The sequence below is a fragment of the Nocardiopsis oceani genome (genome assembly GCF_054777395.1).
In genome coordinates, this window is sequence record NZ_BAAHAR010000001.1 from 57,672 (window position 1) to 173,014 (window position 115,343).

The window sequence follows — 115,343 nt, forward strand, 5'->3', positions numbered from 1 at the left end:
CGCAGTAGCCCGCACACGCACCGAGGGGCGGGCGCCGCACGTGGTCGCCCGCCCCTCGACTGAGATCGGTCAGAGCGTCCGTCCTCAGGAGTAGGTGAGCAACAGGTCGGCGACCTCGAGTTTCACGTCGAAGGGTTTCGGAAGCCGCACGGACCCGCTTCGACGAGCGCGGGTGACCTCCTGGTATTCGTCTCCCTCGGGCTGGCGGAACAGAGCAACCTCTTCCTGCTTCGGATCAACGACCAAGTAGAGGGGGACCGAGGCCTGGGCGTAGCCCTTCGCCTTGTCCACCCAGTCATGGTGTGCGCTGCTGGGCGAGACAACTTCCACAACCAGCTCCACCTCTTCGGCGGGCCGGATCCATGACGCTCCGTCCCAGCCCTGCCCCCTGGCCAGAGACGTCGGCATCACCACCAGATCTGGTACGTAGCGATCACCCGTCTTAGCGATCTCCACTGTGATCATCTGCAACGCCCGTAGCCCGCGATCCCGGAGTCCGGACTCCAGTAGGGACTCGTGGGTTTCAGTAACGATGTCGGCATGCCTGACCGTGGGCGTTGGCGACACAGTGATGCTCCCGTTGATGATCTCCGCGCGGTAACCATCCGGGAGTTCGAGGCTTTCGGCCAGCGTGTGGAGGTCCATCTCAGACCCCTCCGATCGCTCTTGCACAGCACACGTCATAAAGGACTCCCTGCGGTATCCAGAACGTTCCTGAGCGTAGCGAGAACACCATTTCAGCGTACGCCTTTTCCGAAAGAATCCCCATAGACACGTGGGTGCGGGCAGCATGAGGCGGGCGGGGGCCAGCGCCCCCTGAATTCGAGGAGAACACGTGCGGACTGCCCGGCGCCACTGCGGGCGGGCAGTGCTGTGGACAACCGTGGATCACCGCGGCGCCGGGCGTGGGCACACCACAGGCCCGGCGCCGTTCGGGGCGGCCGGGCCTGTGGCAGACGTCTGTGCTGAGTGGCTGCGTTTCCGGGTGTGGGGCTAGCGCAGGCCCGGGTTGCGGCGCAGGGCGGTGGTGATCATCCGCTCGACGAGCGCCGTGTAGTCCAGGCCGGTAGCACCCCACATCTGGGGGAAGGCCGAGGACGGCGTGAAGCCGGGCATCGTGTTGAGCTCGTTGACCAGGACCCGGCCGTCCTCCGTGTAGAAGAAGTCCACCCGGGCCAGGCCCTCGCAGCCCATGGCCTCGAAGACGTCGGCGGCCATCTTCCGCAGGCGGGCGACGGCCTCCTCCGGGATCTCGGCGGGGATGGTCAGGCCGCTCGTGGACAGGTACTTGGCCTCGAAGTCGTAGAAGTCGAAGCCCTCCGCCACGTGCACCTCGGCGGGCAGGGAGACGTCGGGGGTACCGCCGTCCTCCGCCTCCAGCACGCCGCACTCGACCTCGCGGCCGACGACCTGTGCCTCGACCAGGACCTTGGGGTCGTGCTCGCGGGCGGCCTCGACCGCGGCGATCACGGCGTCGGTGTCTTTGGAGTCCTTGACCCGGCTGATGCCGACGCTGCTCCCGGCGCGGGCGGGCTTGACGAACACGGTCTCGCCCAGCTCGGCGATGTCGTCCAGTGCCTTCTTGCGCTCGGTCCGCCAAGTGCGCTCGGTGATGGCGACGAAGTCGCTGGTGGGGATCCCGTTGCCGACCAGGAGGGCCTTCATGAAGACCTTGTCCATGGCTGCGGCGCTGGAGAACACGCCGGCGCCCGCGTAGCGCACGCCCATCATCTCGAACAGGCCCTGGATGGTGCCGTCCTCGCCGAAGGGCCCGTGCAGCAGCGGCAGCACGACGTCCACCTCGCCCAGCCGCTGGGGGCCCTGGTCCGGCGTCACGGTCATGAGCTGACCGGCGGTGTCGAACGGCAGCGCCAGCTCCACGCCGTCCTCGGAGACGGTGGGGAGGGCCTTCGTGCCCTCCTCGATCCGCAACTGTTCCGGGTCGCCGGAGGCCAGGACCCAGTTCCCGGTGGGCGTGATGCCGACCGGCACGACCTCGTAGCGGTCGTGGTCGATGACGGACAGGACGCTGCCCGCGGTGACGCAGGAGATCTCGTGTTCGGAACTACGTCCGCCGAAGACGACGGCGACCCTAATCTTGCGCTGCTCGGACGACATGCTGCCTGACCCTATCTCGCCTGCTGATGGAACTTGAACCGGGAGAAAACCCCCGTATGTGTCACTTACCCGCGTCGAGCGCCGCGAGGGCGTCGTCGATGAGGTCCCGCGGGTCCTCCAGCCCGACGGAGAAGCGGACCGCACCGGGTGAGATGCCCGCCGCCGCCAGTTCGGTTCCGCTCATGCTCCGGTGCGAGGTGGAGGCCACGTGCCCGGCCAGGGTGTGGGTGCCGCCGAGGGAGGCGGCGATGGTGGCCACCCGCAGGCGGTCGGCGAACGCCATGCCCTCCTCGGTGCCGCCGCGCGGGTGGACGGTGACAACGGCGCCGTAGCGGCCCTGGTCGAAGAGCTTGCCCGCGAGCGCGTTCTCGGGGTGCGAGGGCAGGGACGGGTGGTCGACCCGCTCCACGAGGGGGTGGTCGGACAGGGCGGCGGCGAAAGCCGCGGCGGTCTCGCACTGGCGCTGGACGCGCAGCGGCAGGGTCTCCAGCCCTCGGTGCAGCAGGTACGCCTCGTCCGGGGCCAGGCACGGGCCCAGGTCGATCCTGGCCGAGCGGATGCGGTCGATCAGGGCGGGCGACGCCACGGCCACGCCGCCGGTGGTGTCGCTGTGGCCGCCGAGGTACTTGGTGGCCGAGTGGACCACGATGTCGGCGCCGAACTCCAAAGGGCGGCAGACTGCCGGTGAGGCGAACGTGGAGTCCACCACCAGGGCGGCACCCGCCTCACGGGAGATCCGCGCCAGCTCGGGCAGGTCCGAAACGGTCATGGCCGGGTTGGACAGCGTCTCGGTGAACACCACGCGCGTCTCCGGGGTCACCGCGGCGCTCACGGCATCCAGGTCGGTGATGTCCACGAAGTCCGTGCGCACCCCGAACCGGCGCATCAGCCGGTCCAGCAGCGAGTACGTGTTGCCGTAGATGGAACGGGACGCCACGACGTGCGCCCCTGCCTCCGTGAGCGCCAACAGCACGGTGCTGATCGCCGCCATGCCGGAGGCGAACGACTGGCCGCGCACCCGGTCCGGGAGCCCAGCGCCCTCCAGCGCCGCGACCGCGTCCGCGAACGCGTCCACGGTGGGGCTGTCGATGCGCGCGTAGGAGTACCCGTCCTGGGTCCCGGCCAGCACGTCCGCGAACCCCTGGGAGGTGTCGAACGCGTAGGTGGTGGCGCGGTGGACGGGCATCCGCATCGGGCGCTCGGCGGGGACCGGTGCCTTCGGGGCGGACACCGCACGCGTGTGCTCTCCCGCGTACCCGGAACCAGGTGTGTGTGTCATCGTGCTCGCTCTCAGACCCCGTAGCGTTCCGGCTTGGTGCTGCGTGACATGAACGCCACCAGGGCCTGGGCAGGGCTCATGTCGTGGTGCATCATCTTGACGACGGACTCGGTGATCGGCATGTCGACCCCGTTGGCCCAGCCGAGTTCGAGGATCGACTCGGAGGACTTGACCCCCTCCGCCGTCTGCCTGGTCTCGGCGACGACCTGGTCGAGGGTCTTGCCGGCGCCCAGTTTCTCACCGAAGGTCCGGTTCCGTGAAAGCGGGGACGAGCATGTCGCCACGAGGTCGCCCATACCGGCCAGCCCGGACAGGGTGTGCTCGTCGGCGCCGAGGGTCACCGCGAGGCGGGTGGTCTCGGCCAGCCCGCGGGTGATGAGCGAGGCCTTGGTGTTGTCGCCGAAACCCATGCCCTCGGCCACGCCGACCGCGAGGCCGATCACGTTCTTCATCGCGCCGCCGATCTCCGCCCCCACCAGATCAGTGCTGGTGTAGGGGCGGAAGTACGCCGATTTGAAGAGCACCTGGAGGAAGACCGCGGTCTCCTCGTGCGGGCAGGCCACCACGGCGGTGGCGGGCTGGCGCTCGACGATCTCCCGGGCCAGGTTCGGCCCGGACACCACGGCGATCCGCTCTTGCGGGAAGTCCAGGACCTCGCCGATGACCTGGCTCATCCGCATGAGGCTGCCGAGCTCGACGCCCTTCATGAGGCTGACGACCACCGCGTCCTCGGGGATCAGGGGGCGCCAGGCGGCCAGGTTCTCCCGCAGGGACTGCGAGGGCACCGCCAGCACCACGACCCTTGCGCCGTCCAGCGCGTCGGCCGCGTCGGTGGTGGCGCGCAGCCCCGCGTTGAGGGTGACGCCCGGGAAGTAGTCCGGGTTCTCCGAGGACTCGTTGATCGCGTCGACCACCGAGTCCCGGCGCCCCCACAGGACCACCTCCGCCGCGGTCTCCTCACCGTTCTTGCGCGCGAGGTCCGCGGCGTCCGCGACGACGTTGGCGAACGTGGTCCCCCAAGACCCGCTGCCCAGAACCGCGACCTTCACGTTGTCAGCCCTCATCAGGTCGGTCATGCCCCCGTGTTCTTCTTCCCGTTGTCACCGTTGGCGGTGTCGTCGCTGGCGGCCGGCTCCCCCGAGCCCTCAGCGCTCTCTCCGCTCTCGTCTGTGCCTTCGCCCTGGCTCTTGCCTTCGCCCCCCAGCTCGGCACGCTCGGCGCGCTTGGCCTCGGCGGCCTGCTGGCGGGCCTTCTTGAAGTCGAACGGCTCGGCGGGCGGGGTCTCCCCGCGGATCTCCGCCTGCAGCGCGGTGATGTCGGCCATGATCGCCGCGGTGGCACCGTCGAGGACGGTCGCCGTCAGCGGCTTGTCCCGGAACTCGGACAGGTCCACCGGCGGACCCGCGTTGAACTGGATCCGCTTGCGCGGCGGCAGCAGCCGGGGCTTCTTCTCCCCGTAGGGCAGGAGCTTGTGCTCGCCCCAGTGCGCGACCGGGACGACCGGCACCCCCGTGATCAGCGCCAGCCGCGCCACACCGTTCCTTGCGGTCATCGGCCACAGCTCGGGGTCGCGGGTGCAGGTGCCCTCGGGGTAGAAGATCACCGAAGAACCGTCCTCGGTGAGCGCTTTCTCGGCCTCGCTGAGCGCCTTGACCGCGTCGGCGCTGCCGCGCTTGATCGGGATCTGGCCGGTGCTCTTGGCCACCGAGCGGACCACGGGGATCTTCATGACCGCGTCCTTCATGGTGAAGGTCGGCCAGCGGCGCGCCCCGATGTAGAGGAAGTGCGCGACGGTCAGGGGGTCGGTGACCGACAGGTGGTTCGCGGCGATGATGACGCCGCCCTTGGCGGGAACGTTGTCGGTGCCCTTCCAATCCGGCTTGGTCACCAGCCACAGGGCGAACCGGACGATCCGGGACACGACCCACTGGACCCATCGCGATTCTCTTTGCTTGGCCACGGGACTCCTTACTTCTCGCTCCCCGCCCGGTCAGGCGCCTGAGAGCACAACCGATTCAGTCTAGGGTGCGCTGGTGTGCCGGGGTGCGCCGCACGGCGGCCCGGACCAACACGCCCAGGGTGCCCGCGCCGCGCCTGACCCCGAACGCCTACCCTCGTCACTGTCGTTGCCGCATCGACGTCCCGGGGGAACAGTGACCGGCTTTGGAGAGCGGGGCGGGGCTGTGCGCTTCGGGGTGCGCTGGTCCCTGATCGTCCCAGTCAAGCACCTCGGCCTGGCCAAGTCGCGACTGGCCCGGGCCGCCGGGGACCACCGGGAGCGCCTGGCGCTGGCGATCGCCTGCGACACGGTGGCCGCCGCGAGGGCGTGCCCGGCCACGGGCGCGGTCTTCGCGGTGACCGACGACCCCCGGGCCGGCGCCGAACTGGCCCGTCTCGGCGCGGTGGTGGTGCCGGGCGAACCGGACGGCGGGCTGAACCCCGCTCTGGAGCACGGGGCGCGTGCCGCGCGGGACCGGGTGCCCGGGGGCGGGGTGTGCGCGCTGTCGGCGGACCTGCCCGCGCTGCGCCCGATCGAGCTGGAGAGGGTTCTGGCGGCGGCCTCGGCGCACGGGCGGTCGTTCCTGCCCGACACCCCCGGCGTGGGGACCACGCTGCTGGCCGCAACGGCCGGGCAACCGCTCGCCCCTGCCTTCGAAGGAGCCTCCCGCGCCCGCCATCTGGCCGGTGGGGCCCGTGAACTGGTCCTCCCAGGGGTGGGGTCGGTTCGACGGGACGTGGACACCCCCGAGGATCTGGCGGCCGCTGCGGCGCTCGGGGTGGGCCCCCGGACGAGGGAGCTCCTGGACCGGGTGCCGGTCGGCGCCCGGTGCGCGCGCTGAAGCGGTGCCGCCCCGCTCCGGCGGTGCAGAACCGGCCCCCGCTCCCGGCCCGGAGGGCGGTCCGTCCGCCCCGGACAGCGCTCCGCCCGGGCTCCCTTGTGGGGAACCCGGGCGGATGACGGCCTGCACGCCTGACGGCGGCGAGACTACTTCTTGTCGCCGTTGACCAGCGCCTTGAAATCAGCGCCAGCGCGGAACTTCGGAACGAAGCTCGCGGGGACGTTGATGGTGTCGCCGGTGGCGGGGTTGCGCGCGGTGCGAGCCGCACGCTCGGACTTCTCGAAAACGCCGAAGCCCGTGATGGCGACCTTGTCGCCCGACGCCACGGTGGCCTGAATGGTTTCAAGCACAGCGTTGACCGCTTCGGTCGCGGTCTTCTTGTCTCCGAGACGGTCGGAGATCGCGTCGATCAGGTCACGCTTGTTCATAAGGTTCCTCCGGTTCCCCCTTGCTCGCACGAAATTAGGGGAAGCAGAGCCCTTTACACAAATACAAACGCCTGCGGAGAAGGCGTGTCGGGCCCCTCCCGACCTGCAAGGTCACCCTCCGCGACCGGTTCGGGCCAACGAACGGGACAGGGGAGGCAGTCCCTTTTGCCCCCTTCTGTGGGCCTCAAATGCCTACGTATAACCGGATTCCGGGCGCGGGACACGCCCAGCTTAAGGACACAAAGACCGTAAGCAGTTGCTCACGTCAAGTAAAGGTAAAATTATTCGGGACCGGGGGTGCGCTGCGTCACAACGACCCCCGATCCCGCTTCAGATCGGCGTTTTGCGCCTACAGCGTGACCGGCTTCCAGCGCTCGCGGCCGGCCTCGAAGGCCCCGATCTCGTCCGTGTGACGGAGCGTCAGCGCGATGTCGTCCAGACCCTCCAGCAGCCGCCAGCGGGTGTAGTCGTCGAGCTCGAACGACTCCTGCACCCCCGGGGCGCGGACCTCGCGGTTGACCAGGTCCACCGTCACCTCAGTGGCGGGGTCGGCCTCGACGGCCTCCCACAGGTGGTCGATGACCTCCTGCGGCAGCAGAACGGTCAGCAGGCCGCCCTTGAGCGAGTTGCCGCGGAAGATGTCCGCGAAACGCGAGGACAGCACGGTCTTGAACCCGTAGTTCTGCAGGGCCCACACGGCGTGCTCTCGGGAGGAGCCGGTGCCGAAGTCCGGACCGGCGATCAGCACGTCCGCACCCTTGTACTCGGGTCGGTTGAGCACGAAATCCGGGTCGGACTTGCGCCACTCGGCGAACAGGCCGTCCTCGAACCCGGTGCGGCTGACCCGCTTGAGGTAGACGGCGGGGATGATCTGGTCGGTGTCGACGTTGCTGGCGCGCAGCGGGACGGCCCGACCGGTGTGGACGTCGAACTTCTCCATGGGAGGACTCTCCTGACGGGGTCGGGGTCTACTCGGAGACCAGGTCGGCGGGCGAGGACAGGGTGCCGCGCACGGCAGTGGCGGCGGCGACCTGCGGGGACACCAGGTGGGTGCGGCCTCCCCGGCCCTGGCGGCCCTCGAAGTTGCGGTTGGAGGTGGAGGCGCTGCGCTCACCGGGCTTGAGCTGGTCCGGGTTCATGCCCAGGCACATCGAGCAGCCCGCCTCGCGCCACTCGGCGCCGGCCTCCTCGAAGACCTTCCCGAGGCCCTCCTCGTTGGCCTGCTCCTTGACGCGCATGGACCCGGGCACGACGAGCATGCGCACGCCGTCGGCGACGCTGCGCCCGCGGACGATCTCCGCGGCGATCCGCAGGTCCTCGATCCGGCCGTTCGTGCACGAGCCCAGGAAGACCGTGTCCACCTTGATGTCGCGCATCGGGGTCCCGGCCTCGAGGTCCATGTACTGCAGGGCCTTCTCGGCGGCGGCACGGGCGGAGGAGTCCTCGTAGGAGGACGGGTCCGGCACCTCGGCGTGCAGCGGCACGCCCTGGCCCGGGTTGGTGCCCCAGGTGACGAACGGGCTGAGCTCGTCGGCGTTAAGGACCACCTCGGCGTCGAACTCGGCTCCCTCGTCGGTGCGCAGGCTCTTCCAGTGCTCGACCGCGGTGTCGAAGTCCGCGCCCTGCGGGGCGTGCGGGCGGCCCTGGACGTAGTCGAACGTGGTCTGGTCCGGGGCGATCATCCCGGCGCGGGCGCCCGCCTCGATGGACATGTTGCACACGGTCATGCGGGCTTCCATGGACAGGGCCTCGATGGCCTCGCCCCGGTACTCGATGACGTAGCCCTGGCCGCCGCCGGTGCCGATCTTGGCGATCACGGCGAGGATGATGTCCTTGGCGGACACACCCGGCTTGAGCTGGCCGTTGACCGTGACCGCCATGGTCTTGAAGGGCTGCATCGGCAGGGTCTGGGTGGCCAGGACGTGCTCGACCTGGCTGGTGCCGATACCGAACGCCAGCGCGCCGAACGCGCCGTGGGTGCTGGTGTGGCTGTCGCCGCAGACCACCGTCATGCCCGGCTGGGTGAGGCCCAGCTGAGGGCCGACCACGTGTACGACGCCCTGGTCGATGTCGCCCATCGGGTGCAGGCGGACGCCGAAGTCCGAGCAGTTCTTGCGCAGCGTCTCGACCTGCTTGCGGGACACGGGGTCGGCGATGGGTGCCAGGAGGTCCATCGTCGGGACGTTGTGGTCCTCGGTGGCGATGGTCAGGTCCGGACGGCGCACGGGGCGACCCGCCAGGCGCAGGCCCTCGAAGGCCTGCGGACTGGTCACCTCGTGGACGAGGTGGAGGTCGATGTAGAGCAGGTCCGGCTCGCCGTCGGCACGTCGGACGACGTGCTCTTCCCAGACCTTTTCGGCCATCGTGCGTGCCATGGGCGATCGCCTCTCTCGTGTCTAGCGTATCTGGCGCGTCTCGGCAGTGGCCTCTCAGGAACTGTGGGCGCCGCTGGCCTCGCGCGCGGTTTGCGGCGCATGTGCGGGCCGACTTGCATTCCACATATCGAGACGGCAATATCAAGCCATGGACAACTCTAGCTCATCCAGCGGTGTCGGTGTCCTGGACAAGACAATGTCCGTCCTCGACGCATTGGAATCGGGCCCCGCATCGCTGGCCCAGCTGGTCCAGATCACCGGTCTGGCCCGCCCCACCGCCCACCGGCTCGCTGTCGCCTTGGAGCGGCACCGCATGGTCACCAGGGACAGCCAGGGCCGCTTCGTGCTCGGCCCCCGCCTGGGTGAGCTGTCGATCGCCACCGGGGAGGACCGCTTGCTCGCCGTGGCCGCCCCGGTCCTCGTGCAACTCCGCGACCTGACCGGCGAAAGCGCTCAGCTCTACCGCCGCCAGGGCGACCTGCGGGTGTGCGTGGCCGCCTCCGAGCGCAGCAGCGGCCTGCGGGACACCGTCCCGGTCGGTAGCGAGCTGCCCATGAACGCCGGCTCGGCCGCCCAGGTCCTGCTCGCGTGGGAGGACTCCGACCGCATCCGCCGCTCACTCGTGGGCGCCCGCTTCACCGCCGCCAGCCTCTCCCAGGTGCGCCGCCGCCGCTGGGCGCAGAGCGTCGCCGAACGGGAGCAGGGTGTCGCCTCGGTCTCCGCACCCGTGGCCGGCCCCGGAGGGCGCGTGATCGGCGCCGTTTCGGTCTCCGGCCCCATAGAGCGCCTCAGCCGCTCCCCCGGGCGCATGCACTCGCAGGCGGTCGTGTCCGCCGCCGAGAAGATCAGCGAGTCCCTCCACACCTACGAGGGCGCCCACTAACACCCGATGATCTTGCCCCTGTCTCCACTCTCGGGCGCCGAAGGTGGAGACAGGGGCAAGATCATCCCTGGTCACAGCGGCCACCGAACGACGAGAGGGCGGTGCTCCCCACTTGGGGGCACCGCCCTCTTCGTATATCCGCCTTCCTCGCGCCACCCGGCACCTGCCCCCCTACCCGCTGCCCGCCCCTGCGGGAGCGGCTGCGTGCGCGGGCACTCAGGGCCGACCGGCTCGAAACCCCACCCCCACCCGTGGACACTTACTGACACGATGTCTAACATGACGGGATGTCTCATAAGAACGTGACTGGGAACACAGCCTCCCAAGCCGATCTCGACGCCTTCCGCGAGCTCCAGCAGCTCGCCTACCAGGCCGCCGGCGACGTGGCGGCCACCCTCGAGCCCGGGGTCACCGAGCGCGAGGCCGCCCGCCGCATCCGCGAACACCTGGAGGGCCGAGGGGTCCAGGACTGGTTCCACACCCCCTTCGCCTGGTTCGGGGACCGCACCGCCTTCCGCAACTTCCGTGTCCCCCTCCAGTTCTTCCCGACCCGGCGGCGACTGGAGGAGGGCATGCCCTTCATCCTCGACTGCGCACCGGTCCGGGACGGCTACGTCGCCGACATCGGCTACTCCGGCTACCTCGGCGAGAACCCCCTGCACGACCGCCTCATGGACGACCTCCGCGCGCACCGCGAACTCATCGTCGAAAGGGTGCGCGCGGGTGAAACCCTCCAGGACGTCTACCGCGCCGTCGACGCCCTCATCCGCGAGCAGGGCTACGACAACCGGCACCGGGTCTACCCCGGCCGCGTGATCGCCCACCAGGTCGGCAAGGTCGAGTCCCGCCTGCCCAAGCGAATTGTCGCCGGTTTCGGTATCCGCTCCCTCCAGACCCTGTTCGGAGACCTCGTGGTCGAGCGCATGCACCACCGCTCACCCCTGTGGGCGGACGGCGACATCTCCGCCCACCCGGCGACCCCCGGCATGTGGGCGGTGGAGCCCCACATCGGCTTCCGCGACATGGGCGTGAAGTTCGAGGAGATCCTCGTCGTCACCGAAGACAACGCCTACTGGCTCGACGACGACCTGCCGCACGTCCGCCGGTGGAACAGCGGCTCCCACGCCTCCCTGCCCACCGTCGGCGCCCCCACCCCCGGTTCCCTCACCACCGTCGGCGCCAGCGAGGAGACAACGACCGCATGAGCACCAGACCGCACCGCTACGCCACCGCCACCGACGGCCAGCGCCTGGCCGTCTACTCCTCCGGGGACCGCACGAAGCCCACCCTCGTCCTCGTGCACGGCTACCCGGACAACGCCACTGTCTGGGACTCCCTCGTCGCCGAGCTCTCACCCGAGTACCACGTCGTCACCTACGACGTCCGCGGCGCCGGGCGCTCCACCGCGCCCGACGACCGGTCCGGCTACCTGATGGACCAGCTCGCCGACGACCTGCGCACCGTCGTCGACACCGTCAGCCCCGACCGGCCAGTCCACCTGGTCGCGCACGACTGGGGCTCCATCCAGACCTGGCACGCCGTCACCGAGCCGAAGCACACGCACCGCTTCGCGTCCTTCACCTCGGTCTCCGGCCCCAACCTCGACCACGCGGGCCACTGGCTCAAGAAAGCCCCCGACGGGGTCCGCAACGTCCTGCGCCAGGCCGTGCGCTCCAGCTACATCGGCTTCTTCAGCACCCCCGGCCTGCCCGAGGCCGCCTGGCTCACCGGGGTCGGCGGTGCCGCCCTGGCCGGGCTGGAGCGCATCGGCGGCGGCCCCCGGGTGCCCGCCAAGCGCGCCACCCGCGACTACCTCAACGGCCTGTCCCTGTACCGGGCCAACATGCTCCGCCGCTTCACCAAACCCACCGAGCGCCGCACGCACGTGCCGGTCCAGGCGCTGGCACCCACACACGACGCGTTCATGGTCGAGCAGGTGCAGTCCAACGCGGGGCGCTGGGTCGAGGACTTCCGCTTCCACCGCTTCAAGGGCGGCCACTGGTCCGTACGCTCTAACCCCGCACCCGTCGCGCGGCGCGTGCGCGCCTTCGTCGAGGAGATCGAGTCCGGTGCCCCCCGCCCGGCCCGCAACCTCACCGCGCAGCAGGCCCGCCGCCACGGTGGCGCCTTCGCCGGACAGGTCGCCGTGATCACCGGCGCGGGCAGCGGTATCGGCCGGTGCCTGGCCTTCGAGCTGGCCGAGCGCGGGGCCCGGATCGTCGCGGTCGACATCAACGCGCCGGCGGCCGAGCGCACCGCCGAACTCTGCGCCATGATCACGCCCGGCTCCAGCGCCCAGCGCGTGGACGTCACCGACTCCGCCGCCATGGACAAGCTCGCCGCGTGGGTGCGCGACCAGTACGGGGTCCCCGACCTGGTGGTCAACAACGCGGGTATCGGCGTGGCCGGGCCCTTCCTCGAAGCCAGCACCGAAGACCTCGAGCGGGTCGTCGACATCAACCTGTGGGGCGTGATCAACGGCTGCCGCGCCTTCGCCCCGATGATGGTCGCCTCCGGTGGGGGCGGCAGGATCGTCAACACGGCCTCCGCCGCCTCCTACCTGCCCTCACGCCTGTACGGCGCCTACTCGGCCACCAAGGCCGCGGTACTGGGACTCGGCCGTTCCCTGCGCGGCGAGCTCGCGGGGCAGGGCGTCAGCGTCACCGCCGTGTGCCCGGGTCTGATCAACACCGGGATCATCAGCAACGCCCGCCTCTCGGGGATGGGCGAGGTCTCCGGCGCCAAGGACCGGCTCAACCGCCTCTACCGGTTGCGCGGCTACACCCCCGAGAAGGCGGCCCGGCGCATCGCCGACGCCGTCGAGTCCGGCCCGGAGATCGTCCCGGTCACCGGTGAGGCGCACGTCGGCCTGGCCCTGTCCCGCCTGTCCCCGCGCGCCCTGCGGGGCTACGCCCGCCTCGCGCCGCCGCTGTAGCACCGCACCGCCCCCTCCCCTTTGCCCACCTCGCTGCCACCAGGAGGCCGATCATGACCACCGACCGCTCCACCGCCCCCAAATCCGCCGCCCCAGACGTGGACGAACCCGACCGCCTCGTCCTGCACGCCCGCGACGTCCAGTTCGACTGGAGCGAGCTGGACCTGCACTGGATCCCGAACGAGCCCTTCGCCACCCACGTCATCAACGTGCTGCACCTGCTCCTGCCCGAGGGCGAGCGGTGGTTCGTGGAGGTCTTCAAGCAGGCCGTCCCGTACATCACCGACGACGAGCTCCGCGAACAGGTGCTCGGCTTCATCGGCCAGGAAGCCGTGCACGCCGAGGCGCACGCGGGCGTACTCGACCACATGGACGCCCACGGCCTGGACCCGCGCCCCTACGTCGAGCAGATCGCCTGGATGTTCCGGGTCGTCCTCGGCGACCGCGACCTGTCCGGGGCCCGCGAGTTCGCCTGGCTGCGCACCCGGCTGGCGGTCATCGCCGGGATCGAGCACTACACGGCCGTTCTGGGCCAGTGGGTCCTGGACGCCAAGAAACTGGACGAGGTCGACACCGACCCCACCATGCTGGACCTGCTGCGCTGGCACGGCGCCGAAGAGGTCGAGCACCGCGCGGTCGCCTACGACCTGTACATGCACCTGGACGGCGGCTACCCGCGCCGCGCGGTCACGATGGGTGTGGCAGCCCTGGCCCTGGCGTCGCTGTGGGTGCGCGGGGTGCGCTTCCTCATCGCCAACGACCCCTACCTGAGGGGCAGGATCAACGGGCGCACACCCAAGGCCTCCTGGGCGCTGCGGGACGGCAAGCGCGGGCTCATCCCGCACCTGGGCCGTCTGGCCCGGGCCGTCCCCGAGTACCTGCACCGCAAGTACCACCCGTCACACCACGGCTCCACCAGCCAGGCCGTCGCCTACCTGGCGGTCTCCCCCGCCGCCCGAGCCGCCGACACCGCCGAGCAGGAGGCCGCGAAGAAGGGCGCCGAGAAGCAGCCGGAGGTGCAGGAGGCCACCGAGCAGGGCTCCGCACAGCAGGACTCCGCGGAGCAAGGGGCCGCCCGGTGACCGGCGACCGTGACCGCCGGGTCAAGCACAGCTCCGAGTCCTACGCGAACCCGCGCTCCCCCGTCTCCCTGTTCGGCCGCGGGAAGCGCCCGGACCGGTTCATGCTGGCCCTGGAGCGGCTGGCCAAGCGCATCGAACCGGTCACCTCGACGTGGCGGCCCGGGCACCCCGTCCCGGATCCTTCCGGCGACCTTCCGGTGCGGGTGGCCCGCGTACAGCGCCCCGCGGAGGATGTCGCGGTGCTCACCCTGTCCCCCGCCGAACCCGGTGCGTCCCTTCCCCGCTGGCAGCCCGGTCACCACGTGGACGTGGTGCTGGGCGACGGCGTGGTGCGGCAGTACTCCCTCAGCGGCGACCCGGCCGACCGCTCGTCCTACCGGATCGCGGTGCGCCTCATCGAGGGCGGTACGGGTTCGGGGATGGCGCACAGGCTCACCGAGGGGGACACGGTCGGGCTGCGCGGCCCGCGCAACGCCTTCCCCCTCGCCCGCGCCGAGCGGTACCTGTTCGTGGCGGGCGGCATCGGGATCACCCCGATCCTGCCGATGGTGCGGGCGGCGCACAGCGCCGGCCGGGACTTCCGGTTCGTCTACACGGGCCGGAACCGGGAGAGCATGCCGTTCCAGGACGAGCTGCCCGAGGGCGCGGACGTGTTCGTACGTCCCGACGACGAGTACGGGACCCCGGACGCAGAGGAGGTCCTGGCCGGCCTCACCCCGGGCACGGCCGTGTACGTGTGCGGTCCCGCGCCGCTGATCAACGCGCTGCGGGAACGGGCGCCCCTCGGTACCCCGTTCTTCTCCGAGCGGTTCTCACCGGCGCCCATCGTGGACGGCCGCCGGTTCGAGGTGCGGCTGGGCCGCTCCGGCCCGGTGCTCTCGGTCCCGGAGGACGAGTCGGCGCTGGACGCGGTGCGGAAGGTGCGCCCCGAGACCGCCTACTCGTGCCGTCAGGGCTTCTGCGGCACCTGCCGGGTGGGACTGTTGGAGGGCGTGCCCGACCACCGCGACCGGCCCACCGGCGGCTCGCCGCGCGGCGGGGAGTTCGCCCTGTGCGTCTCCCGTGCAGACGAGGGGGAACAGCTGGTGCTGGACCTGTGAGGTGGTGCGGGGCGCGATAGTTTCGGGGAGAGGACGGATTCGAGCAAGCCCGTGAGGGCTCGGGAGGTTTCGACAACGGTGGTGTCCCACAGGGCCGGCCGTCACCAGGCGCGGGTGACGGTTCCGGCGGGCCCGGCCCCTGTGCCGGGCACCGAGCGGCGACGACGCCGCATGGCGCCACACGAACGCAGGGAGGACCTGATCCGGACGGCGCTGCGCGTGTTCGCGCGGCGCCCGCCGGGTGACGTCACCCCCGAGGAGATCGCCGAGGAGGCCGATGTCTCCCGGGCCCTGGTCTACCGCTATTTCCCCAACATGGCGGAGCTGCGGCGGGCCGCGCTGGAGCAGGCCATGTCCGAGCTCATGCCGCGGTTGGTCCCGCCCGACGACCTGCCGCCGCTGGAGCAGCTGCGGCTCGCGCTGCGGACCTTCGTCGACTTCGCGGACTCCTACGAACCGTCCTACACCGCCCTGCTGAACGGGGGTTCGGTGATCGCGACGGAGGAGACCGAAGCGGAGATCGACCGGGTCCGTGACGGTGTGCGGACCCTGATCCTGGAGCGGGTGGGTATCAGCGATCCCTCGCCCCGGCTGGTGCTGGCCCTGCGCTGCTGGGTGTCGGCGGTGGAGACCGCGGTGATGTTCTGGCTGCGCGACCGGGAGATGTCCCGGAACGAGCTGGCGGACTGGCTGCTCGACCAGCTCGCCGCCATGCTGATCGCCGCCGGGGGCCCGATGGAGGAACTAGAGGAGCTGGTCGCCCACGCGGAGTGAGCTCCGGGCGGGCCGGGATCCGCGGGGCCGGAACTCCTTGGCCCTCCGCTGAGCCCCGCGGCTCGGCGGCCGCCCCGGACACACGAAAGGCCCCATCCTGTGGATGGAGCCTGGTGATCGCGTACCCCCGAGCGGATTCGAACCGCCGTTACCGCCTTGAGAGGGCGGCGTCCTAGGCCACTAGACGACGGGGGCCTAGTCGGTGCGAGCTGAACCGTGAAACCACGATACCCACTCGAACCGGACACCGGTGGTGCACACCGGCCAGAAAGAAAGCTTCCACCGTGTGGAAGCCTCTTCCCGTTGGTACCCCCGAGCGGATTCGAACCGCCGTTACCGCCTTGAGAGGGCGGCGTCCTAGGCCACTAGACGACGGGGGCGCACCTGGGTCGAAGACCCGTGCCGATCGCGGCGAACCGCGATCATGCGCTGGCCTACCAGGACTCGAACCTAGACTAACTGAACCAGAATCAGCCGTGCTGCCGATTACACCATAGGCCAATGCTTTGGGAGGACCCGGTAGCTTCTCGCTGCCCTGTCCCCCTCGGCGACGTGTTTAACTCTAGCGGACATTCTGAGTGCTCGCGAACGGAAACCGGGGCGACCGGGCTGTGGGCCCGGCCACCCCGCCCCGATCAGCTCTCCTGGCCGGCCTTCTCCTCGGCGCGCAGGCGCTCCAGAGCGGCCTCCAGACGAGCCTGGACCCGCTCTCGGCCGAGCAGCTCCAGGGACTCGAACAGCGGCAGGCCCACGGTCCGTCCCGTGACGGCCACGCGGACCGGCGCCTGGGCCTTGCCCAGCTTCAGGCCGAGCGTGGCCCCGGTCTCCTCGGTGGCGGCCTTGAGGTCGTCCGCGGCCCACACCAGCTCGGGGTCGGCGTAGCGCGCCAGAGCGGCCTCCACCATCTCCTTGCCGACACCGGGCTTCATCGCCTTGCGCCAGCTCTTCTCGTCCTCGACCGGCTCCCCCAGGAACAGGAAGTCCACGTTGGGGACGATCTCGCTGAGGACCGCCACGCGGCTCTGGGCCAGCGGAGCGACGGCGGCGAAGACCTCGGGGTCGTAGTCGGCGGCGTCCCACGGGGTGTCCTTCCCGGTGAGCCACGGCTGGCAGCGCTCGATGAAGTCCTCGACGCTCAGTTCCCGGATGTACTCACCGTTGAAGGCCCGCAGCTTCTTCTCGTCGAAGAAGGCGCTGGAGCTGTTGACGTCCTGGATGCGGAACAGCGGCACCATCTCGGGCCACGGCATGATCTCGCGGTCGTCGCCCGGCGCCCAGCCCAGCAGCATCAGGTAGTTGACCATCGCCTCGGCGAGGTAGCCCTCGTCCTGGTAGGACTCCAGGGCGACCTTGTCGCGGCGCTTGGACAGCTTCTTGCGCTGCTCGTTGACGATGACGGGCAGATGCGCCCACACCGGCGGGGTCAGGCCCAGCGCCTCCCACAGCAGCTGCTGCTTGGGGGTGTTGGACAGGTGCTCCTCGCCGCGGATGACGTGCGTGATCCGCATCTCGACGTCGTCGAGGACGTTGGCCAGCACGAACAGCGGGGAGCCGTCGGCGCGGGCGATCACGAAGTCCTCGATGGACGCGTGGTCGAACTCCACGCGGCCGCGGACCTGGTCGTCCACGACCGTCGGGCCGCCCTCCGGGACCCGGAAGCGCAGCGCACGCCCCGGCCCGGGCACCAGGCCGCGGTCGCGGCAGAAGCCGTCGTAGCCCAAGTTCGGGTTGTCGCGCCGCTCCTGCACCTGCTCGCGGGTGCAGTCGCAGTAGTAGGCGCGCCCGGAGCGGTAGAGCTCCTGCGCGCTCTCGCGGTGCTGGTCGACGTAGGCCGACTGGTAGTAGGGACCCTCGAAGTGCGGGTCCTCGGAGTCGATGCCGATCCAGGCCATCGCGCGGATGATGCCGTCGGTCCACTCGGGACGGTTGCGTGCGGCGTCGGTGTCCTCGATGCGCAGCACCATGCGGCCCTCGGGCTGCTGTTGGGCCAGCGCCCAGTTGAAGAGCGCGGAACGTGCGCCACCGACGTGGAACATGCCCGTGGGGGAAGGGGCGAAGCGGGTACGAATCGGAGTCTCAGTCACGGACCCCAGGGTATCCGCGGCACGGGATGACCTGTGGGAAGTCCCGGCACCGCGGTGGACGGTACCGCGGACCAGCGGAGGACCAAGGGCAGCCCGGCAGCGGACCAGGGTCGGTCGGCGGCGGTCAGGCGGCCGGCGGCGGTCAGGGGTTGATCGGCAGCGGGCGGGCGTGCATCGGGCCCAACCCGTACTCTCGGGAGAGGGCGTCCGCGAAGCCCGCGGCGATCTTGATCTCGCCGTCGTCGTTGGGGTGGGTGCCGTCGTAGGTGTCCGTGACCACGTCCCAGTCCTCCGCCTTGGCCAGGTCGAAGCTGGCGACCGGGGAGCGTTCGGTGGACAGCTCCTCGGCCAACGAGCGCACGAGCTCGTTGTAGACGTACACGCGCAGCGCGAATCCGTCGTCGGTGTCGGCGAGCGCGATCGGCAGCGCCTCGGCGATGAGGATCCGGATGCCGGGGTTGGCCGCGCGGGCACCCTCCACGTAGGTGCGCAGCCGCTGTTCCATCTCGGCGGCGGTGATCGGGTACACGAGGTCGTTGAGGCCGATCATCACGCACAGGACGTCCGGCCGGTGGAACAGCACGTCCCGGTGGATGGTGGTGGCGGCGTCGGCCAGGGTGCGGCCCCAGCGTGCGTTGTGGTCCTGGTCGAAGTCCGGGTCCCGGTACTCGACGGTTCCGGGGTCGCCCTCGTCGGGTTCGCCGCCGCTGAGCTCCGGCGGGACGATCTGCTCCGGGGTGGCGGGGGCGGTGAAAGGGCCGACGAAGTCCAGTCCCTCGACGTGCGGTTCCAGGTGGTTCCACAGGTGGTAACGCCAGGTCCAGTCGCCGTCGGCGCCCTGGGTCATGGAGTCCCCGGCCAGCATCAGGCGCACTTGGCTCTGGCCCCGGTCCGATGGGGCCTCGGGCTCGGAAGGGCGTTCGGGTTCGTCGGGCCCGGGGCGGGTCAGCATCCACAGGCCCGAGCCCAGGAGGGCCAGGACGAGCGTGAAGACGCTCGCGAAGAAAGCGGGTCGGACGTAACTGCGTCGCCGGGACAAGTGATCAGACCTTCCGCTCGGTGGGACGGTGCCGCACGCACCGGCCCCGGGTTCGGGCGTGTTCGGCGTTCACGCCCCGGGGCCGCACACGGCGCGGGCCCGTGCGCGGCCCTCATCTGGCCGTCAGTCCCGGGTGACCACCCGGTTGCTGATGGTGCCCAGGCGCTCCACGGTGACGGCGACCTCCTGGCCGACCTCGACGGGGCCCACGCCGGCGGGGGTGCCGGTCAGGAGCACGTCGCCCGGGAGCAGGGTCATGAACGAGGTGACATAGGAGATGATGCCCGGAATGTCATGGATCAACTGTGACGTACGCCCGTCCTGGCGGGTCTCCCCGTCGACCGTGGTGGTGACCGCGAGGTCCTGGGCCTCCTCGATGCTCAACCCGGTGGTGATCCACGGGCCGATCGGGCAGAAGGAGTCGAACCCCTTGGCCCTGGTCCACTGCTTGTCCTGCTTCTGCAGGTCCCGGGCGGTGATGTCGTTGGCGACGGTGTAGCCGAGGATGACGTCCTTGGCCCGCTCCCGGGGCACCTCGCGGCAGGGCCGGGAGATGACGATGGCCAGCTCGCCCTCGAAGTCGACCCGCTCCGAGATCGTCGGGTAGAACACGGGGTCGTGCGGTCCGGAGACCGCGGTGGACGGCTTGAGGAAGACCACCGGCTCTTCGGTGGACTCCCCGGTGATGTCCTTCATCTCGGCGACGTGCTCGGCGTAGTTCTTGCCGATGCACACGACCTTGGTGGGCAGGACCGGTGACAGCAGGCGCACGTCGGCGAGCTTGGCCCGCTCACCGGTGAGTTTGATGTCCCCTAGCAACGGGTGGCCCGTCAGCCGGGCGACGAAGTCCTCCCCCGTGTCCGTGTCCGTCTCGACCAGGCCGAACCCGACCTCATCACCGGCCGCGAACCTCGCGATACGCACCTGTTGCCTCCCAGCAGCCCTGCTTGACTCGCTCTTGCCGCTTGCAGCGTAGCGGCGAAGGGGCAGGTCCTGCCCAGGCGCCTCCGCGCACACGCCGCAGAAGCGGGTACGGGTGAGGGTTGGGACGGCGAAGACAAACAACCGAAGCCGTGACACACCGATACTTCCTGGGGCGCCGCTTGGCCCTCTGTGGGGGCGATCTCTGGCATGCTGGGTGCGTTGTCCGAAACTCTCGGGAGCTGTCCGCTCCGGGAGTAGGCGGCTCGCCCAGGTGGGCGAGAACACCGCCCAGGGTGGCTGTCATGACACCCGGCCACCCCGTGGGGGCGCCTTTCCCGACCGCACCCGGTCGGCGCGTCCCCGCGGCCGTCGGAAGGCGCCGGAGGCCCCGCCTCCTCCGCCGGGGACCGTCGGTACCACCGTCCACCGTCGAGAGGTTGAGCCTCGTGCCCCGCAAAGCTTCCCGCGCCAAGCACCGCCGACCGCGCAGGTACCCCATGGGTCTCGCGCTCGGCCTGTGCCTGGTCTCGGGTGCCTCCGCTGTGCTGATGGTCAGTGTGCCCGAGCCCGACGCCGACCCGGATTCGCCGCAGGAGACCTCCGCGGGCGGCCCCGTAGGAGACGGGGTGCCCGAAGAGGACGGCCGCCGCCACCCGACCCCCGACCCTTCCGCCGACTCCGAGGCGGGGGCGGACGGCCCCTCGCCCAGCCCGTCACCGGACGAGGACGACGAGGAGGACCTCCCGGTCCTGCAGCGTTCGGTGGAGGAGGAGGTCGACTCCGCGGACGGCGAGATGGAGGTCATGGAGGGTGAGAGCGAGGTCATGGGCGAGGGTTCGCTGACGACCTTCGCCGTCGAGGTCGAAGAGGGCCTGCCCGGGGACAACGACGACTTCGTCGAGGCGGTCGAGGAGATCCTGGGCGACCCGCGCAGCTGGGGCGAGGACGGCGACCGCTCGCTGCAGCGGGTGGACGGCGACGACGCCGACATCCGGGTCCTGCTGGCCGCACCGGACACGGTGGACAGCATGTGCGCGCCTCTCCAGACCAACGGGTTCGTGTCCTGCGCCAACGGCAACCGCGCCATCATCAACCAGAACCGCTGGGTGTCGGGCGTCGAGCACTTCGAGGACGACCTGGAGACCTACCGGATCTACCTGATCAACCACGAGGTCGGCCACACGTTCGGGCACGGCCACGTGGACTGCCCCGGCGACGGCGAGCCCGCCCCGGTGATGCAGCAGCAGACCCTGGACCTCCAGGGCTGCGAGGCCAACGGCTGGGTGAACCCCTAGCTCCCGTCGGGACCGATCCGGCACGTTCCCCTCGCGACCAATCCGGCACGGGCTGCGCAACGAAGAAGACACAACGAAGGGTTCGTGGGCAACAGCGGTGTTCCCCCTGAGGCGGGGCGCTTCTAGTGTGTTCCGGACCCGGCCCCACCGCGACCGGGGCCGCCCGTCGTCTGCGCGGGGCCCGCACCCCGCGCCGTAGTCCGCCCGCCCCGCACCGGGCGAGAGAGTGAGGCCGCATGTGTGATTGCCGCAAGCCCCGTTCCGAGTCCGTCCTTCCCGAGGTGACCAGGCGCTCCGCGTTCGGCGCGGTCGGCGGCGGCGCCCTGGTGGGGGTGGTGACGGCCTGCGGCGGCGACCAGGCCGCCGACGACGGGAACGGAACCGATGGCGGGAACGGCGGCGGAGAACCCGGTGACGCGGACGGCCCCATCGCCACCACCGACGAGGTCCCGGTCGGCGAGGGCACCATCTTCAGTGATCACGAGGTGGTCGTCACCCAGCCCGAGGAGGGCACCTTCCGGGCCTTCTCCACCAGCTGCACGCACGAGGGCTGCCCGGTGGACGAGGTCGCCGACGGGGAGATCGCGTGCCCCTGCCACGGCAGCCGGTTCTCCATCGAGGACGGGTCCCCCACCGAGGGCCCCGCGGACAGCCCCCTCGAGGAGGTCGAGATCCGCGTCGACGGCGACGACATCGTCCTCGCCTGACGCGCGCTGCGAGTACAAGGGGGGCGCTGGGACCACTCTGTCGCCCCGGCACCCCCTCTTCGTTCCCTCTGCGTCCGCCCCGTCCGATGGTGGGTGGGGACAAGCCCCGGCGTCTTCAGGGGTCAGGCGGCCGGGAACGGGCTTCCGGCGCGGGTCAGCCCTGCGGGTAGCCCTGCTGCCGGAGCCCGAAGGTGATGGCCTGCTCCAGCGCCACCCAGGAGGCGTCCACGACGTTCGGGCCCACACCCACCGTCGTCCACTCCGTCACTCCGTCGCTCATGGAGACGAGGATCCGGGTGATGGCGTTGGTGCCGGAGGTGCCCTCCAGGATGCGGACCTTGTAGTCGGTCAGCTCCAGCCCACCCAAGGCCGTGTAGACGTTCTCCATCGAACTCCGCAGCGCCCGGTCCAGGGCGTTGACGGGACCGTTGCCCTCGGCGGTGGCGATGACGCGCTCGCCCTTGACCAGGAGCTTCACGGTGGCCTCGGTGAGGCTCTCGTAGTCGCTGGACAGCGGGCTGGCGCCGACGGCCGGGCGGCGTTCGGTGATGACCCGCCAGGACTCGGTCTCGAAGTAGCGGACCGGCTCGCCGAGCTCCTCGCGCAGCAGCAGCTCCAGGGAGGCGTCGGCCGCCTCGAAGCTGTAGCCGGACAGTTCGAGGCCCTTGACCCGCTCCACGACCCGGCCGGACAGGGCGCGGTCGCCGGCCAGGTCCACACCCAGCTCCTCGGCCTTGAGCTCGATCGACGCGCGCCCGGCCATGTCGGAGACGAGCATGCGCATGCGGTTGCCGACCAGTTCGGGGTCGGTGTGCTGGTACAGGTCGGGGTCGACCTTGATCGCCGAGGCGTGCAGCCCGGCCTTGTGGGCGAAGGCGGACACCCCCACGTAGGGCTGGTGGGTGTCGGGGGCGAGGTTGACGATCTCGGCGATGGCGGTGGCCACGCGGGTCATCTCGGCCAAGCAGCCGTCGGGGAGCACCTCGCGGCCGTACTTGAGGCTGAGCGCTCCGGCCACGGAGAAGAGGTTGGCGTTGCCCACGCGCTCGCCGTAGCCGTTGGCGGTGCACTGCACGTGCGTGGCGCCGGCGTCCACGGCGGCGAGGGTGTTGGCGACCGCGCAGCCGGTGTCGTCCTGGGCGTGGATGCCGAGGCGGGCGCCGGTGGCCCCCAGGACCTCGGTGACCACGCGGGTGACGTCGCTGGGGAGCATGCCGCCGTTGGTGTCGCACAGGACGACGACGTCCGCTCCGGCTCCGGCGGCGGCGCGGACGACGGACAGTGCGTACTCGGGGTTGTGGTGGTAGCCGTCGAAGAAGTGCTCGCAGTCCACGAACACGCGCTGGCCGTGCTCGACCAGGTGCGAGACGGTGTCGGCGACCATGGCGAGGTTCTCGTCGAGGGTCGTGCGCAGGGCCTTTTCGACGTGTCGGTCGTCACTCTTGGCGACAAGGGTGACGACCGACGCGCCGCTGTCGCGCAGAGCGGCCACCTGTGGGTCGTCGGCGGCCTGCACACCGGCCCGGCGGGTCGCGCCGAACGCGGTGAGTCGCGCGTGTTCCAGCGTGAGCTCTTGTGAAGCCCGCTGGAAGAACTCGGTGTCCTTTGGGTTGGAGCCGGGCCAGCCCCCCTCGATGAACGCCACCCCGAAGTCGTCCAGCAGCTTCGCGATGGCCAGCTTGTCGGAGACCCGCAGGTTGATCCCCTCGCGCTGTGCTCCGTCGCGCAGCGTGGTGTCGAAGACGTGGAAACTGTCGTCCCTCATGGGTGGAACTCCCGAAGGTGGATGCTGTGTATGGCGGTCCCGACCAATAAAAAAGACCCCTCGTGGACACGAGAGGTCAGCGCGCTGGCAGGGTCCGGATTCTTCCCTGCGTCATCGCGGGAAGTCGTCAGCCAGCGCGCCCCGAAATAATGAGTACCTGGGACAGCATGCGGCCAGTGTGCCATACGGCAGCCGGTGAGACGCAGCTCGGAGCCCAAACGTCTCACTGGCTGAGACACAAATTTCTCAGACCGGACACTTGCGGAGCTTCCGAACAACACGAGAGGGCCGCCCGGCCGTGACCGGACGGCCCTCGGGAAGGCGTCAGCGGTCGGCTAGAACGTGGTGATCCAGCCGTGCTTGTCGGTGCGCAGGCCGGTCTGCAGGCCCACCAGCTCCTCGCGCAGGCGCATGGTGACCGGGCCGGGCTGGCCGTCGCCGACGGTGAACTCGCCGTCGTCGCTCTTGACGTGGCCGACGGGGGTGATCACGGCCGCGGTGCCGCAGGCGAAGACCTCGGTCAGCTCACCGGACTCGGCCGCGGCCTTCCACTCCTCGATGGAGATCGGCTCCTCCTCCGCCGGGATGCCCAGGTCCGGGGCGAGGGTCAGCAGCGACTCGCGGGTGATGCCCGGCAGCAGGGTCCCGGTCAGCGGCGGCGTGCGCAAGCGGGCGTTCTCGCCCTCGCCGAACACGAACCACAGGTTCATGCCGCCCATCTCCTCGACCCAGCGGTGCTCGCGAGCGTCGAGCCACACGACCTGGTCACAGCCCTTCTCGACCGCCTGGGCCTGGGCCAGGAAGCTCGCGGCGTAGTTGCCCGCGAACTTGGCGGCGCCGGTACCGCCCGGGGCGGCGCGGGTGAAGTCCTTGGACAGCCAGACCGTCACCGGCTGGACGCCGCCGGAGAAGTACGAGCCCACCGGCGAGGCGATGAGCATGTAGATGTAGGTGCGCGACGGGTGGTTGACCCCGAGGCCGACGTCCGTGGCGATCATGAACGGCCGCAGGTACAGGCTGAAGTACTCCTTGGACGGGACCCACGCCCCGTCGTGCGCGAGCAGGAGCTCGATCGACTTGAGGAAGAGCTCCTCGGGAAGCTCCGGCATCGCCATGCGCGCCGCGCTCTTGTTGAAGCGGGCCGCGTTGGCCTCGGGGCGGAACGAGGCGAGCGTGCCGTCCGGGTGGCGGTAGGCCTTGAGCCCCTCGAAGATCTCCTGCGCGTAGTGGAGGGCGGCCGTGGCCGGGTCCAGAGTCAGCGGGCCGTACGGCTCCAGCTTGGCGTCGTGCCAGCCCTTGCCCTCGGTGTAGCGGATGGTCACCATGTGGTCGGTGAACACCTGACCGAACCCGGGATTCTCCAGCAGTGCCTCGCGTTCCTGCGGGGTCTTCCGCTGGTCGGAGAGCTGGATGTCGAACGTCAAGCCAGTGGTGGTGGCGTTGTTGTTCATATTGTCGGTGGTCCTCTCGGGTGCAACGGGTCGGCAGCGCCGCCGACCTGGGATCTAGTCTGTCGGATCAGCGCACCCGTCGCCAGACCGGATCCACACACAGGCAGCGGGCGCGCGGTTCAGAGCGCGCCCGCTGGCGTGTCACAGCTGGCTGTGTCGGCTGGCCGCGCTCCGGAAAGGCAGGGCCGACCGTGGTCGCGTCAGCCCTGCTCGGCTACTCGCGCGGCGAGGTCGTCGCCGATCTGGGTGGTGGACCGGACCGCGTCGTCGGCCGCACGGGTCTTCAGGTCCGCGGAGACCGCGGCCTCGATCCGACGGGCGGCCTCCGGCACTCCCAGGTGCTCAAGCATGGTCGCGGCGGAGAGCACGGTGGCGGTCGGGTCCGCCTTGCCCTGGCCGGCGATGTCCGGCGCGGAGCCGTGGACCGGCTCGAACATGCTGGGGAAGGTGTTGTCCGGGTTGATGTTACCGCTGGCGGCCAGCCCGATGCCGCCGGTGATGGCGGCGCCGATGTCGGTGATGATGTCGCCGAACAGATTGTCGGTGACGACCACGTCGAAGCGGCCGGGCTGGTTCACGAAGAACATCGCGGCGGCGTCGACGTGGCAGTAGTCCACGGAGACCTGCGGGTACTCGGCCCCGATCTCCTTGACCGCGCGCTGCCACAGGTCGCCCGCGTAGGTGAGGACGTTGTCCTTGTGCACCAGGGTCAGCTGCTGGCGGGGGCGGGCCGCGGCCTTCTCGAAGGCATAGCGGACCACGCGCTCGACGCCGAAGCGGGTGTTCACGCTGTCCTGTGTGGCGATCTCGTGCCGGGTCCCCTTGCGGAGCACGCCGCCCGCGCCCGCGTAGGGGCCTTCGGTGCCCTCGCGCACGACCAGCATGTCGATGTCCTCGGGGGTCACGCCCGCCAGGGGGCTGTCCACGCCGGGGTACAGGCGCACGGGGCGCAGGTTGACGTAGTGGTCGAAGTCGAAGCGCAGGCGCAGGAGCAGGCCGCGCTCCAGGACCCCGCTGGGCACGGACGGGTCGCCGACCGCGCCCAGGTAGATGGCCTCCTGCTGGGCGAGCTCGGCGGCGACCGAGTCGGGCAGCGTCTCACCGGTGCGGTGCCAGAGCTTGGCACCCAGTTCGTACTCGGTGGTCTCGACGGCCAGGTCGAACTGGGAGGCCGCGACCTCCAGCACCTTGAGGCCCTCGGCGACCACCTCGGAGCCGATCCCGTCGCCGGGGATGACGGCCAGTTTCACGGTGCGCGCTGCCATACGGACTGCCTCTAACTCAGACGTGGTCCCACCGATGATTTCTCACATGGCGAGATCAGATGAACAGTAGGTGAGACAACTGTACCGGCCCCGCGGACCGGCGCCGCCGCCCCACCTCCTGCGAGCTCCGAGAGCGGGCTCTCTGGCCGGATCTGGACCTCAGGCGAACCTCAGCCTCTAGTCGCGGCGGTTGATCGCGTCCTGCAGGGCGCGGGCGATCTCGTCGTCGGTGTCGGGCGTGGACGGGTACTCGATCATGTCGTACATGTGACTCTCCGGATGCACTGCGCGACGGCGGGAGCTTACGGCTCGGCCGTCGGCGTTGAACGGTGACATGCGTCCGAGGTCGCGCGGCGATCTGTGCCGGACAGGCCTCTGCGGGCGCGGAACGTGGGCGACGTTGTCCACGGGAGAAGCAGGAGCTCGTCCCGGCGGGGTCGTCTGCCGGGGTCGCCGTCGCGGATTCCTGTGGGAGTCGGCTAGGCGATGGACCGCGGTTCCGGCGGTGGGGCCGAAACCGCTGACTCCTAGGACGTCAGAATATCGGATGTCCAACTATATGACCAGAGATTCTCACCATGTGAGACGAATTCGCGTCGCCGCAGTTCACAGCCGATAAGCACAACCGGCGAACCATGACAAAAGGGCCGTGCCACCCGAGATGGCACGACCCTGAAGCGAGCGGACCCGCAGGCCCCGGTTGGGGGCGCTAGTCTTCCAGGTCGATCTGGCGGGTGATCTCGGCCTCGATCTCGGTGGAGATCGAGTTCAGGATGTCGTCCGGCACCGCCGAGTCCACGGTCAGGGCGATCAGCGCCTTGCCGCCCTCCTGGTCCCGGATGACCTGCATCCCGGCGATGTTGACCTCGGAGTCGCCGAGCAGCGCACCGACGATGCCGACGATGCCGGGGCGGTCGTCGTAGGAGAGGAACACCATGTGCTCCTCGAGGTCGATCTCCATCGTGTAGTTGTTGATCTCCACCAGCTTCTCGAACTGGCGGGGACCGGTCAGCGTCCCCGACGCCGACACCCGGGTCCCGTCGGCCAGCACACCGCGCACGGAGATCAGGTTCCGCCAGTCGCTGCTGTCGTCGCTGGTGATGAGGTTGACCTCGACACCGCGCTCCTTGGCGAGCAGCGGCGCGTTCACGAAGGTCACCGCGTCCTCGACCACGTCGGTGAACACACCCTTGAGCGCGGCCAGCTCCAGGACCTTCACGTCGTGCTGGGCGATCTCGCCGCGCACCTCGACGTCGATCCGGGCGGCGAGCGCGCCGGCGAGGGAGGTGAAGACCCGGCCGAGCTTCTCGGTGAGCGGCAGGCCCGGCTTGATCTCCTCGGCCACACCGGTGCCCTGTACGTTCACCGCGTCCGGAACGAACTCGCCCGACAGGGCCAGCTTCACCGAACGGGCGACCTGCGTACCCGCCTTCTCCTGGGCCTCGTTGGTGCTCGCACCCAGGTGCGGCGCCACGACGACGTTTTCGAGCCCGAACAGCGGGCTGTCGGTGGTGGGCTCCTTGGCGAACACGTCGATGCCCGCACCGGCCACACGGCCGTCCTTGAGCGCCCGGTAGAGGGCTTCCTCGTCGAGGATGCCGCCGCGCGCGGCGTTGATGACCCGCACCGAGGGCTTGACCTTGCTCAGCGCATCGTCGCCGATCAGGCCCAGGGTGTCCTTGTTCTTGGGCAGGTGGATGGAGATGAAGTCGCTGCGCTCGAGCAGCTCGTCCAGGGTGACCATCTCGACGCCGATCTGGGCGGCGCGGGCGGGCTGCACGAACGGGTCGTAGGCGATGACCCTCGTGCCGAAGGCCAGCAGGCGCTGGGCGACCAGGGCGCCGATCCGGCCGAGGCCGACGACGCCGACGACCTTCTCGTAGAGCTCCACGCCCGTGTACTGGGACCGCTTCCACTCACCGTTGATGAGCGCGTTGTGCGCGGGAGCGGTGTTGCGCGCGCTGGCGAGGAGGAGGTTGATGGCCTGCTCGGCGGCGCTGATGATGTTGGAGGTGGGGGCGTTGACCACCAGCACGCCGGCCTTGGTGGCGGCGTCCACGTCCACGTTGTCGAGCCCCACACCCGCGCGGGCGACGACCTGGAGCCGACTGGCCGCGGCGACCGCTTCGGCGTCGACCTGGGTGGCGCTGCGGACGATGAGGGCGTCGACACCGGCCAGGGCGGGGAGCAGCTGGGACCGGTCGGCACCGTCCACATGGCGCACTTCGAAGTCGTCTTCGAGGAGCGCGATTCCTGCAGGCGAGAGCTTTTCCGCGACGAGTACGACGGGTTTGGTCACAACGGTTCCTTTACGGGTGGTGCGACCCGATCGCGCAGGTGGAGGCTGCTGCCCGGATCGGGAGTGACGGCCGGTCCAAAGTCTACTAGCTGAGTAGGGAAGCCCTTCGGGCGGAGTGCCTCCACCGGGCGAAAGAAGTCTCACCCCGGGGACTCCCAGCCGGACGCTACCCTCCCTCCACACGCCGCCGGGGCGGGGCGTGTGCCCCGCCCCGGCGGCGTGTGTACTACTGCTAAGCCTTGAGCCAGCTCATCAGGGGGCGCAGTTCGGCGCCCACCTTCTCGATCTGCTCGTTCTGCTCGGCCTCACGACGCTTCTTGAAGGTCGGCTGACCGGCGTCGAACTCGTCCATGAGCTCCTTGGCGTAGGTGCCGTCCTGGACCTCCCGCAGGATCTTGCGCATCTCCTCGCGGGTCTGCTCGGTGATGAGGCGCGGGCCGCGAGTGTAGCCGCCGTACTCGGCGTTGTCCGAGACCGACCAGTTCATCTTGGAGAGGCCGCCCTCGTACATGAGGTCGACGATCAGCTTGACCTCGTGGAGGCACTCGAAGTAGGCGATCTCCGGCTGGTAACCCGCCTCGACGAGGGTGGCGAAACCGGCCTTGACCAGCTCCTCGGTGCCGCCGCACAGCACGGCCTGCTCACCGAACAGGTCGGTCTCGGTCTCCTCGGTGAAGGTGGTCTTGATGGCCCCGGCCTTGGTGCCGCCGATGCCCTTGGCCCAGGACAGCGCCAGGTCCCAGGCCTGTCCGCTGTCGTCCTTCTCCACCGCGACCAGGCAGGGCACGCCGCGCCCGGCCTCGTACTGGCGGCGGACCAGGTGGCCCGGGCCCTTGGGGGCGACCATGGCGACGTCGACGCCGTCGGGGGCCTTGACGAGGCCGTAGCGGATGCTGAACCCGTGGGCGAAGAACAGGGCGTTGCCCGACTCGAGGTTCGGCAGGACCTCGTTGGCGTACAGGTCCCGCTGGATGTGGTCGGGGACCAGGATCATGATGACGTCGGCCTCGCGGGTGGCCTCGGCGGGGGTGAGGACGCGCAGGCCCTCCTCCTCGGCCTTGGCCCGGCTCTTGGAGCCCTCGGCCAGACCGATCCGCACGTCCACGCCCGAGTCCCGCAGCGACAGCGCGTGCGCGTGACCCTGGCTGCCGTAACCGATCACGGCGACCTTCTTGCTCTGGATGAGCGCGAGGTCCGCGGCGTCGTCGTAGTACATCTCTGCTGCCACTTGGGGTTACTCCTTGTTTCTCACGTTCTTTGGGGCGGGAGGAAGGCCGTCCGTCCGTGCCCGGACAGCCTTTCAGCTCGAGCGGGGCTCCTGTACCGCTTTCTGAAGCCGGGTCAGGCGCTGCGGTCGACCGCCCGAAGGGAGCGGTCGGTGATCGAGCGGGGCCCTCTGCCCAGGGCGACCAGCCCTGACTTCACCAGTTCCCGGATCCCGAAGGGTTCCAGGTTCTTGACCAGGGCATCGAGCTTCTCGGGGTCGCCGGTGGCCTCGATGACGACGACGTCCGGGCTGACGTCCACGACGTGTGCGCGGAAGAGCTCGGCCGTCTGAAGCACATGGGTGCGGCTCGACGCGTCGGCTTTCACCTTGACCAGGAGCAGCTCGCGCTGCACCGACGCGGTGGTGTCCATCTCCACGATCTTGACGACGTTGACCAGCTTGTTGAGCTGTTTGGTCACCTGCTCCAAGGGGTGTAGGTCGCAGTTGACCGCGATCGTCATCCGGGACAGTCCGGGGTACTCAGTGGTGCTGACACTGAGCGAGTCGATGTTGAACCCACGACGGGAGAAGAGGGCGGAGGCTCGGGCCAGGATGCCCGGGGTGTCCTCGACCAGAACGGATAGCGTGTGACGGCTCATGGTAGTTCGGCCTATCTCCTAGGGTGTGTTCTGTGGGTGCTGCCTGTCGCGAAGGAGACTCAGCGCCGTAGGCGTCCGTTGAGGGTGGTGGCGGGCGACGGGCAGAAGGTGCCGCGCCGTAGGCGTCCGTTGAGGGTGGTGGCGGGCGACGGGCAGAAGGTGCCGCGCCGTAGGCGTCCGTTGAGGGTGGTGGCGGGCGACGGGTGGGCGGTGCTGGCACAAGGCCGAAGAAGGAGTTCCCCCACTGTGCGCCGCCTCGCAAGCTCGGCAGCATCGCACAGCGGAGGCCCGCCCGGGTTTGGCTGTCGCCTGAGAGATGCGCAGTGCAAGTGCCTCTGGGGGCGACGCGCAGCAGGGTATGTGTCCATAGAACATGCCCTAGTCCTCGTGTTCCCAGTTCGGCGCCATGTCGCGCGCGTACTGGATCTGGTCGTTGCTGACACCGGGTCCGACCATGGGCCAGACCATGGCGTCGTGGTTCACGGTGAAGTCGACGACGACGGGGCGGTCGTTGATGGCCATGGCCTTCTCGATCGTCGCGTCGATGTCCTCAGGGCGCTCGCAGCGCAGGCCGACGCAGCCGTAGGCCTCGGCGAGCGTCACGAAGTCGGGGATGCGGACCTTCTCGTCCATCGGGGAGGTCTGCAGGTCCGTGTTGGAGTAGCGGCCCTCGTAGAAGAGGGTCTGCCACTGGCGGACCATGCCCAGGTTGCCGTTGTTGACCACCGCGATCTTGATCGGGATGCCCTCGACGGCGCAGGTGGCGAGCTCCTGGTTGGTCATCTGGAAGCAGCCGTCGCCGTCGACCGACCACACGACGCGGTCCGGGTCTCCGACCTGGGCGCCCAGGGCCGCCGGGACGGAGAAGCCCATGGTGCCGAGCCCGCCGGAGTTGACGAAGGCGCCGGGGCGCTCGTAGTCGATGAACTGGGCGGCCCACATCTGGTGCTGGCCGACGCCCGCGACGTAGGTGGCCTCGGAGCCGACCATCTGGCCGAGGCGCTGGATGACCAGCTGCGGCGACAGGCTTCCGTCGTCGGGGGTGTCGAAGCCCTTGGGGTAGTTCGCACGGAACTGGTTGAGCCGGTTCCACCAGGCCTCGTACTCGCCCGTGCGGCCCTTCTCCTGGTCGGTCCGGACCGCCACGACCAGGTCGGCGAGGACCTCGCGGCAGTCGCCGACGATGGGCACGTCCGCGTGGCGGTTCTTGGAGATCTCGGCCGGGTCGATGTCGGCGTGGACGATCTTGGCGTCCGGGGCGAAGCTGTCCAGCCGCCCGGTGACGCGGTCGTCGAAGCGGGCGCCGAGGGCGACGACCAGGTCGGCCTTCTGGAGGGCGCCGACGGCGGCGACGTCGCCGTGCATGCCGGGCATACCCACGTACTGCGGGTGGCTGTCGGGGAAGACCCCGCGGGCCATCAGCGTGGTGACGACGGGGACGCCGGTCAGTTCGGCGAGGACGCGCAGTTCAGCGGCGGCACCGGCGCGCAGGACGCCACCGCCGACGTAGTAGACCGGGCGCTTGGCGTCGGCGATCATCCGGGCGGCCTCGCGGACCTGCTTGCCGTGGGGTTTGGAGACCGGGCGGTAGCCGGGCAGCTCCAGGCGCTCGGGCCAGACGAACTCGGTGGTGCCCTGGAGGGCGTCCTTGGCGATGTCCACGAGCACGGGGCCGGGGCGGCCGGTGGAGGCGATGTGGAAGGCCTCCGCGATGGTGCGGGGGATGTCGCGGACGTCCTTGACGAGGAAGTTGTGCTTCGTGACCGGCATCGTGATGCCGCAGATGTCGGCTTCCTGGAACGCGTCGGTGCCGATCATCGGGGACGCGACCTGGCCGGTGATGGCGACCATCGGGACGGAGTCCATGTGGGCGTCGGCGAGGGGCGTGACGAGGTTGGTGGCTCCGGGGCCGCTGGTGGCGATGCACACTCCGGGGCGCCCGGTCGCGTAGGCGTATCCCTCGGCCGCGTGCCCTGCACCCTGCTCGTGGCGCATGAGGATGTGGCGCACCTTGGGCGAGTCGTAGAGCGGATCGTACGCGGGGAGGATGGCGCCGCCGGGAATCCCGAAGACAGTGTCAACGCCGACGTGCTCCAGCGACCTGATCAGCGATTGGGCGCCGGTCATCTGCTCGGTCATCTCAAGATCCTTCAGCGAGGGTCCAGAGCGGTACAGCGGCTCTGGGAACGGTGGTTCTGGCTCTCGGCCCGGTTTGGCAATAAAAAAACCCCCACCGCCCGGTGGCGGTTGAGGGGTGGCGCGCAGCAGAAGAAACTCAGTGGGCTGCGCGCCGACCAAGTACGAGAATCAGGAAGTTGTTCTGCACGTTGACAACATTGGCCGAAGGAGCGGTCGCCCGTCAACCAGAACTTAATATTGTCTCACTATGCGAGACGAAAATGTCAGCATGCGACTCCAGTACCTGAAACAACACCGCCCTGACCTGCACAGACACAGAAGAGGCCCCTGTTCTGTGTAACGCAGGACACAGGGCAGGGGCACGACGCGCAGTTCGTAAGCCGGACTTAACGGGAGGAGTCGGTGCACACCGGCCTACTCGCCGAAGAGGTCCTCCACCCGCTCGGCGTCGACCGCCCTGCGCAGCCAGGTGTCCAGTGCCGCGATGTCGGTGGTGCCGGTGATCCGCTCCCGCGCGGCCTCGGTCACCTCGATCCCCCGGGCCTCGAGAAAGCCGAGAAGCGCCTCGACACGCCCCTCGGCACGCCCCTCGGCACGCCCCTGGGCACGCCCCTCCTCCCTTCCTTCCCGGAAGGGACGCCCGATCAGCTCGGTCTTGAACTCGTAGTCCTTCAGCTTCATGAGCTTCTCCAATGATCCGCGAGCTGTGGCCGAAAGGGCCGCGATCACATAGTCAGAGTACAGCGAGGTGGACGAGGCATCGAGGCTTTTCAGGGCCTCGAGCAGCGCGTCCAGTGCCGCCCCGTCCTCGGTCGGGTTGTTGGCCAGAGCCAGGACGGTCAGTACCGGCCGGGCCGCGGCCACCTTGGGGTCGGTGACGGGTGTGAGGGTGTCCAGTGCGAGGACCAAGGGGCGGACCTCGCCGCACCCCAGGTCGATCGGTTCGGCGAACCGGCTCGCCAGCGCCGACGTGGGCACGAGCGCCAGGAGCACCACCGGGCATTCCAGGCGCAGCCGGGTGTTGGCCACGTATGCGGGCCATCGGTAGTACTTGCGGGGGTCCGGGCTGTTCTGGGGTTCGACGATGATCCCGAGGACCGGGACCGGCTCCTTTCCCTTCTCGTGGGGGTAGGGCGGACGTTCGCAGACCACCACCGAATCCGAGGTCAGGTGGGTCAGTGCAGTGCTGGTGGCCTCGGCGGCGTCACAGCGCACGCGGGTGTACTCCGGCAAGGGTTTGCCGGTCATCTCCTTGAGGAGTTCCACCACCGACGCTGGATCGTTGCGGATCAGGTCGAGGGGGAACTCGTGCTGATGGGAGGGCATGCCGGAAAACTAGCGAGCCAATCCCCGTCTTCGCAGGTGAACGGCGCTATATCCGCATTGGGTCCGGTTTGCCTAGGTGGTGTTGCTAGAGGTTGACGCCGGCCTCTCCGCCGACCAGGGACTCCACGCCGTTGGCGGGCATCGGGCGGGCCACCAGGAAGCCCTGGCCGTGGTCGCAGCCCATCACGCGCAGCTGCTCCAGCTGTTCCGGGCGTTCGATGCCCTCGGCGACCACCTGCACGCCCAGGTCGCGGCCGAGCTGGATGATGGTGTGCGTGAGCAGGGTGACCGTGTCGTCGCGGCCCAGGTCGGCGATGAACGACGGGTCGATCTTGATGGCGTCCACGCTGAGCTCGCGCAGGTGCGCCAGGGACGCGTACCCCATGCCGTAGTCGTCGATGGCCAGCTGCACGCCCAGGTCCCGCAGTTCGCCGAGCCGCTGCACGGCGTCGCCCTCGTCCTCGAGCAGGACCTCCTCGTCCACCTCCAGGGTCAGCACCTCCGCGGGCAGGCCGGTCTCGGCCAGCACCTGCTCCACGGTCCCCACGAACCTCGGCGACAGGATCTGCTTCACGGACAGGTTCACGGCCAGGCCGATGTCCCAGTCCGAGATCCGCCACACGGCGACCTTCTCGCAGGCCTCTCGGAGGATCCACTCCCCCAGGGGCACGATCAGCCCGGACTCCTCGGCCGCGCCCAGGAAGGCGTCGGGACCCACCGTCTCGCCGTCGCGGTCCCAGCGCACCAGCGCCTCCACCGCCGTCACCTGGGACGTGCCCAGGTCGACGACCGGCTGGTACTCCAGGAAGAACTCGCCGCCCGCCAGGGCCTCGCGCAGCCGGATCTGGAGTTCGAGCCGGGACACGACCATGTCGTGCATGTGCGCGGCGTAGACCTCCACGTTCCCGGCCCCGCGCTCCTTGGCGCGGGTCATCGCCACGTCGGCGTTGCGCAGCAGCTCACCGCTGTCCGTGGCGGGCTCGGCGAAGGCCACACCCATGGAGGCCGTGAGCACGATGTCGCGGTCGGCCACCTGGAAGGGTACGGAGGCGATCACGCGGCCCAGCCGTTCGGCCAGGTCGACCACGCGCTGCGCCTTGGGCACGTCCTCGACCAGAACGGCGAACTCGTCCCCGCCCCAGCGCGCCAGGGTGGCGTTCGAGTCCAGTTCCCCGCGCAGGCGGCGGGCGGCCTGTCCCAGCATGTGGTCACCGCGGACGTGACCGGCGGAGTCGTTGACCGCGGTGAAGCCGTCCAGGTCCAGGAAGATCACGGCGACGTCCCCCGTGGGGTCTTCGCTGATCGCCCGGTGCGCCAGCACGTCGCTGGCCCGCTCCTCCAGGTAGGCCCGGTTGGGCAGCCCGGTGACCCCGTCGTGGAAGGTCAGGTGCTCCACCTGGTCCTGCAGGGCGACCTGCGCGCTGATGTCGCTGGTCGTGACCAGCAGGCGGTCCGGCTCGCCCGGCTGTTCGTACAGGGAGATCGTCGAGGAGGTGTGCCGCCAGGTGCCGTCCGCGGCGCGTACCCGCAGGCGCAGGTGCACACCCTGGCCGGAGCGTTCGCTGAACAGGTCCGTGACGGCCTTGGTACGCGCCAGGTCCTCGGGGTGGATGAGCGTGGTGACCGGGGCGGCCAGGACGTCGTCCAACCGGTACCCGAACGCCTCCGCCGTGCCCGGGCTCATGTAGAAGACACTGCCGTCGCGGTCCAGCACGAGGATGACGTCGCCGCTGTTGCGGGCGAGTTCGTTGAAGTGCCCCTCGCGGTTGCGCACCATGCGGGAGAGGGTGGTGTTCTCCTCCAGCATCCCGATGACGCGCAGCAGCAGGACCAGCACCGCGGTCCCGGCCGCCAGCGGCAGCACCGCGGCGACGCCGGGCAGGCTCAGGCCGCCGATGGTGAGCACGACCGTGGCCACGAAGACGGCGGCCACCGCGGCGATCTCCGGCGCGAACCGGTACAGGCCCCGGCCTGTGATCCGGCGCGGCGCGGCGCCCGGGCGGTGCTCCACCAGCCACGGCAGCGCGCCCAGCAGGGCGAAGCCGAGGAAGCGCACGGGCTGCTCGATGCCGCCCGCAACCGGGGGCCCGGTCAATCGGGTCACGGCGCCGATCATGTCCGAGGCGGCGATGATGATGAGCGCGCCGATCGCCAGCAGCACCGCGCGCCGCGTGCTGTGCGGCGACATGAACACCAGCGGTATGAGCAGGCACAGCACCACGATGTCGGCGACCGGGTAGACCAGCGCGAAACCGAGCAGGCCCGCGCCCTCGCCCAGCTCCTCGTAGAGCGGGGAGAACAGCAGGAGCCACACCACGGAGAAGACGGCGGCGGCGCACACGTAACTGTCGGTGATGTGCCGGGTGGCCGTGCGCAGCCCTCCCGGCCACGGGGCGAACCGGGTGAAACCGATCACGAAGAGTGGCAATGCTGCCAAGGCAAAGAGGTCACCCAGGGTGAGGGAAATGCCGGATCCGCCCGTGAAGGCCCGGGTGATGGCGTGTGTGAGCCCACCCGCGCACCAGGCCAGAGCGGCCAGCCCGAGGTAGCGCAGTGCGGCCGGGCCGTCGGCCCCATCCACGTGCGCGGCCCAGTCCGCCCCGGTCCGCGCCCAGCGGCGCGAGGCGTACAGGAGGGAGGCACCGGCGGCACCGGCGACCACGGCGGTCGGCCACTGGCCGAGCGTGTCCGCCAGTGTCGTCTCTCCCACCGGGATCCGCGTTCCGAGGACATAAAACAGGAAGAGCGCGCCCACCCCGATCAACCACAGACGGCGTGCCGTGGTTCCCATCACCGGCCTCCCAGCGGGCGCGTCGCGATCCGCGCGGCCCGTGGCCGCCGTCGCGCTCTCTGCTCGGACATGGAGCACCCACCTCGTGATCACTCGACTCAGGGACACGGCGCTGTGCCGCACCGCGGGCTACCGCCCAGGACTGTCGCGGGACTGGGACGAGCGGTGCCGGGGCGGCCACGCAAGAGCCGCGCCCACCCCTGTGCGTCGACACCCTACGCAACCAAGGTCACACAGCGATTGAGGACCGGCTGAGAGATGACGACGGAAAAGTCACCCTGGGTGATGATTCTGCCGGGTTCCGGCCCGTCCCGGAACCGGCCCCGCTCCCCTCCCAAGAAGCGTGGCCGTGCTTCCCGAGGAGCGCGGCGCTTCCCGAGCAGCCTGGCCGTGCTTCCGAAAAGGCTGGCGGCGCCGCAGGTCCCCCTCAGTACCTACGGCGCCGCGCCAATAATAGGGAGGCCCGTGTAAGCAGCGCGTCAGCTGCCCCACCACCGATGAGCTTGCTACTCGTAGCTGTTTCGACGCCCATCTTGCTACCCGTAGCAAGATCACGGCAGGTTCGGTTAGCTGGAGAGCTTCTCGAGGATGAGTTCCCGGGCCCGGCCGGCGTCGGCCTGGCCGCGGGTGGCCTTCATGACGGCGCCGACCAGGGCACCTGCGGCCGCCACCTTGCCGCCGCGCACCTTGTCGGCGGCGTCGGGGTTGCTGGCGATGGCCTCGTCGACGGCGGCGCCGAGGGCACCGTCGTCGCTGACGACCTTCAGGCCCCGGGCCTCCACGACGGCGTCGGGCTCGCCCTCGCCGGCGAGGACGCCCTCCACCACCTGGCGGGCCAGCTTGTTGGTGAGCGTGCCCTCGGCGACCAGGGCGATGATCCGCGCGACCTGGGCCGGGGTGACGGGCAGGGAGCCCAGCTCGACCTCCTGCTCGGTGGCGCGGCGGGAGAGCTCGTTCAGCCACAGCTTGCGGGCCTCGGCCGAGGGGGCGCCCTCGGTGACGGTCGCCTCGACCAGGGCGATGGCGTCGGCGTTGACCAGATCGCGCAGCTCGGTGTCGCTGAGTTCCCACTCGGTCTTGACCCGGGCGCGCTGGGCGGCGGGCAGCTCGGGCAGGGTGGCGCGCAGCTCCTCGATCCACTCCGCGGGCGGGGCGACCGGGACGAGGTCGGGGTCCGGGAAGTAGCGGTAGTCCTGGGCCTCTTCCTTGGAGCGGCCGGAGGTGCTGCGGCCGAGGTTCTCCTGGAAGTGGCGGGTCTCCTGGACGACGCGCTCACCGGCGTCGAGGACCCCGGCCTGGCGCTCGATCTCCGAGCGCACGGCGCGCTCGACGGAGCGCAGGGAGTTCACGTTCTTGGTCTCGCTGCGGGTGCCCCACTCGTCGGCGCCGCGCTCGTTGATGGAGACGTTGACGTCGCAGCGCATGGACCCCTCCTCCATGCGCACGTCGGAGATGCCCAGCGCGCGGACCAGGTCGCGCAGCTCGGCGGCGTAGGCGCGGGCGACCAGGGGCGCGAGGTCGTCGGTGCCGTCGATCGGCTTGGTGACGATCTCCAGCAGCGGGATACCCGCGCGGTTGTAGTCGACGTTGGAGTGGCTGGCACCGTGGATCCGGCCAGTGGACCCGCCCACGTGGGAGGACTTGCCGGTGTCCTCCTCCATGTGGACGCGCTCGATCTCCACGCGGTAGTCGCGGGGGCCCTCGGGGGTGTCGACGGTGACGTCGAGGTAGCCGTCGACGCAGATCGGCTCGTCGTACTGGGAGATCTGGTAGTTCTTCGGCATGTCCGGGTAGAAGTAGTTCTTCCGGGCGAACCGGCCCCATGGGGCGATAGAGCAGTTGAGCGCCAGACCGAGACGGATCGCGCCTTCGACCGCCTTGGCGTTCACCACCGGGAGCGACCCCGGAAAGGCGAGGCAGACCGGGCACACCTGGGTGTTGGGCTCGGCGCCGAACGCGGTGGGGCAGGAGCAGAACATCTTGGAGGCGGTACCCAGCTCGATGTGGGTCTCCAGACCGAGCACGGGCTCGTACCTGGTCAGCGCCTGCTCGTAGGCCACCGGGGTGGGCCCCCCGCCGTTCTTGGCAGGGCTAGGAGTTACCGCGTGGGCCATCGCCGCAAACCCGTTTCCGTAGAGGACATACCTTCCAGGTCAGCCTACCGAGGATGGGAGGCGCGGCGACCCCGGTCCCTGTGACGCAACCGACGAATGTCACAGCCACCGCACGATTGGGCCGCTGTAGAGGTGATCTCCCGGCAACCGGGGGGTCGTGCCGTTAATCTGAATTGCCCAGTAACACTTCACCGGCGGGTCCCGCACGCCCCGCCGCCCTCCACATGGGAGCGCCTGAGCATGTCCGGCATCCTGAGTCGGTGCGTTGCGCTGCTTTCCGCCTCCGCGCTGATCGGCACACTTGCCTCCGCTCCGGCCGCCGCCGACGACTTCTCACGCGTCGACCGCGGGCCGGTGGCGGGGAGCACCGTCGTGCTCAGCAACGGGGAAGAGGCCGACACCGCGCTCTTCAGCCTGCGTGTGTCGGACGGGGACTCGGTGCGCGCCTACGCGCTGGACACCGGCGAGGAGGTGCGCCCGAGCACCGCCTACGTGGAGTCAGCGTGGTCGGACCGTGCGGATTGGTCCGAAACCGATGGGGTAACGGACCCGGCGGACCGGGCGAACTGGATCGTGACCAACTCCTACCCGAACCTGAACCTCCCGGACCTGGGCGCGGCCTCCGACCTGACGTACCTGGACGAGGACACCGCTATCGCGGCCACCCAGGCGGCGCTGTGGAAGGTACTGGACGGGGTGTCCCTGGACCCGGAGACCAACGACGAGGACGTCCTCGCGCTCTACGCGTACCTGGTGGAGGGGAGCCAGGACGCCGAGACCGGTTCGACCGCGCCGTCCGTGGAGGTGTCGCCCGCCCAGCTGGACGCGGTGGCACCCGCGGAACCGCTGGGGCCGCTGACGGTGTCCAGCGCGAGCGCCGGGCCGGCCGAGGTCTCGTTGCGCGGCGCTCCCGCGTCGTGGCTGGTCAACGCGGAGGGCCAGGAGGTGTCGCAGGTCGTCGACGGCGACGAGGTCTATCTCGACGTGGACCCCTCGGTCCCGGCGGGTGTGGCCACCCTGCACGTACGCGGCCACGAGGTCCCGTTGGCGGAGGGGCGCCTGTTCACCGGTCGCGACGGTGTGCGGACCCAGCCGCTCATCACCGCGGAGCCGGGTTCGGCGACCAGTTCCACGACCACGACCGTCACGTGGCGGGCCGACGCCCAGGAGGAGGAGACCGAGGAGGCCGCCGCCGAGCCGGCGGAGGAGGAAGCCGCCCCCGAGCTCCTCGACGAGGCTCCGGCCGAACCCGTCGAGGAGGAGACAACGAGTCCGGAAGCGGATGACCGGAACTCGGAGGAGGGGCTGGCACATACCGGAACCTGGCTGTCCGGTCTGTTGGTCGTCGCCGGGGCCCTGGTGGTATCGGGCCTGCTCATCCTGGTTCTCGGCCGGAAAAGGCGCGACTGAGAACAGCGGAGTACACCCGTAACCGGGACACCGTTCCATAACACCTGCCCGGAATGCGCTTGTGTCCTGGCGGGAATTATCCCCGCCCGTAACGGATCACATTTTTCGCGAACCGGGTTGGAAGTGGCGAATCGGGTCGCTAGTATCTAGCGGGCGGTCGGCTTTTCCACGGCGCACGCGGCCCGCTCCCGCTGAGCCCCACCGAAAAGTTCCTGCCCTTCCCGACGGACACCGCGCCCCCCCTTGCCCCGAACGCGGTGCACACCGAACCGGGCGATCGCAGCAGCACCCCCTAACTTCTCTCTTCATCGGGTGCTGATCCGTGGCGACCGCATCCGCCGCTGAAGGATCTCCTTCGACTTGGGCGGATCCCATCCGGTTACCCCTAGCAGACACCGGGACACAACTTGAGTAACTTCTCCCTCCCCCGCACCGCGGGACGCGCGGGCCTCGCGACCTCCGCCGCGGCGCTCCTCGCCCTCGGCCTCGCGGCCCCCGCCACCGCCGACGAGGTGGAGACCTACGAGGGCTCCACCGTCGGCCAGTACACCGGCAACGCCGAGGAAGGCCCTCAGGTCCATATGACCGGGGCGTCCGCGCCCGCAAGCCTGTTCAACCTGGAGATCAAGGGCTCCGACGGGCCGGCCCTCACCGCGTACTGCATCGACTTCCGTACCAACATCGTGCACAACGCCTGGTACAAGGAGGACGACTGGGCCAACTACCCGGGTGAGGGCGACTTCGCCCAGCCCGGCAAGGTCCACTGGATCCTGCAGAACTCCTACCCGAACGTCGCCCCGGAGACCGTGGGCGACGAGGCCGGTGTCGAGGGCCTGGCCAGCGAGGACGCCCTGTCGGGCACGCAGGCCGCCATCTGGCACTTCAGCAACGACATGGACCTCGACCCGGAGGCCAACGGCGAGGACGTCGTCGCCGTCTACGACTACCTGGTCGGGGCCGCCGAGGACCTCCCGCAGGAGCCCGACGCCGCCCTGAGCGTCACCCCGGACGAGCCGGCCGTCGGCGAGGCCGGTGAGATCGTCGGCGAGTTCCAGGTCGAGTCCAACGCCTCCGACATCGAATTCACCTTGGACGCGCCCGAAGGCGTGGAGCTGGTGGACGTCGAGACCGGCGAGGCCGTGGAGTCGGTGAACAGCGGCGACACCGTCGGCTTCGGCGTTCCGGCCGACGCCGACGAGGGCGAGGCCTCCTTCAAGCTGGAGGCCACGGCCGAGATCGAGACCGGCCGCCTCTTCCAGGGCAAGAAGCCGCACGAGCCCACGCAGACGCTGATCACCGCTGAGGACGGCGAGGCCACGGCCAAGGCCGAGGCCTCCGCGTCCTGGACCCCGGGCAAGGACGACGAGGAGCCGCCCCCGACCGACGAGCCCTCCGAGCCGGAGGAGCCCTCTGACGAGCCCAGCGAGCCGTCCGACAAGCCGAGCGAGCCGGGCGACGACAAGCCCGCGCCGCCCGAGGAGGACGAGCCCACCCTGCCGGTGACCGGTGGTGCGCTCGCCGGTCTGGTCGCGGCCGGTGTGGCCGCTCTGGGTGCCGGTGGTGGCGCCCTCTACCTGAGCCGCAAGCGCAAGGCGGCCGCCGACGACGAGTCGGACGAGTAAGGGGTTCTTCCCCGAGTCCGGCTTCCCGCCCGGCGGGGAGCGCTTGAGGGCCCGTCCCCGTGAGAGATCGCGGGGGCGGGCCCTCCGCCGTGTTCGGTGTCGGGCGCGGTGGTGCGGGTGTCCTCTGCCCCGTTTCGCCGCCTGTGCGGGCCGTGGGCCCAGGGGCCCTTCTTCCTGGTTGGAAGGTGCAAGATCCGCTCGTTGAGGAGTTTTCGGCCGATCCGACTTGGAGTCGGCAGCACACATCGCTAATATCGGTCAGGCACAATCACTTCTGCTGTGCCACCGGACTCACTCGAGTACCGAAGCCGCTCCGGCCCCTCCCGGGCGCGTCCTCCTCATCTCCTCCCCGCTGCCACGCCCCCTGGGTCTGTGGCACAGCACCTCATGACAGGACACGACGTGAAGCATTCCCCCGTTCTCCGGACCCCGGTCCGCGCCGGTATCGCGGTCTCCGCGGCTGCACTGCTGGCCTTCGGCCTGGCCGCCCCGGCCGCCGCCGACCCCGTGGAGACCAACGACGGCTCCGTGCGCGCCCAGTACGACAGCAGCCTCAACCAGGCCGGCGAGTCCGTGACCATGAGCACGGGCACCATCGGCACCAACCTCTTCACGCTGCGCCTCGAAGACGGCAATGAGCTGACCGCGTACTGCATCGACATCGAGACGGGCATCCGCGGCGGCGCCTGGTACAAGGAAGACGACTGGAACGAGTACGACGGCAAGGGGAACTTCGCCGAGCCCGGCAAGGTCCACTGGATCCTCCAGGAGGGCTACCCCTCGGTGTCCCCCGCCGACCTCGGTGACAAGGCCGGTTCCGGCGTCAACTCCGCCCGGGTCACGGAGCAGGAGGCGCTGGCCGCCACCCAGGCCGCCATCTGGCATTACAGCAACGGCGCCACCCTGGACACGACCCGGCCCAACCCCAACGTCAAGGGCATCTACGAGTACCTGGTCGACGAGGCCGAGGACCTGGCCCAGGAGCCCGCACCGACCCTGAGCGTGACCCCGGGCAGCGCCGCGGGCCAGGCCGGTGGCACCGTGGGCGAGTTCGAGGTCTCGACCAACGCCGCCGAGGTTCCGGTCGCCCTCGAAGCTCCGGACGGCGTGGAGCTGGTGGACGTGGAGAGCGGCGAGGCCGTCGACCACGTGAACGACGGCGACAAGGTCGGTTTCGCGGTCCCCGAGGACGCTGACGCCGGCGAAGCCTCCTTCTCCCTGGAGACCACCGCCACGGTCCAGCAGGGCCGCCTGTTCAGGGGCGAGCACACGGAGAAGGCGACCCAGACCCTGATCACCGCCGAGGACGGCGAGGTGACCGCCGACGCGGACGCCTCCGTGGAGTGGGTCAAGGCCGAAGAGCCGGAGCCGACCCCGGACCCCGACCCCACGCCGGACCCGGACCCCACGCCGACCGATGAGCCGGACCCGAAGCCGACCCCGTCCGACGAGCCGAGCGAGCCGGGCGACGACAAGCCCACGCCGCCGAAGGACGACGAGCCCACGCTGCCCGTGACGGGTGGCGCGCTGGTCGGCCTGGTGGCCGCAGGTGTGGCCGCCCTGGGTGCCGGTGGCGGCGCCCTCTACCTGAGCCGCAAGCGCAAGAGCGGCACCGGCCTGGACCAGGACGTCTAGTTTCCTAGCGCCTGGGCGTTCGATCTGCTCCGGGGCCCGTCCCGCGAACCTTCGCGGGACGGGCCCTTTGTCATTCGGGTTTCCGGGGCAAGAGTCCGAAGTCCTTTTCCGGGCAGTGCGCGTTCCCGGTAGTGCAGGCCAATAGTGCGGGACACCTGAGCACGCCAATGAATCGTCGGGGTTTACATAAGACATGGCAGATGGCTGATATCGGCCAGAAACAAAACCTCCGTTGTACTGTGCCTCCCCGCCGTGAAAACCTCAGCGTTACGATACGACACCCGTATTGGGCATTCCCATATGAGTGGCGCACCGTCCACCCCAGTTTCCCGCCGCCACCGGGTAGCACACCTCAGGAAGCGACCGTGACGCACTTGTCCCTCCCCCACCCCCCGGGGCGCATGACCCTCGCCGTAGCGACCTCCGCTCTACTCGTGCTCGGACCGGCCACCGCCGCCTCCGCGGACCCAGCGCCCTACCAAGGGTCCGTCCGCGGCCAGTACACCGGCGTTGCCGAACACGGCCACTCCGTGACCATGGAAGGCGAGCCCCTCTCCACCACGGCCACGTTCAACGTCCACCTGGAAGACAGCGACCAGACGCTCACCACCTACTGCATCGACGTCCGGACGGGGCTCATCGAGGACGCCTGGTACCGCGAGGACCTGTGGGAGAGCTACCCGGGCCAGGGCGACTTCGCCGAACCGGGCAAGGTCCACTGGATCCTGCAGAACTCCTATCCCGTGGTCGACGTCGAGACCCTCGAGTCCGACGCCGAAATGGCCCGCCTCAGCGAATCCGAGGCGCTCACCGCCACCCAGGCGGCGATCTGGCACTACAGCAACGACATCGACCTCGAGCGGGTCGACCAGAGCCCGGACCTCGACGACAACGTCAACGCGGGCAACGTCACCCACCTGTACAACCACCTGGTCGACAGCGCCGAGGACCTGCCCAACGAGCCCGGCTCCGCGCTCACCGTGTCCTCCGGGGAGGAGTCCGGGCTGGCCGGAGAGGACATCGGCGAGTTCACCGTCGAGACCAGCGCCGAATCCATCCCGGTCGAGCTGAACGGCCCGGACGGTGTGGAGCTGGTCGACGCAGAAAGCGGCGCGGCCGTCGACGAGGTCACCAGCGGCGACACCGTGGCCGTCTCCGTCCCGGACGACGCCGACGCGGGTGAGGCCACGGTTCTCCTGGAGTCGTACGCCGACGTGGAGACCGGCCGCCTGTTCAAGGGTGAGGACGACGACGAACCCACCCAGACGCTCATCACCGCGCAGGACAGCGAGATCCCGGTCTCCGAGGTCTTCACGGTGGCGTGGGACGAGGCGGGCGGCACCCCGCCCGAGGTGACACCCACCGAGGACCCGAGCCCGTCACCGGTGGCCGACGAGGCCGCCGTGGCCGACGAGCGCGGACTGGCGCTCACCGGAAACGCGGTGATCGCGCTGGTCGCCGCCGCCGCGGTCGCGATCATCGGCGGTGGCTCCGCCGTCTACCTGAGCCGCCGCCGGAGGGCGGAGGCCGCGGGGACCGACGCCACCGGGTAGCACCCCGCGAGCCGAAGTACCGTAAAGCCCGGAGGGCCCGCTCCGCTTCTTGGGGACGGGCCCTCCGCACTGTCCGGCCCCGGCACTCTCAGGTCCGGCCCCCGCCCCCGGTGCCCCCTCGGAAAGCGGGTGCGGGACCGCCGCGGGTCTGGCACCCTGGACCCGGCCCGAACGCTCGGACCTGCGACGACACACGAAACCTACCCGGAGCCGCCCCGATGCCCCTACTCCCCACCGCCCTGGACCAGCGCATCGAACGCCTGCGCGAGGTCGCCGAAGCCGACCCCCGGTTGGAGGGGGTTCTGCTCTACGGCTCCTGGACCCAGGGGGAGGCGGACAGCTTCTCCGACCTGGACGCCTACGTGTTCGTCGCCGACGAGCACGCCGCCCACTTCGACGGCCGCGAGTTCGTCTCGCGCCTCGCCCCGGTCGGCCTGGCCTACACCAACCTGTTCGGCATCCTCGCCGTGGTCTTCGACGACCTCATGCGCGGCGAGTTCCACTTCGAACCCGCGAGTGAGGCGATCCCGGAGATCCCGTCCTGGTACGGCACGGTCCACCTGCCCAAGCCCGAGGCCGCCGTGCTGCTGGACCGCACCGGCCGCCTCACCGAGGCCGTGCGCCCGCTCGCCGACTTCGTTCCGCCGGAGTCCGCTTCCGCCGCCGAACAGCTCACCGGGGAACTCGCCAACTGGACGCTCATGGTCGGCCACGTCCTGGCCCGGGGCGAGTACGCACGCGCGCACGCCGCCCTCGCCGCGATGGTCGCTCCGCACCAGCTCAAGCTGCTGCGGATGCTGCGCGGGTCCACGGCGCACTGGCTCACGCCCAGCCGCGCCTTGGAGGCGGACCTGTCCGAGGAGGACGTGGCGCGCTACGCGGACACGACCGGCCGGGTCGAGCCGGAGGAGGTGCGCCGGGCGGCACGGAGCAGCTGGGCACTGAGCCGCGACCTGTGCTGGGAGGCCGCCGAGCGGTGGGGGTTCACCCTCCCCGAGAACGTGCACGACGACATCGGGCTGTTCCTCGACGCCCTCTGAGCGCACGCTCGACGCCCTCTGGGCGCATACGAAGGCCCTCCGGTTCCCGGGCCGGGAACCGGAGGGCCTCGTTCTGCCCGGTACGCCGGTCAGGCGACCGCGTACGGGCTGCGGGAGATCAGCGCGCCGTCCCGCTCGGTCAGGGCCCGCTCGATGGCGGCCGCGACCCGGTAGGTGCGGTCGTCGGACAGGGCCGGGGCCATCACCTGGAAGCCGACCGGCAGGCCGTCCTCGGGGGCCAGGCCGCACGGAACCGACAGCGAGGCGTTCCCGGCCAGGTTGGACGGGATGGTGCACAGGTCGGCCTGGTACATGGCCATCGGGTCGTCGGAGCGCTCACCGATGGGGAACGCGGTGGTCGGGGTGGTCGGCGAGACCATCACGTCCACGTTCTCGAAGGCGGCGTCGAAGTCGCGCTTGATCAGCGTGCGCACCTGCTGCGCCTTGCCGTAATAGGCGTCGTAGTAGCCGCTCGACAGGGCGTAGGTGCCCAGCATGATCCGGCGCTTGACCTCGTCTCCGAAGCCCTCCGCACGGGTCAGCGCCATGACCTCCTCGGCGCTGCGCGTGCCGTCGTCGCCGACCCGCAGGCCGTAGCGCATGGCGTCGAAGCGGGCCAGGTTGGAGGAGCACTCGCTGGGCGCGATGAGGTAGTACGCCGACAGGGCCGCCTCGAAGCTGGGGCAGGAGACGTCGACGATCTTGGCGCCCAGGGACTCCAGGAGCTCCAGGGCCTCGTGGAAGCGCTGGTAGACGCCCGGCTGGAAGCCGTCGCTGTCGAGCTGGCCGATCACCCCGACGCGCAGGCCGTCGACGTCGCCGCTCCGGGCGGCCTCGACCACCGGCGGGACGGGGGCGTCGATGGAGGTGGAGTCGCGGGTGTCGTGGCCGGAGAAGGCCTCGTGGAGCAGGGCGGCGTCCTGCACGTTGCGCGCGAACGGGCCCGCGGTGTCCAGGGACGAGGCGAAGGCGATCATCCCGTAGCGGGAGGAGCCGCCGTAGGTGGGCTTGGTGCCGACCAGGCCGCACAGCGCCGCGGGCTGGCGGATGGAGCCGCCGGTGTCGGTGCCGGTGGCCAGCGGCGCCTCGAAGGCGGACACGGCGGCGGAGGAGCCGCCGGAGGAGCCGCCGGGGATGCGGTCGGTGTCCCACGGGTTGCGGGTCACCTGGTAGGCGGAGTTCTCCGTGGACGAGCCCATGGCGAACTCGTCCATGTTGGTCTTGCCCAGGATGACCAGACCGGCCTCGCGCAGGCGTGCGGTGACGGTGGCGTCGTAGGGCGGCTGCCAGCCCTCGAGGATCTTGGAGGCGGCGGTGGTGGGCATGTCCTTGGTGGTGAACACGTCCTTGTGCGCGATCGGCACTCCCGCGAGCGGTCCCTGCTCCGCCCCGGAGGCCCGCTTGGCGTCCGCGTCGCGGGCCTGGGCGAGCGCTTCCTCGCGGCCCACGTGCAGGAAGGCGCCGATGGTGCCGTCGACCGACTCGATCCGGTCGAGGTAGGCGTTGGTGGCCTCCTCGGAGGTGACCTCACCCGCCTTGATGGCCGCGCCGAGTTCGGCGGCGCTGAGGCCGATGATCTCGCTCATCTACTCTTCCTCCCCAAGGATCCGCGGGACCCGGAAGCGCTGGTCCTCCACCGCGGGGGCACCGGCCAGGGCCTGCTCGGGTGTCAGGCCGGCCCTGGCCTCGTCGGGGCGGTAAACGTTGGTCAGCGGCAGGGCGTGCGAGCTCGGCGGGATGTCGCCCTGGGCGACCTCCTGCACCGTGGCCATGGCGGTGAGGATGTCACCGAGCTGGGCGGCGAGCGTGTCGAGCTCGCTCTCGTCGAGCGCCAGCCGCGACAACCGTGCGAGGTGCGCGACCTCATCGCGGGTGATGGCGGTCATCAGGTGAGAACCGTTTCTTCGGCGGACGGGTGAACAGCCCAATCCTATTGGCCCGACGCCGGTCCCGGTGCCGCCCTCTTCATCCCGTGATCTTGCTTCTGTCTCCACCCTCAGCGCGCGAGGGTGGAGACAGAGGCAAGATCATCCCTGGGGAGAGCGCGGCGAGAGAGCGCGGGGAGGGCGGTGGGGAGCTAGACCGGGGTGCCGGTGTCGTGGGCGGACACCCAGGCGGAGACGTCGCGGGCGTGCATCGGCGGGGAGAAGAAGTGGCCCTGGGCGGTGTGGCAGCCGGTCTCGCGGGCCGCCTCGGCGAGGGCCCGGCTCTGCACCCCCTCGGCGGTGGCCTTCATACCCAGGGCGCGGACCAGGGCGATCGCCCCGCGCACCACGGTGTGTCCGTTGTCGGTGCCGTCGACCAGGCGGGCGGTGAAGGTCTCGTGGATCTTGACCTCGTCCAGGGGCAGCCCGGCCAATTGGGCGAGGGTGAAGTGGCCGGTGCCGAAGTCGTCGAGGGCCAGGCCGACACCCAGTCCGCGCAGGCGTTGCACCGCCTCGGTGGCGGCGTCGGGGTCGGTGATGAGGGTGCGTTCGCTGATCTCCAGGACCAGCTGGTCGGCCGGGACGCCGTGCTCGCGCAGGGCGCCGGCGACGGCGTCGGGCAGGTCGGGGTCGAGGAGTTCGCGCAGGCCGAGGTTGACCGCCACCGGCAGGGTGAGGCCCTCGGAGCGCCACTGGGACGCCCGCGCGAGGGAGATGTCCAGGACCTGCCCGGTGAAGGCGCGGAACAGGTTGGAGTGCTCGATCACCGGCATGAACTCGTCCGGGGTGAGCAGGCCGCGGATCGGGTGGCGCCAGCGGGCGAGCGCCTCCAGCCCGACGGTCCGGTTCCCGGCGAGGTCGACCTTGGGCTGGTAGTGCATCTCCAGGGCGCCCTCGGCGAGGCCGCGGCGCAGCTCGCTGTACATGCTGAGGCGGGCGGTGGAGTTGCGGTCCTTGCCGGGGTCGTAGCTCTCCACGCCGGTCCGGTCGGCCTTGGCGACGTACATGGCGACGTCGGCGCGCTGCAGGAGGAGTTCGAAGTCGGGTGCGTCGTCCGGGTACAGGGCGATGCCGGTGCTGACCTGGAGGTCGAAGTCCATGCCGTCCATCCGGACGGGTTCGGACAGGGCGCCCTTGAGCCGCAGGGCCACCTCGCGGGCGGAGTCGGTGTCGCGCACCTGGGGAAGCAGGATCGCGAACTCGTCGCCGCCGAGCCGGGCCACCAGGTCGCCCGGGCGCACGCTGTGGGTGAGGCGGCGGGCGAGGGTCTCCAGGAGCCGGTCGCCGGTCGGGTGGCCGAGGGTGTCGTTGACCTCCTTGAACCGGTCCAGGTCGAGCAGGAGGAGGCCCACCCGGGCGCCGCGCTGCCGGGCCTGGTCGATCTCTTGGCGGGCCCGGACGGTGAGGAACTTGCGGTTGGCCAGCCCGGTGAGTTCGTCGTGGTTGGCCTGGTGTTCGCGGTTGACCGACAGCCGGGCGCTGGCGTAGAGGGCGCCGAGGGGGAAGGCGAACAGCGGGACGTACAGCGCGGAGTGGGTCATCGCGAGGACGATCAGCGGGGCCAGGCTGAGCAGGACCCCGGTGACGTAGACCTGCTGGCCCAGGCCCTTGAACATGACCTGCTTGAGGGGAACGCGTTCGTGCATGGCCACGGCGCACAGCACCAGGACCCGGTTGACCAGGAACGACCCCGTTCCAGCGAGGGCCACGGCGACGAGCTCTCCCCCGGCGGGGACCCAGGGGGTGCTGACGATCCCGGGGAGGGACAGGCGCAGGATGGCGTCGGCGACGCCCAGGGAGAGGACGTACTGGGCGGCGTTGAAGGCGGTGCGGTGGGTCGCGTGGCGGCGGGCGACCCCGGCGACGACGGTGGCGACGCACTGGATGAGGGCGGCCACGGGCAGCCCGTAGAAGATGACGAGCGCGAAGGTGAAGGGCAGTGAGGTGGGTGCGCCGCTGCCCGGTGCTTGGCCGGGCAGGGCGATGGGTCTCAGCTCACCGAGGATCACCATGCACAGCAGAACCCAGATCAGGGGTTCCGTCGCCAGCCTGAGCAGCTGGTCGGGGCCGAGTTCGAGGCTGGAGACCCCGAGCAGGGCCGCTCCGGCCACCGTCGCGGCTCCCATGTAGAGCCAGAGCGGTGTCCCGACCCGGGGGCCGATGTCCCGGGTACCGATGGGGTCCTTCATCCGTGTCCTCGAGGCTCATGACCGTTATCCGGGATATGGCTCTGTCCATATCCGAGGGTATGACCGCCCACCTTACGCGGCTTCGTCACCAAGTGTCGCCTAACAAGAACTATCAGTGAAAGGTGCCGGATGCGAAAAAGGGCAGGGATCCGTGGATCCCTGCCCGCATCCCGACCGAAAGGCGGACGCCTACGGCGTGTTCCGCACAACCGGGTGAGGGTGTGCGCCGGAGCTTACGCTTCCGGAGCCTCCTCCGTGGGGTTGATCCGGAGGTGGTACGCGGTGTCGGGTCCGTCCTCCAGCAGGACCCGGAATCCTGCCTCGTCAAGGACGGGGACACCGAGCTTCACGGCCTTGTCGTACTTGGATCCGGGTGCGTCGCCGACCACCACGAAACCCGTCTTCTTGGACACCGAGGCGGTGGCGCGGCCGCCCCGCTCGGCGATCGCCTCCTTGGCCCCGTCGCGCGTGAAGCCCTCCAGGGAACCGGTCACGACGACGGTGACGCCCTCCAGAACCCGCGAACCCAGCTCCTGTCCTTCGTCCTCCATACGGACACCCGCGGCCGCCCACTTTCGGACGATGTCGCTGTGCCAGTCCACGGCGAACCACTCGCGGATGGACGTGGCGATGGTCGGGCCGATCCCGTCCACCGACGCCAGTTCCTCTTCGGTCGCGTCCCGGATCGCGTCCATGGAACGGAAGTGGCGGGCCAGGTCCTCGGCGGCGCGCGGACCGACGTGGCGGATGGACAGGGAGACCAGTACCCGCCAGAGCGGCTTGTCCTTGGCCTCCTCCAGCTGCTCGAACAGCTTCTCGACCGTCTTCTTCGGCTCGCCCTCCTTGTTGGCGAAGAAGGAGACGACCTTGGGCTCCCCGGTCTTGGGGTCGGTCTTGGGCTCGGTGGTGTCCGGGTCCAGGACGTGGGTGCGGATGGGCAGCAGCTGCTCGACGGTGAGGTCGAACAGGTCGCCCTCGTCCTTCAGCGGCGGTTCGGCCGGCTCCAGCGGCTGGACGAGCGCGGTGGCCGCCACGTAGCCGAGCGCTTCGATGTCCAGGGCCTTGCGCCCGGCGATGAAGGCGACGCGCTCGCGCAGCTGTCCCGGGCAGGAGCGGGCGTTCGGACAGCGCAGGTCGACGTCGCCCTCCTTCTGCTGGCCGAGCTCGGTTCCGCACTCGGGGCAGTGTTCGGGCATGGCGAACTCGCGCTCGGTGCCGTCGCGGCGGTCCAGCACCGGCCCGAGGATCTCCGGGATGACGTCGCCCGCCTTGCGCAGGAAGACGGTGTCGCCGATGAGCACACCCTTGCGGGCGACCTCCTGGGCGTTGTGCAGGGTGGCGAACTCGACCTCCGAACCGGCCACCACGACCGGCTCCATCACGCCGTAGGGGGTGACGCGGCCGGTACGGCCCACGCCCACCTTGATGTCGGTGAGCTTGGTGGTGACCTCCTCCGGCGGGTACTTGTACGCGATCGCCCACCGGGGCGCGCGGCTGGTCGAACCCAGGCGGCGCTGCAGGGCGAAGTCGTCCACCTTGATGACGATGCCGTCGATCTCGTAGGCGGGGTCGTGGCGGTGCGCCTGGTAGTAGGTGACGTACTCGCGGACCTCGTCCATGGTGGCGACCGTCTTGTAGCGGTCGCTGAGCGGCAGCCCCCACTCGCCGAGGAGCGTGTAGGCCTGCGACTGGCTGGTGAAGGCCACGTCCCCGCCCCCGCTGTCGCCGCTGCTGCCGCCGCTGTCACCAGTGCCGCCGGCCGCCGGGGTGTAGGCGCCGACACCGTGCACGATCATCGACAGCGGCCGGGTCGCGGTGACCCTCGGGTCCTTCTGGCGCAGCGAACCGGCGGCGGCGTTGCGCGGGTTGGCGAACGGCGCGTGGCTTCCGTCGTCGGCGATGCGCGCGTTGAGCTTCTCGAAGTCCTCGACCGGCAGGAAGACCTCGCCGCGGACCTCCAGCAGCTCGGGGGCGGGACGGACGCTCTCGTCGAGCTGCACCGGGACGACCCCGATGGTGCGGACGTTGAGCGTGATGTCCTCGCCGACCCGGCCGTCGCCGCGGGTGGCGGCCCGGATGAGGCGGCCCCGCTCGTAGACCAGGTCCACCGCCAGGCCGTCGATCTTGAGTTCGCACAGGTACTGGCCGACCGGGACCTCGGCGGAGGCGCGGTCGGCCCAGGCGTTCAGCTCGTCGACGTCGAAGGCGTTGCCCAGGCTCTCCATCCGCACGAGGTGCTCGACCTCGGCGAAGTCGACGCTGATCGGCGCGCCGACCTTCTGTGTGGGCGAGTCCTGCGTGATGAGCAGGGGAAAGCGGTCCTCGATGTCGCGGAGTTCGCCCATGAGGGTGTCGTACTCGGCGTCGGAGACGATCGGGTTGCCCAGGTAGTACCGGTAGCTGTGGTCGTCCAGCTCACGACACAACTCGGCGTGGCGGGCGCGTACCTCGTCGGGGACGGTGGTGTTGTCGGGCGCGCTCACGCGGCCTGCCTTTCTGGTTGCTCTCGCGGGGGACTGGGTGGGGGGCTACTGGGTGGACGGGACTGCGCCGGGGGTGTGCCCGCTCTGCGGAGGTGCCCGGTGGGGCAGCCCCGCTCTATCTGCGGGGCTCGTCGCGGAGGACCCGGGCGCCGTCCCGGGCGGCCTTGAGGGCTGCTCTGGCGTGCTGGGGCGAGGCACCGGCCATCCCGCAGGTGGGTGTGGTGACGACGGCACGGGACAGCAGGTCAGGGCTGAAACCGAGCCGGTTCCACAAGTCTCTAACAGGGTCGACGATAGTCGCCGGGTCCGACATTCCGGGGGCCTCGGCGGACCCGCCGGAGCTGCTTTCCCGGGCGTCTCCCCGGCCCCTTCCGGAACGCTCTCCGCCGACCGCGGGGGCGGGCGGGTCCGTGGACGGGACGACCCCGAGGAGGAGCCCGACGCCCGCTTCCACGGCTTCGCCCACCATGTTGTCGTGGGCGCGGTCCAGCAGGAGCGCGTTCATGCTGAGGGCGCGCGCGCCGCTGCGGCGCAGGAGGTCGACGGGGGCCCCGGGCGCGCAGCAGTGCGCGGCGGGCACCGCCCCGGCCTCCGTGAGCGCGGCGAAGAGGGTGCGCAGGACCGCCTCCACCTGGATCCGGTCGACGGCGGGCAGGACACCGAAGCCGCTGGCCGTGGGCAGGGATCCGAGCAGGACGGACGGCAGCGAGGGTTCGTCGACCTGGACGATGATCCGGGCGCCCGGAACCCGTCTGCGCACTTCGGCGAGGTGGGCGAGGGCGCCCTCCAGGTGCGACTCGGCGAGGTCGCGGTGGGCACCGGGGTCGGAGACCAGGCGCTGGCCGTTGCGGAGCTCGACCGACGCCGCCATGGTCCAGGGGCCGGCGAGCTGGATCTTGAACGTGCCCTCGTAGTCGTGGGCGTGCTCGGTGAGGGCGTCGAGGTCGTAGGAGAGGAAGCTTCCGGCGCGGGCGAGGTCGCGCCCCGGGCTGTCCACGACCCGCCAGCCGGTGGGCTGGACCTCGATCGGGAAGTCCACGAGGAGGCTTCCGGTCCGCCCGATCATGTCGGCCCCGGCCCCCCGTGCGGGGAGCTCGGGCAGGTGCGGGAGGTCGGGGAGTTCACCGGCGATGACGCGCATCGCCTCGTCCGGATCCTCCTCAGGCCACGATCCGACACCGGTTGAGGACGCGACGGGCCAGGGGTAGGGCTGCTGTTGACTCACGTTGCCCAAGGTTAGAGCAACCGGGGCGGGTCAGCGCTGCGGCCGACACGCGCCCCGGCGGACGCGGGGCCGGGGGCCGCAGCCGGGAACCGGGGCCGGGGGCCGCACCCGGGCACCGGGGTCAGGGGCTGCTAGCTCTCAGGGGCTGCTGACGATGAGCCCGTCGGGGGTGGTCTCCATCGTGCAGAAGGTGAGGTTGTCGACGACCTCGGTGGCACCGAGTCCCTCGAGGTCGGCGCGGTAGTGCGAGGTGGCCACGGCCAGGACGGGGCCCCCGGCGGCCAGACCGGCGCGGATCCCGGCCGGGGCGTCCTCGACGACCAGGCAGCGGGCGGGGTCGTGGCCGAGCGCGGCGGCGGCCTTCAGGTAGCCCTGGGGGTCCGGCTTGCCGACGGTGACGTCCTCCGCGGTGACCAGGACGTCGGGCACGGGAAGCCCCGCGGCGTCGAGGCGGGTGCGCATGAGCCTGCGCGGGCCCGAGGTGACGGCGGCCCAGCGCTCGGGGGGCAGCGCGGAGAGGAGTCCGGCGGTGGCGGGCAGGGCGGCCACACCGTCGAGGTCGCCGAGTTCGAGCTCCTCGAGCTCGGCCGTGGCCTCGTCGACCCGGTCCGCGGGCAGGAACATCGCCACCGTGTCCTCGGTCCGCCTTCCGTGGGAGACCTTCAGGATCTCCTCCGGGTCGGTGCCGTGGGCCTCGGCCCACGCGCGCCAGGTCCGTTCCACGGCACCGGTGGAGTCCACGAGTGTGCCGTCGATGTCGAACAGGACGGCGTCAACAGAGATGCGCATGCCGTCCAGGCTAGAGGCGTAGCACCGGGGACGGGGCTCCCCGGATGATCTTGCTCCTGTCTCCACCCCCGCGCGCCGAGGGTGGAGACAGGGGCAAGATCATCGGAGGTGGGGAGCGGCGTCGGACTCGGGACCGGACTGGACCGCGGAGTGCGACTGGGCCTCGGACTCGGCGTGCGGATCGGACTCGGCGTGCTGCTGGGACTCGGCGTGCGGCCGGGCCTCGGAATCGGGCTGACCGCGCTGGGCCAGGCGGGAGCGTACGACGAGGCCGACGACGGCCAGCACCGCGAGCGCCACGACACCGACCGCCGTCCAGGGCGAGTTGAGGAAGAGCGCCAGCCAGGTCCCGACCACACCGGAGATGACCACGCCCCACAGGCCCGCCCAGGCCAGGCCGCCGACGAACACGGCGGCGAAGTACACGGGGAAGCGCATCCGCACGGCGCCGGCGGCGAAGTTGATGGCGGTCTGCATGCCCACGGTGAAGAAGCTGAGGGTGACCACGGGCGCGCCGAAGCGGTCGATGCGCTGCTTGGCCGCGTCCAGTTTGGGGCCGAGCCGCTGACCCACGCGGCTGCGGGCCACACCGGCGCCCAGTCCCCTGCCGATCCAGTAGGTGGCGGGGGCGCGCAGGAGGATCACCACAAGCAGGGTGAAGTAGATCACCCAGAAGGGCTGACCCTCGAGGAACGCGAACTGCGGCATGGACCGACCCCTTACACCTTGACCCCACAACTTTGCATTGCCTTACCTAACTTCGGCAAGCCCTAGTGGCGGGAAACAAGGGTTATCTGTCCTACAGTGACCGGTTCGACCCCGGGCTCGGGGACCATGGTCCCCGTACACCCGCGCTCCCCCGGCCCCGGATCAGGCCGGGGCCGATTCCGCCCCGGCCTCGGCGGGTTCGGCGCTGCGCGCGGTGGAGCTGATCGTCGCCGACCCCAGCACGGAGTCGCCGTCGTAGACCACCACGGCCTGCCCCGCGGCCACGCCCTTGGCGGGCTCCGCCAGCCGGACCCGGAGCTCGGGACCGTCGGCGGTGTCGCGCTGCACGACCGTTGCCGGGTACACCTCGCCGTGCGCGCGCAGCTGCACGTGGCACTCGGTGGGCTCGGCCAGCGGCTCGCTGCCGCTCCACACCGGCCGGACCCCGACGATCTCGTCCACCCGCAGCGACTCGCGCGGGCCCACCGTCACCGTGTTTTCCACCGGTTCGATGGACAGCACGTAGCGCGGGTTGGGCGCCCCGCCCAGGCCCAGGCCCTTGCGCTGGCCGATGGTGAACGCGTGCGACCCGTTGTGGCTGCCCACGACGTTGCCGTCCTCGTCCTGGATCGGCCCCGGCTTCTCACCGAGCCGGTTGTTGAGGAACCCGGCGGTGTCGCCGTCGGCGATGAAGCAGATGTCGTGGCTGTCGGGCTTGTCCGCCACGGAGAGCCCGCGGCGGTCGGCCTCCGCGCGCACCTCGTCCTTGGTGCAGTCACCGAGCGGGAACATCGCGTGCTCCAGCTGCTCGGCGTTGAGCACGCCCAGGACGTAGGACTGGTCCTTGCCCTCGTCGACGCTGCGCACGAGGCGGTTGTCGATCTTGCGGACGTGGTGCCCGGTCACGACGGCGTCGAAGCCGAGCGCGATCGCGCGGTCCAGGACCGCCTCGAACTTGATCTTCTCGTTGCAGCGCAGGCACGGGTTGGGGGTGTTGCCCGCCTCGTACTCCGCGACGAAGTCCTGGACCACCTCGCGGTCGAACTCCTCGGACATGTCCCACACGTAGAAGGGGATGCCGATGACGTCCGCGGCTCGGCGGGCGTCGTGGGAGTCCTCGACGGTGCAGCAGCCGCGCGCTCCCGTGCGGTAGGACTGCGGGTTCTTGGAGAGGGCCAGGTGCACTCCGGTGACGTCGTACCCCGCCTCGGCCACACGGGCCGCGGCTACCGCGGAATCGACCCCGCCGGACATGGCGGCCAGTACACGCAAAGTCATAACGCTGTCCAGCCTATGCGCCCCTCCGAGGGGCGGGCTACGTGTTTGTGCGCTCCGCGGTGTGCTTTGGGACAACCCGGTGCCCGGACCGGGCGGGGACATCCGGACCGGACCGGGCGGGGACACCGGGAGTGGCCCGGGCGAGGGTGGTCCCCGGGTTCTGCGAAAATCGGGATATGGCTCTGTTCCGTCGTCGCCGCTCCGCCGGCTCTTCAGACTCCAATGAATCCACGGCCGCCGTGGCCGCCTTCTGGGACGCCTGGCCCGATGTGCGCTCCGCGCTGTCGGAGTCCGTGGAGTCCGACACCCCGGTCCCCGCCGAGATGTCCGAGCGGGTCTCCGCGCTGGTCAAGGCGATCCACCCCGATCTCGACTGGGAGGTGGGCCGTATGCCCCAGCAGCCGCAGGGCGGGCTGGACGACCTCGACCTGTCGCCGGACGTGGACCCCGCCAAGCTCCTGGAGCAGCTCGCCGCCCTGGACGACCCGTCCTCGCTCACCGACGCGCCCTCCTACGCCATGACGATGCGCCCCGGCACCTCCGAGGAGGCGCGCGTGCAGTCGGAGCGCTGGTCGCGCGCGGCCCCTGAGGACGGCGAGTGGCGTTTCCGCCCGGTCCGCCCCGCCGACCACGAGCAGCTGAGCGGCACGGTGCGCTGGGACGACCACGAGCTGGACCTGTCGCACGTGTCGGTGTCGATGCGGGTCGACCAGGGCAGCGGCAAGATCGAGGTGGGCGTCTACCATCCCGACAACATGTTCCTTTCCGAGGAGACCCGGCAGGGCGTGGCCGAGCACGTCACGCTGCTGGCGCTGGGCGAGGACCAGGTCGTGCGCTGGATCGGGAAGGTCGGATCGCTGGACGAGCGCCCCTTGGACCCGCTCCCGCCGACGTCCATGCCCGCGGTGGCCAAGCAGATGGGCGACCTGCTCGGCGGGTCCGACGGCTGGGTGACGCTGCACGGCAGGCTGCCGCTGCAGGGACCGGTGGAGATCCTGCTCCGCCACCCGGTGACCCGCCGCGACTACCCCGCGCTGTCCCTGTTCGTGCAGGTCCTGGTGCCCTACGCGGACAAGGACGCCGACCGGATGCCGCAGGAGAGCTCGGTGGCCGCGCTGACCGACCTGGAGGCCCAGCTGGCGGGGATCCTCGGGGAGAACGGCACGATGTTCATGCAGCAGACCGTGGCCGGGCAGCGGATGTACATCTACTACCTGGACCCGGACTCGGGTGTGCTGCCGGAGTTCGAGAACGCGCTCAAGGACTGGCCCGAGGGCAAGGCGCAGCTGCGCACCCAGCTGGACCCCAAGTGGCAGCAATTCCACTTGGCCCGCCGCCCTTACGTCCGCAAATTGGGCGGATAGCGCCCCCCGTCTGACGGTAAGGGTTTTCCGCAGGTCATTCCCGGGGTCGGCCAGGGCCGGGTCAACAGCGAATCCCCGTTTGCACATCTGGCGCCCAAGCCCCAACAGGCGTAACGTGTCCTTCCCGCCAGGAGGAACGTGTCATGGACGGCGTGTTGTCGCGAACGCCCAGGAGCCGACCTCGGGTCACAGCGGTCGGCGCTATATTCGTGCTGTGCCTGGTGGGCGCGCCGCTGATGTCCCTGTTCCCCGTCGGTCTGTGGGACAAGGCCCAGGCCCTGACGCTGAGCGGTGCGGAGCTGGGGGTGATGCTGCTCGCCCCGGTGGCCGCCGGCGGCATCCTGCTGATGTTCCTGCTGGCGATGGTCTGGCTGAGATCGTCCGGGGTGCACCACCCCACCTCGTCCGCGGCCCTGGTGACCGGGACGTCGATGGCCACGCCGGTCATCCTGGCCTACCTGGCGCCCGCCTTCACGCCCTTTCCCGGCGGCACCGTCCCGAACATCGCGGTGGTGAGCGCCCTGGTGGCCACTGCGGCGATGGGCGCGTGCGTGCTGACCGGTCTCGCCCCGGGCCGCTGGCGGCCCGGTGTCCTCCCCGGTGTGGCGGTCGGGGCCGCCGCCCTGCTGGTCCTGCCGCTGGCCTCCGAGCAGATGCGGGACCGCTCCGAGGAACAGCGCTCGCTCGCCCAGATCAACGGGTTCGAGCACACCATCGCCGTCGTCGACCACCCCGGCTGGGATCCGGTGCGGGTCCACGAGGTGCACGGCGGGCTGCGCATGACCTACACCCTCGCCGCCCCGGACGCGGAGGCGACCTCGGGCCCGGGGGTGACCGCGAGCGGCGCCCGCCCGACCCAGGCCGTCAGCGTCCACGTGCTGAGCTGGTCCCAAGGGCGCGCCGCCGAGGGGATCCACAGCGGCTGCGGTTTCCCCAGCGTGCGGTGTGTGGACGCCGAAGGGCTGGTGATCGTCCACCGCGGCGGCGACAACGGGCCGCACGACGGCCGCCCCAGCGAGGTGCGCACCCGCGTCGACGACGGGACCGTCGCGAGCGTCCTGCCCGCCGAGGCCTCCCCCACCGACCAACTGCTCACCGTCGCCCGTGCACTGCGGGCGGAGCAGCCCGGCGAACGCCACTCCTTGGCCCAGACCGTCCTCCAGGACTGAACACACCAGTCGGGCCCCTCAGCCGACCCCCGGGGAGCGCTTTCTGACGTAGGCGAGCCGGTCCCGGAAGTGGGCGGCCTCCTCCTCGCTGATCGGACCGGCCCGGTGCGCCCGGAGGGTCTCGCGCGCGCCCGGGGACGCGCCGGAGGATCCGGAGGCGGAGAGGTGGTTCTCGTGGAGGAGGCCGCCCCGGCGGTCCACCACGTACACCGAGTCGGCCAGTCCCCCGCTCTCCACGTGGTGGGCGACCTCGGGGAGCGCGTCGTAGATCCGCTGGTGTTCCCCGGCGTCCGCCCAGCGGCCGATGCCCTCGTGGTCCAGGCCGCTCTGGAACCGGTCGGCGATGCCCAGCAGGCTGTCGCTGTGGTGGGCGGCCACGAAGGTGACGCTCACCCGGTACCCGGCGCCGGTGAAGCCGCCGAGGAGGTCCTCGGCGTCGCCCGGGTCGCCGAGCGGGTCGACCACCACGACGTCGTGGGGTCCCGCGCGCACGTGTTCCAGGCAGCGCCGTTCCAGGTCGGGGGCGAGGTGCCGGGCCGCCTCGGTGAGGGCGCTGAAGGGGTCGTCCTCGAAGATCTCCGCGTAGGCGGGATGCGCCTCGGCGTTGTCGTCCCGGTGGTAGACGGCGGTGGTGCCCGCGCCGACCACCGAGCGGACGGTCTCCAGGAGCGAGGTCTTGCCCGCGCCGGGCTGGCCGGCGAGGAAGACCGCTTGGGGCCGCTCCCCGGGTATGCGTCCGTCCGGTCGGCCGGTCTGCCGACCGGACGGCCTGGGCGGGGTGAGCGCGATGCGGCGGCGGGCGGACACGAGTGCGTGTTCGCGCGGCGTGAGGGACCGGTCGCCTCGGGGGCGGACCAGTTTGGCGAGCTCGTCGGCGAGGCCGGGGTACTCCTCCGTGACGGTCCGGCGGCCCCGGGGACCGAGGAGGTGTGCGCGCCGTTCGACGCGCAGGTAGAAGCGGGCGCCCTGTTCGTACTCGGCCTCTTCCAGGGAGCCGTCCTCGGCCGCGGCGGCGAGCTGCTGGTAGAGGATGCGCACCCGGCGCACCGCGCCGCGGACGCGCTCTTGGGCGTAGGCGTCGGCGAAGTGCTCACGGTACCCGCGGAGCCACTCCTGGTCCGCGAGGTCTCCTCGGGCCTCCGGCCCCGTCCCCGCGCGCCGATCGCCCTCTCGCCGGTCGCCGCCCATGCCGCCCTCTCCCGAACCGGAACCCGTCGTCCGGACCTCGTCGGACCTTCCTATCCGAGCCGCGGCGGGTGTTCCAGGGGCCAGAGTCCCGCCGCCGTGGCCGGGTCCGGACAGCACCGGGCCCGGGCTGTGCCGGGTTCTGTGCCCTCACCACTCCCCTGCCCCACAGGCTTCCCGACTGTTCACGTGAACCTCGGAGCACTGACCTGCGGTTGCGCAAACGATGGGATTGACTCCACTCAGTAAGGGGAACTGGATCGTCCGAAACCCCTTTACTCCTGGGGTTCCCGATCTTTGATCGGGGCATACGACACGTACGAGCACCGGTGGGCGCGCGACTCCCTCAGACCCCGGGAAGGGTGTAGCTGTTGAGTTCTGGCCAGGAACGAGGCAACGGCACGTCGGCGGAAGGCAACCCCCGCCAACCAGGGGGCGACCCCTCCGCTCCGGCAGAAGGCTCGACGCACGGGCACGACTTCCACACCGGCCGAAACCCGGTGAACTGGCCGGTCGTGGTGGGCCTGGTCCCGGAGCCCGCCGCGCACTTCCAGCCGCGTGAGATCTCCGACGCCCTCGACGAGGCCCTCGCCGCTTTCGGGGCCCCGGCCGCACACCAGGTGCTGTCCGGGGAGAGCGGGGTCGGCAAGACCCAGCTGGCCGCCCGGCACACGGCGCTCCTCCGCGACCGCCCGTCCCCCGGCCAGCGCCCCGAGGTCCTCGTGTGGGCGGACGCCGCCACCCGGGACGGGGTGGTCTTCGCCTACGCCCAGGCGGCGAGGCGGCTCTTCGCCTCCGTCCCCGACGACCCCGAGCTCGCCGCGGGGCAGTTCCTGTCCTGGCTGCACGAACCCGTGGACGCGCAGGGCCGCCGCTGGCTGGTGGTGTGGGACGACCTGGCCGACCCGGTGGAGGTCGGGGACCTGTGGCCGCCCCCGGATCGGGAGCACGGCCGGATGATCGTCACGACCCGGAACGGCCCGGACGGTCCCGCCGGCCGCCGCCTGGTCTCGGTCGGCGCGTTCTCCGACGCCGAGGCCCGCGCCTACCTGCGCTCCGCGCTCACGGAGGCCGGGATCCCGCACACCGGTGACGACCTCGCCTCCCTCGCCGCCGCCGTCGGGAACCTGCCCCTCGCCCTCGCCCAGGCCGCGGCGTACACGGCCGACCGCCAGCTCACCCCCGCCGCCTACCTGGAGCTGTTCCACCGCCGGATGGCCGCGCTCAGCGAGAGCTTCCCCCGCTGGGACACGCGCAGCCCGCTCGCCGCCACCTGGGAACTGGCGCTCGAACAGGCCGACTCCCACCGCCCCGAGAGCGTGGCCCGCCCCCTCATGGGGCTGATCGGGCTCCTGGACTCGGCCGCCGCCCCCGAGCAGGTCATCGTCTCCCGCCCGTTCCGGAACTACCTGGGCCGCCGCACCTACCCCGCGCGCACCCTCGCCCGGAACGAGGTCCGGCTGGCGCTGGCCGCCCTGGAGCGCCTCAACCTGGTCACCCGGGACACCCCGCTGGTGATCGGCGCCCACCACCTCACCCAGCGCGCCACCCGCGAACACACCCGCACCCGCCCCAACCGGGAGGGGGTCCGCGCCATCGCCGACGCGCTCGTGGACGTGTGGCCGGAGACCGCGCGCGACTCGGCTCTGGGGCGGAGGCTGCGCTCCAACGCCGCCGTGCTGCGCGAGCGGACCGCCGGCCGGGTCCGGGTGTGGAGCTGGCTGTGGGAGGAGAGCATCCACCCGGTGCTGTTCCGGGCGGGCCGCGGACCGCGCTCCGCCCGCCAGATGGAGTGGGCGGTGACCTACTGGGAGGTGTTGGCCGAGGCGGTCGGCCACACCCTGGACCCCGACCGGCCGGACCTTCCTGGCGCCTCCGGCACCTCCGGTACCTCGGTCGGCGGCGACCACCCGGCCCGGTTGATCGGGGCCTCCGGCGACCTGTCGGAGGCGCAAAGGGCCTTCGAGGAGCTGTACGAACGCCAGCTGCGGGTGCTCGGACCCGACCACCTCGACACGCTCCGGACCCGGCACGGGCTGGCCTACCTGCGCTCCGAGGCCGGGGATATCCGGGGCGCGATCGTCCGGTACCGGGACCTGCTCTCCGACCTGGACCGCGTGGTGGGCCCGGACCGCGTGGAGACCCTGAGCACCCGGGGCAACCTGGCGGTCTGCCGGGCCGCGGCCGGGGACCTCGCGACGGCGATCCGGTCCGCGCAGGCGCTCCTCGCCGACCAGCACGAGTACCTGGGGCCCGACCACCCCAACACCCTCAACACGCTGCACAACCTCGCCCACTGGCGCGGTGTCGCGGGCGATCCGGAGGGTGCGGTGGCCGAACTCCGCGAGCTGGTCGCCGCCCAGGAGGAGGTTCTGGGCGCACACCACCCGAGCACCCTGGTGAGCAGGCACAACCTCGCCTGCTGGCGGGCCCGCGCCCACGACGGGGAGGGCGCCATCCGCGCCCTCGAATCCCTGGTGGCGGACCGGCGCCGGGTCCAGGGGCCCGAGCACCCGGACACCCTGAGCAGCCTGCGCCAGCTCGAACGTTTCCGCCGCGAGTCCCGTGCCCGCGCCCGGGAGGCACCCAACGAGCGCACTTCGGACGACAGCGGGGCGCGCGAGAGCGGCGCCAACGGCAACGGCGGCACCCACGAGGTGGACCCCAACGACGAACCCACCGGCCCCCAAGCGCTCAACCACTCCTGGGGCTGAGCCCCCGCTCCCCCGCTTTCCCCCGATGATCTTGCCCCTGTCTCCACTCTCGGCGGCCGAGGGTGGAACTGGGGGCAAGATCATCGCGGTTGGGGGCGGGTTAGAACGGCCAGCCGGTGTAGGCCTCGGCGAGGTAGGCGGAGCCCGCTTCGGAGGAGGTGATGGAGGCCAGCTCACCGAGCTGGCGCTCCCGGTCGAAGGGTGTGCTCTCCGGCGCCCGGTGGAGGAGCGTGGTCATCCAGTACGAGAAGTGCTGCGCGCGCCACACCCGCGCCAGCGCGCGGTCGGTGTAGGTGTCCAGGGCCTCCTCCCGGCCGCCCTTCAGCGCGCTCTCCAGTACCTCCGCGAGCACGCGGACGTCGGCCAGCGCGAGGTTGAGCCCCTTGGCACCCGTCGGGGGCACCGTGTGGCCGGCGTCCCCCGCCAGGAGCAGGCGCCCGTGCCGCAGCGGCGTCTGCACGAAGCTCCGGAAGGGCAGGACCGAGCGCTCGATGACCGGGCCCTCCGCGAGGGAGAAGCCGTCCTCCCCGGCCAGGCGCGCCTGGAGTTCGTCCCAGATGCGCGCGTCCGACCACTGCGAGGCGTCCTCGCCCGGGTCGCACTGGAAGTACATGCGCTGCACCCGGTCGCTGCGCTGGCTGATGAGCGCGAACCCCCGGTCCGAGCGCGTGTAGATGAGTTCCGAGGCGCTCTTGGGGGCCTCGCACAGGATGCCGAACCAGGCGTAGGGGTACTCCCGGAAGTACTGCTGGCGGTCCTCGACGAGCTCGCGGCAGATGCTGCGCGAGCCGTCAGCCCCCACCACGATCTCGGCGGTGATCTCGTGTCGGCGCCCCTCCTCGTCCAGGTAGCGGACCCGCGGCTCGGTGACGACGTCGGCGACACTGACCTCCCGGACGCCGAACCGCACGTCGCCGCCGTCCCGGGCCCTGACCCGGGCCAGGTCCTTGAACACGGATGTCTGCGGGTACAGCCAGACCGAGGCGCCCACGAGCTTCTCGAAGTCCAGGCGGTGGCTCACCCCGCCGAAGCGCAGGTCGATGCCGCCGTGCCGGTCGCCTTCGCTGAGGACGCGGTCGCTGGCCCCGCTCTCGTCGAGCAGCCGGACGCTGTCGCGCTCCAGGATGCCCGCGCGGTGGGTGGTCTCGATGTCCTCCCGCGTGCGGTGGTCGACGACCACGCTCGGGATGTCGGCCAGGTGGAGCAGGTGGGAGAGCAGGAGCCCGGCCGGTCCGCCGCCGACGATGGCGACGCGGGTGCGGGTCCTGCTGGCGGGCTCGGGCATGGGGGCGATCCTTCCTTCCGGTGGTCCGGCCCTCCGGCGGGGCCGGTCTTCCGGCAAGCGCGGCCTTTCGGTGGTCCGAAGGTAGAGCGGGGCCGGGGTCCAGCGCGGGCCACCCTTTCGCTCAGCGGAAGAATTGTCGAGGCCCGGCAGGCGACGCGGGCAGCCACAAGCACCCGCGACCGCTCAGGTGCGTTCCCCGCCCAGCCTCCTCGAGATCCCGCGGGAGGCGACCTGCAGGGCCGCGACCAACCGGCCGGTCTCCCGTTCGAGGCTCGGCACGACCACCCCGATCGCGGCCACGACCTCGTCCTGCGACCGCACCGGCACCGCGACCGAGCACGCCCCGAGGGTCATCTCGTCGGCCGTGGTCGCGTAGCCCTCCCGCCGGACCCGCTCCAGCTGCCCGCTCAGGACCTTCGGCTCCCGGACGGTGTGCGGGGTGACCGGGCTCAGCGAGGCCAGTACCCGGCGGCGCACGTCCCGCGGGGCGTGCGCCAGGAGCACCTTGCCGACACCGGTCGCGTGCAGGGGCAGGGTCGCCCCGACGCCGCTCACCGCCGGGACCGAGGCCCGCCCGGCCAGGCGCTCGATGTAGAGGGCCTCGGTGCCGTCGCGGACCGCGAGGTGGACCGTGGCGAGTGTGGCGGCGTAGATGTCGTGCAGGAACGGCGACGCCGCCGCGCGGAGCCGGGACTGGACCGGTGCGAGCAGCCCGATCTCCCACAGTCGGCGCCCCACGGCGTAGTCCTGGCCCCTGCGCTCCAGGGCGCCGTGTTCGACGAGCTCCGCGACGAGCCTGTGGACGGTCGTGAGCGGAAGCTCCGCGCGCCGCGCGATCCCGGAGAGCGGCAGCTGCGGGTGGCGGTCGTCGAACGCCCCCAGAATCGCCATGACCCGGCCGGTGACCGTCGCACCGGGTGAACCGGTGTTTCCTGCCATGGCGCCCATCCTTTCACCCGGGCGGCCCACACGCGGCGCGCCGGGCACTCCCGGAACTCGGGCCGGGGGAGGATGAAACCCAAGTGGGGTCGGACGGCGTCCAACCAGGTAAGCCCACACGCATGGGAAGGGTGAGGACGATGCCCCTGCCGCGCACTGAGACGACGATCGGCCTGGCGGCCGCGACGGCCCTGCTGGTGACCGGTTGCGGAAACGATGAGGCGTCCGGAACGGGCCAGCAAGGCACGGACGTGTCCAGGGAGGCGCCCGGGACGGACGAGGCCATCGTGATCGGCGAGGACCCGTGGATCATCGTGCACGACTTCTCCGCGGGCCCCGAAGCCCTCTTGCACCTGGAGCTCGAGTACCTGCCCGATCACGACTGCCTGGTGGTGCACGGGGTGAACCCGGAGACCCAGTCGGTGGAGTACTCGGGTGCCCCGGTCTGGCCGAAGTACGTGCAGCCCCTCAACAAGGACGGCGACGTGGGCGTGGTCGACCCGGACTACGGGCGGCTGGTGGACGGCGATTCGTTCACCGCCGGCGGCGCACCCGGGGCGCAGGAATCACTGCCCTCCGCGGTCGAGATCCCCGACGAGGAGTGCCTGGCCGACGGCGGCTTCGTCCCGATCAACCACGGGTCTCTGGGGGACGGCGAGGCCTGAGGACACCGCAAGCGTCAGAATCCGAACCAGCGCCTCCTCTGGTGCTCGCCCGTCCCCTTCCAGGCGTGCAGGACCGGCCAGACCAGGGGCGTGGCCAGGAGCAGTGCGAACATCCAGCGGACCGGCCAGGGTTCGATGACCCCCTGGAAGGCCTGGGTCGCCGCGACCAGTACCGTGACCAGGGATATCGCCCCTGTGGCGAAGATGGGGGCGCTGGTCCGGACCCGGCCGGACAGGGAAGCGGCGAAGCCGATGGTCATCAGCACGAACGGCACGCACAGCCCGAGCGCCCCGGCCCGGACGCTGGTCGGGACCGGGTCCGGCTGCCCCGGCAACAGCGTGGAGCCGTCACTCATGAAGACGAAGGCCAGGGCCGCGGCAAGGCAGACGGGAGCGTACAGGGCGACCGCGAACACGGTCGATAGCCAGGGGTAGGGGTTCGCGGGGACGCCGGCAACCCGCCGGAGCGGCGTCCCCAGGGCCTTCTCCGACAGCCAGGCCGCGGTACCGAGTCCGCCCCCGAGCAGTGCCGGCGCGACGGCCACCGCGTACATGAACACGGTCTCCTGGTACGGGGACGCTGGGCCTCCCATCAACCAGTACGCACCGATCACGGCGGCGGCCAGCAGGCACATGTGCACGACGGGCAGCGCGTCGCCCCTCCGCCTCGACCGGTGGACCCCGAACGCCAGGGCTGCCGCCGCACCCAGGAAGACCGCGGCGCTGAACAGGTCCGCCAGGAACCTCGATCCGCCCGGGAGCAGGGACATCGTCAGCAAGGTGTGGGCGGCGGTCAGCCCGTACAGGACGACGCCGATCAACGCGCAGAACCGGGCGCTCTGCCGCAGGAGGCTGTCGGTCAGCACCACGGGTGTCCCTACGGGTGTGCCTGGTACCCCCTCGGAAGGTCGGCTGGGCATGCCTTCGGGGGGCCCGCCGGGTGGGTTCCCGGGGGTTCCGCCCGGTGCTTTCTCAGGTGGTCGGCCGTTCTCCGGGTTGGTGGGCACTGGCGGTTCCTCCGGTCAGAGCAAGGGGGCGGGGCCGGTACGGGGGTCGTGCCACGTCCGCCGGTGTGCCCAGCGGCGGCCTTCCCGTGCTCAGGCCGTCTTCGCCCTGTTCGATCCGCCGAGTGCACGACTTGTTCTCCCTCTCCGCGCTCACACTCGGCCGGGCAGGTCCGGAGCGGGGCCTCCTGTTCACTGTCCGGGCCGTGTCGGGCTCAGCCGTCCAGGTAGGCGACACGTGAGTCGAAGTGATCTGTCTCTGCCTGGGTCGGTGGCCTGGAGCGCTCCGCGATGATGAGCTCCCGAGCGCCAAGGGGGTCGGACATGTGCCCGTCGGCGCCCCGGTGGTTCTGATAGATGAACGCGTTGTCGCGAGTGGCGACGTACATGGAGTCGACCAGCCCGTGTGACTCCAGGTGGTGGGCGACGTCGGGGATCGCTTCGTAGAAGCGGTCGTGTGTTCCCCGCTCGACCCAGCGGCCGTAGCCGTACTCGTCCCGGCTTACTTGGTACCGGTCGGCGATACTCAGGAGGCTGATGGAGTTGTGCACGGCGATGAAGGCGACCGTCGTGTGGTAACCCTCGTCCGCGAATCCCCTGACCCAGTTCTCGGCGCTTTCCTGATTCCCGAACGGATGGCTGACGACGACGTCGTACTTGGTCGCGCCGCCCCGCAGGTGGTCCAGGTAGCGTTTCCGGGCGTCGTCGGGAAGTTGCCGGTCGGCGATGTGGTGCCCGTCGAACTCGTACTCCCGGGCGATCGCCTCGTAGTGCGGGTGCACCTTCGCGTTGTCATCACCGTCGTAGAGGGCGATGCGGGAGCCACCAAGCTCGCTCCGAACGAACTTCTGGGTGGTGGTCTTCCCGACGCCGGGTTGGCCGGCGATGAACACAACGCGGGGTCTCTCCCCGGGGGACCGGTCCGGGGCCGTCAGTGGCGTGAGATCGGCGAGGCGCGCTTGGACCGCGCGCTCCAGTTGCTCAGGGGTGAGCGACCGGTCCCGGGTCACCAGGTCGTGCTCGCTCCTCAGGCGGGCCACCAGCTGCGGGGCCTCCGCCAGAACTGCATACTGCTCCTCCGGTGAGAGCGCATCGATGTCCTTCTGGATATCGACGTAGACGCGCCGCTGCCTCTCGAACTCCTGCTGTTCGGTGGTGCCCTCCTCCGCGAGGTGGGCGAGCAATTGGTACTTCAGCCACACGCTCTCAAGGCAGCCGTCGAGGCGTTCCCGGCGTTTGATCTTGGCGATGTAGTCGCGTTGTTTGAGGTCGCGCTCCTGCTCCTCGGCGCTGCGGTCGTCGCTCGTGCGGCTCGGCACTCCCAGGGGTCTCGGGGGTCTGGGTTGTTCCTATCCCGATTCCGGGCGGCAGAACAGAGCAGAACCGCCCCGTGGCCGAGAGTGGTCAGGGATCCCGAAGTGAGCCTGGGTCGGGCGAGGAGCGGGTGCGGTATGCGCGAAACGCATAGGCTCCCGGGCCGCTCTCGGAGTACCGGGCGCTGTACGAGCTGAACCGGGCGGAGCAGGCGAGGCGGTGCGGGTGAGCTCGCCACGCGCGGCAACGTCTACCTCGCCACATGGGTGCGTACCGGTCGACCGGCGACCGGGTGGGCGGACCCTGGCAGGGACCGCCCACCCAGCTGGGTTTCGGACAGCTCACGGTTACGGGCGCTCCGGGTTGCCCGGCTACGCGACCGTCCGGAAGCCCGGTTGCCGGCGCTCCAGGGCTCGGGCTACTCGCGGAGCCAGGGCTCCGGGAGCGGGGAGCGTTCGGTGAGGGCGCAGTCCAGGCGCTCCCAGCAGCGGGCGGCCTCGCGGAGGGCACGCCAGGCGACGACCACTCCCCCGACCTCCCGCAGCTCTTCGCTCACCGCGTCGTAGCACTGGGTGGCGTACTCGTAGGCGATCCCGCGGCGGGACGCGGGCGGCGCGGGGCGCAGCGCGGCGCGCCAGGTGGTGGGCAGCGGTTCGCCGGACCTGATGCGGCGGTCGAGTTCGGAGAACAGCCGGTCTGCCCGCGCGAGGGTGCGCGCGGCGTGCGCGGACCGGCCCGGGTGGCGGAGGATCGCACCGATCTCCATGACCAACTCGTCGGTCCGGTGGGTCAGAGCGGCACCGGACTGCTTCCGGGTACCGGACCGCCGCTGGGTGGTGTGGGTGAGACGTGGCGGGGTGTTGGGGTGGGAGTTCATGCGCAGCACACCCTCACGGCCTCGGGGAGGTTGGTCGCGTAGCGGCGCACCCGACGGGAACGGCGACGGAGTTCGGCGGCGAGCCCGCGGGTGTAGCCGTAGGCGGAAGCGTGCAGCCCGCGGGTGGGGCGCGCGAGGCGCACAGGCACTGCGAGCACGGCTATGAGGGCCAGTAGGATTTGCATGTCGTCCTGCTTTCTCAGGTCGGCCATGGCCCCGGGGCGTGTGTCCGCACGTCGCCGGGGTTCTCTTGTTGGGTGCCCGTAACCATACTTTGACTGTGACATACAAGTCCATAGACTGACTCAGATTAATGCTCCAGTCCACTGCATGGCAATGTCGATCACATGGCAGATGCGAGCATTCCCGCTGGTTACGGCCCTGATAGCGAGCTAGACCATGAAGGTCCCGATCCGATCTGGCTACAGCTGGCCGCCGTCCTCATCGCACGGATCGAGCAGGGCACCTACCAACCCCAGAGGCCACTCCCCAGCATCGCGGGGCTCGTCCAGGAGTTCGGAGTGGCGCGGGGAACCGCCCGCAAGAGTACCGCGCTCCTAGAGGAGCGGGGTTATGTACGAATTGTGGCAGGCAAAGGGGTATTCGCCCTACCTCGCGACTGAGATCGCTTTTCTCCCATTGGTCACAATGGTCCGCTGCATCGCGCCAAAAAACTTCAAGAAAAACCTGGGATTCCGTTCCCAGCACCCTGCGGAGTGCGCCATACTAATCACAGAGGGTAGGAAGCAGGTCCCGCCGGGGGTTCTTCTACTCACCTCCGGCGGGTACTTGTTCCGTCCGACCCACCCTCTCGGGGCTCCGATTCAACGTCCGCCTCACTATCGGACGCGGAGTTCTTAGCGGCGGTAACTTCTACGCTCTGGTTTCCGCCGCTACTTGCTTGCCCAGAACCGTCCTGCCCCTGGAGCTGGGACTCCAGCTGGCGCACCTGACGGCTCAGTTCCTCCAGCCGGTCCATCACCGCGTTGTGCTGCACCAGCTCAAGCCGCTGGTCCTCTTCCCACCGGCTCTTGCCGAACTCCTCCTCCATCGAGGTCACGATCACGCCGATCACCAGGTTCAGCATGATGAACGCGCTCAGCACGATGTACAGGACGAAGAAGATCCAGCCGTACGGGTGGTGGGCGAGCACGGCGTCCGAGACGTCCGGCCAGTCCTCCGTGGTCATCAGCAGGAACATCGTGTAGAGCGTCGTGCCCAGGTCACCGAAGTACTCCGGGACGGTCTCACCGAACAGCTGCTGCGCGAGGATCGCCGAGGTGTAGACGACGATCAGCAGCAGCCCGATGACCGTGCTCATCCCCGGCACGGACTTGAAGAGCGCCCCGATGATCTGGCGCATCTGCGGGACCGCCGTGATCAGCCGCAGGATCCGGATCACCCGCAGGATGCGCAGCACAGCGAACGGTCCGCTCGCCGGGATCAGCGACACCGCGACCACGAAGAAGTCGAACCAGTTCCACGGGTCCTTCCAGAAGTTCCACCGCCAGGCGTAGAGCTTCAGGAGCATCTCGACCACGAACAGGCCGACCACGAAACGTTCGGCCACAATGAGATACGGAAGTACAGAACCCCCATAAGTGGCCCAACCCAATATCACGGCATTGAGCAGGATCACGGTGAGCATCGTGTTGGAGAACCAGCGGTTCTCGACCAATTGAGTGACCTGATCACGCCGCAACGCCACAAACCCTCTCGCGCTCACGCCCTGAATTCCGACAAGGCGCAGCCAAATATATCGAAGCACTTCCGGACAGCCCGGAGCGCGTCATAGTTCCCGCCGTTCAGCGCACGCCCGGCCTGACAGGACGGGTCCGGCGGTCGGCACCCGGCAGAGCGGGCCGCACCGACCGGAGAAGGCACGACGACCCGTCGACAGTAGTGTCACGAGCGGATAACCGCACCCGGATTCGGCACGTGCCTCTTCCCACACGCCAGTGGTTCTCGGTTTCGGCCCGGACCGATCCATCCCCGACCACCCACCGGAACCGATCCCGAACCGCCGGTACGAGCGTTCTGTCCAGGGCGAGCCCGTGCCTGGAACGTCGTGCCCCGCTGGTATGTTCGGCGCTGGCCTCGGCGGCTTTCGGCAGCTACCGGGCGCCGCCCCCAGCACAGCGCCCGCGACCGAGGAAGAGACATGGCGGAGCTGAAGTACTTCACCGGTTCGATGAACTCGGGCAAGAGCACGATGGCTCTCCAAGAGCACCACTCCCGCGGCGGCGAGGGTGTCCTGTACACCAAGCAGGACCGCGCTGGCTCCGGGATCATCTCCTCGCGCCTGGGCCTGAAGTCGCCAGCGCTCGAGGTCGGCGACAGCCTCGACCTCTACGACGACATCGCGGACCGCAAGGCCCCCTACGTCATCTGCGACGAGGCCCAGTTCCTGTCGTTCAAGCAGGTCGGCCAGCTGGCGGGGGTCGTCGACGGCATGGGCATCGACGTGTACTGCTACGGCATCCTCACGGATTTCCAGGGCGCCCTGTTCCCGGGCTCCAAGCGCCTGGTGGAGCTAGCAGACAAGATAGAGATCCTGCCGGTCTATGCGCGATGCTGGTGCGGCAACCGCGCTACGCATAACGCCCGCGTGGTCGACGGGGTGATGGTGTACGTGGGCGAACAGGTCCACATCGGGGGTACGGAGTCGTACACGACCCTGTGCAGGCACCACTTCATGGCGGGCGTGGCGTAGGTCTGGCCCATCTGCCACCCGATTACTTTTCACTCTGGAATCCAGTACTCAAAGCCATTTGCCAAGAAGTTTGAAATCTTCCGGGCTTCACCTGTGAATTCACTCTCGTCAGTCTTCCCCAAAGCCTGTTCGGGCCTATCCTCAAAGCGAATGCTGTAGACAGCACTACGCGTCTGGATCAGAGTCACGTAGACAGTCTGACCATCCTCGCCCACACCATAGACGGAGTAAGAAGGCTCACCATATGGCGTCTCTGACTCAGACTCCATGTCATGAACTTCGGCCGGAAGTTCACTCTTCAGTTCCTCGTACCTGACTGAAGCGATCTCATCTCGGTGCTGGCCACTCTCAGCATCAATGATTGCCTCGTACGTAAAACTGAAATCCCAAGGAGTAGAGTTATGCGGAGCGATCTCCCAGAGACATTCATCCTTTACGAGGCGAGCAACACCATCAATTTCGATCTCACCGTCATCCGTGGTGTCTAGGTGACCGTCGCCCGAGTCCTGACGTTCTACTTGGATCGTCGTCAGCGGGTCGAGGTTCTCTCCACAGACGTCCATTTGACCTTCTTCAAGGTCAGATCGGGACTCTCCGATACCTTCCTCTGGAAGGTTTACCGATGAATCAGACGTCGGGATACCTGAAGAAGCTGTGCTGAAGAACAGGCTCAGTACACCCACAAATACACCGAATACACCGAAAGCTGCCAACGTTCCGCATCCAAAAATCGTTGCGGCGGCCTTCCAGCCGTGCAGGCCCTTCTTCGCCGGTTCCTTGCGCTCCCGATCCGCTTCTTTCGTGTCCGCCACGGTTACGCCTGCGCCTCCAGCTGAGCCTTCACTTCGGGGTGCTCAAGCGGACGGGTGAAACCCACGATGTCCGCACGATTGGGGTCATCGTACTCGCGCACGGCGATAGGTCCACAGTTGGTGCACCAGGCTTCAACCATCAACCCATCGTCGACCACCATTCCCATATGGCCGGGCCCCGGGGGTTCGCCAGCACGGGTTACATCGAAGAAGACCAGGTCACCCGGTTGTTCCTCACCCATCGGAACCTCCGGTCCGAAGTCCCACTGGTCTTGGGAAACCCGAGGCACCGTCACACCGATGCTCTCGTAGGCCTTCATGGTCAACCCGGAACAGTCATAGCCGTCCGGACCGGTGCCGCCCCAGACATACGGGAGACCGCGTTGGTCGAGGGCCCAATCGACCACTGCCTGGGTCAGCTCGTCCGGGGCCTGACCGATGGGGCCGCCCTCCTCATCCAGCTCACAGATGACAGCACTGCGGACGGAGTCCGTGGTGTCGTATTCGCCTTCCGCATAGCGCTCCGCCCACTCCATCACGTCGTCGACGTACCACCAGGCGTGGTTGTAGCCGTAGATCGCCTGTCGGACGTCGTCCTCCAGGCCGTGGGCGAGCAGGTAGTCAGCAGCGGCGGGGATCGCGTCGGCGGGGTTGTAGACGTCGACGATCCCGTCACCGTCACCGTCGACCCCGTAGCCCTCCTCCGGCCGGTCCTCGACCGCCTGCACCGGCTCACCGCCCCAGCTGTTCCCGGCCGCCGAACCGTCCAGCGAACCGAACTGCATGGGACCGGCCGCCCCCCAGTCGTTATGGCCCTCGGTAATCCCTGGGCCGTCCCAACGACCGTGGTGCGACTCCACTTGGCCGATGCCAGCCAGGATGTTCCACGGCACCCCCCGGTCGTCCCCGGCTTCCTGGTACAGCTCCAGGTAGTTCTCCGGGATGGAGTCCATTGCGTACTCGCTGGTACCAGGCTGGTCAGCGTCGGCATTGGGGCCGCAGATCACACCGGAGGCGAGCCACGAACCCACTTGGGAGTTGTTCGTGATCGCCGGGATCACCATCAGGGTCAGGAAAACCAGTCCGGCCACCCCGACGGCGGCCGCCACGGCAACCCTGGTCAAGCATGATCCGCTTCGCTCATCGGGGGCGGGGGTTCGGAAAGCGGAGATCAAGCGGCTACTCCTCCCCGAATTGGCCAGATTCCGCGGGCTGGAAGTCGAAGACCTCCCAGGAATCACCTTCACGGGTCACGGTGATAGCAAACTCCCCGAGGTCCTCGTCGAATCCGGCGTCGCCCGTCTCGGTGATGGACTGAGCCGTGACCTCGAAAGTGATCGAGTCCTCGCCGAAGGTCCGGATCGTGTCCACCGAGGCCCGTCCTTCGGCGATCGCCTCCGCTTCGGTCATCTCCTCCCAGAAGGCCCCGGCCCGAGTCGCATCGGAGAGCACTTCGGCGTACTCCTCAGTCGCCAATGCCTCCATGGAGGCGTAGTAGGTCTCGGGGTCCTCGGTGTAGTCGATAGTGCCGTAGGCCTCGGCGAAGCCCTGCGCTGTCGCGCCCGCAGCCTGGAACTCGGCCTCACTGAACGGGAACCATTCGAGGACGTCCAGGTCCTCGGCCCCGGTGGTCGGGATCGGGCTGGGCGGTGTCGTGGCAAGCCCGTCCGTTCCGGTGGGCTCCTCGGTCTCGCTCTGCGCCGTCCCCGGTTCGCGGGGCGGGCCGGTGGGCTCTTCCACTTCGTCGCCTCCGAACCCGCCGAGGCTGATGTAGATCCCGAACCCGGCCAGGGCAACGATCAGGCCGACGATGACCAGTCGCTGGGTGCGTTCGGGGAGAGGGTTTGGCATGGTTCCCGGGGTGCCTCGTCTTCGGTCAGTCTTCGTTCAGCCAGAAGGGGACATCGCGCTTCCGGTCCCTGGTACTCGATGATCCACCCTCGCCCCAGAAGGGGGTGATGGGGGCATTGTCGTTCTTCTTGCCGGAGCCACTCAGCCAGCCGCCCTCACCGTCACCGCGCCTGCCCCGGTCGGCAGGGGCAGCGCGAGGCGGTCGCTGCGGAGCGGGCCGGTCGCGCTTCTCCCGCGCACCTCCCCAACGGGAACCCCGGTTGCCCACGTTGCCCTGGGCCGGGGTGTCCTCACGGCCGCTGAAAATACCGCGCCCGGTACTGGGTTGCGGCCGCTCTGAACTGGTTGCGCGGGAGTTACCCGAAGCTCCGCCGAACATCCCGCTGTCCGCACTGCCTGAACCAGAACCGCCGCTGTCCCTGCGATCAGAGTTATTGCCGCCACCGCCAGTACCGAAGACCGCGGCCCAACCACTGTCTCCGGTTCCGGTGTATCCCCCGGTTGGACGGGGTGGAATGGACCCGGCACCTTCTCCCCCGCCACCCGGGCTCTTACTGCTCAGGCTCGGGGCCTGGTCAGAAGAACGGCTACCTCCGCTCGGTCGTCCGGCAGTACTAGGACGCTTACGGTTTACGTTGAGCGGCGGCGCAGCATCATTTTCTCGGACACGACCGTAGCCAGCGGTCCCCCGGATACGGGCACCATCCCCACGGGTGGCCCCGCTATCCGGGGCGTCCTCGCCACCATCCGGTACACCGGCTGGTGTACCGCCACTTGCCGGCACTCCTGCGGCCGTCCCGGCGATCATGGCTGCCCGGCGCCGACCCCAGTTCTGGCCCTTGAGGTAGGCGACCGGAGGTAGGACCATCCCGCTCTTGTCCAGTGCTTGGCTCCGCGCGGCATCGCTGACAATCCGCGAAGTAAAAGTATTCGCATTTACCGAGGAGAAGAGGTAAGTAAAGGTTTTCCTGTAGATAAACAGAGCCAAGGTGAACAGGGCCAAGAGGATCATCTGAAGCCCCCAACCAAGGGGTGTCGCCATGACCAGCCCATAGCTCATGACCAGCAGGGAAATAAGCAGGACAACGAAAATCTGCTTGAGTAGGAAACCGACCATCAACTCCACCCATCGAAGCAGCACCATGCGCCCGTAGCCGGGATGGATGCCAATAAGAAGGAAAATCGGGGAGAGCATAAAGAGCAGCATAAAACCGATCTGAAGCACTATAAGTGCAACGGACCCGGCAAGGATCAAGCCACCCGCGAAGATCGACGCAAAGAGCGCCAAAGTAGCAACACCCAAGCGACTTCCTTGGTCATCCCCAGAGAATAGTGGATACACACTTGGGAATGACGTCTCAACGTTGGCGGAAATCTCTTCGTAAGATTCTTGCTTCTCCGCCATAAGTGCTTCGGCTTCCACCTCGCCATCAACAAGCTGCTGCTGCTCAATTCGACTGATACCTTGAGCCGCCATGAGATCGACAGCATGCTCCTGCGTGGCGATTTCTGCAATATCACCGTTTCCGAACTGACCAGCAATCCACGGCTGACACACCAGGCTTGACCACATCATGTCCGCGTTTCGGCGAACCTGATAATCAGACTCAGTTTCCCAATCTGCTCGCTCCGGAGGTTCCGCACCGGCAGGGCATGTTGCAGCTCCTCCCCCATAAGGAACTTGACCAACAGCACTCGTGACAAGCTGAGTTCCAGAATTTACGAGAGAGTTTCCCAATCCCATGACTTGGGCTGGATTAATTAGAATCCACATACCAAGCGCGGTTGCGGCCACCATCCACACGGAGGACTCAAGAGTGAGAGTCATCCGCTTGCGAATGAGTCCATACCAACCTAGCCAAATTGCACCCAAAATGACCATGGTCGGAATAAGTGGCCGCCAAATACCTTCCCGCAGCGCAACAATCACATTTTCAACTGTTTCAGTGAAGCTGGAAAGGAGGCCATCTGACGTGGCAGCCTGATAGACAGTGATGGTTGACTGATTGATGGTCTTGGAGAGATCCCAGGCAGAATTTGCGATCGTTGCTTGCGGACCCGAACTCATCTTGTCGACGCAGGAATCTGTGATCATGTGCCATTGTTGCCCGGCCGTTCCGTATTGACCGTACATACTGGCGTCCGGAGGCAATCCGTCTGGAGAACGTTCCATAGCAGACTGAGTCTGGGGGGGAACCAACAGCCCGTCCGACCCACTACCTACAGACTCCGGCAAGGGAGCAGGTTCTCCAGGACACATCGGGTTGGCCTGGGCCGCGGTCAACGGGATCAGGATGAACCCGCTCAGCATCAGGAACGTCATCAGTAGGCGTCGCCAACCCCGCCGGTGGACGTGCTGATGCGTCATCTGCTGAGCTCCTGCGTCGTGGTTCGGGCGAGGTATCGATGGCAGACAGCTGGGACCCCGGCCACACACCCCCGCACGCAAGCTTCACGCGCGCGAACCTACGCGACCACAAGGCCCCCGCTTGTCTTTACCCCATCCTCTATGGTGCGCCATCACCGGGTTGGGGGTTGGGTACAACGCGACCGGTTTTCCTGTTGTCACCCGGGAAGTGGCGGGGACGTGGTGGACAAAGCAGGGGGTTCTTCGCGTTTTCGCTGGTAACAGGCTTGAACGGGCGACCGTAACGCCCAAAAACGTCGAGGCCACAATTTCCTGACCTGACTCGGACTATGAGCGGCGTCACAGAACTTTCTGTCGCGAAAATTGGACATACCGCAACCAACCGGACCGGCACCCCGTACCAGTACGGTCTTCCGCTGCAACCACAGCCCCTATTGCCGTAGGGCCGAAACGGTGCGGCACACACTCCGCACGCCGGGGCAGCCGTCGAACGGGGGCTGGTAGGACGGGCGCACATCCGCGGGACGGCTCAGACGCAATCTCATGAGAAGCCCGGAGCAACCGACTGGCCCCACCACAGTGAGCCACCAGCTGGACTGCCGCCCCCTCGGACGGATCATGCGGTCGCCGGAGCCGATCCCGCACAGGACCCGATGAGCGCGGACAAAAGGAGGGCCCGGGAGGCGGCGGGTCGGCCTCTCCGGGCTCGGACCCGAAGGGCCGGGGGACAAGTACGGAACGCACCTAGTCCTCTCTCCTGATCCAGTTGTCATTCGAGTCGAGTTCCCAGCCATGGTTGAGTTCGCTCTCCTGAACGTGCAGTTCGCCGCCCTGCATGACGGCGACTTCCGCGATAGCAAAGGAACGCGTACCCGTATGCCCGTCCCCGTGCTCATTCATCGACGCGAATCTTACGCTCGCGGTCTCCTCATCGTCAGTCGGCGAAGCTGCGCAGGCCACAGGAACCACGGCCGAGGTGTAGCTGTCGTCGACCTCGATATCGTCCAGTTCCCGGCCGGTCAGGATGAGCGACATAAACTCGTCCCCTGCCCGGTCGATATCGTCGGGGTTCTCTTCGACGTACGCAAGGAGGCGCTCGCGGCCGTCGTCGTAGTAGTCGAACTCGTACTCCACGGCGCACTCCGACACGTCATCGGACTCAACCGCGGTGAGGGTGACGAATTCGTACACGCGCCTGTCGGCGTACTCCCCAGCAAGGTCGATGAGCTCATCAGGAACACGGAACTCGATACTCTCGGCCGGTCCCGTCGAGGACTCGGTGAAATCGAACGCTTCAGAAGACGAGCACGCGGTCAGGGCGAACACCGCCGCCAGACTCGCCGCCGCCGGGCGAGTGAGATGCTTGGAGGGCACAGGGATGATCTCCTCACACACGACTGAAAACCGGCACTTAACGCTGCCCGTTCTACCCCACCACGGTCAGAATCGAAATCCTGGGGACCGGTGCCCCCGGCGACCCGGCGACCGTGGTGCGAACAGCACTGCGCTCCGGGCAGACCCCGCTGACGGAGCGGGCCCCGCACAGGGCTCAAGAAAAGCACGAAAAGCCCGGGAGGCGGTGGTCTGCCTCCCCGGGCTCGGCCCTCAAGGGGCCGGGGAAACGGGTGCGTACCGCGCCTAGTCCTCCGGAGCCCCGGCCAGGGGCAGGCGGACCCCGTCGGCGCCCACCCTCGAAGAGAAACAGCGCCGCGCACAGCGCACAACTGCACCTGACAAGGGCCTCGCTCACGCAGAAACGGGAACCTCCTGCGCGGCCTGCGCTGCCGCCTACCGTGAGCAGGGGAGATCATTCTGGCGGTGCCGGTACCGAAGCTCTGCGAAGCAGGATGAAAGCAGATCACTGGCGCCGCGAGTGTATTCATTCCACGCAGTGGAACCCCAACGCTCGGCCCAGGAATACCCCATCGGTATTCTCACCTGCGCCCCCGCCTGAAACTGCCCAGCGTGACCCGACGCCGTCTCTGACACTCCGGCCTGGCCAGGTTGGATATGCCTTTCTCTGAAAAAGCAACAGCATGGTCTCACGCGAACCGAGATGGCCGGATTCGGCCATAATGTTGAAAACCGACCCCGGCTCCTTAGGCTGTCATCGCCCCCGAAAATTGGATAGATGAGACGGGACCTGATGAAGACATCCTCGCGCCTTGCCGTGCTTCTCTTGACATCTTCTTTCTTTGTGGCCATGCCCTCGGCCGCCGGTGCTGACGAGATCCCCCCAGACACGCCAATTACCCCAGACGGAATCGAGGAACCACGCACAGGACCCGCCAGAACTGTTGAGTCCATCCAAGGCCAGCCTCCGCTCTTCGACGACGAGGACATCGAAGACCTCGCAGTTGAAGAGGACAGGGAAGACGGGGCTGAGGATTACCTACCCGCTTTGGATGGTGACTTCGGTACAAGCGTGGTTTACGGTGAGGACGACAGGGTTCGCGCCACCCCTACGACCACTTATCCCAGCGCCGCATCCTATCTGATTACCTTCGAAACTCCCGATGGTAGCGCCGCGAGTTGCACCGGATTCGCCTACGGCCCGGAAGACATCGCTACCGCCGGACACTGCCTCTACACCCACGGCGAAGGGAAGGAGGGAGGGGGATGGAATCGCAACTTCGTCATCCACCCAGCCAGAGATGCGCATGAGACGCCTTTCGGCACCTGCGTGGGACTCAATGCAACATCCGTGGTCGGCTGGACTGAGGACGAGGACTTCCAATTTGACTACGGGTACCTCAGGGCCATGTGCCCAGACCCCTACCAAGGGACCATCGGAGAGTGGACCGGGACCCTGGGGATGTCGATCGGTTCGGGTTCCATGGACGGACTGGCAGCGACCATCAACGGATACCCTGCAGAGAAGTCCCCAAGTAACAGCCAGTGGTTCCACAACGGCCCCATCGAACATACGCATGCGCGCCAGCTGCTCTATAGGATCGACACCACACCCGGCCAGAGCGGAAGCCCGGTGCGCATCGGCAATCCCACCCTTGACTGCGATTACCACTGCGCAATCGCCATCCACTCCTCCGGCCCGATGAACCTGCGTGACTACAACCATGGAGTGAGATTTGTGCCGCGGGTCCTTGAGAACTACGCGGAGTGGATGTCCGACGGAGGTGCGGAGTTGATCCGGTATCAGTAGAGTTTTGTGTGCAGTGGTCGCCTGGCTCGGCATCGTGCTTTCCTCTGGATGCGGCACATCCGGGTCGGGCGACCCCCGGGGGGAACTAACGGGGAAAATACTATCTGCCGATGGCCACCCTATCGGTGAATGTTCCATCTCACCTGAGCCCTTGGATATCCCCGACGAACCAATACCCGAAAAAGGGTACAGGAGCAGTGACGATGGAACCTTTCGAGTGCCACTCCCTGAGGGCGAATACCATTTCACCTTCATTTGCCCCATCGAACCTGGTGGCCACAGTGAAGAGGAAGAAAAGAAAGTCCTCGAAGACATGTTCATCACCAGCGGCGAAGAGACTGTCGTTGAGGTGCGTATGGCTCACGAGTGATGAGTACGCACCGGCCACCTCCACACCTGGCCCCTGGGCGCAGAACATGTTCCTGCTAGCGTTCCTCGCGGCCTCGGTGCAAGGCTTCCCCACACGCATTCCCCCGCGAGAAGAGGATCACGATGCCGGAGAGATACGCGTCTCCCGCCTCAGCAGTCCGGCTGACGGCCGCATCTCTTGGATAAGCGAATGAGCCCGTATCCGCGGAGGGCTTCGGGCCTCCTTGCCGCTGTCATCATCGCTGCCGCGTGCTCAGCACCCGACCAAGCGGACGGACCCATCGGTGTGAGCGTCGAAGGGATCGACGGCGCCCAGCTCGAGGGCCGCGAATTCCACGCGCAGGTCTGGACCGGCGAAGAGCTGATCATCTGGGGCGGGAGAACACCTGAGGCGAGGACCCACCACTCCGACGGCGCCGTCTTCCACCCGGCGGAGAGCAGGTGGCGGTCGGTGGCGGACTCCGTGCTCAGCGCGCGCAGCCACCACGCCAGCGTGTGGACCGGGGAGGCGCTCTTCGTGTGGGGCGGCTACGCCGTCGGATCGGGGCCGCCGGACGAACGGAGTAACTTCTCGGCCGAAGGTGCCCTGTACCGCCCCGATGACGACGAGTGGGCCGCGCTGCCGGACGCCCCCGAAGGCCGCGCGGCCGCCAAGGCCGAGTACGTCGACGGCCACGTGGTGGTGGCCGGTAACGTGCCGCGGACGGACGACTTCCTCGTGCTCTCGCTGGACGACCACTCCTGGGAGCAGGTCGCGTTCTCCGGCGATCACGAAGACAAACACGAAGGCCATGCGGGCCCTGAAGGCAACGGCGGCTTCGCCGTGCACGACACGACCGTAGACGGTGACGCAGTCATCGCCCTGGCGGAAAGCGGCGGAAGCCTGTACCAGGTCTCCTACCGGGCCGGTGAAGCCACCGCACTCACCACCGAGGTCCGTATCTCCGACAGCTCCGATGGCTCTGCTGTCTCCGAAGAAGCGCGGCGGTACGGCATCGCGGTGGCCCCGGACGGAACCCGCTATGTCGCCGCCAGCGGCGCCGCGGTCTCCCGGATCTGGGACGTTGACGCGTGGGGCAACGCCGAGATCGTCATGGAGGACGAGAGCCGTTCCTTCGAGCCGCCGCACCTCGCGGACACGCACCCCTTCAACCAGGGCTCCCTGTTCCACCACCCCGGGACCGGCTTGGTGGCCACCCACCCCGGTCGGGTCGATGTGTGGGACGGGAACGGGGACGTCGCCACGCTGGACACGGCCGAGGAGGGCAGTTTCTGCGGCCCCCTGGTCCAGGCCGAACCGGACGGCCTCATCGGCTGGGAAGGCGACAACGGCTGCGGGCGCCCCGGTGCCCTGGTGGAGTTCACCGGTTAGGGGCCGACACCGACTGCCCTGCCGAGAGCGGTGTTGGGGGTCGGCTGTCCGAGAGGAGGAGAGTAGAGGGCAGTCGGACGCGTCCGTCGACTGAGCACCTGGGGCGGTCACCGTGGGTCGCGGCCGGCCATCCCCCAGTACTCTCCACCGAAGTCGGGACGGCATATGTACAGGGATTGAGCACCTAGAGGCGAAATGCCGACCGCCCTTACTGACTCTGGCCACAAAAGGACTTTTCCGACCCGCCGGAAACCGCTCCCGCCTGTGCCTTCACCGAAACCGATCGACTGCCGGCCCTGGCCCGACCGGCCCAGCGAAAGGCGGTTCGGACGCCGGAAAGCACCTGAAACGCGAGGTTCTGGCTCTGACCACTTTCGGTCACCTTCCGTTGCCCCCGCAGTCAAGGGCCTCTTTCAGGCTTACAGTGAGAGGTCGGTTGAGACAGTCCACGAAACGGCGGTCACCCCACCGCCCGCGCAGAACTGACGGGCCTCCCCCGGAACCACGGCTCCCCCAGAGCTGGTTTGCCGGACCAATCGGCCTGCGCGGCCACCCGCACCGCCAGAAGGGAAGCCCCATGTCGACCACCGGGCGCACCTCCGTCGGCCGCTACGAACTGAGGCGACGGCTGGGCATCGGCGGTATGGGAACCGTCTGGCACGCCTGGGACCCCGCCCTGCAGAGGGACGTGGCGGTCAAGGAAGTCCTCCTGCCCGAGGGCATGAGCGACGACGACCGCTCAGACGCGCACGCCCGAACACTCCGCGAAGCCCAGGCGACCGCCCGGATCAGTCACCGGGCCGTGGTCACCATCCACGACGTACTGGAGCACGACTCCAGCCCGTGGATCGTGATGGAGCTGCTCACCGGCGCGTCACTGCAGGAGCACATCGACGCCGAGGGCCGGATGACGGTCGACCGGGTCGAGGAGGCCGCCCGGGCGCTGCTCGGCGGGCTGAAGGCCGCGCACGCGGTGGGCGTGACGCACCGCGACGTCAAGCCCGCCAACATCATGCTCACCGAGGACGACGAGACCGTACTGACGGACTTCGGGATCGCGAACGTGGACGGGGGCGCCGCGATCACGCAGACCGGGGTGTACGTCGGCTCGCCCGAGTTCATGGCCCCGGAACGGTTCGAGGGCGACCGGGCGCTGCCCGCCTCGGACCTGTGGAGCCTCGGGGTAACGCTGTACACGCTGCTGGAAGGGGTCTCGCCGTTCAAGCGGGACAGCATCACCGGGATGATGAGCGCCGTGCTGACCGCGCCGGTGCCGCCCGAGCTCACCCGGAACGAGCACGCCAAGACCCCGCAGGGAGCGGCGCTGCGGGCGCTGATCGGGGCGCTGCTCACCAGGGACGTGTCGGCCCGGCCGGGCCCGCGCGAGGCCCTGGACCTGCTGGAGCGGGAGCGCCAGGCGGCGCAGAAGCACGTGCGGACGCAGAAGGCCCCGCTGCCCGACCTGTCGGAGATCCCCACGGAGCGGATCGACCTGGCCGGGGGCGGTCCCGGTCAGCCCGGGAAGTCCGGGGCGGACGAGGCTGGGAAGGCCGAGAAGGCTGTGCAGGGGGCGAAGGCGGACGAGGCCGACAGCGCCCCGGCCCTCCCCCAGGCCAGGGCGCAGGGGCAGGCGGAAGCGCCCGGGCTGACCGCGAGGCCCGCGGAAGCCGAGGCGCCGGGGCAGGGCGAGGCACCCGTGCGCCGCTCCCCCAGCGGCCCGAACCAGGCTGAACAGTCGGCACGGGGCGGTCAGGGCGGCCAGGACCGCCAGGGCAGTCAGCTCCCGGCGGACGCCCCCGCTGGGGCAGCGGGTCCCCGGTCCGGGGGCAACGCCCCCAACCCCTACGTGATCCCGGGCCCCGGTACCCCGGCCAAGGGCCAGCGGCCGCCCAGCGGGCCCCAGCAGCCGCCACCACCCGCGCACCCCCGGCAGGGTCAGCAGGCCCCGCAGCAGGCGCAGCGCCACCCGAGCGGGCCCCAGGCCGGCGGGTACGCCCTGGCGCCCCCGTACGCGATGGCCGGGCGGCCCGACCCCGGCGGGAACGCGCGGATGCCGGCCGGATCCCCGGGAGCCCCCGGAGGCCCAGGGAACCCCGGATCACCCGGAGCTCCCGAAGCCCTGCCCGCCGACGCCGGGATGCGGTTCCTGCACGGGGTCGGCCACACCGGCCGGAACCCGGACTCCCCGCCCGCCCAGAGCGGCTACGGCTCCCGGGCGGACACGGAGCGGCCCGCGAGCGTGCTCACCGCCGTGGTGATGCTGGGCCTCAACGCCCTGATCCTGTTCCTCATCACCGTCCTGGCCCTGGTGCAGCTGGGCAGCGGCGGCTTCGTCTCCGGCTGGGGCACCGTGCTCGTCCCCGGCACCTGGGGGCTGATGTCGGCCTGCGCGACCTTCGGGCTGCTCAGCCGCTCCCGCCTGGTCTACGCGCTGGTCCTGGCCATGCAGGGCGTCGCCGCGGTGTCCCTGGCCCTCATCATGGTCGCGGTGCTCCTCTACACACCGGCGCTGCTCACCCTCTTCTCGATGATGCTGCTCTACACCCTGACCACCGTGGGGCTGCTGGTCGCCCCGAAGCGGGCGCGCGCCCACTTCGGCCTGGGCTGACGCCGGGGGCAGGGGGGGGAGACCGGGAAAGGGGCGGACAGCCCGGGAAGGGCTGGAGACGGAGAGCCCGGGAACGGGTAAGGGCGGGTGGGGGCGGAGCCTAGTCGCCCACCCGGAGCCAGTTGCCGTTGGAGTCGAGCTCCCACTCCTCCGTGACCTCGGGCTCCTGGACGTACAGTTCACCGCCCTGCATGACGGCGACACGGGCACTGGCGAAGGCGACCCGCTCCGGGTCCTCCCCGTCCTCCTCCACGATGTGACCGAGGGACGCACCCACGGTGTTCTCATCGTCGGTCGGAGATGTGGCGCACGACCGGGTCCGCACACCAGAGGTGTAGTCCTCGGCCATCTCGCTCTCGCTGCTGCCGGTCAGGAGGGCAGCCATGCGTTCTTCCCCCGACCGGTCCTCATTGGGGGTGTCCTCGACGAACTGGATGAGGCGCTCGAGGCCGTCGTCGGCGTAATCGAACTCGTATTCCACAGCGCACTCGGACGGGTCGTCGGACTCGACCGCGGTGAGGGTCATAGATTCGAACAGGCGGTTCTCCGCGTATTCCTCGTCCAGGTCGACGAGATCGTCCGGAACAGAGAATTCGATGCTCTCGGCCGGTTCCCTCAAGGTGTCGGTGAAATCGAAGTCCTCGGCGGACGAGCACGCGGTCAGGGCGAACACAACGGCCCGGCTCGCAGCCGCCAGAGGGGCGGGGGACTTGGTGGTGACGGTGATGGTCTCTCCTCAGACTCGGCTGACACCCGATTTTTACCGCGTCCCGTGCTACAGCATCGCGAAAATCCCCTGCGTCCCGGGGCGGGCACAGCGGGTTCACCGCATCGGCCTTGTGGACTGCGCGTCTTCGGTGGATTCCAAGGTGAGGGCTTGAGCTCGTGTTTCGCTTTTCCGGCTGACCGGGGATTCTTCACCCCCGACCATTTCCCGGAGCGCGCGGCAGGACCTTTTCTGTGTCATCCGTCACCCGGCCCGCGGCACGCGCGTATGCCGCGACGCGATCCGGCCCCGCCCGTCCCCGGCCGGTCGGTTGCGGGCAGCACGAAGCGGGTGGGGGTGGAGGCACCCCCGATATCGACGGTAAGCCGGATCCGGATTCCTGAGCGAGCGGCTGTTCCCCGGGCTGTGGACAACCTCGGGACCGTGGACAACCGCGGGACCACGGGCACGCCGACAGCAACCGGGTCCGCCGAGTCCGCCCGGGGGTTCCGGTCCCGCACAAGACCACCGGATTCCCCAGGGCCCGGGCGACGGGACGGTCGACGCCCGGGCTGTCCAGTGGTGGTCCTCAGCGGTTCCGTGCTGCGTGGCTGGTCGGTCGTGGCTGGTCGTCCGGTCGTGGGGACCGGAGGGGGTTCCGGGTGCGGCCCGCTGGCCCCCGGGAGGGCTTCAGCAGGACCGGTCCTTCACGGCCCGCGCACCTTCAGTGCCAGTGCACCGTGTGCGCCCCGGGATGGTCGGGCAGGCCCGAACTCCCCTCCTCGGCGAGCTGGCAGATCAGGGTCTCCGCCTCGGCGAGCGTGCCGAAGCGGCCGTAGGAGACCCGGGCCACCGGGTCCGGGGTCTCCATCCACACCGTGTGATCCTCCTGCCACAGCATCTGAACGCACACCCCGTTGAACGCACGAACCACCACGAAGGTGCCCGGCGCCGGGGTCGTACGCCGCAGGAGTGCCCGGCACTCCGCCAACTCCAGCAGAACCGGCAGGTCGGAGCTGCCGATCCCCCTGCTGTGCACATCGTCGTGGCTGACGTCGAGCAGCCCGTGCGGCTCCGCGGGCGCGTCCTCCGACGGCAGCGAACCGTCCACCGCCCAGCGGCTGAGGATCTCGTCCAGGTGCTTCCTCGGCAGGAGCCGCCCGGTCCCCAGCACGCGGATCCGGTCGAAATCGCGCTGCAGGCAGATCGACGAACCGGTGATCAGACTGGTCACCGCCACCGTCAGCCCCGTCGGCAGCCAGGGCAGGGCCAGCCGGGCGAACTCCCGGACCGAAGACTCCAGCTCGTGGAACTCACCCCACCACGGCAGCGCAGTGTGCAGCGGCGGACCGCTGAACCCCACCCGCACCACCGGCTCCTGGGTGGCGCAGGGGCCCGGATGCGCTGCGAGGCGGCCGTGACGGCGACGGCACCACTCCATGTCCACCCGGATACGCGGAACCTCGTCGTCCGGCCAGTGCGCGTCCAGACCGTGCGCGTGCAGCACCTCGAGGATCTCCGCGGCGGCAGCACCCGTACGGCCCTCCCCGCCCGCCGAGAAAGCCATCCACAGCCCGCCGCCGAGCAGAGCGAGCTCGATGTCGGAGTCGTAGAAGTAGACCACCGTCCTGGCCTCGGGATCCTGTTCCTCCGCCAGCTCCCACAGGTAGGACTCCCCGCCGAGGTGCTCCAGGCAGCCGTCACAGCACTCGACCGCCTCGAACACCGGGATCCCGAGCCCCGCCAGGGCCTGGCGCGCCCGCTCCAGCCGTTCCACGTCGGTGCGCACCGGCCACTTCCGCTGTCTGCGCAGGTGTCCCGCGAACGCCCGGTCCACGATGTCGTAGACCTCCGTGGCCCCCAGGTCTCTGGGGTTGTCCCTTCCGAGACGGTACTGCTCGGGGTCGCCCCGCATGCCCACGAGATCGTGGTAGGCACCTTCCAGGACCTCGGGGAACCCGAGCCTGCCGGTGGCGACCATGACGGCCACCTTCTCCCGGATGGCGGCGAAGGAACGCTCGCCGCGCGCCCAGTCATCAGTCATTCGCCCAATCTTTCAGAACCTCAGCGCCCATGTGAGGAGAACCGGGGAAGCTCTCGTGTCCGTATCCGGCCGCGCGCTGAGGTGCCAGACTGAGCGGGCGCCTTCGTTTCTCCGCGGGCGCCCTCCCTACCCGGCGGGCGCCGCCCTCCCATTGAACGGTGACCAACGGTGCCCACCCTCCAGCTCCGTCGCCTCCCCCTGCTCGAACGGGCCTTCCGCCAGCCGGTGCGGGGCCTCCGCCTACCCGAGCGCGCCCTCCGCCTGCCGGAACGGGTGCTCTGTACGCGCCCGCAGCTGGGCGCGTCAGCGCTGCTCAGCTTCGCGGTCTTCGCCCTGGTGTCGGCCGTGCTCCCCCACGACCGAGTGGCCTGGTACCTGCCCAGCCCGCTGATCTGGACCTCGCTGCTCCTGGTCCTGGTGCTCCTGCACGCCGAACGGGCCCACATGCCGCGCGGCGCCTGGCTGGAGCTGTGGTGCGCCGCGACCTCCCTCGCAGTGCTGCGGGTGGCCTCGCTGGACTGGTTCCTGGGACCGGCGATCGCCGCGCCCGACACCGCCGCCCGCATCCGCGTGTACGTCATGTGGGGCTGTGCCCTCGCCCTGCTCGGACTGCTCGTCCTGGCGGCCCACCGGGTCCTCGTCCTGCCGTGGCTGGTGGCCGCAGCCGGGGCCGTCTTCATCCTGGCCGTGGCGGTTCCCCAGCTGGCCCCCTTCGGCCTTCCGGTCAACCTCCTGTCCCTGGAGTCCGTGTTCGCCCTCGCCCTGTGCGGCTACACGGCGCTGCTCGCCGTGCGCCACCGGAGAGCTCCCCACGCCGGGGTCGCCCTCCCCGTCGCGGTGTGGCTGACCGTCCTGCTGCTCCTGGCCTTCCTGGCCACGAGCCACCCGGCCGCGTTCAACACCTACGGGGTGTCGGCGCTGGTCACCGCGTCCCTACTGCCCTGGGGATGCCTCGGCCTGCTCACCCTCGCCGTGCTGGCCCGCGCCCGCTGGCTCCAGCTCCGGGACGCGGACCAGAACGAGGCCTAGGCCTCCGGGACCGCGGTCAGGTCCCGCACGGCCGCCCGCACCTTGACCACGCTCTCGTCGCGGATCCGGCGGGCGGCCTCCGCGGTGCCGGCGAGCTCGGCCACCTCCGGGGAGCGCGCGGACAGCAGCGAGGCCTCCGCGCGCAGGCCGGCGTAGTCCCCCATCGAGTCCAGCACCTCCTGGCACTGCTCCCACTCGCGGTGGGCCAGGGCCGCGGAGTCCACCAGCCGGCCGTACTCCTCGATCTGCCCGACTCGGCGGCGGATGTGGTCCTCGGTGGCCTGGAGGTGTACGCGCTGGGGTTCGAGGACTTCCCGCACCCGGGCCGACGAGGCCTGCTGCCACCGGCGGAGGTACTCGCGGCGGAGCTCGCGCTGGCGGAACAGCAGCGACGCGATCCGCCACTCCTGTTCCCGCAGCACCGCCAGCCCCCGGGCGGTGTCCAGGGCGTCGGCGCAGCCCGGCTCGGCGGCGCCCAGCTCGGCGCGGGCGTCGGTGACCCGGTCGATGGTCTGCTGGACCTTCACCAGCAGGCCGTGGTCGGCCGCGCTTAGGTCGTCGGGCAGCAGGAGCCGGTCCCGGTACCGCTCCGCCGGGCTCTGCCGGTCCTGGACGGTGAGGGTGTCCGCGGTGACCGTTCCGACCAGCAGCGCGAACAGCAGCCAGGGGGCACCGGTGGGCGGGGAGGCCGGCAGCAGGTCGAACATCCACAGGGGCGCGGTCGCGACCGTGGCGCCGCCGAACAGGGCGCCGAACAGCCGTACCGCGGGGTTGGCCTCGCGGCGCAGGGTCAGTGCGGTGACGTAGGCGACCACGCTGATGCTGGCGACCACCATGCCCAGGTACCAGCCCACCATGACCAGGGCCACGAGCAGGGTGAGGCCGACCCCGATCAATTGGATCCCGGCCTCTCCCAGGCGCAGGGCACGGCTCAGGGGTTCCGCGTCGGGGCGGGCGTGGCGCGGGGAGGGGGCGGACTCCCGGAGTATCTCCTCACGGAGTTCCTCGGGGAGAGCGGTGTCGACAACGGGGCGCGGCCGGATGACGTCCTCACTCATGGGCGTCCCTCGTGAGTGGTGGGTGTCCTGGGGTGCGGGGTGAGTCAGCGGAGGAGGAGAGGTGGTCGGAAGGCGATACCCTCCTTGATCCCCATCCTGGTCGCGCCCCGAACCTGACTCCTCGCACCGCTTTGTCCCCGTTGTCCCCAAAAATCGGGCAAGAACCTACCTGACCTGCACGGGAACGGTCTGTCCCACAGCGGACCGGCCCTGACTACCGGCCCACTTCCACCGGCCCTCACCTGCCGGAGCGGCCCCTAACGACCCCTACCGGCCCCTACCGGCCTCGGCCGTCGAGGGACACCAGGGTCTCGCTGGCGGGCCGCTCGCGGGTGGGGTTGGTGTCCAGCCAGCGCAGCAGGCCCTCGGAGACCAGGTCGACCCCGATCCGCCCGGCGCGGCCGTCGAGGTCGCGGTAGAGGCACTCGCCGTTACCGAGATTGCGCAGCACCGCCATGTGGTCCTCGTTGCTGTCCACGCCGAGCAGCGACATCACGTCGGCGACCTCGTGCGCCTCGCTGGAACGGAAGGCGAACACCGAGGAGAGGCAGTTGGTGACCTGCTCGTTGAGCATGTCGCCCGCGTTCTGGGACACGAGGATGAGCGCGGTGTTGCGGGAGCGGCCCATCCGGGAGACCTCGGGGACGAGCTTGGCGCCCTCGGGGGTGGAGGTGACCGCCCAGGCCTCGTCGAGGAAGATCGCCTTGGGCAGGCGCCGGTCCAGGCCGTTCATCAGGCGCCGGGCGAACTGGGAGACCAGGTACAGCAGGGCCACGGACAGCCGCTGCTCGTAGGAGTAGTCGTCGCGGCGCACGCCGGAGTCGGGCAGGGTGAGCCCGCCCAGGGTGAAGACCGTGGTCCACCCCTCGGTGTCGATGCGCGCCTCGCCCTGGGGGTCGAAGCACAGCGAGGCCAGGCGCATCTCCGCCATCGAGCCCAGCACCGCGCCCAGGTTGCGCGAGGCGGCGTCGTCGGAGGAGACGAGGTGGTCGACGACCTTGGCCAGGGACGGCTGGGGCTGGTTGGCGACGGTGGCGACCGCCTGGATCATCGCCGACTCGCGCTCCTCGCTCATCCGGGGCAGCAGCAGGCGCAGCGTCTCGGTGGCCATGGTCTTCTTGGCGGAGAGGTCGTCGCCGAAGGCGAAGGGGTCCAGGAGGCCGGGCTGAGCCGACCCCAGGGACATGATCCGCGCCTTGCGGCCGCGGTGCTGGAGCAGCTCCACGAGGGACTCCGCGTCGCCCTTGGGGTCGATGGCGGCGACCGTCACCCCGCGCAGGGCCAGCTGGTAGATCATCAGCAGCGCGAGCGTGGTCTTGCCGCCGCCGGGCTCACCCGTGATGGCGATGGCGGTGGGGCGGTTGCGGGCCGCGGCGACCATGGGGTCGAAGTGCACGATGGAACGGGCCCGGCCGATGGTCTCGCCGACGTAGGGGCCGACCCAGCCGCCGCCCGAGCCGTCCACCCGGTCGCCGACGTCGACGGTGGCCGTGGGCATCCCGCCCGCGATGGTGCGCAGCGGCTGGCGCTGGGCGTAGGCGTTGAGGCGGATACGGTCGCCCGGCAGCGACTCGCTGAGCAGGGAGAACTGGTCGCCGGTGGAGTTGATGACGTCGATGCCGATGTCGCGGTAGTGCTCCACGACCGCCTCGACGTGCTGGCCCAGGAGCCGCTCGGTGGGCGCCGAGACCATGAGGCGGTGCCAGCCGTACACGAACGGCAGGCGCTCCTTGGTGATGCCGTGCTCCAGCATGCGGGCGGCGTCGATCTGCTCGGCCAGAGCGATGGGCGCCTCCACCCCGGCCTCGCGGATGTGGGCGTCCATGTCGCGGGCGTGCGCGAGCTTGCGGCCCACGTCTTTGGAGGCCTTCGCCGGCGGGACGAGCTTCATGCGGAGTGAGAGCTCGACGGGGAACGGCAGCGCGTCCGCGTGGTGCAGCCACGGTTCGCCGTCGGGGAAGGGCATGAGGTCCGGGAAGCGGGAGAACGACAGGAAGGCCACGTACGTGGACCCGGCGGGCTGCTCCAGCCGCAGCATGGACCGCCCGTTGTGGATGACCCCGTCCACGAGCTGCTCGATCTCGCCCCGGCCCCAGGTGCGGCGGCCCGCGGCGGAGGGGAGGATCTCCTCGGCGGTGCCGCTGACCGCGTGCCGGATGAGCCATGCGACCTCGTCGGAGGTGGCGTGCCGGGCGTGCAGGGAGCTGGCCATGAGGGCGCGGCCCAGCCGCTCGGACTGATCGGTCCAGCGGGCGATCTCCTTCTCGTCGATGGAGTCGTCGTTGATCCCGAGGACCTGCTCGGTGCGCTGGTAGGCGCCGAAGATCCCCGCGAACAGGCCCATGCCGACGCTGGCGTTGCGGATGCCGAGCCGGACGCCGAGGTAGACCTCCTTGGTCCAGAAGTCCTTGGCCCACACGTGCCGGTACATCTCGTCGAGGTACTCGTACCAGCCCGACCCGCCGTCGGCGGTCCCGTCCAGCCTGGTGGCCCACTGGGCCGCCGGGTAGGTGCGGTGGGCGACGCGCAGGTGCACCTCGGCGTCGTTCATGCGGATGGCCGCGAGCGCGATGGTGATGTTGGTGGCGAGCGCCTGGCGTTCCTCGGGGGTGGTGAACTCGTAGGACACCGTGGGGAGCCGGAAGTAGGCCCAGGCCTCGTTGTCGCTGAAGAGCACGCGGTCGTCGAAGTAGCGGACGGCGAGGCGGGTCGCGCCCCGGGTGCCCCTGGTGCCGGTCATCTGCTAGCCCTTCCTCGTGACAGCGCTGACGAGTTCCGCCCTGTGGCTATAGCCATCACCCATAGTGCTGCATCCGGCGAGCACTGAGAAGCCGAGGCCTCGGTGCGCCAGGAACCCGGGACGGGCCGGAATCGCGGGATGAGGCCGAAAAGCGAGCGGGGTGATCCGGGCAGGGGCTGGGACCAGCACTGACGTGGATTCTCGGGGGATTCGCCGGAGATTTCCGGGGGGCCTCTGGACCGTAGTGACCAAATATCTTAATATGGTCACTACGATCGAACGAAGGAGACCGACATCCCTCGCCCCACCATCCCCGACCGCGCCAACGTGATCCTGGACCACGCGCGCTCGATCATCCTGGAGAAGGGCTACCAGCGCGCCACGATGTCCGGCATCGCCAAGAGCGCGGGGGTCGCCAAGGGCGCGCTCTACCTGGAGTTCCCCGCCAAGCAGGACCTCCTCGAAGCGCTGCTGAACCGGTCCGTGCGCTCCCTGACCCGGACGGTGCGCGCCGAGGTCGCCGCGTTCGAGGAACCGGTCACGCTGTCCGCCGCGTACCGCATCGGCCTGCGGGCGCTGCTGGCCGACGAGCTGATGCTCGCCTTCTACCTGGCCGACTCCGAGACCCTGGGCGACTTCGTCACCGACAAGGGGCCCGACCGCTACCGGCCGCGCCTGGACTGGCTCACCGAGTACACCGCCGAGCTGCAGCGGGCGGGGCTGGTGCGGGCCGACGTCGATCCCGCCGCCGCGTCGCTGGTGATGTCGGTGTTCTCCGTGGGGCTCATCAACGCCTCGGCCGCGCTGGGCCCGATCTCAGTCGACCAGCTGAGCCGGACCGTGGACATGGTCGGCGACCTGATCTCCGCCGGCTGGGAGTCGACCGACGGCCCCAGGGACACCGAAGCCGCCCGCAAAGCCCACTCCGAGCTGCTCGACAACCTGACCGTCCAGAACGACCAGAACCACCAGAGAGAACCGACATGAACGACCTGAGGGGACCGACATGACGAACCGTTCCACCGACATGTACGACAGCTACCAGGACCTACGCCTGAGCGAAGGCCCACTGCGTGTGCACCGGGCCGGGCCCACCGACGCCCCGCCGGTGCTGCTCCTGCACGGCTCGATGCTCGACAACGCCCACATCATCTGGCGCCACCTCGTGCCTGCGCTGGCGACGAAGTGGAACGTCGTGGTCCCGGACCTGCCCCGGCACGGCGGGTCCCGCCCCTGGACGGGCACCGTGGACCAGCCCCGTATCGAGCGGACCATCGACGAGCTGCTCGACGAGCTCGGCATCGAGCGGACCGCGATCGTCGGACTGTCCATGGGAGGCGGGGTCGGGACGGGTTACGCGCTCGCCCGCCCCGAACGCGTCAACGCGCTGGTCGCCATCGGCCCCGGCGCCCTAGAGGACTCCCGACCGTGGCAGTTCCTCATCTGGCTGATGTCGCGGCGCGGGCCGCTCATGCGCTGGTACCTGAAATGGATGAACTCCCCCAGCTGGATGCGGAAGACGATGGCGGGGGTCCACACGCACGGCGAGGACACGCGTGACTTCGACGAGCTGATGGACATCGTCATGGACGAGCTGCGCGACGGGCTCCGCCACCGTGAGGGCGCGCTGGACGACTGGCAGATCGAGATGTTCGGGCCCTGGCGGATGCGGGTGAACTTCGCCCCGCGGCTGCACAAGCTCGCGGTCCCGTCCCTGTGGATGCACGGCGAGCACGACAAGCTGCCCGGCATCCGGGAGGAGATCGTACTCAGGGCCGCGAGGCTGGCGCCCGGGGGCAGGTTCCTGAGCATCCCGGACGCCGGGCACCTGGCTCCGCTCGACGAACCCGAACGCGTCAACACCGAGGTCGCGTCCTTCCTGGAGGAGATTCACCTCCAGGAAGGGAACGACCAGGAAAACGTCCGGGAAGGCAACGTCGGCCCGGAGGCCAGCGGCGCGACCTAGGGGGCGTCGAGGCAGCCGGCGTCGAGCCTGAGCGGGGTTAGCAGGCGGTGCCGAGGGTGCTTTGGAGGCTGGACTCCTCCGTGGATGTGATCGTGAGGTCGTAGTCGTACTTCACGGTGATCCAGGACTTGGCGTAGTCGCAGTGCACGTCGGTGTTGTCGGGCATCCACTCCGACGGGTCCAGGTCGCCCTTGGCGCTGTTGCTCGACGGGGTGGCCAGCCATAGCTGGGGCGAGCTGACGTCGTTGGCGAACTCGGTGCGCTGCTCAGTGGACCAGTCAGCGGCTCCGGTCTTCCATGCCTCGCTCAGGGCGACCAGGTGGTCGACGCTGATGTCGGCCGGGTCGTCCTCCACCCACTCCTCGTCGTAGGCGCTCCACCAGCTCCCGGAGGTCGGCTGGCAGTTCTCGTCGGTGACGACGTCGTGGCCGTCCCGTTCGAGCACGACCTGGCGGGACGTGCAGGGGCTGTCCACCACGTTCCAGTGGGGGAAGAGGCTTCGGTCGTAACCGTCCTGGGGGCCCTTGGGGGCGACGGTGAGCGAGTCCAGCTGGGACTGGGCCTCGGAGTCGCTGGGGATGTTCGGGGGCATGACGTGGTCGGCCGACGCGGGGGCGGACCAGCCGAGCACCACTGCCATGGAAGCCGCGGCGGCCGCGGCCAGCGTGCGCGTGAGGGCGCGGGGGAAGGGGGGCACGTTTTCTCCTCTTGAGCGGGTCGAGGAAAGCGGACGTGACTACTGTGTAGTAATCAACCCTTTTACACCAGCCCCGGAAGAAGAATTCCGTGTGAAGCCGGGGATACCGCGATCGACACGGAGGGCGGTCGCGGGACACCGACGGGGATCACGGAGAGTGCTGCGGGGCCCGCACAGCGGGCCGCGCCAAGGCCATCTGCGGGAGCGCTTGTGGGGCGCTTGAGGGGGCGCAGCCATTGCACCGTCGGACGCACCGAGTTCATGTGAAATAGATCACATGAAAAGTTCCAACCGGGCACCTTAGGCTTGACTAACCATTGCCATAAAGGGACGACCTGGGACGATGCAGAACAGAGCGCCCCGGATTATCGGACCGTCACCCTCGGCGACACCGTGCAGGTGAGCACGGAGAACAACCGAAGGCGAACCAAAAAGGCCGCCTCCGATCCCCCTATTTTCCCCCATATAGTATAGTAGTAATACCCAGTCGGGAATCTTGTAAACACACGGCGGAAAGGTCACCACAAATGCCCCCTGGGTAAGTTTGTTAAGTTCGCGAGTCGTACGGAGAAACCCCGACCTGAGAGGAGCACCCTCACCGAGGGGAACGGCATGACTCTGCAAATGGACCTTCCTACCGCGGACGAGTACCCGACCCGCAAGGCCCCTGAGCCAGCCCTGCTCTACCGCAGGGACCCCGTCATCTGGAACGGCACCGATGGCGGCCCCTTCACCCCGGAACAGCTCGACGGCTACGACCGCCGCGGATACACGCAGGTCGAGTCGATCGTCAGCCCCGAGGAGGTGGAGGCCTACACGGCCGAACTGAAGCGGCTGAGCACCGACCCCGCGCTGCGCGCCGACGAGCGCGTCGTCGTCGAACCCACCTCCGACGAGGTGCGCTCGGTGTTCGAGGTACACAAGGTGAGCAAGGTCTTCCGCGATCTCGTGAACGACCCCCGCCTCGTCGACCGCGCCCGCCAGATCCTGGGCTCCGACGTGTACGTGCACCAGAGCCGGGTCAACTACAAGCCCGGCTTCGGCGGCGGATCGTTCTACTGGCACTCGGACTTCGAGACCTGGCACGCCGAGGACGGCATGCCCCGCATGCGCGCCGTCAGCTTCTCGGTTGCGCTCACCGATAACTTCACCCACAACGGCGCCCTGATGATCATGCCGGGGTCGCACAAGACCTTCGTGTCGTGCGTGGGAGAGACACCGGACGACCACTACCGCTCCTCCCTGAAGAGCCAGCACGTGGGCACCCCGGACCAGCCGTCCCTGACGATGCTGGCCGAACAGCACGGCATCGACGTCCTCACCGGCAGGGCCGGCGGGGCGACCGTGTTCGACTCCAACTGCATGCACGGCTCCGGCGGCAACATCACGCCGTACCCGCGCTCCAACGTGTTCGTGGTGTTCAACAGCGTGGACAACGCCTGCACGAAGCCGTTCAGCGCCAACGACGCCCGACCGGAGTTCCTGGCCTCCAGGGACACCACGCCCGCGGGCCAGTAGGATCGCCCACCCCTGGGGTTCACCCGTGAGCCCCAGGGGCAACGCCGTCCCTCCTGGCGGCACCGACACAGCGGCAGGGCGGGGCATGGGACAGGGCTCGGGGCGGGGTTCGACGCGCGGCATGGGGCGCGGCATGGGGCGCGACTTCAACCGGTTCTGGATCGGAAGCCTGTCCAGCAACCTCGCCGACGGCATGATGATCGTCGCGCTGCCGCTGGTGGCCGCGATGCTCACCAACGACCCGCTCCTGGTGTCGGGGCTCATCGCCGCCCGCTACCTGCCCTGGCTGCTGTTCGGGCTGGCCGCCGGGGTGATCGCGGACCGCTTCGACCGGGTCCGCCTGATGGTGGGCGCCAACGTCGTCCGCGCGGGCGCCATGGTCGCGCTGGCCGCGCTCGTCGCCGCCGACCAGGCGACCATCTGGGTCCTGTACGCGGTGATGTTCGCCGTCATGACCGGTGAGGTGTTCTACGACGTCGCCGGGCGGGCGGTGCTCCCGGCCGTCGCCCGCGCCGGGACCATCGACCGCGCCAACGGCCGCCTCGAAGGCGGCAAGACCGTCACGCAGGACTTCGCGGGCAGCCCCCTGGCCGGTCTGCTGTTCGCCGTGGCGGCCGCCCTGCCGCTGGCCGCCAACAGTGCCGCCTACCTGCTGGGCGCCCTGGTCCTGCTGGGCCTGCCCCTGGCGGTGCGCCGCCCCGCGGCCCCCGCCGGTGACGGCGCCGAACCCGGTGCGCGGCCCTCTCCCCTGGCAGACCTGCGCGCGGGGTTCACCTTCGTCTTCCGGGGCAGTTCCCTGGGTCCCATCCTGCTCCCCAACATCGCGCTGAACGCCGGCTTCATGGGGCTGAGCGCAGTCGTGGTGCTGCTGGCCCAGGACCACTTCGGGGTACCGCCCTCGCTGTACGGCGTGTTCGTCGGCTCCTCCGCGGTCGGCGCCGTGCTCGGCGCCGCCGCCGCGGGACCGATGGTCGTGCGGGTCGGCCGCTTTCGGCTGGAACTGGTCCTGTTCTCCCTCACGGGGCTGTGCTTCCTCGGCTTCGGCCTGGCACCCAACGCCTACGCGGCCGTCGCCGCCTGGGTCGTTCTCGGCTTCGTGATCACCGCGTCCAACATCGTCATGCTCGGCGCCATCCAGCTCATCGTGCCCCGCCACCAGCTGGGCCGGGTGATGTCGATCGTCGCGGTGTCGGGGACGGCGTTCGGGCCCGTCGCCGCGCTCCTGGCCGGACTGTTGGGGCGCGTGGAGCTGTACTACGTGCCCCTCGCCTCCGGGACGCTGATCCTGGTGGCCTTCGCGCTGTCCGTCCCCGCCCTGCGCCGCGTGGTCACCGAAGCCGACCGCGTCGAAGCGGAACAGGTGGCCGGAGGCAACCGGACCTCCTAGGCGTGTCCGGCTGGGACGGCCGGCCCCACCCACCAGAACCGGCTCTACCCACCTGGAGTGGGGGTGCCCCGCTGGAGTGGGGGTGCCCCGCTGGAGTGGGGGTGCCCCGCTGGAGTGGGGGTGCCCCGCTGGAGTGGGGGTGCCCCGCTGGAGTGGGGATTGCCTACTGGGGCGAGGATTCCGCGCCAGTGCGGGTTGCCCCGTTTCCTGCCGCTTGATGGTGGCCGTCTCCGCTGCGCGCGTCAAGGTCGTCGCCGTCGAAGCGCTGGCGCGCTATCGGTGGCGCTCCACCTTGACCCGCTTCGCTGCGACGGCGGGTGGGCGGCAGTCAGGAAACGGGGGACGTGTGGTCGGGGCCCCAAGGGGCCCTTCGGGCCCCGGGCCTTCGGCCCGAAGGGCCGGGCTTCGCCCGGTCCGGCCGTGACCGGCCGGATCCCTGCCCATCCGCCCGGCTTCATCGGCCAGCGCGTCCCAATCCAGTGACCAGCCAGCGACGAAGGACCCGAACAGGCCGGGCGCATGGCCGGGCGCGTCCCACCGGACTTTCGGTCAGGGGTGGGCCCCCTTTCCAACGATGATCTTGCCCCTGTCTCAACCCTCGACGGCCGAGGGTGGAGCTGGGGGCAAGATCATCGGGGATGAACCGGTTTCGGACACAGCGGTCATCTTCGCCGGGCCAGTTTCAGACACCGGGTCTACCTCCGTGTGGGGCGCCCACCGGGGGGCGCCCGCTACCCCCACATGGGGGCGCCTGGGGCACCGAGCCCCCTCCCGGAAGCACCCGGGCCAGTGAACCCCCTCCCAGGAGGCAATCTCGGCGCCCAAAATGACTCCAACAGGGGGGTTCGATGCCCTGGAACCCACACCCGACCGGTTCACCGACACCACCCGCACCCGTATAGGCCACCCACCACCGAGCCGCCAGACCGGTGGGACGCGCCCAGCCACCCGCCCCGCCTGAACGGGCCCTTCGTCGCCGACCGGCCACTAGATTGCGACGCGCCTGCCGACACAACCAGACCCACGGGAAGGAACCCGGCCGGCCACGGCCGGACCGGGCCGCAGACTCGGAGCAGTACCCGGCCGAAGGCCGGACCCGTCGCCACCCCGACCACACGCCCCCCGTTTCCTGACTGCCGCCCACCCGCCGTCGCAGCGAAGCGGGTCAAGGTGGAGCGCCAATGATGCGCGAAGCGCTCGATGGCGACGACCTTGACGCGCGCAGCGGAGACGGCCACCATCAAGCGGCAGGAAACGGGGCAACCCGCACAAGACCAACACCCCCACGGGCACACCCACCCCGCTCCCGCTATCGCCCATAGGCACCGACTCACAGGTGCCAACTGTCCGAAGCAACGTCAGGGAGTCGAGGCCGGGGCCACCGAGTTCACAAGGACCCCGCCCAGGGCACCGTGGGCGCGCTTGGTGGCCGAGCGCAGAGCACCGACGTCGATCTTGGTGTACGAGGACCCCAGGTGGTCGTCCCACGGGATCCGCACGATCGCGCGGCAGCGGCCGCGGGCCACGCGTTCGGCGGCGTCCACGTCCGGCAGGCTGCGCTTGCTCACACCGTTGACGACCAGGACCGAGTTGGCCCTGAGGTTGCTGTAACCGTTGCCGTCGAGCCACTCGAAGGTCATCGAGACCGCGCGCTCGGCGTCCGCGCTGGCCGGAGCGACCAGGACCAGCCCGTCAGCGACCGGCAGCGCCCGGGCCACACCGGTGGCGGCCGGGTCCAGCAGGGTGACCCCGTAGAACCCGCCGAGCAGGTTCGAGAGCTGCCCGTAGTCGCGGTCGTCCAAGGTCTGCACGTAGGGGTCGTCGAGTGTCTGTACGACCTCCAGACCGGTCCCGGCGCGGCCCGCGTAGGCGCGCATCCGCTCGTACTCGTCCACGGAGTCCGCGTTGGCCAGCAGGGCCGTGAGGGTCTCCGGGGCCTGGGCGCCGATCCGGCGGGACAGCCCGTTCGGCCCGGGGTTGACGTCGACGGCCACCACGCGGTCGTCACGGTGCGCGGCGAGGGTGTGCCCGATCATCAGGGCGGTCACCGTCTGCCCGGCGCCGCCCGTGCAGCCGAGGACGACCAGGGAGCGCGGTTCGGCGAGCGGGGAGCGCAACCGTTCGATGTCGCTGGCGGGCAGGTCGGAGCGGACCGGGGCCGCTCCCCCGGTCACGACCTTGGCCAGGCGGCGCCAGCCGCGGGTACCGCCGGACTCCGAGGCGGGTTCGGCGGTCTTGGCCGGCGGGGTTTCGGGACGCTGCGCGGGGACCCCGCTGGGGGTGTCGCCCAGGCGGTCCTGCTCGCCCGTGCCGTGATCCAGCTCCAGGTCCGGCTTGGCGGGTTCCTCCTGTGCGGACTCTTCACGGGCCTGGGCGTGCCCGGCATGTCCGGTGTCGGCCGCGGGTTCGGAAGCCGACGGGGCGCCGTGCCCGGCCGCCGCGCCGGTTTCGGGCTCGGGGCGCTTGGGCGGGTCCGGTTCCTCACCCGGTGCGGTCTGTCCGAAGAGCTGGCCGATACGCCGGGCGTTCTGCGCGACCCGGTGGAAGACCCCGTCATGGGGGTCGTGCCCGACCGCGCCCTCGGTGCCCGGCTCGCTCGGTGTCTCCGAGGCAGGGGCAGGGGCGGGCTCCCGGCGCCGGGAGCGCAGGGCCGCGTCCTCGGCTTCGGCCAGCTCCGACTCGGTGGGGCGGCGGGCCGGTTCGGGCTCGGCTTTGGCTTCGGCTTCGGTCCTGGCTTCGGGTTTGCGCTCGGGTTTGCGCTCGGGTTCGGTCTCGGCCTTCGGTTCCTTGCGGACCTCGACGAAGCTCACGAGCTCGCCGGTTCCGTGGTCCAGCTGGGTGGACGGCTTGGGGTCGTTGGCCGCTTCGGCAGCCTTATCCGCGGCACGCCGCTCAGCCGCCGCGGCCTCCTCCTCGGCCGCCCGTTCCCGGGCCTCCTGCTCCCGGGCCTCCTGCTCGCGCGCTTCCTGTTCCCGGGCCTCCTGCTCGCGCGCTTCCTGTTCCCGGGCCTCCTGCTCACGGGCCTGCGCGGCGGCGCGGCGCTCCTCGCGGATCTCGCTGACCGCGATGACCGGGTTGTCGCGGTCCCCGACCCTGGGCTGGTCCGGGTGGTGGCGCTTGCCGTCGTCGAACCACTCGGACGGATCCCGGTTCTCGCTGTCCCGCTCCTTGGAGGGCACGGCGTCGGCGAACTTGGGGCGCGGCGGGGCCGGGGTGTCGGCCTTGATCAGGTGCTGGTCGAGCACGGACATGTGTTCGGTCCACTCCGGGCCGCGCTCACCGGTGTCTTCCTCCCCGGGCTCCGCCGGCATGGCCGCCTGCTCGCCGGTGCCGTGGTCCAGCTCCAGCGGCGGCTTGGCCTGCGGCGCGGAACGGGCGGCGTGCGAGGACTGCGGGCCCGCCTCGGAACGGCCGATGTGATCGGCGTCGCCGACATCGCCGGGCGCGTTGTCGGCCTGGGACTCCTGCTCAGCCGCGGCGGTCCTGCCCTCGGGGCCGACCGTCTCCTCGGGTTCGGCCTTCTCCTCGGGTCCGGTCGTCTCCTCGGCGCCCTGCCCTTCCGGGTCGGCGGAGGCCGGAGGCAGCCACGGGGCGGCCGAGACGTTCTTGGCGGCGGCAGGACGGCCCGTGGCGGCCGCGTAGCGGGCGGCGTAGTCGGACACGTCCGGGTAGTCGCTCCGGCCCTTGGCCGACCGCTCACCGTCCGCGCCGATCGCCCACGGGGCGGCGTGCGGCCGGCCCTTGCGGCGCGGCTCGGGCCGGTCCTTCGGCGGCGGCTCGGCGGTGCCGCCGGGGTCCGTGGCGGGCAGGGCGCGGCCCTGGGCACGGGCGGGCCGTGCGGGCGGGGCCTGGCGGGCGCGTTCCCGCACCGGGGCGGACTCGGCCGCCGCCTGCGGTCCCTTCTCCCGGCCCTGCTCCTTGCCTTCCGCAGGACTCTGCCCCGTGCTCTCCGCCGGGCTCTCCTCCGGTTCGGCGACGTCCTCGCGGCGGTCGGCGAGGTCCTTGGCGACCCTGATCCCCTGGACACGGCCGCGCAGGCGGCGTGCGGCGGCCGCCCCCTCTTCCGACGCGGGCTCGGGCCGGGCAGCTGGCTCGGGGGCGGACATGATCTCCTCGGCACGGCGCCGACCGTCCGGGCCGCTCGACGAGCGCTCCCTCGGGCGGACCGCCTCAGAGAGTTCGGAACTGCTCATGGCTCCGGTGTCGCTGGAGGCGTAAGCCCCCTTGGAGGTCAGGCCGAGCGGGGTGTGTCCAGAGGAGGCGCGCAGCTGGGCGAACCACTCGTCGCGGTCGCGCTGCTCATCCTCCTCGGTCACGTAGACCGGCTCTCCGAAGTCGTGTTCCTGCGACAGCTCGCCCTCGAAGGGGTCCCCCCGGTCCCCGTCCCCGCGGGCAAGGCCGTGGTCACCGCCGTCCTGGTCGCGGTCCGGGGGCGGTGTTTCGAGGCCGAAGCCGAAGTAGTTCAGGACGCGGCGTCCCACCCCGCGGGGACGCTCGCCTCCGTGCTCGGGAAGGTCGGTGGCGGCGGCACGGTGTTCGAACCACTCGTTCTCGTCCTTCTGCTCCGTCACTGCCTCGGCCTCCTCGCTCGGGGGATTCCCGGAGCGGGCCGAGTTCTGCGCGCCCGACGTGGCAGCGGCAGCGACGGGGACCTTCCGGGCGGGGGTGTCCTCTGGGGCGTCGGGTTCCGGAACGGAGTGCGGGACGGGTTCGGGTTCGGGTTCGGGTTCGGGGGAGGAAACGGGAGAGCGCGTGGACACAGGGGCGGGCTCGGGGGTGGGTACCCCGCGCAGTGGCGGGGCGGCCTCACGCGCCGCCCTGAGCTCGCGGGACGTCCGGAGGCGGCCCTCCACGCGCTCCTCGGCGAGGGCTTCCCCGACCGCCTCGTCGGCCGCCTCGGCCCCTTCGTCGGCCGCCCCCTCGGCTTCGAGCTCCAAGGCCTCCTCGGCCTGGGCACGGCGGGCGGCGCTCCGGGTCAGCGGCAGGGGCCCGGCGTCGGGGTGGCGGTGCCACACACGCACCGAGACCCGGATCTCGGACGGCTCGTACTCGGGGGCGAGCCGGGTGAACACGCGGGCCTCCGTGAGGAAGCGCGCCTGCGAGATGAGCAGCTCCGTGAGGCGCTTGCCCTCGATCACCGGCCGGGTGGCGAGCACGGTGATCACACCCGGCGGGACGACCCAGAGCACCAGGTGCCAGCCGTTGCCGAAGTCGAACGGGGCGTTGACGATGCTCAGCAGCACCACCCAGAGCGCGAACACCCCCAGGGCGACCCCGAAGGTCCCCACCGGAAGTGGCATGGGCAGCCGGAAATCGTAGAGCTTGTACAGCCGCTTCTCGATACGCCAGATGTTGGTGTACGTGGGCAGATCCACGTTTCCGGCCTCCCTCGCCTGTTCCGACCCTATTCCGTCGACACACCCATCGCTCGGGCGATCGCCACCGCGATGACCTCGATGATGCCGGGGACGTAGAAGACGATCCCGATGAAGATCGCCAGGATGATGAACTGCATGAAGCGCGTGATCTCCCTGGTGAACAGGAAGAAGATCGCCACGATGGACACGATGACGAGGAAGAGCGGCCCGAAGAAACCACGGAGGAAGTCCGCGAGGCCACCGGTGTCCGGTGCGTCCTCGGTGGGGGTGGTCTCGACCGCGAGGGAGATCAGGTCAGCGCTGCCGACGGCCGTCACGGCGTCGGCTGTGGAGGACAACAGGGGGAGCATGTCAGGCGCCTTCCTCCGCTGCCGTTACTGGTGTGCGCATGGTTCTTCTCATCTCCTTGCCTACAGGCCCCTTTCCCATCCGGTCATCCGCCGAACGAGTGCGGGGCACCCTGGATGTCACGCACGTACCACTCGTTACCCGAGTTCACGATCGTGACCAGGTAGTTCTGCACCATCTGCCCCGTTTCGCCGCCCGTCTCGGCGGGCTCGGCGGAGGGAACGGACCAGACCACGGTGGCTGCCACCTGTCGTACGTCATCATCCCCGGTCGTGGACTGGGATGGCACCGTGACATCGGACAGTTCGTGGAATTCCAGGCTGTTCTCGGGCAGAGGGGTGAAAGTGGCGCCCGGTTCCATATACCGGTCGAGGTGGCCGGGCTCCTCCGCGTAGGCCTCGAAGAAGCCGGGGAGCACGTCGTCGATCTGCTCGGCGACCTCCGGGTCCTCGTCGAAGGAGGACGCTTCGGGCAGGTCGGCCTGGTTGGGTGCGGCGAGCAGGGCGGGGCGACCGGAGACCACGAGGGCGTCGCCGTCGCTGTAGACGGGCACTTCCAGGCTCATGGCCTCGTTGTTGACGTCGGCGCGCACGCTCACCACGGCGTTGTGCTCGTCGCTGGCGTCCACCGCGACCACGGTGAGGTTGTCACCCGCGAGGCTGTCGGCGGGCAGGTTCAGATCGCCGGCCTCCCCCTCGGGGACGAAGGCGGCCAGTTCGGATTGGCGGGCCTCGGGATCGGAGGTGTCGAGGTAGGCGTCGGCGAAACGCAGCGCGAAGGCCGCGGCGGAGGCTTCGGGGAAGTCGGAGGTCTCCACGGCCTCCGGCTCGGCCGCGCTCGAGGGCAGGGAGAAACCGCTCTGGATGGGGAACCAGATGCCGTTGAAGATGACGACGATGATGAACGCCCACAAGAGGACCCGGCCCACGCCGACCCACCAGCGCCCGCCCGCGCCCGCGCGCGGCTTCCGGGGGCGGGGGGCGTCGAGGTCTTCGTCGACGTCGTCCGACCGGTCCCGCACCGCGGTGTCGCGCCGCGACGTCTTGGCCATCCCCGCCTCCTGCACACAGTGATGCGCCGGCCTCTGCGCCGACGCCCGGTGTTCCTCGCGCCGTTGCCGACGCATCCGCCATGCCCTTGTCTACCCCATCCCTATAGTGAGGCATTGTGCGGGTTGGGAGCGCCCAGGGCGAGACCGTGTTTCCCGATCGGGGGCACATTGCACCCCACGGAAGAACCGGCCAAAAATGCCAGAGCAGGACAATTCTCCACAGAAACCTCTGCACAGAGGTGCAGGTGAGGTGCATTTCCGGCCAGACCGTAAAGGGATTAGTCACCCGCTGGAGAGCAAGGTGTGGCCTCCAAGCACCCCCTCCTCCCCCATCCGCCCCAGACATCCCCGCCCATACCCGAACCGGAGCATTCCGCCAGCAGTGATCTGCTTCACGCCTAAGATGTCCGGATGCTCCCCCGCCGCCCCCTCCCCCGCGCCCTCCTCGCCCTCTTCGCCGCACTCGCTACAGCGCACCTGGTGGCCCAGGCACTCGGGTTGGACGCCTGGACCCGCCCGACCCAGGTGTTCCTCATGCCCGCCCTGCTGCTGGTGGTCGCCGGGGCCACCGGGCGACCCCACAGCAGACTGGTCGTCCTGGCGATGGTCGCGCTGGCTTTCTCCTGGCTCGGCGACACCGCCCCGGCGTTCGCGACGGGAGACACCGCTTTCCTGCTGATGGTGGGCTTCTTCCTGGTCGCCCAGGTGGTGTACACGGCGGCGTTCTGGCCCTACCGGACCGAGAGCGTGCTGTGGCGGCGCCGGTGGCTGGTGGCTCCCTACGCCGGGTTCGTGGGGGTCCTGGTGTGGGTGTGCGCGCCGCACGCCGGCGGGCTGCTGGTCCCGGTGCTGCTGTACGGCCTCGTGCTGGGCCTGATGGCCCTCCTGGCCACCGGCGTGGGCCGCTGGGTGGCGGTCGGCGCCGCCCTGTTCCTGGTTTCTGACGCACTAATCGCCCTGCGAGCCTTCGCACCCGGCTGGGACGACCTGCCCTTGGGCGGCTTCTGGGTGATGAGCACCTACATCGCCGCGCAGACCCTCATCGTGCTGGGCCTCCTCGCCCGCCCGCGAGCCCGGACAGAGAGGGTCGGTGCGGCTGCCTGACCCCCGCCCCGCCGCCCGGAGGGTCAGTAGCAGTAGCGGGCCGCCAGTATGACGATCCCGCGGTCCGTCACCAGGTACACGAGGCGGTGTTCGTCATCGATCCGCCTCGACCACGCACCGGGCAGGTGGTACTTGAGCGGCTCGGGTTTGCCCAGTCCCGTGAACGGGTCCCGGCGGACGTCCTCGGTCAGCTTGTTGATCCGCACGAGCATCTTGCGGTCGGTCTTGAGCCATGACGTGTAGTCGGCCCAACCGTGGTCCTCGAAGACCAGTCCCCTCACTCGTCCTCCGAGGGGTCTGCCAGTGCGCGTTCGGTGACGGCTCCGCGGAGGGCGTTCTCGTAGGACTCGAGCAGACGGCGGGCCTTCGCGGGCGAGCGCAGGAGGTAGGCGCCCTCACGGAGCGCGGCGTCATCCTCCGCTGAGACGAGAACCGCGTTTCCGTGCTTGGAGACGGTCTCCACGGCGTCGTGATCGTCGTTGACCTGCTTGATCAAGGGGAAGAGTGATCTGCGCGCTTCGCTCGAGGTGATGGCCATGGCGGGACCCCCAGATCGTAGTGGTACCAAATACGGCACCGCTGCCCAGTGCGAACGAAGGGCGACTCGGCCGGTTCATCCCTTCGACGACTTCTCCTGTGGCCCTCGTCATATCGGCTCGGATCGATTACGCTCCCCGCCACGGATCAATTCATCAGATGATTCATCGCGAGCCGCCGCAGGAGGCATCCGTGAAGGCACCCCAGCACCCACCTGTCAGACAAGAAGGAACCAAGAGGTTCCTGCACCCGGGGATGCGGCTCCCCTTCGTCCTGCTGGTCACCTGCTTCGCCGCGTGGGGACTGGCGGGGAACATGACCGACCCCCTCGTCGCGGTGTTCGGCTCCGTGTTCTCCATGGGCGCCTTCCAGTCCGCACTGGTCCAGTTCGCCTACTACGGCGCCTACTTCGCGCTCGCCCTGCCCGCGGCCTGGATCAACTCACGGCTCGGGTACAAGGGCGGAGTCCTCATCGGGCTGGCGCTCGCCGCGAGCGGCGGCATACTGTTCCTCCCCGCGGCCAACGTGATGACCTACTCGATGTTCCTGCTGGCGCTGTTCACCCTCGCCGCGGGCCTTTCCATCCTGGAGACGTCGGCCAACCCCTACGTCATGGCCATGGGACCCAGCGGCTCCGCCACGCGCAGACTGAACTTCGCCCAGGCGTTCAACCCGGTGGGCTCCAACCTCGGGGTTCTCCTCGCCGCGCTGTTCATCCTCCCCCACGTCAACCCCGCGACCGCGGACGAGCGGGCCGCGCTCTCGCAGGGCGAGCTGGAAGCGATGCGCTCCGCCGAACTCCAGGCGGTCATGGGCCCCTATCTCGCCCTGGCCGTGCTCTACGTCCTGATCGCGGTCGCGATCGCCATGGCCAAGGTGCCCCCGCGCAAGTCCCTGGTGTCGGACCACAAGGCCGGGTTCGCCAAACAGAGCGGTTCCCGGCTCCTGCGGCTGGTCCGCAACCGCCGGTACTCCTTCGGAGTGGTCGCCCAGTTCTTCAACATCGCCGCGCAGACCTGCATCTGGACCTTCACGATCCACTACGTGGTGGAGACCCTGGGCGCCAGCCAGACCACCGCCGGGTACTGGCTGCAGGCCTCCCTCCTCGTCTTCCTCGTCTCGCGCTTCGTGATGGTCGCGCTGATGGGCCGCTACGACCCCCGCAAGCTCATGACGCTCATGTGCGTCTTGGGGGTGATCCTCTCACTGGTCGCGGTGGTCTCCGGGAACATCGTCGGCGCGGTGTCGGTGGTCCTGCTGAGCGCCTGCATCTCGCTGCTCTTCCCCACGATCTACGGCATCGCGCTCAAGGGCCTGGGCGGCGACACCAAGTACGGAGCGGCCGGGCTGGTGATGGCGATCGTCGGTGGGGCCCTGGTCCCGCTGCTGCACGGCTGGACGGTCGACGTCTCCTCCGCCCAACTGAGCTTCCTGGTCGTGACCGGCTGCTTCCTGGTGATCGTCGGCTACGGCGTGTACGTCCTGCGCGTCCCCACCGGGGAGGCCGAGGACGCGGTCGACGCCGAGCAGGACCGCGAGGCCTGACCGGGGACTGCTCCTGCCCGTGCAGGCCACCGCCGGCGGCTCCCGCGAAGGTCAGCCGTCCAGGTGGGCGGCCACCTGCGCGAGGTGGTTGTACATGGCAGCGCGGGCCGCGACCGGATCACCCGAGGCGACGGCCGCCAGGATCGCCAGGTGCTCCTGGTGCGTCGTCACCAAGCGCCCGGAGCGGTGCATGGACTGCCACATCCGCATCCGCAGGGTGGGGCGCGCCACGGCGTCGATCAGGGCCCCGAGGATCGGGTTCCGGGAGACCTCCGCGAGCTCTCGGTGGAACCGCAGGTCCTGGTCCATCGCCGCCTCGTGGTCGAGCTCCTCGATCGCCGGTTCGGCCGACTCCAGCAGGGCCGACAGCCGCTCCACATCCTCGTCCGTGCGGCGGGTGGCGGCCATCCCGGCCGACTCCACCTCCAGGGACCTGCGCACGACGTGCAGGTCGTGGGTCGACTGGCCGCCCTGCAGCCCGGACCAGAACACCAGCGGACGCAACAGCAGGTGCGGATCGAGCGGGGTCACCGTCGTGCCCGAGCCCTGCCGGGTCTCCAGCACGCCCATGGCGACGAGCGCCCGCACCCCCTCGCGCAGGGAGCTGCGCGAGACCCCGAACCGCTCCGCCAGCAGCGGTTCGACGGGCAGGCGGTCCCCCGGCCCCACCTCACCGGACACGAGCATGTCCTGGATCCCCTGGACGACCACGTCGTGCTGGGACGGATGGCGCTCGGGGATCCGGCGCGGGGACGCGTCTTCGCTCATGGGGACTCTCGGTGCTCGCCGGATCGGACCGGAACGGGTGGTGCGGGTTCAGACCTCTAGGCTAGACTCAAATACATCAGATGAATGGGAGGTTCGTGGGTGGCCCGCATCACCTCGATCGACCTGGCCGACGTCCGGTTCCCCACCTCGGAATCACTCGACGGCTCCGACGCGATGAACCACGACGCCGACTACTCCGCCGCCTATCTTCGACTCAACACCGACGACGACGCCCTGTACGGCTGCGGCTTCACCTTCACCATCGGCCGCGGCAACGACATCTGCCTGCGGGCCGTAGACGCACTCTCCGCACGCCTCATCGGACGCGACGTCGCCGAACTCGGCCGACGGCCCGGGGACGCCTACCGGGAACTGGCCGCCGACTCCCAGCTCCGCTGGCTCGGCCCCGACAAGGGCGTGGTGCACCTGGCCCGCGCCGCCGTCCTGAACGCCCTCTGGGACCTCGCGGCACGCGCGGCCGGCCTGCCGCTGTGGCAGCTCGTCTGCGACATGGACCCCGAAGCGCTCGTCGACGCACTCGACCTGAGCTACCTCTCCGACGCGCTCACCCGCGACGAGGCGGTCGCCATGCTGCGCGACCAGCGCCCCCACCACGCCCAACGGATCGAGCAGCTGGGCCGCGACGGCTCCCCCTGCTACACCACGTCGGCCGGGTGGATGGGGTACTCCGACGCCAAACTCGAACGCCTGTGCCGCCAAGCCGTCGCCGACGGCTACCGGCACGTGAAACTCAAGGTCGGCGCCGACCCCGCCGACGACGAACGCCGCATCGCCGTCGCCCGTGCCGCCATCGGGCCCGACACCCGCCTGATGATCGACGCCAACCAGGTGTGGGACGTCCCCGAAGCCGTCGAACGGGTCAAGGCGCTCACCCACCACGACCTCCTGTGGATCGAGGAGCCCACCAGCCCCGACGACGTCCTCGGCCACCGCGCCATCGCCGACGCCGTACGCCCCAACGGTGTCGGGGTGGCCACCGGCGAGCACGGCATGAACCGCGTCCTCTTCAAGCAGATGCTGCAGGCCGACGCCCTGGACTTCGTCCAGATCGACTCGTGCCGGTTGGCCAGCGTCAACGAGATCGTCCCCGTCCTGCTGATGGCCCGGAAGTTCGGCAAGCCGGTGTGCCCGCACGCCGGGGGCGTGGGCCTGTGCGAGCTGGTCAACCACCTGGTGGTGATCGACCACGTCGCGGTCTCCGGCCCGGTCGAGGGCCGGGTCGCCGAGTTCGTCGACCACCTGCACGAACACTTCGTGGACCCCTGCGTGGTCCGCGACGGCGCCTACACCCTGCCCCGGGCACCGGGGTACTCCTCGGAGATCCGCCCGGAATCGCTCGCCGCCTGGACCTGGCCGCACGGCTCGGAGTGGGTCCGGCGCGGCGGCGCCCCGACCCGCGACCAGCGTTGAGGGGGGCTCCGTGATCACCGACGCCCACCTGCACACCTGGGACACCGCCGAGGTCGGGATCGGCTGGCTGGCCGAAGCGGGCCTGCCCGGACGCGCTCCCCTCCCGGAGGATCCCGGCCCCCGCCGCTACGTGCTCGTAGAAGCCGACGCCGACGAGCGCTGGCAGGAGACCGCCTGGCTCGTCCGAGTGGCCCGGCGGGACCGCCGGGTCCACGGGGTCGTGGCCGGGGCCGCCCTCGAAGGATCGGGGATCGCGGCCGGACTGGACTGGCTGGCGGAACTGCCGGAGGTCGTCGGGGTCCGGCGGCTCCTCCAGGACCGGGGGCTCTTCACGGATTCGGGCCTGCTCGGCGGGCTGCGGCTCCTGGCCGAGCGGGAGATGCCCTTCGACGCCTGCGTCCGGGCCCGCGAACTGCCCGAACTCACCAACCTGCTGGCCCGAGTCCCCGAGCTCGACGTGGTCCTCGACCACATGGGCAAACCCCCGGTGGGGGACACCGCGGCCCTGCGCCGCTGGGAGGCGGACCTGGCCCGGACAGCCGAACTCCCGCACGTGCACTGCAAGCTCTCCGGCCTGCCCGCCGAATGCCCGGACGGTATCGTGCCCGACTCAGTGGTCGAGGACGCCGTCGGCCACGCCCTGCGGGTCTTCGGCACCGACCGCTGCATGGTCGGCAGCGACCGCCCGGTCAGCCGGGACCGGGCCCCGGGCCGGGGTCCGGACCGGGACTGGTGCGCACGGGTCCTCGACCTCGTGCCGGGCGACCAGCGGGAGCGGGTGGCCCACCTCAACGCCTCGAAGGTCTACCGGAGGACGCGATGACACCCGAGAGCGGTCCCCCTTCCCCCCGGCCGGCCGGGCACCCGCCCCGGCCCCTACCCGACCGCCTCTACGCAGCCTTCGGCCCTCTTGGGTTCGGCACAGCCCAGTTCGGCAACCTCGGCGGCGAGATCGACGCAGCGACCTGCCTCGACGCCGTGGACGCGGCGTGGGACCAAGGGGTGCGCTACTTCGACACCGCACCCCACTACGGCCTGGGACTGTCCGAGACACGGCTCGGCCGGGCGCTCGCGGGAAGGCCCGAGGGAAGCTACGCCGTCTCCACCAAGGTCGGACGGCTGCTGAGGCCCAATCCCCGTCCCACGGGCAGCGACCGGGCGGAGGGCTTCCACGTGGCCGACACCCTCACCCGCGAGCACGACCTCTCCGCCGACGGCGTCCACCGCGGCCTCGAGGAATCCCTCGAACGGCTGGGCACGGACTCCGTCGACATCGTGTGGATCCACGACCCCGAGGAGACCGACGGCGGTGAAGCGCTCAGCGGGGCCGTTCCGGCGCTGGAACGCCTGCGCGACGAGGGCGCCATCGCCGCGTGGGGTGTGGGTTCCAAGGACCCGGCGGCGATCAAGTACTTCGTCGACCGCGCCGCCCCGGACCTGGTCATGCTCGCGGGCCGCTACACCCTGCTGGAACAGGAGCGGGTGGGGCTGATGTCGGCCTGCCTGGACCGAGGGGTCGGCGTGGTCGCCGCGGGCGCCTTCAACTCGGGGCTGCTCGCCCGCGACCGGCCGCCGGACGACGCCTGGTACGAGTACGCCCCCGCCCCGCCCCGGGTAGTGGAGCGGGCGAGGGTGCTCGCCGCGGTCGCTCGCGAACACGGCGTCAGCCTGCCGCAGGCCGCGCTGGCCTTCCCCCGCAGGCACCCCGCCGTCGTCAACGTGACCGTCGGGATGCCCACCCGGGGACAGGTGGCGAAGAACCTGGCCCTGACCGGCGCGGACATCCCCGAAGAGTTCTGGACGGACCTCCGTGCACGAGGTCTGACGAAGGAGGACAAGTGAAGCTGACGCGACGGGGCGAGCCGGGCCGCGAGGTCCCGGTCGCCGAAATCGACGGCGTCGCCTGGGACGCGACACCGGTCGGGGACTTCGACCCGGAGTTCTGGGCGAACGACGGCCCGAGGCGGCTGCGCAGGCTCGCGGACACCGGCGAACTCCGTGCCTGGGCGGACGGGGACTCCGCGAACCTGCGGTACGGCGCCCCGGTGCGCGCACCCTCCGCGGTCATCTGCATCGGGCAGAACTACGCGGCGCACGCCGCCGAGTCCGGTTCCCCGCCGCCCGAACGGCCCGTCGTCTTCCTCAAGACCCCGAACACCCTCGCCGGCCCCGACGACACCGTCACCCTCGCCCGCGGTTCCGAGAAGACCGACTGGGAGGTCGAGCTCGGCATCGTCATCGGCTCCCCCGCCGCCTACTGCGACACGGCAGAGGAGGCCGCGCGGCACATCGGCGGCTTCGTGCTCGCCAACGACCTGTCCGAGCGGACGTTCCAGTTCGAGGAGTCCGGGGGCCAGTGGAGCAAGGGCAAGTGCAGCCCCGGCTACATGCCGCTCGGCCCGTGGGTGGTCACCGCGGACGCGTTCGAGTCCGACGACGTGCGCCTGCGCTCCTGGGTCAACGGCGAGCCGCGACAGGACTCGCGCACCTCGGACATGCTCTTCGGCTGCGCCGAACTGGTCCGCGACCTGTCCCAGTACATGCGGCTCGAACCCGGGGACGTGGTCTCCACGGGTACGCCCCAGGGAGTGGCGCTGTCCGGGAAATACCCCTACCTGCGGCCGGGCGACGTGGTCGAGGTGGAGATCGAGGGGCTGGGACGCCAGCGGCAGGTGTGCCGGGCGTGGGAGGGACAGCGGTGAGCGGCCGGTTCGAGGGGCGCAAGGCCGTGGTGACCGGCGGGGCCTCCGGCATCGGCCGGGCCACCGCGGACCTGCTCGCCGCCGAGGGAGCCGAGGTGGCGGTGCTCGACCCGGTCCGGCCCGAGTCCCGGGGCCACCCGCACCTCTGGGAAGAGTGCGACGTCTCCGACAGAGCCTCCGTCGAAGGCGCGGTGAACAGCGCGGTCCGGGCTCTCGGAGGCCTCGACGTCCTGGTCAACAACGCGGGTGTCGGTGCGCAGGGGGACGTCACCGCCAACCCCGACGAGGAGTGGCAGCGGGTCCTGGACGTGAACGTCGTCGGTATGGCCCGTGCCGCCCGGGCCGCACTCCCCCACCTGCGCGCCTCCGATGCCGCCTCGATCACCCACACTGCCTCGATCGCCGCCACAGCGGGCCTGCCGGACCGGGTGCTGTACTCGGCGACGAAGGGCGCGGTGATGGCCATGAGCGCCGCGATGGCCGCCGACCACGTCCGCGAGGGCGTGCGGGTCAACTGTGTGGCGCCGGGCACCGCGGACACCCCGTGGATCGGCAGGCTGCTGGACCGGGCGGCGGACTCCGGGGCCGAACGGGCGGCCTTGGAGGCCAGGCAACCCCACGGGCGGTTGGTCAGCGCGGAGGAGGTGGCCCGCGCGGTCGCCTACCTCGCCGACCCCCTCAACCGGTCCACCGTGGGTGTGTGCCTGGCGGTGGACGGCGGAATGGACGCGATCCGGCCGCGGGCACGGTAGCGGGGCCGATTGCGGACACTGCGAAGGGGAGGTACCGGGGCGGTTCGACCAGGTCGAGCCGCCCTTTTCGGTGTCCGCCGATGTTCTGGCCGCATGAGGACAGCTGTTCTTGTTGCCTTTCTCTCGACCACTCTTGCAATCTGTTTCCGTTGCCTTGGCCGACAGTTCAGGAAACGAACAGACGCCCACCTGGAACCGAGTTTCCATTCGGAACCGAGTTCCCATCATTCGCTTCATGTTCACCCCGAAAAGGACCTGAACAGGACGAACCCGAGCCCGCACCGTACTCACCAAAGCATAAATGGATCAACCAAGGTTTGATCGACATCCGTGCGGATAACCGGAACCAGAAAGGCTCCCCCGTGAAGTTCACAAGCCTGACCGCGATCGCAAGCGTGTTCACCCTGGCGACAGTAGGCGTCCTTGGCGGCCCCGGCGTCGCGGGGGCCACCACGCCGACAAGCGCTACGGAAGACTCAGGGACTCCGGAGGGAATCGACCTGAGCGAAATCCCGGAAGAGGGCGCCGAAGCCCTGAGTTGCTATGCCGGGGGCCACGGCTGGACCAAGGCAGAGAATTCCATGTACGTTCCGCGGGCCTATCCCGAGGGCGACTGGTTCACCACCAGAGACAACTGCAACGACATCAACGTCATCGTCGATTCCGACGGCCCCCTGGAGATAGAGGTGTGCTTCAACCCGAGCTGGGGGGAACCCTTCTGCCAGGGGGACACCACGACGGTTGGCGAGGATTCGTGGTCCGTCGTCGCGGCCAACGTGGGCCCCAGCACGCTGTACAAGCTCCGCATCCACAGCGACCCCGCGGCCTCCGGCCGGGTAGCAAGCTGACCGGCCTCTGGAAACCCCTAGGACAAGGACTGGCCGGGTGGTCACCGACCACCCGGCCGGGCCGCTCACCGCCGACGGCACTACCGGGGCGAGAGCCGTCCCGTAGGGTGCGCGGCATGGATCAGCGACTCTCCCTCGTCACCCTGGGTGTGCGCGACGTCGCGCGCGCCGGGGACTTCTACGAGGCCGTGGGCTTCGAGCGCCGCCACGACCTCGGCAACATCGTCTTCCTCCCCACCACCGGAACGGTCCTGGCCCTGTACGGCTGGGACGAGCTGGCCGCCGACGCGGGCCTGCCGCCCGCGGGCGAGGGCTTCCGCGGGGTGACCCTGGCGGTGAACCTGGACTCGGCGGCCGACGTCGACCAGGCCTTCGCCGCCTGGCTCGCGGCGGGCGCCACGAGCGTGCGCGCCCCCGTCGCCAAGGAGTGGGGCGGTTACTCCGGCTACCTGTCCGATCCCGACGGGCACCTGTGGGAGGTCGCGCACAACCCCTCGCACGAGCTGATGCGGCTGGATGAGGACGGAAGGCTCACCCTGGCCCGGAAGCGGGACTGAACCGGCCCCCGAGTCGGCGTCGCGGTTCGGAAAACAGCGGGGGGCGGGCCGAAAGCCCGGCCCGCCCCCTGTCTGATGTCGGATGGGTCAGACGTTGAAGCGGAAGTCCACGACATCGCCGTCGGCCATCACGTAGTCCTTGCCCTCCATACGGACCTTGCCCGCGGCGCGGGCGGCCTGCATGTCGCCGGCTTCGACCAGGTCGTTGAAGGAAACGGTCTCGGCCTTGATGAACCCGCGCTGGAAGTCGGTGTGGATGACACCGGCCGCCTCGGGGGCTGTGTCGCCCTTGCGGATGGTCCAGGCGCGGGACTCCTTGGGACCGGCGGTCAGGTAGGTCTGCAACCCCAGCGTGGAGAACCCGACGCGGGCCAGCTGGGCCAGGCCGGACTCGGTCTGCCCGAGCGACTCCAGCAGCTCCTGGGCCTCGTCCTCTTCCAGCTCGGCCAGCTCAGCCTCGATCTTGGCGTCGAGGAAGATGGCCTCGGCCGGGGCGACCAGGTCCTGGAGCTTGGCGCGCAGGGCCTCGTCGGCGAGCTCGTCGCTGTCGAGGTTGAACACGTAGATGAACGGCTTGACGGTGAGCAGGCTCAGCTCACGCAGCCGGTCCACCTCGACGTCCTTGGCCTGGGAGAGCGACACGCCCTCGTTGAGCACCTCCTGGGCCTC

General features: G+C 69.9%; 93 protein-coding genes and 3 tRNA genes (2 of these 96 cut by a window edge). 38 read left to right on the plus strand and 58 right to left on the minus strand.

The genetic code is table 11. The annotated features are described in order from the left end of the window. Window positions 1-8, plus strand: partial view of an EI24 domain-containing protein gene (locus tag ACYVDG_RS00255; RefSeq protein ID WP_460745484.1) — the 3' portion only. The gene continues 847 nt to the left of window position 1, outside the view; 8 of the gene's 855 nt are visible here — the last part of the coding sequence; its start codon lies off the left edge, out of view; it ends in the stop codon at window positions 6-8. Window positions 9-84: 76 nt separating this feature from the next. On the opposite strand, the gene ACYVDG_RS00260 is transcribed toward ACYVDG_RS00255, so the two are convergent. The 5 genes from ACYVDG_RS00260 to ACYVDG_RS00280 form a co-directional block, all read right to left on the minus strand. After that, window positions 85-645, minus strand: a complete 561-nt coding sequence (locus tag ACYVDG_RS00260; RefSeq protein ID WP_460745487.1) for a Uma2 family endonuclease — start codon at window positions 643-645, stop codon at window positions 85-87. 348 nt (window positions 646-993) lie between these two features. After that, a complete protein-coding gene (locus ACYVDG_RS00265; RefSeq protein WP_460745489.1) occupies window positions 994-2,118 on the minus strand; it encodes a D-alanine--D-alanine ligase family protein in 1,125 nt (374 codons plus the stop codon). A 61-nt stretch (window positions 2,119-2,179) separates the two neighbouring features. Next, a complete protein-coding gene (locus ACYVDG_RS00270) occupies window positions 2,180-3,397 on the minus strand; it encodes a trans-sulfuration enzyme family protein (protein WP_460745491.1) in 1,218 nt (405 codons plus the stop codon). An 11-nt stretch (window positions 3,398-3,408) separates the two neighbouring features. After that, window positions 3,409-4,473 (minus strand): NAD(P)H-dependent glycerol-3-phosphate dehydrogenase, encoded by a 1,065-nt coding sequence (locus tag ACYVDG_RS00275; RefSeq protein WP_460745493.1) that lies wholly within the window; start codon window positions 4,471-4,473, stop codon window positions 3,409-3,411. Next, on the minus strand, window positions 4,470-5,357 hold the full coding sequence (locus ACYVDG_RS00280; protein WP_460745495.1) for a lysophospholipid acyltransferase family protein: 888 nt from the start codon (window positions 5,355-5,357) through the stop codon (window positions 4,470-4,472). The genes ACYVDG_RS00275 and ACYVDG_RS00280 overlap by 4 nt, the downstream gene beginning before the upstream one ends. 235 nt (window positions 5,358-5,592) lie before the next feature. On the opposite strand from ACYVDG_RS00280, the gene cofC reads away from it, so the two are divergent. Next, a complete protein-coding gene (cofC, locus tag ACYVDG_RS00285) occupies window positions 5,593-6,237 on the plus strand; it encodes a 2-phospho-L-lactate guanylyltransferase (protein ID WP_460745835.1) in 645 nt (214 codons plus the stop codon). A gap of 146 nt (window positions 6,238-6,383) precedes the next feature. Here the strand turns inward: cofC and ACYVDG_RS00290 are convergent, their stop codons facing one another. From ACYVDG_RS00290 to leuC, 3 genes are all read right to left on the minus strand, one after another. Continuing rightward, the gene (locus ACYVDG_RS00290) at window positions 6,384-6,665 is read right to left on the minus strand and encodes an HU family DNA-binding protein (protein WP_460745497.1); all 282 of its coding nucleotides are present in this window, start codon (window positions 6,663-6,665) and stop codon (window positions 6,384-6,386) included. 349 nt (window positions 6,666-7,014) lie between these two features. Continuing rightward, window positions 7,015-7,605 carry a 3-isopropylmalate dehydratase small subunit gene (leuD, locus tag ACYVDG_RS00295; RefSeq protein ID WP_460745499.1) on the minus strand — a complete coding sequence of 197 codons (591 nt, stop codon included), beginning with the start codon at window positions 7,603-7,605 and terminating at the stop codon, window positions 7,015-7,017. 28 nt (window positions 7,606-7,633) lie between these two features. Continuing rightward, complete coding sequence (gene leuC / locus ACYVDG_RS00300; protein ID WP_460745501.1) at window positions 7,634-9,040, minus strand: 3-isopropylmalate dehydratase large subunit; 1,407 nt, start codon at window positions 9,038-9,040, stop codon at window positions 7,634-7,636. 196 nt (window positions 9,041-9,236) lie between these two features. Between leuC and ACYVDG_RS00305 the strand changes: the two genes are divergently transcribed. The 6 genes from ACYVDG_RS00305 to ACYVDG_RS00330 all read left to right on the plus strand — a co-directional run bounded on the left by ACYVDG_RS00305 (window position 9,237) and on the right by ACYVDG_RS00330 (window position 15,814). After that, window positions 9,237-9,923: an IclR family transcriptional regulator gene (locus ACYVDG_RS00305; protein ID WP_460745837.1), complete on the plus strand. Its 687-nt coding sequence runs from the start codon at window positions 9,237-9,239 to the stop codon at window positions 9,921-9,923. A 287-nt stretch (window positions 9,924-10,210) separates the two neighbouring features. Further along, window positions 10,211-11,128 (plus strand): M24 family metallopeptidase, encoded by a 918-nt coding sequence (locus ACYVDG_RS00310; protein WP_460745503.1) that lies wholly within the window; start codon window positions 10,211-10,213, stop codon window positions 11,126-11,128. Next, complete coding sequence (locus ACYVDG_RS00315) at window positions 11,125-12,858, plus strand: SDR family oxidoreductase (RefSeq protein WP_460745505.1); 1,734 nt, start codon at window positions 11,125-11,127, stop codon at window positions 12,856-12,858. The genes ACYVDG_RS00310 and ACYVDG_RS00315 overlap by 4 nt, the downstream gene beginning before the upstream one ends. A gap of 53 nt (window positions 12,859-12,911) precedes the next feature. Beyond that, entirely contained in the window at window positions 12,912-13,940 is a 1,029-nt protein-coding gene (locus tag ACYVDG_RS00320; protein ID WP_460745507.1) for a metal-dependent hydrolase, read from the plus strand. Continuing rightward, on the plus strand, window positions 13,937-15,040 hold the full coding sequence (locus tag ACYVDG_RS00325; RefSeq protein ID WP_460745509.1) for a PDR/VanB family oxidoreductase: 1,104 nt from the start codon (window positions 13,937-13,939) through the stop codon (window positions 15,038-15,040). Before ACYVDG_RS00320 ends, ACYVDG_RS00325 begins: the two co-directional genes overlap by 4 nt. Before the next feature lie 171 nt (window positions 15,041-15,211). Continuing rightward, window positions 15,212-15,814 carry a TetR/AcrR family transcriptional regulator gene (locus tag ACYVDG_RS00330; RefSeq protein WP_460745511.1) on the plus strand — a complete coding sequence of 201 codons (603 nt, stop codon included), beginning with the start codon at window positions 15,212-15,214 and terminating at the stop codon, window positions 15,812-15,814. 122 nt (window positions 15,815-15,936) lie between these two features. Here ACYVDG_RS00330 and ACYVDG_RS00335 read toward each other — a convergent pair. The 6 genes from ACYVDG_RS00335 to ACYVDG_RS00360 all read right to left on the minus strand — a co-directional run bounded on the left by ACYVDG_RS00335 (window position 15,937) and on the right by ACYVDG_RS00360 (window position 19,861). Beyond that, window positions 15,937-16,009 (minus strand) — tRNA-Glu (locus ACYVDG_RS00335). A 109-nt stretch (window positions 16,010-16,118) separates the two neighbouring features. Beyond that, a tRNA-Glu gene (locus ACYVDG_RS00340) sits at window positions 16,119-16,194 on the minus strand. 49 nt (window positions 16,195-16,243) lie between these two features. Further along, window positions 16,244-16,315, minus strand: a tRNA-Gln gene (locus tag ACYVDG_RS00345). 134 nt (window positions 16,316-16,449) lie between these two features. Beyond that, a complete protein-coding gene (gene gltX / locus ACYVDG_RS00350; protein ID WP_460745513.1) occupies window positions 16,450-17,898 on the minus strand; it encodes a glutamate--tRNA ligase in 1,449 nt (482 codons plus the stop codon). Window positions 17,899-18,040: 142 nt separating this feature from the next. Then, entirely contained in the window at window positions 18,041-18,937 is an 897-nt protein-coding gene (locus ACYVDG_RS00355) for a GDSL-type esterase/lipase family protein (protein ID WP_460745515.1), read from the minus strand. Window positions 18,938-19,060: 123 nt separating this feature from the next. Beyond that, window positions 19,061-19,861 carry a fumarylacetoacetate hydrolase family protein gene (locus ACYVDG_RS00360; RefSeq protein ID WP_460745517.1) on the minus strand — a complete coding sequence of 267 codons (801 nt, stop codon included), beginning with the start codon at window positions 19,859-19,861 and terminating at the stop codon, window positions 19,061-19,063. Between the two features lie 497 nt (window positions 19,862-20,358). On the opposite strand from ACYVDG_RS00360, the gene ACYVDG_RS00365 reads away from it, so the two are divergent. Further along, window positions 20,359-21,156, plus strand: coding sequence for a DUF3152 domain-containing protein (locus ACYVDG_RS00365; RefSeq protein ID WP_460745838.1), 798 nt, complete (start codon window positions 20,359-20,361; stop codon window positions 21,154-21,156). Window positions 21,157-21,437: 281 nt separating this feature from the next. Next, the gene (locus ACYVDG_RS00370) at window positions 21,438-21,863 is read left to right on the plus strand and encodes a Rieske (2Fe-2S) protein (RefSeq protein ID WP_460745519.1); all 426 of its coding nucleotides are present in this window, start codon (window positions 21,438-21,440) and stop codon (window positions 21,861-21,863) included. A gap of 154 nt (window positions 21,864-22,017) precedes the next feature. Here ACYVDG_RS00370 and cimA read toward each other — a convergent pair whose 3' ends face one another. The 10 genes from cimA to gatB all read right to left on the minus strand — a co-directional run bounded on the left by cimA (window position 22,018) and on the right by gatB (window position 38,825). Beyond that, on the minus strand, window positions 22,018-23,628 hold the full coding sequence (gene cimA / locus ACYVDG_RS00375) for a citramalate synthase (protein ID WP_460745521.1): 1,611 nt from the start codon (window positions 23,626-23,628) through the stop codon (window positions 22,018-22,020). A 335-nt stretch (window positions 23,629-23,963) separates the two neighbouring features. Continuing rightward, the gene (locus tag ACYVDG_RS00380) at window positions 23,964-25,079 is read right to left on the minus strand and encodes a branched-chain amino acid aminotransferase (protein ID WP_460745523.1); all 1,116 of its coding nucleotides are present in this window, start codon (window positions 25,077-25,079) and stop codon (window positions 23,964-23,966) included. Window positions 25,080-25,279: 200 nt separating this feature from the next. Continuing rightward, window positions 25,280-26,344: a 3-isopropylmalate dehydrogenase gene (locus tag ACYVDG_RS00385; protein WP_460745525.1), complete on the minus strand. Its 1,065-nt coding sequence runs from the start codon at window positions 26,342-26,344 to the stop codon at window positions 25,280-25,282. Between the two features lie 709 nt (window positions 26,345-27,053). Beyond that, window positions 27,054-28,643 carry a phosphoglycerate dehydrogenase gene (gene serA, locus ACYVDG_RS00390; protein ID WP_460745527.1) on the minus strand — a complete coding sequence of 530 codons (1,590 nt, stop codon included), beginning with the start codon at window positions 28,641-28,643 and terminating at the stop codon, window positions 27,054-27,056. A 232-nt stretch (window positions 28,644-28,875) separates the two neighbouring features. Further along, on the minus strand, window positions 28,876-29,871 hold the full coding sequence (gene ilvC, locus ACYVDG_RS00395; RefSeq protein ID WP_460745528.1) for a ketol-acid reductoisomerase: 996 nt from the start codon (window positions 29,869-29,871) through the stop codon (window positions 28,876-28,878). Between the two features lie 113 nt (window positions 29,872-29,984). Continuing rightward, window positions 29,985-30,509 (minus strand): acetolactate synthase small subunit, encoded by a 525-nt coding sequence (gene ilvN, locus ACYVDG_RS00400; protein ID WP_460745530.1) that lies wholly within the window; start codon window positions 30,507-30,509, stop codon window positions 29,985-29,987. Window positions 30,510-30,887: 378 nt separating this feature from the next. Continuing rightward, window positions 30,888-32,648, minus strand: coding sequence for an acetolactate synthase large subunit (locus ACYVDG_RS00405; protein WP_460745532.1), 1,761 nt, complete (start codon window positions 32,646-32,648; stop codon window positions 30,888-30,890). A 414-nt stretch (window positions 32,649-33,062) separates the two neighbouring features. Beyond that, entirely contained in the window at window positions 33,063-33,974 is a 912-nt protein-coding gene (locus tag ACYVDG_RS00410; protein WP_460745534.1) for a hypothetical protein, read from the minus strand. A gap of 85 nt (window positions 33,975-34,059) precedes the next feature. Continuing rightward, window positions 34,060-36,765 (minus strand): putative bifunctional diguanylate cyclase/phosphodiesterase, encoded by a 2,706-nt coding sequence (locus tag ACYVDG_RS00415; protein ID WP_460745536.1) that lies wholly within the window; start codon window positions 36,763-36,765, stop codon window positions 34,060-34,062. A 566-nt stretch (window positions 36,766-37,331) separates the two neighbouring features. Further along, window positions 37,332-38,825, minus strand: coding sequence for an Asp-tRNA(Asn)/Glu-tRNA(Gln) amidotransferase subunit GatB (gatB, locus tag ACYVDG_RS00420; protein ID WP_460745538.1), 1,494 nt, complete (start codon window positions 38,823-38,825; stop codon window positions 37,332-37,334). A gap of 294 nt (window positions 38,826-39,119) precedes the next feature. Here gatB and ACYVDG_RS00425 point away from each other — a divergent pair, with 294 nt between their 5' ends. The 5 genes from ACYVDG_RS00425 to ACYVDG_RS00445 all read left to right on the plus strand — a co-directional run bounded on the left by ACYVDG_RS00425 (window position 39,120) and on the right by ACYVDG_RS00445 (window position 46,139). Continuing rightward, window positions 39,120-40,289 (plus strand): thioester domain-containing protein, encoded by a 1,170-nt coding sequence (locus tag ACYVDG_RS00425; RefSeq protein WP_460745540.1) that lies wholly within the window; start codon window positions 39,120-39,122, stop codon window positions 40,287-40,289. Between the two features lie 407 nt (window positions 40,290-40,696). Beyond that, the gene (locus ACYVDG_RS00430; protein WP_460745542.1) at window positions 40,697-41,911 is read left to right on the plus strand and encodes a thioester domain-containing protein; all 1,215 of its coding nucleotides are present in this window, start codon (window positions 40,697-40,699) and stop codon (window positions 41,909-41,911) included. Window positions 41,912-42,313: 402 nt separating this feature from the next. Then, a complete protein-coding gene (locus ACYVDG_RS00435) occupies window positions 42,314-43,546 on the plus strand; it encodes a thioester domain-containing protein (RefSeq protein ID WP_460745544.1) in 1,233 nt (410 codons plus the stop codon). Window positions 43,547-43,911: 365 nt separating this feature from the next. Further along, complete coding sequence (locus ACYVDG_RS00440; RefSeq protein WP_460745546.1) at window positions 43,912-45,099, plus strand: thioester domain-containing protein; 1,188 nt, start codon at window positions 43,912-43,914, stop codon at window positions 45,097-45,099. Between the two features lie 218 nt (window positions 45,100-45,317). Then, window positions 45,318-46,139, plus strand: coding sequence for an aminoglycoside 6-adenylyltransferase (locus ACYVDG_RS00445; RefSeq protein ID WP_460745548.1), 822 nt, complete (start codon window positions 45,318-45,320; stop codon window positions 46,137-46,139). 89 nt (window positions 46,140-46,228) lie between these two features. Here the strand turns inward: ACYVDG_RS00445 and gatA are convergent, their stop codons facing one another. The 8 genes from gatA to mnmA all read right to left on the minus strand — a co-directional run bounded on the left by gatA (window position 46,229) and on the right by mnmA (window position 56,736). Next, the gene (gene gatA / locus ACYVDG_RS00450; RefSeq protein ID WP_460745550.1) at window positions 46,229-47,725 is read right to left on the minus strand and encodes an Asp-tRNA(Asn)/Glu-tRNA(Gln) amidotransferase subunit GatA; all 1,497 of its coding nucleotides are present in this window, start codon (window positions 47,723-47,725) and stop codon (window positions 46,229-46,231) included. Beyond that, on the minus strand, window positions 47,726-48,025 hold the full coding sequence (gene gatC / locus ACYVDG_RS00455) for an Asp-tRNA(Asn)/Glu-tRNA(Gln) amidotransferase subunit GatC (protein ID WP_460745552.1): 300 nt from the start codon (window positions 48,023-48,025) through the stop codon (window positions 47,726-47,728). It abuts the gene before it with no gap. A 191-nt stretch (window positions 48,026-48,216) separates the two neighbouring features. Further along, window positions 48,217-50,253, minus strand: coding sequence for a putative bifunctional diguanylate cyclase/phosphodiesterase (locus tag ACYVDG_RS00460; protein WP_460745554.1), 2,037 nt, complete (start codon window positions 50,251-50,253; stop codon window positions 48,217-48,219). Between the two features lie 233 nt (window positions 50,254-50,486). Beyond that, on the minus strand, window positions 50,487-52,736 hold the full coding sequence (gene ligA / locus ACYVDG_RS00465; protein ID WP_460745556.1) for an NAD-dependent DNA ligase LigA: 2,250 nt from the start codon (window positions 52,734-52,736) through the stop codon (window positions 50,487-50,489). A 115-nt stretch (window positions 52,737-52,851) separates the two neighbouring features. Next, window positions 52,852-53,961 (minus strand): methionine synthase, encoded by a 1,110-nt coding sequence (locus ACYVDG_RS00470; protein ID WP_460745558.1) that lies wholly within the window; start codon window positions 53,959-53,961, stop codon window positions 52,852-52,854. A gap of 138 nt (window positions 53,962-54,099) precedes the next feature. Further along, the gene (locus ACYVDG_RS00475; protein ID WP_460745559.1) at window positions 54,100-54,750 is read right to left on the minus strand and encodes an HAD-IA family hydrolase; all 651 of its coding nucleotides are present in this window, start codon (window positions 54,748-54,750) and stop codon (window positions 54,100-54,102) included. Between the two features lie 99 nt (window positions 54,751-54,849). Further along, window positions 54,850-55,458, minus strand: a complete 609-nt coding sequence (locus ACYVDG_RS00480; protein ID WP_460745561.1) for a DedA family protein — start codon at window positions 55,456-55,458, stop codon at window positions 54,850-54,852. A 162-nt stretch (window positions 55,459-55,620) separates the two neighbouring features. Beyond that, entirely contained in the window at window positions 55,621-56,736 is a 1,116-nt protein-coding gene (mnmA, locus tag ACYVDG_RS00485; RefSeq protein ID WP_460745562.1) for a tRNA 2-thiouridine(34) synthase MnmA, read from the minus strand. A gap of 176 nt (window positions 56,737-56,912) precedes the next feature. Between mnmA and ACYVDG_RS00490 the strand changes: the two genes are divergently transcribed. Continuing rightward, window positions 56,913-58,100: a DUF695 domain-containing protein gene (locus ACYVDG_RS00490; protein WP_460745564.1), complete on the plus strand. Its 1,188-nt coding sequence runs from the start codon at window positions 56,913-56,915 to the stop codon at window positions 58,098-58,100. Between the two features lie 143 nt (window positions 58,101-58,243). After that, complete coding sequence (locus ACYVDG_RS00495; protein ID WP_460745566.1) at window positions 58,244-59,269, plus strand: hypothetical protein; 1,026 nt, start codon at window positions 58,244-58,246, stop codon at window positions 59,267-59,269. An 18-nt stretch (window positions 59,270-59,287) separates the two neighbouring features. Here ACYVDG_RS00495 and ACYVDG_RS00500 read toward each other — a convergent pair whose 3' ends face one another. Continuing rightward, a complete protein-coding gene (locus tag ACYVDG_RS00500; RefSeq protein ID WP_460745568.1) occupies window positions 59,288-60,457 on the minus strand; it encodes a zeta toxin family protein in 1,170 nt (389 codons plus the stop codon). A gap of 368 nt (window positions 60,458-60,825) precedes the next feature. Here ACYVDG_RS00500 and ACYVDG_RS00505 point away from each other — a divergent pair, with 368 nt between their 5' ends. Then, window positions 60,826-63,168 (plus strand): tetratricopeptide repeat protein, encoded by a 2,343-nt coding sequence (locus ACYVDG_RS00505; protein ID WP_460745570.1) that lies wholly within the window; start codon window positions 60,826-60,828, stop codon window positions 63,166-63,168. A 100-nt stretch (window positions 63,169-63,268) separates the two neighbouring features. Here the strand turns inward: ACYVDG_RS00505 and ACYVDG_RS00510 are convergent, their stop codons facing one another. Next, window positions 63,269-64,453: a 4-hydroxybenzoate 3-monooxygenase gene (locus ACYVDG_RS00510; protein WP_460745572.1), complete on the minus strand. Its 1,185-nt coding sequence runs from the start codon at window positions 64,451-64,453 to the stop codon at window positions 63,269-63,271. Between the two features lie 183 nt (window positions 64,454-64,636). Beyond that, window positions 64,637-65,392 (minus strand): IclR family transcriptional regulator, encoded by a 756-nt coding sequence (locus ACYVDG_RS00515; RefSeq protein ID WP_460745574.1) that lies wholly within the window; start codon window positions 65,390-65,392, stop codon window positions 64,637-64,639. A gap of 140 nt (window positions 65,393-65,532) precedes the next feature. Between ACYVDG_RS00515 and ACYVDG_RS00520 the strand changes: the two genes are divergently transcribed. Next, complete coding sequence (locus ACYVDG_RS00520; protein WP_460745576.1) at window positions 65,533-66,057, plus strand: hypothetical protein; 525 nt, start codon at window positions 65,533-65,535, stop codon at window positions 66,055-66,057. Window positions 66,058-66,071: 14 nt separating this feature from the next. On the opposite strand, the gene ACYVDG_RS00525 is transcribed toward ACYVDG_RS00520, so the two are convergent. The 4 genes from ACYVDG_RS00525 to ACYVDG_RS00540 form a co-directional block, all read right to left on the minus strand. Further along, window positions 66,072-66,926, minus strand: coding sequence for a hypothetical protein (locus tag ACYVDG_RS00525; RefSeq protein ID WP_460745578.1), 855 nt, complete (start codon window positions 66,924-66,926; stop codon window positions 66,072-66,074). 350 nt (window positions 66,927-67,276) lie between these two features. Next, the gene (locus ACYVDG_RS00530; RefSeq protein ID WP_460745580.1) at window positions 67,277-68,380 is read right to left on the minus strand and encodes a zeta toxin family protein; all 1,104 of its coding nucleotides are present in this window, start codon (window positions 68,378-68,380) and stop codon (window positions 67,277-67,279) included. Window positions 68,381-68,793: 413 nt separating this feature from the next. Further along, window positions 68,794-69,252 carry a hypothetical protein gene (locus ACYVDG_RS00535; RefSeq protein WP_460745582.1) on the minus strand — a complete coding sequence of 153 codons (459 nt, stop codon included), beginning with the start codon at window positions 69,250-69,252 and terminating at the stop codon, window positions 68,794-68,796. Further along, window positions 69,249-69,437, minus strand: a complete 189-nt coding sequence (locus ACYVDG_RS00540) for a hypothetical protein (protein WP_460745585.1) — start codon at window positions 69,435-69,437, stop codon at window positions 69,249-69,251. Before ACYVDG_RS00540 ends, ACYVDG_RS00535 begins: the two co-directional genes overlap by 4 nt. 162 nt (window positions 69,438-69,599) lie before the next feature. Between ACYVDG_RS00540 and ACYVDG_RS00545 the strand changes: the two genes are divergently transcribed. Beyond that, on the plus strand, window positions 69,600-69,875 hold the full coding sequence (locus ACYVDG_RS00545; RefSeq protein WP_460745587.1) for a GntR family transcriptional regulator: 276 nt from the start codon (window positions 69,600-69,602) through the stop codon (window positions 69,873-69,875). Between the two features lie 149 nt (window positions 69,876-70,024). Here ACYVDG_RS00545 and ACYVDG_RS00550 read toward each other — a convergent pair whose 3' ends face one another. Next, window positions 70,025-70,900, minus strand: a complete 876-nt coding sequence (locus ACYVDG_RS00550) for an ion transporter (protein WP_460745840.1) — start codon at window positions 70,898-70,900, stop codon at window positions 70,025-70,027. Window positions 70,901-71,413: 513 nt separating this feature from the next. On the opposite strand from ACYVDG_RS00550, the gene ACYVDG_RS00555 reads away from it, so the two are divergent. Beyond that, entirely contained in the window at window positions 71,414-71,965 is a 552-nt protein-coding gene (locus tag ACYVDG_RS00555; RefSeq protein ID WP_460745589.1) for a thymidine kinase, read from the plus strand. A 29-nt stretch (window positions 71,966-71,994) separates the two neighbouring features. Here the strand turns inward: ACYVDG_RS00555 and ACYVDG_RS00560 are convergent, their stop codons facing one another. The 5 genes from ACYVDG_RS00560 to ACYVDG_RS00580 all read right to left on the minus strand — a co-directional run bounded on the left by ACYVDG_RS00560 (window position 71,995) and on the right by ACYVDG_RS00580 (window position 78,370). Then, the gene (locus ACYVDG_RS00560) at window positions 71,995-72,777 is read right to left on the minus strand and encodes a hypothetical protein (RefSeq protein ID WP_460745591.1); all 783 of its coding nucleotides are present in this window, start codon (window positions 72,775-72,777) and stop codon (window positions 71,995-71,997) included. Window positions 72,778-72,779: 2 nt separating this feature from the next. Then, on the minus strand, window positions 72,780-73,952 hold the full coding sequence (locus ACYVDG_RS00565) for a C40 family peptidase (RefSeq protein ID WP_460745592.1): 1,173 nt from the start codon (window positions 73,950-73,952) through the stop codon (window positions 72,780-72,782). Between the two features lie 4 nt (window positions 73,953-73,956). Further along, window positions 73,957-74,628, minus strand: coding sequence for a hypothetical protein (locus ACYVDG_RS00570; protein WP_460745594.1), 672 nt, complete (start codon window positions 74,626-74,628; stop codon window positions 73,957-73,959). A gap of 25 nt (window positions 74,629-74,653) precedes the next feature. Then, the gene (locus ACYVDG_RS00575; RefSeq protein ID WP_460745595.1) at window positions 74,654-76,996 is read right to left on the minus strand and encodes a TrbL/VirB6 family protein; all 2,343 of its coding nucleotides are present in this window, start codon (window positions 76,994-76,996) and stop codon (window positions 74,654-74,656) included. A 744-nt stretch (window positions 76,997-77,740) separates the two neighbouring features. Then, a complete protein-coding gene (locus ACYVDG_RS00580; RefSeq protein ID WP_460745597.1) occupies window positions 77,741-78,370 on the minus strand; it encodes a hypothetical protein in 630 nt (209 codons plus the stop codon). A gap of 757 nt (window positions 78,371-79,127) precedes the next feature. On the opposite strand from ACYVDG_RS00580, the gene ACYVDG_RS00585 reads away from it, so the two are divergent. Beyond that, window positions 79,128-80,159, plus strand: coding sequence for a trypsin-like serine peptidase (locus tag ACYVDG_RS00585; protein WP_460745599.1), 1,032 nt, complete (start codon window positions 79,128-79,130; stop codon window positions 80,157-80,159). A gap of 139 nt (window positions 80,160-80,298) precedes the next feature. Here ACYVDG_RS00585 and ACYVDG_RS00590 read toward each other — a convergent pair whose 3' ends face one another. Then, a complete protein-coding gene (locus tag ACYVDG_RS00590) occupies window positions 80,299-80,577 on the minus strand; it encodes a hypothetical protein (RefSeq protein ID WP_460745601.1) in 279 nt (92 codons plus the stop codon). A 141-nt stretch (window positions 80,578-80,718) separates the two neighbouring features. Between ACYVDG_RS00590 and ACYVDG_RS00595 the strand changes: the two genes are divergently transcribed. After that, window positions 80,719-81,900 carry a Kelch repeat-containing protein gene (locus tag ACYVDG_RS00595; RefSeq protein WP_460745603.1) on the plus strand — a complete coding sequence of 394 codons (1,182 nt, stop codon included), beginning with the start codon at window positions 80,719-80,721 and terminating at the stop codon, window positions 81,898-81,900. Between the two features lie 577 nt (window positions 81,901-82,477). Then, window positions 82,478-84,508 (plus strand): serine/threonine-protein kinase, encoded by a 2,031-nt coding sequence (locus ACYVDG_RS00600; protein ID WP_460745605.1) that lies wholly within the window; start codon window positions 82,478-82,480, stop codon window positions 84,506-84,508. A gap of 100 nt (window positions 84,509-84,608) precedes the next feature. On the opposite strand, the gene ACYVDG_RS00605 is transcribed toward ACYVDG_RS00600, so the two are convergent. After that, entirely contained in the window at window positions 84,609-85,181 is a 573-nt protein-coding gene (locus tag ACYVDG_RS00605) for a hypothetical protein (protein ID WP_460745608.1), read from the minus strand. A 757-nt stretch (window positions 85,182-85,938) separates the two neighbouring features. Beyond that, window positions 85,939-87,258, minus strand: coding sequence for a DUF6891 domain-containing protein (locus tag ACYVDG_RS00610; protein WP_460745609.1), 1,320 nt, complete (start codon window positions 87,256-87,258; stop codon window positions 85,939-85,941). A 168-nt stretch (window positions 87,259-87,426) separates the two neighbouring features. Between ACYVDG_RS00610 and ACYVDG_RS00615 the strand changes: the two genes are divergently transcribed. Continuing rightward, a complete protein-coding gene (locus tag ACYVDG_RS00615) occupies window positions 87,427-88,287 on the plus strand; it encodes a hypothetical protein (RefSeq protein WP_460745611.1) in 861 nt (286 codons plus the stop codon). Here ACYVDG_RS00615 and ACYVDG_RS00620 read toward each other — a convergent pair. Together ACYVDG_RS00620 and ACYVDG_RS00625 are read right to left on the minus strand one after the other, a co-directional pair. Beyond that, entirely contained in the window at window positions 88,284-89,345 is a 1,062-nt protein-coding gene (locus ACYVDG_RS00620) for a hypothetical protein (RefSeq protein ID WP_460745613.1), read from the minus strand. The genes ACYVDG_RS00615 and ACYVDG_RS00620 overlap by 4 nt on opposite strands. A 277-nt stretch (window positions 89,346-89,622) precedes the next feature. After that, complete coding sequence (locus ACYVDG_RS00625; RefSeq protein WP_460745615.1) at window positions 89,623-92,085, minus strand: ATP-binding protein; 2,463 nt, start codon at window positions 92,083-92,085, stop codon at window positions 89,623-89,625. 327 nt (window positions 92,086-92,412) lie between these two features. Between ACYVDG_RS00625 and ACYVDG_RS00630 the strand changes: the two genes are divergently transcribed. Continuing rightward, on the plus strand, window positions 92,413-93,072 hold the full coding sequence (locus tag ACYVDG_RS00630) for a TetR/AcrR family transcriptional regulator (RefSeq protein ID WP_460745616.1): 660 nt from the start codon (window positions 92,413-92,415) through the stop codon (window positions 93,070-93,072). Window positions 93,073-93,091: 19 nt separating this feature from the next. Beyond that, window positions 93,092-94,051 (plus strand): alpha/beta fold hydrolase, encoded by a 960-nt coding sequence (locus ACYVDG_RS00635; RefSeq protein ID WP_460745619.1) that lies wholly within the window; start codon window positions 93,092-93,094, stop codon window positions 94,049-94,051. A 37-nt stretch (window positions 94,052-94,088) separates the two neighbouring features. Here ACYVDG_RS00635 and ACYVDG_RS00640 read toward each other — a convergent pair whose 3' ends face one another. Next, window positions 94,089-94,748 carry a GmrSD restriction endonuclease domain-containing protein gene (locus ACYVDG_RS00640; protein ID WP_460745622.1) on the minus strand — a complete coding sequence of 220 codons (660 nt, stop codon included), beginning with the start codon at window positions 94,746-94,748 and terminating at the stop codon, window positions 94,089-94,091. A gap of 612 nt (window positions 94,749-95,360) precedes the next feature. On the opposite strand from ACYVDG_RS00640, the gene thpD reads away from it, so the two are divergent. Next, entirely contained in the window at window positions 95,361-96,266 is a 906-nt protein-coding gene (gene thpD / locus ACYVDG_RS00645) for an ectoine hydroxylase (RefSeq protein ID WP_460745624.1), read from the plus strand. An 85-nt stretch (window positions 96,267-96,351) separates the two neighbouring features. Further along, window positions 96,352-97,653 carry an MFS transporter gene (locus ACYVDG_RS00650; RefSeq protein ID WP_460745626.1) on the plus strand — a complete coding sequence of 434 codons (1,302 nt, stop codon included), beginning with the start codon at window positions 96,352-96,354 and terminating at the stop codon, window positions 97,651-97,653. A 1,358-nt stretch (window positions 97,654-99,011) separates the two neighbouring features. On the opposite strand, the gene ACYVDG_RS00655 is transcribed toward ACYVDG_RS00650, so the two are convergent. The 3 genes from ACYVDG_RS00655 to ACYVDG_RS00665 form a co-directional block, all read right to left on the minus strand. Beyond that, a complete protein-coding gene (locus tag ACYVDG_RS00655) occupies window positions 99,012-103,028 on the minus strand; it encodes a TcpE family conjugal transfer membrane protein (protein WP_460745628.1) in 4,017 nt (1,338 codons plus the stop codon). A 29-nt stretch (window positions 103,029-103,057) separates the two neighbouring features. After that, the gene (locus ACYVDG_RS00660) at window positions 103,058-103,381 is read right to left on the minus strand and encodes a hypothetical protein (protein ID WP_460745630.1); all 324 of its coding nucleotides are present in this window, start codon (window positions 103,379-103,381) and stop codon (window positions 103,058-103,060) included. An 83-nt stretch (window positions 103,382-103,464) separates the two neighbouring features. Further along, complete coding sequence (locus tag ACYVDG_RS00665) at window positions 103,465-104,430, minus strand: conjugal transfer protein (RefSeq protein ID WP_460745632.1); 966 nt, start codon at window positions 104,428-104,430, stop codon at window positions 103,465-103,467. A gap of 411 nt (window positions 104,431-104,841) precedes the next feature. Here ACYVDG_RS00665 and ACYVDG_RS00670 point away from each other — a divergent pair, with 411 nt between their 5' ends. After that, the gene (locus ACYVDG_RS00670; protein ID WP_460745634.1) at window positions 104,842-105,534 is read left to right on the plus strand and encodes a lysoplasmalogenase family protein; all 693 of its coding nucleotides are present in this window, start codon (window positions 104,842-104,844) and stop codon (window positions 105,532-105,534) included. Window positions 105,535-105,557: 23 nt separating this feature from the next. Here ACYVDG_RS00670 and ACYVDG_RS00675 read toward each other — a convergent pair whose 3' ends face one another. After that, window positions 105,558-105,815: a Txe/YoeB family addiction module toxin gene (locus tag ACYVDG_RS00675; RefSeq protein ID WP_460745636.1), complete on the minus strand. Its 258-nt coding sequence runs from the start codon at window positions 105,813-105,815 to the stop codon at window positions 105,558-105,560. Beyond that, a complete protein-coding gene (locus ACYVDG_RS00680) occupies window positions 105,812-106,072 on the minus strand; it encodes a type II toxin-antitoxin system Phd/YefM family antitoxin (protein WP_460745638.1) in 261 nt (86 codons plus the stop codon). Before ACYVDG_RS00680 ends, ACYVDG_RS00675 begins: the two co-directional genes overlap by 4 nt. Window positions 106,073-106,326: 254 nt before the next feature. Between ACYVDG_RS00680 and fucP the strand changes: the two genes are divergently transcribed. Beyond that, window positions 106,327-107,616 carry an L-fucose:H+ symporter permease gene (gene fucP / locus ACYVDG_RS00685; RefSeq protein ID WP_460745639.1) on the plus strand — a complete coding sequence of 430 codons (1,290 nt, stop codon included), beginning with the start codon at window positions 106,327-106,329 and terminating at the stop codon, window positions 107,614-107,616. Between the two features lie 51 nt (window positions 107,617-107,667). On the opposite strand, the gene ACYVDG_RS00690 is transcribed toward fucP, so the two are convergent. Continuing rightward, on the minus strand, window positions 107,668-108,384 hold the full coding sequence (locus ACYVDG_RS00690; RefSeq protein WP_460745641.1) for a FadR/GntR family transcriptional regulator: 717 nt from the start codon (window positions 108,382-108,384) through the stop codon (window positions 107,668-107,670). 99 nt (window positions 108,385-108,483) lie between these two features. Here ACYVDG_RS00690 and ACYVDG_RS00695 point away from each other — a divergent pair, with 99 nt between their 5' ends. The 7 genes from ACYVDG_RS00695 (at window position 108,484) to ACYVDG_RS00725 (ending at window position 114,674) form a co-directional block, all read left to right on the plus strand. Then, window positions 108,484-109,815 (plus strand): enolase C-terminal domain-like protein, encoded by a 1,332-nt coding sequence (locus tag ACYVDG_RS00695; protein WP_460745643.1) that lies wholly within the window; start codon window positions 108,484-108,486, stop codon window positions 109,813-109,815. A gap of 10 nt (window positions 109,816-109,825) precedes the next feature. Next, entirely contained in the window at window positions 109,826-110,638 is an 813-nt protein-coding gene (locus ACYVDG_RS00700; protein WP_460745646.1) for an amidohydrolase family protein, read from the plus strand. Next, on the plus strand, window positions 110,635-111,657 hold the full coding sequence (locus ACYVDG_RS00705; RefSeq protein WP_460745650.1) for an aldo/keto reductase: 1,023 nt from the start codon (window positions 110,635-110,637) through the stop codon (window positions 111,655-111,657). The genes ACYVDG_RS00700 and ACYVDG_RS00705 overlap by 4 nt, the downstream gene beginning before the upstream one ends. Beyond that, on the plus strand, window positions 111,654-112,517 hold the full coding sequence (locus ACYVDG_RS00710) for a fumarylacetoacetate hydrolase family protein (protein ID WP_460745652.1): 864 nt from the start codon (window positions 111,654-111,656) through the stop codon (window positions 112,515-112,517). The genes ACYVDG_RS00705 and ACYVDG_RS00710 overlap by 4 nt, the downstream gene beginning before the upstream one ends. Then, window positions 112,514-113,269: an SDR family NAD(P)-dependent oxidoreductase gene (locus tag ACYVDG_RS00715; protein WP_460745655.1), complete on the plus strand. Its 756-nt coding sequence runs from the start codon at window positions 112,514-112,516 to the stop codon at window positions 113,267-113,269. The genes ACYVDG_RS00710 and ACYVDG_RS00715 overlap by 4 nt, the downstream gene beginning before the upstream one ends. A gap of 317 nt (window positions 113,270-113,586) precedes the next feature. Then, the gene (locus ACYVDG_RS00720) at window positions 113,587-114,117 is read left to right on the plus strand and encodes a hypothetical protein (RefSeq protein ID WP_460745658.1); all 531 of its coding nucleotides are present in this window, start codon (window positions 113,587-113,589) and stop codon (window positions 114,115-114,117) included. 116 nt (window positions 114,118-114,233) lie between these two features. After that, window positions 114,234-114,674 carry a VOC family protein gene (locus ACYVDG_RS00725; RefSeq protein WP_460745661.1) on the plus strand — a complete coding sequence of 147 codons (441 nt, stop codon included), beginning with the start codon at window positions 114,234-114,236 and terminating at the stop codon, window positions 114,672-114,674. A gap of 87 nt (window positions 114,675-114,761) precedes the next feature. Here the strand turns inward: ACYVDG_RS00725 and ychF are convergent, their stop codons facing one another. Then, window positions 114,762-115,343, minus strand: partial view of a redox-regulated ATPase YchF gene (ychF, locus tag ACYVDG_RS00730; RefSeq protein WP_460745664.1) — the 3' portion only. 504 nt of this gene lie beyond the right edge of the window; the window shows 582 of its 1,086 coding nt (coding positions 505-1,086); its start codon lies off the right edge, out of view; it ends in the stop codon at window positions 114,762-114,764.

What these genes read in the sequence shown, in the direction of transcription:
- ACYVDG_RS00260 (WP_460745487.1), bottom strand. Translation starts at nt 645, where the DNA reads ATGGACCTCCACACGCTGGCCGAAAGCCTCGAACTCCCGGATGGTTAC.
- ACYVDG_RS00265 (WP_460745489.1), bottom strand. Translation starts at nt 2,118, where the DNA reads ATGTCGTCCGAGCAGCGCAAGATTAGGGTCGCCGTCGTCTTCGGCGGA.
- ACYVDG_RS00270 (WP_460745491.1), bottom strand. Translation starts at nt 3,397, where the DNA reads ATGACACACACACCTGGTTCCGGGTACGCGGGAGAGCACACGCGTGCG.
- ACYVDG_RS00275 (WP_460745493.1), bottom strand. Translation starts at nt 4,473, where the DNA reads ATGACCGACCTGATGAGGGCTGACAACGTGAAGGTCGCGGTTCTGGGC.
- ACYVDG_RS00290 (WP_460745497.1), bottom strand. Translation starts at nt 6,665, where the DNA reads ATGAACAAGCGTGACCTGATCGACGCGATCTCCGACCGTCTCGGAGAC.
- leuD (WP_460745499.1), bottom strand. Translation starts at nt 7,605, where the DNA reads ATGGAGAAGTTCGACGTCCACACCGGTCGGGCCGTCCCGCTGCGCGCC.
- leuC (WP_460745501.1), bottom strand. Translation starts at nt 9,040, where the DNA reads ATGGCACGCACGATGGCCGAAAAGGTCTGGGAAGAGCACGTCGTCCGA.
- ACYVDG_RS00305 (WP_460745837.1), top strand. Translation starts at nt 9,237, where the DNA reads ATGTCCGTCCTCGACGCATTGGAATCGGGCCCCGCATCGCTGGCCCAG.
- ACYVDG_RS00310 (WP_460745503.1), top strand. Translation starts at nt 10,211, where the DNA reads ATGTCTCATAAGAACGTGACTGGGAACACAGCCTCCCAAGCCGATCTC.
- ACYVDG_RS00315 (WP_460745505.1), top strand. Translation starts at nt 11,125, where the DNA reads ATGAGCACCAGACCGCACCGCTACGCCACCGCCACCGACGGCCAGCGC.
- ACYVDG_RS00320 (WP_460745507.1), top strand. Translation starts at nt 12,912, where the DNA reads ATGACCACCGACCGCTCCACCGCCCCCAAATCCGCCGCCCCAGACGTG.
- ACYVDG_RS00330 (WP_460745511.1), top strand. Translation starts at nt 15,212, where the DNA reads ATGGCGCCACACGAACGCAGGGAGGACCTGATCCGGACGGCGCTGCGC.
- ACYVDG_RS00365 (WP_460745838.1), top strand. Translation starts at nt 20,359, where the DNA reads ATGGGTCTCGCGCTCGGCCTGTGCCTGGTCTCGGGTGCCTCCGCTGTG.
- cimA (WP_460745521.1), bottom strand. Translation starts at nt 23,628, where the DNA reads ATGAGGGACGACAGTTTCCACGTCTTCGACACCACGCTGCGCGACGGA.
- ACYVDG_RS00380 (WP_460745523.1), bottom strand. Translation starts at nt 25,079, where the DNA reads ATGAACAACAACGCCACCACCACTGGCTTGACGTTCGACATCCAGCTC.
- ACYVDG_RS00385 (WP_460745525.1), bottom strand. Translation starts at nt 26,344, where the DNA reads ATGGCAGCGCGCACCGTGAAACTGGCCGTCATCCCCGGCGACGGGATC.
- ilvN (WP_460745530.1), bottom strand. Translation starts at nt 30,509, where the DNA reads ATGAGCCGTCACACGCTATCCGTTCTGGTCGAGGACACCCCGGGCATC.
- ACYVDG_RS00405 (WP_460745532.1), bottom strand. Translation starts at nt 32,648, where the DNA reads ATGACCGAGCAGATGACCGGCGCCCAATCGCTGATCAGGTCGCTGGAG.
- ACYVDG_RS00410 (WP_460745534.1), bottom strand. Translation starts at nt 33,974, where the DNA reads ATGCCCTCCCATCAGCACGAGTTCCCCCTCGACCTGATCCGCAACGAT.
- ACYVDG_RS00415 (WP_460745536.1), bottom strand. Translation starts at nt 36,765, where the DNA reads ATGGGAACCACGGCACGCCGTCTGTGGTTGATCGGGGTGGGCGCGCTC.
- ACYVDG_RS00425 (WP_460745540.1), top strand. Translation starts at nt 39,120, where the DNA reads ATGTCCGGCATCCTGAGTCGGTGCGTTGCGCTGCTTTCCGCCTCCGCG.
- ACYVDG_RS00445 (WP_460745548.1), top strand. Translation starts at nt 45,318, where the DNA reads ATGCCCCTACTCCCCACCGCCCTGGACCAGCGCATCGAACGCCTGCGC.
- gatA (WP_460745550.1), bottom strand. Translation starts at nt 47,725, where the DNA reads ATGAGCGAGATCATCGGCCTCAGCGCCGCCGAACTCGGCGCGGCCATC.
- gatC (WP_460745552.1), bottom strand. Translation starts at nt 48,025, where the DNA reads ATGACCGCCATCACCCGCGATGAGGTCGCGCACCTCGCACGGTTGTCG.
- ACYVDG_RS00460 (WP_460745554.1), bottom strand. Translation starts at nt 50,253, where the DNA reads ATGAAGGACCCCATCGGTACCCGGGACATCGGCCCCCGGGTCGGGACA.
- ACYVDG_RS00475 (WP_460745559.1), bottom strand. Translation starts at nt 54,750, where the DNA reads ATGCGCATCTCTGTTGACGCCGTCCTGTTCGACATCGACGGCACACTC.
- ACYVDG_RS00480 (WP_460745561.1), bottom strand. Translation starts at nt 55,458, where the DNA reads ATGCCGCAGTTCGCGTTCCTCGAGGGTCAGCCCTTCTGGGTGATCTAC.
- mnmA (WP_460745562.1), bottom strand. Translation starts at nt 56,736, where the DNA reads ATGACTTTGCGTGTACTGGCCGCCATGTCCGGCGGGGTCGATTCCGCG.
- ACYVDG_RS00490 (WP_460745564.1), top strand. Translation starts at nt 56,913, where the DNA reads ATGGCTCTGTTCCGTCGTCGCCGCTCCGCCGGCTCTTCAGACTCCAAT.
- ACYVDG_RS00495 (WP_460745566.1), top strand. Translation starts at nt 58,244, where the DNA reads ATGGACGGCGTGTTGTCGCGAACGCCCAGGAGCCGACCTCGGGTCACA.
- ACYVDG_RS00500 (WP_460745568.1), bottom strand. Translation starts at nt 60,457, where the DNA reads ATGGGCGGCGACCGGCGAGAGGGCGATCGGCGCGCGGGGACGGGGCCG.
- ACYVDG_RS00510 (WP_460745572.1), bottom strand. Translation starts at nt 64,453, where the DNA reads ATGCCCGAGCCCGCCAGCAGGACCCGCACCCGCGTCGCCATCGTCGGC.
- ACYVDG_RS00515 (WP_460745574.1), bottom strand. Translation starts at nt 65,392, where the DNA reads ATGGCAGGAAACACCGGTTCACCCGGTGCGACGGTCACCGGCCGGGTC.
- ACYVDG_RS00520 (WP_460745576.1), top strand. Translation starts at nt 65,533, where the DNA reads ATGCCCCTGCCGCGCACTGAGACGACGATCGGCCTGGCGGCCGCGACG.
- ACYVDG_RS00535 (WP_460745582.1), bottom strand. Translation starts at nt 69,252, where the DNA reads ATGAACTCCCACCCCAACACCCCGCCACGTCTCACCCACACCACCCAG.
- ACYVDG_RS00540 (WP_460745585.1), bottom strand. Translation starts at nt 69,437, where the DNA reads ATGCAAATCCTACTGGCCCTCATAGCCGTGCTCGCAGTGCCTGTGCGC.
- ACYVDG_RS00545 (WP_460745587.1), top strand. Translation starts at nt 69,600, where the DNA reads ATGGCAGATGCGAGCATTCCCGCTGGTTACGGCCCTGATAGCGAGCTA.
- ACYVDG_RS00550 (WP_460745840.1), bottom strand. Translation starts at nt 70,900, where the DNA reads ATGCTCACCGTGATCCTGCTCAATGCCGTGATATTGGGTTGGGCCACT.
- ACYVDG_RS00555 (WP_460745589.1), top strand. Translation starts at nt 71,414, where the DNA reads ATGGCGGAGCTGAAGTACTTCACCGGTTCGATGAACTCGGGCAAGAGC.
- ACYVDG_RS00570 (WP_460745594.1), bottom strand. Translation starts at nt 74,628, where the DNA reads ATGCCAAACCCTCTCCCCGAACGCACCCAGCGACTGGTCATCGTCGGC.
- ACYVDG_RS00575 (WP_460745595.1), bottom strand. Translation starts at nt 76,996, where the DNA reads ATGACGCATCAGCACGTCCACCGGCGGGGTTGGCGACGCCTACTGATG.
- ACYVDG_RS00585 (WP_460745599.1), top strand. Translation starts at nt 79,128, where the DNA reads ATGAGACGGGACCTGATGAAGACATCCTCGCGCCTTGCCGTGCTTCTC.
- ACYVDG_RS00590 (WP_460745601.1), bottom strand. Translation starts at nt 80,577, where the DNA reads ATGTTCTGCGCCCAGGGGCCAGGTGTGGAGGTGGCCGGTGCGTACTCA.
- ACYVDG_RS00595 (WP_460745603.1), top strand. Translation starts at nt 80,719, where the DNA reads ATGAGCCCGTATCCGCGGAGGGCTTCGGGCCTCCTTGCCGCTGTCATC.
- ACYVDG_RS00600 (WP_460745605.1), top strand. Translation starts at nt 82,478, where the DNA reads ATGTCGACCACCGGGCGCACCTCCGTCGGCCGCTACGAACTGAGGCGA.
- ACYVDG_RS00610 (WP_460745609.1), bottom strand. Translation starts at nt 87,258, where the DNA reads ATGACTGATGACTGGGCGCGCGGCGAGCGTTCCTTCGCCGCCATCCGG.
- ACYVDG_RS00620 (WP_460745613.1), bottom strand. Translation starts at nt 89,345, where the DNA reads ATGAGTGAGGACGTCATCCGGCCGCGCCCCGTTGTCGACACCGCTCTC.
- ACYVDG_RS00625 (WP_460745615.1), bottom strand. Translation starts at nt 92,085, where the DNA reads ATGACCGGCACCAGGGGCACCCGGGGCGCGACCCGCCTCGCCGTCCGC.
- ACYVDG_RS00635 (WP_460745619.1), top strand. Translation starts at nt 93,092, where the DNA reads ATGACGAACCGTTCCACCGACATGTACGACAGCTACCAGGACCTACGC.
- thpD (WP_460745624.1), top strand. Translation starts at nt 95,361, where the DNA reads ATGACTCTGCAAATGGACCTTCCTACCGCGGACGAGTACCCGACCCGC.
- ACYVDG_RS00650 (WP_460745626.1), top strand. Translation starts at nt 96,352, where the DNA reads ATGGGACAGGGCTCGGGGCGGGGTTCGACGCGCGGCATGGGGCGCGGC.
- ACYVDG_RS00660 (WP_460745630.1), bottom strand. Translation starts at nt 103,381, where the DNA reads ATGCTCCCCCTGTTGTCCTCCACAGCCGACGCCGTGACGGCCGTCGGC.
- ACYVDG_RS00665 (WP_460745632.1), bottom strand. Translation starts at nt 104,430, where the DNA reads ATGGCCAAGACGTCGCGGCGCGACACCGCGGTGCGGGACCGGTCGGAC.
- ACYVDG_RS00670 (WP_460745634.1), top strand. Translation starts at nt 104,842, where the DNA reads ATGCTCCCCCGCCGCCCCCTCCCCCGCGCCCTCCTCGCCCTCTTCGCC.
- ACYVDG_RS00680 (WP_460745638.1), bottom strand. Translation starts at nt 106,072, where the DNA reads ATGGCCATCACCTCGAGCGAAGCGCGCAGATCACTCTTCCCCTTGATC.
- fucP (WP_460745639.1), top strand. Translation starts at nt 106,327, where the DNA reads ATGCGGCTCCCCTTCGTCCTGCTGGTCACCTGCTTCGCCGCGTGGGGA.
- ACYVDG_RS00690 (WP_460745641.1), bottom strand. Translation starts at nt 108,384, where the DNA reads ATGAGCGAAGACGCGTCCCCGCGCCGGATCCCCGAGCGCCATCCGTCC.
- ACYVDG_RS00705 (WP_460745650.1), top strand. Translation starts at nt 110,635, where the DNA reads ATGACACCCGAGAGCGGTCCCCCTTCCCCCCGGCCGGCCGGGCACCCG.
- ACYVDG_RS00725 (WP_460745661.1), top strand. Translation starts at nt 114,234, where the DNA reads ATGGATCAGCGACTCTCCCTCGTCACCCTGGGTGTGCGCGACGTCGCG.